Origin of the sequence: Bradyrhizobium guangxiense, from assembly GCF_004114915.1 — a bacterium.
Lineage (GTDB): Bacteria > Pseudomonadota > Alphaproteobacteria > Rhizobiales > Xanthobacteraceae > Bradyrhizobium > Bradyrhizobium guangxiense.
In genome coordinates this window covers 749,729-865,071 of record NZ_CP022220.1, presented here as the reverse complement: position 1 = coordinate 865,071, position 115,343 = coordinate 749,729, and the positions used below count along the sequence as shown (strand labels likewise).

Sequence of the window (115,343 nt, the reverse complement as noted above, 5' to 3'; positions counted from 1 at the left end):
ACCAGCTTGTCATACAACGTGCGCGCGGCCATCCCGCCTTCCTCCAAAGCTTCTTTCCGGCCACCGTGACGCGCGCGCGACTAGAAATCCAATGCCGGATGCTGATATCGTTATGCAAGGCCTGCATAAACGAGAGCTCTCCATGGAGATCAACTGGTTATACGATTTCATCGCGGTTGCGACAGCGCGCAGTTTTTCACGGGCCGCAGAGGAGCGAAACTGTTCCCAGCCGGCGCTCAGCCGGAGGATACAGGCGCTCGAGGTCTGGGCTGGCGCATCGCTGCTCGATCGCACCACGCACAGCGTCAATCTGACGCCCGCTGGTGAAGCCTTTCGTCACACTGCTGACGATATCGTGCGCAGATTGAGTGCCGGCCGGCTCGAGGCGCAGGAGCGGGCGCGCGGTGCCTCGGACGTACTGAAGTTCGCCTCGACCAATGCGCTGTCGCTGACGTTCTTTCCGGATTGGCTGCGTCGCATCGAGACCGAGCTACCATTCGTGCCCAACGTACAGCTCGTTGCCAATCATATGGAAGGCTGCGAACGGATCCTCTTGGCGAGCGATGCCCATTTTTTGCTTTGCCATTATCATCCGGCCGCCACGACGGCGTTGACGCCGTCGCATTTTCGCTCGCTGCATGTTGGTGACGATCGGCTGATCCCCGCATCGGTGCCGGTTTCGCGCCGCAACCGCAAGCCTCGCTTCAAGCTTCCGGGAACGGAGGGCGCGCCTGTACAGTTCTTGAGCTTCCGTTCAGAATCAGGGATGGGACGGATCCTGGAAGCGGTGCGTGCCACCTCCCCCTTGCAAGCTCATCTTCACACAACATTCACGTCGCATCTGGCGAAGCTTTTGGTCACGATGGTTCAGGCAGGCCGGGGCATGGCGTGGCTGCCGGAAAGCCTGATCAGTGATCAGCTTGCCTCTGGCGAGATTGTCGCGGCAGGCGGGCAGCAGTGGTACGTGCCGATCGAGATCCACGTATTCCGGCCTAAACTGCGGCTCGCCCAGGCGGCGGAGGCATTCTGGCAGCACATCGAGAAAGCAGCCACACATTCACGATGACGTAAGTAAAGTTGATGCCGCAGCAGTCACGCTTTTGGCCCGGCTATCTCAGTCGCTTATCAGCAGCGATGAAGTCGATAAATGTCCGGACCTTGGCTGAGAGGTATTTGCGCGTCGGATAAACCGCGAACAATTGGCTTTCGAAGATGCTCTGCTCCGGCAGCACTTGTTCCAGGCGCCCGGCGGCGAGATCCTCGCTGATCAGCCATTTGGGCAGCACCGCGAGCCCCATGCCTTCCAGGGCGGCCAGGTGCAGCAGAGTCTCGTTGCCGCTGAGCAAAACGGGGTTGAATTTGATAGTCTGCGTCCCACTTTCGCCCTGGATGGTGATACTCTCGCCTGGAGAGTGCAGCGCATAGTGCAAGAGGCTGTGTCCGGACAATTCAGCCAGATTCTTCGGGCGCTTTGCGCGATCGAGATAAGCGGGCGTGGCAACCATATAAAATGGGACCCTTGTGATCGGCCGCGCGATCAATGCCTCGTCAGGCGTGCCCGTCGCACGCAAGGCCAGGTCAAAACCTTCCTCGACCAGATTGACCAATCGTCCACTGAGATCGATGTTCAGCCGCACCTGTGGATAGCGAGCCTGATAGTCTGCCAAGACTTTCGAAAACTTCGGATTGGCCATCCAGACCGGTGCGGTTAGCCGCAATGTGCCGCGAGGAACTACGGTCACGTTGCTGACGGCCGCCTCTACCTCATCCAGGGACTCGAGCATTTGACGCGTCTGCTCGAAATATAATGCGCCGCTTTCGCTCAGGCTGACGCGTCGGCTCGTGCGGTTGAGCAGCCGTGAGCCCAGACGCTTCTCAAGCTGCATCACATGCTTACTCGCCATGGCGGGCGAGATGCCCAGCCGCTCTGCCGCGGCTGCAAAGCTCTTGAGCTCGGCAACCAGGCAAAAGACCTTCATGCTGACCAGCGTATCCATTCAGATCATCAACATATAGGAAATGAATCCATCCCAAAACAGATAATGATCCAAAATCGTGAAGCGACCAAACATGGTGACAGCCCTGTGATCGTCGGAGTGCCTGCCATGTCCACCGCCACCGCCCAAGCCGCCCCGCGGGAACGTCCCCTATGCGTGAGCCTTTGGATCGCTCAAGCCCTCCTCTTTTGCGTGTTCGCTTCGTCCGGGCTCGCGAAGCTGTTCATGCCGATTCCGCAGTTAGCGGCAATGATGCCATGGACAGGTCAGCACTCTGAAGCATTTGTCCGGGTCATCGGACTGATCGACCTCGCCGGAGGAATTGGCGTTCTCGTGCCTGCGTTAACCCGGATTATGCCGCGGCTGACAGTGCTTGCCGCGCTTGGCTGCTCCGTGTTGCAGGTCTTCGCTATCGTTTTTCATGTCTCTCGCGGCGAGGCCGAGCTCACGCCTCTCAACTTCATCTTGCTGGCCCTTAGCGTCTTTGTTGTCTGGGGGCGCGGGCGCAAGATACCGGTCGCGCCGCGCCGATCCTGATGCCGAGCTCCTAACCAGCCATGGCGGTGCTTCCCGAAGGCTCTCAGGGGATCGATTGGCGTCGAATTATCCCGGCGGCACGCTCCCACGATGCAGCTTCGCTCATCGCAGCATGTCTTCGCCCCTCCAAATGGATGGTAGCAGCAATCAGCCTCAGGCAAACCGGGTGTCCAGTTGCGCGCCACTTAAAGCGTTTCATGAGTACGATATAGCGGAGGTCCCGCTGGGCAATGATCCCTAGATCTCCATCGCGCGAGGGCGCTTTAGGCCTATATTCCGAACAGCAAGGCTTGCCGATGTTCGCCCAGCCATTCGCTCAAGGAGACGGGCATCCGTCCTAGGGTGCGCTCAACGAAGTCATTGCGCGCCCAAACCACCTCGTTCTGTTCTTCGTACTGGAAGAAATCCCAGAGATAGTGCAGCCGGATCTCTCCGAGCTCCCGGTACGCCTCGAAGAAGCCCGCTCTGCTGCCGTCGTGAACAATTCTTTCCTGAAAAACCTTGGTCATGAGATCGGCGACGTCGCTGAACCTCAGTATGTCCTGTCCGTTGTTCAGAGTGTGAAATTGACCAATGTGCCGATGATTGCTCGACAGGAAAAGACGTCCGGCCACTTCCGCAATGTCGCGTGGATCGATATAGGGAATCAAGCGTTCGGGCCAGATCAGCTTTCGCTCCTTCCTCAAGCCGTCCTTCATCCAGTAGAAGTTGTCCATGAAGGTTGCGCCGATGTTCAGGTAGGTGACAGGCAGACCGCTTTCGTCGAGGATTTCTTTTGCGATGGGGTGTTGGATGGGTAAACCAAGACCATGCTCGCGGAGAGACTGAGGAATTCGCCTTCGATTCGCTTCGGGTTGTAGGCCGACAAGACGTATAACGTGAACGGCGGACCTTGCCTTCTTGAGCAGGACAACGAGATTTGTCATCGCGTCGGCCTCGTTCGTGCCGCTTCTGGTCAGTACGAAGATTCCTTCCATTCCGTCGACCGCCTTCTCAAGCGATGCGAGATCAAAATAGCTGGCAATGACGACCTCCGCATGCGGGTGCTCGCGGCGAAGGACGTCACAATTGGCGGGATTGCTTGTTACGAGGCGCAGCTTGATCTGCGGCGCCTCCTCGCGCAAGAAGTGCGCAAGTGGGCCGCCGATATGAGCCGCTGCACCGAAAATGAGAATCGTGCTCGGAATCTTCTTCTGACCGTGTCGCATTAACAGACCTCAATAACCCCTGGCGAAGGCCCCACCCTGCCGCGAGCGGCTGGGTGGCCGCCTCAAGCCCCGAAGTTTTTCTGGATCGCCTTGTCGAGCGTCTCGCCGCCGATGAAACGCTGGCGCAATTCCCGCTTGAGCAGCTTGCCGGACGGATTCTTCGGCAGGCTGTCGACAAAGATCACGCGCTTGGGCACCTTGAAATGCGCCATCGATCCCGCACAATGCGTGATGACGGCATCCTCGTCGAGCTTCTCGCCGCTCTTAACCACGACAATCGCGGTTACGGCCTCGATCCAGTGCGGATCGGGCAGGCCCACGACGGCGACCTCGGAGATCGCCGGGATCTTGTAGATCATCTCCTCGACCTCGCGGCTGGCGACATTCTCGCCGCCGGACTTGATCATGTCCTTCACGCGGTCGACAACGGTGATGTAGCCCTCGGCATCGACGGTGGCGAGGTCGCCGGAGTGGAACCAGCCGCCAGCGAAAGCCGCCGCGGTCTTCACGGGATCGTTGTAATAGCCCGACAACAGATGCGGCGAGCGGTGTACGATTTCGCCGATCTCGCCGACGCCAACGTCCTCCATTGCCGTGTTGACGACGCGGGTCTCGACGTTGATGGCGGGTTTGCCGGCGGAGCCCGCCTTGCGGAGCTGGTCCTCGGGCGTCAGCACGGTCGCAAGCGGCGCGATCTCGGTCTGACCGTAAAAGTTCCAGAACTTGACGTTGGGCAGGCGGCGCTGGAGCTCGAGCAGCACCTCCACCGGCATGATCGAAGCGCCGTAATAGCCCTTTTGCAGCGACGACAGATCGCTCTTGTCGAAATTTGGCGAGCGCAGCATCGCGATCCAGATCGTCGGCGGCGCGAAGAAGCAGGTGATCCCGTGCGCCTGGATCAGCGCCAGAATGTTGTCTGCGGTCGGCTTGCCCGTGATCACGCCGGAGGCGCCGAGATAGACTTGCGGGCCGAGGAAGACGTCGAGCTGAGCGCAATGATAGAGCGGCAGCGCGTGCAGCACTTTATCGTCGGCGCTCATGCCGCCGTCGATGATGCAGCTCACATACTGCCACATCACGGCTTCATGGCTCAGCATCGCACCCTTGGGCAGGGATTCCGTGCCCGAGGTGTAAACAATCTGTGCGAGATCGCGGCTGTCGACGGAGGCCTCAAACAACGAGCTGTCGGCATCGAGAAGATCGTCGAAGCTGGTGAGGCCCGCCGGCTGCGCAGCGGGATCCTCGCCCGGCAACCAGATGAGCTTCTCCACCGCGCAGCCCTTACTGCTCGCGGCGCGTGCGGCCTCGACGAAATCGGGGCCGGTCGCGAGCAGCCTGGCGCCGGAGCTTTTCAGGATGAAATTGATCTCGTCGGGATTGAGCATGAAGTTGATCGGCACCAGCACCGCGCCGATCCGCGCTACCGCGAAGCGCAGCGCCGCAAAGGCATGCGAGTTGCGCGACAGCACGGCGAGACGGTCGCCCTTCCCGACGCCGAGGCCGGGTAGGCCACGCGCCAGTCGATTGCAGATCGCGTCCAGTTCGGCAAACGTCCAGCGCACCGCGCCGCAGCTCAAGGCTAGCTTGCTCGGCTCGCGGGCAGCCGAGCGGCGCAAGAGATCGCCAATCGAATGCTCGCGGGCTTTCGCGATCGTAACTCCGATATCTGCGTTCATCTCCCCTCCCTTGTGCTCGCTTCTGTCAGACCGTGTCCTGCTAGGGCAGCCCCACCGGCCTCGCGCTATCTTGCATATATTTTCCATATGGTCTAATTTGTATCAAGGGTCCGGGAGAGACCCCGCATGATCAGTCTAAGGGAGGATAAGCGGCATGATCGCCAGGATCGCAATCGTGGCCGCGGCCATGTTGGCCGTCAGCATTCAGGCAAAGGCCGACGACCGTCCGCTGAAGATCGGCTGGCTGATGAGCTATACCGGGCCGGGCGCCGCGGCCGGCGCCGCGTCCGATGCCGCGATCCAGGTGTTTTTCCGCAAGTTCGGCACTACGGTCGCCGGTCGCAGGATCGAGATCATCAAGCGCGACACGACGGGACCCGCACCTGACGTGGCCCGCCGCCTGGCCCAGGAGCTGATCGTCAGCGAGAATGTCGATTTCCTCGCAGGAATGGACTACACGCCCAACACAATGGCTGTTGCGCCGCTATCGACCAGCGCCAAGGTGCCCCTCCTCATCGTCAACTCGGCAACTTCGGGCATCCTCGCCAAGCATCCCTTCGCCGTTCGGTTCGGCTTCACGACCACCGAAATGGCGCAGCAGCTCGCGCTCTACGCCGCCAAGCAAAAGCTGAAATCCGTATATACGTTCGTGCATGAATACGAGCCGGGCCTCGATGCGGAGGCGATGTTCGTCCGTGAATACAAAGCGGCCGGCGGCGTGATTGCCGGATCTGTGCGGGCGCCGCTCAAGGCCACGGACTTCTCCGCCTATATCCAGCGCATCAAGGACGCGAACCCGGATGGCATCTTCGTGTTCATGGCTGCCGGCGAATTGACGCCGATCTTTCTCCGCCAGTTCAAGGAGGCAGGGCTGGATCCGGCCAAGATCATCGGCATCGGGGACATCACGGACGAATCGTCACTACCTGCCGCGGGCGAGGCCGCTCTCGGAGTTGTTACGGCCTTCCATTACACCCCGACGCATGATTCGGAGGTCAACCGAGAGTTCGCAGCCGCGTTCAACGCGGTCGCGCAGGGCCGGCCGCTCGGTTTCATACCGGTCGTCAGCTACGACGTCCTGCGTGCCATCTATACGGTCGTTGATGCGCAGAAGGGCGATCTCAATCCCGAGCGCACGATCGAGCTTCTGAAGCAAACAAGATTCGAAAGCCCGCGCGGCCCGATTGCGATCGACCCGTCGACCCGTGAGATCGTGCAGAACATCTACTTCCGAAGGGTCGAGAATCGGGACGGACAGATGGTCAATTTGGAGTTTGCGACCATTCCCGACGTCAAGGATCCTGGATCGGCGCGCTAGATCATGGTCGGCTTCGTCAACGTTCTGATCGGCGGCATCGCTTATGGGTTCGTGCTGTTTCTGATGGCTGGTGGCCTCTCCATCACGCTCGGGCTGATGGGCTTCGCCAATATGGCGCATGCGGCGCTGGCCATGGTTGGAGGCTACACGGCGGCATTGCTGATCGGCAAGGCCGGGTGGCCGTTCCTTGCGGCGGTGGCAGCGGCTGCCGCCATCGCGGCCGCCGTGGGTGCGATCCTCGAGCGCAGCCTTTTCCGGAGACTGTACGAGGCCTCGGAGCTGGAACAGGTCCTGCTGACGATCGGCGTCGTCTACGTGTCGATTGCCGCAGCCACCTATCTGGTCGGTCCAGAGCAGATGGCGATCGCGGTGCCTTCATGGCTGGACGGAAACGTCCGCATCGGCGCTGTCGAGGTCAGCCGCTACCGGCTTTTTCTGATCGGCTTCGGCACGGCACTTCTTCTGTCGCTGCTTGTTCTGATCGATCATACGAATTTTGGCGCCAGGATAAGGGCGGCCGTTTTCAACCGGCGGATGACGGCATCCTGCGGCATCGACGTCGCAAGACTGTACGCCCTCGCCTTCGCTCTCGGCTCCGCGCTTGCTGGACTAGGCGGCGCGCTCAGCGTGAAGCTCCTTGGCCTCGACCCGAACTTCCCCATCAAATTTCTGACGGAGTTGCTGATCGTGGTCAGCGTCGGCGGGCTCGGCTCCTTGCGCGGAACGTTTGCCGCCTGCCTCATGTTCGGGGTCCTTGACGTGGCCGGGAAATATCTGCTTCCGGAGATCGGCGCGTTTATCATCTATGCAACGGCGCTTTCCGTCCTGACGGTGCGCCCGCAAGGCCTAGCCGGCCGTCCGCAATGAGCGACATCACTCTCGACCTCGCGCGAACTGCGGTGCGCTTTCGCGCCAGATGGACCTTGGTCGAGCTGGTCTTTTGGATCGCTGCAGCGGCCTGCTATGTCCTCTTTCCCGGCAAGCTCGTCCTTCTCACACAGATCCTAATCGGCGGCCTGTTTGCGATGTCGCTCGATCTGTTGCTCGGCTATGGCGGGATTCCGTCCTTCGGACATGCCGCCTTTTTCGGACTCGGCGCCTACACGGCGGGATTGCTCGCTGCGCATGGCTGGGGCGAGCCGATCTCCGGCGTTCTTGCTGCCGGGCTCGTGACCGGCGCTCTCGGCTTCGCCTTCAGCACGCTGATTGCAAAAGTCCGCGGCGCCGCAGTGCTCATGGTGACGCTTTGCATCGGGCTTCTGCTCTATGAAGGCGCAAGCCGCCTGCCTTGGCTCACCGGCGGCGACAGCGGTCTCCAGGGAATCGAGATGTGGCCGCTGCTCGGGCTGTTCGAGTTCGATCTCTTCGGCCGAACCGCGTTCTGGTATGCCTATTGCAGCGCATTGACGCTTTATCTTGTCGCCCGGCGTTATGTCCACTCGCCGGAGGGTCTCGCGCTGCAGGCCATTCGCGAGAACCAGACCCGCGTTCCGATGCTCGGCGTCTCCATCACACGGCGCAAGATGATCGCTTTCACGATATCGGCGGCGAGGCGCGCTGCTGGCGCAGACCACACAGATCGTCGCACTGGAAACGTTGAGCTTCGAACGATCGGTGTCGGCCCTCGTCATGCTGATCGTCGGCGGAATTGGCACGCTTATCGGCGGCTTCATTGGGGCTGCCGCGTTCATCTGGATGCGCGACCTGCTGTCGACGGTCAATCCTGTATATTGGATGTTCTGGCTCGGCCTGGTGCTGATCGCGATCGTGTTGACGGCTAGAGGCGGCCTACTCGGCGTCGTGAGCCTGGTTCGGAGCAAGATCGTGCGCTGGAGGCGAGCGAGATGACGGTTGCCGCGCTCCAGACACGCGACCTTTGCAAGCAATTTGGCGCCTTGAAGGTCACCAATGCCGTCAGCCTCGTGCTAAAGGCAGGCGGTCGACATGCCCTGATCGGGCCGAACGGCGCCGGCAAGAGCACGCTGATCAACCTGCTCACCGGCGTGCTGGCCCCGAGCAGCGGCAGCATTCTGCTGGAGGGCGAGCCAATCGATCGATTGAGCACCGATCAGCGTGTCGCACGCGGATTGGGGCGGACTTTCCAGATTAACGCCCTGTTCCCGCATCTGACGCCGCTGGAATCGATCATGCTCGCGGTCGCCCGGCGCCGCGGACGGCTTGGCAGGCCTCTTCAGGCCTTACATCGGCAGCCCGACACCACGGACGAGGCGTATGAGTTGGCGCGTTCGGTCGGGCTTGACCGCGACTGCCTGCGGCGGACTGCCGAACTATCTTACGGTCGCCAGCGCCTTGTGGAGATTGCTCTCGCCCTCGCCGGCCGTCCCCGCGTGCTGCTGTTGGACGAGCCGGCGGCGGGAGTTCCCGCCGGCGAGAGCTTTGAGCTGATGCAGGCTATCGAATCCCTCCCCGATCAGATCGCCGTTCTCTTCATCGAGCACGACATGGATCTGGTCTTTCGTTTTGCCGACACGATCACCGTTCTCGTCGCCGGTTCGGTATTTCGCCAAGGCAAGCCCGGCGAGATCGCGACCGACCCGGAGGTGCGGCGGATTTATCTCGGAGATGACCGTGACTGAGCCGCTGCTCGAGGTCGACCAGCTCAACGTGGGCTATGGTGAAGGAATCGTCATCAGCGGACTGTCCTTCGCGATTGAGGCCGGCGGCTCTCTTGCGGTTCTGGGCCGAAACGGGGCCGGAAAATCAACCCTGATGCTCGCCCTTGCGGGTCATCTCACGCCCCGCTCGGGGCGAATTCGTTTTCGCGGCAACGAGATCGCCGACCTAGCGCCACACCGGCGATGCCGACTGGGCATCGGGTGGGTGCCGCAAGGCCGCGAGATATTCGCCCCCCTCACTGTCGAGGAGAACCTGCAGATTGCCGCGACGAACGGACCTTGGACAATCGAGCGCATCTTCGAGATGTTTCCAAGTCTGAAGGCACGTCGCACCAATTTCGGAGATCAGCTGTCGGGCGGCGAACAGCAGATGCTGGCGATCGGTCGAGCCCTGGTGACGACCCCGCGCTTGCTGCTGCTCGACGAGCCGCTCGAAGGCCTCGCCCCCGTCGTCGCGCAGGACGTCGCGCGCTGCATCACCGCGATCACCGAGACCGAGAGCATGGCGGTCATTCTGATCGAGCAGCACGCAGGCTTCGCGCTCAGGCTGGCGCGGCAGGCGATCATCCTGGAGCGCGGCATTGCCGTTCGCAACGGAGAAAGCAGCGCTATTGCGGCGGATCGCGGTGCCCTCGAACAATATGTCGGCATCCGCAAACCCGGTCGCGCCGCGTAGCCGAAGGCTTGCTCATTATACTGTCCATATGGTAGATTTAGCGTAATAATAATTTCCTGGGAGAACCACATGGCCTTTCGTTTCGATCCCGAGGAGCGGAACTTCGTGGACGACCCCTATCCCACCTACAAGGTGTTGCGCGACGACCATCCGGTCTATCTGCACGAAGGGAGCGGGTTCTACATCATCACGCGAAACGAGGACGTGGCGCGCATCCTCAACGACTACGAGGTCTTCTCTTCGGCGCGTGGCAATGCGCTGGTCGATTCACCCTTGCGGGTGGGCAGGACGCTCGGATCGACCGATCCGCCGCGTCATGACGAACTTCGCCGTGTGGTGATGAAGGGCTTCACGCCCGCGCGCATCGAATCCATGCTGCCCGCCATTCAGCGCGACGTCGATCGACTGCTGCACAAGTTCGGCACCCGTCGTGAGTGCGACTTCATGGCAGATATCAGCAGGCCCATCCTCTATGGCGCACTCGGGCGGATGCTCGGGTTGGACGGCGAAGCTGCGGACCGGGCGGCGGATTTGTCGCGGGACATCTTTCATACCGATACGGGACCGATGGGCCCGGCTGCGAGGCCGGGCTTGATGGAAGGGGTGTTTGAACTGCTCACCGAGCAGCTCGAGCGACGTCGCAAGGACCGCAGTGACGATCTGTTCTCGTTCCTGCTCGACGCACAGGAGGGGGGAGCACCACTTTCCGACGGCGAGATTCTGGGCAACATGTCGACCGTCCTGCTCGCGGGCAACGCGTCCATCGGGCATTATTTCTCTAACTTGATCTACGCGCTCTGGACCAATCCGGACGAGCGTCGCAAGTTGCAGGCCGATCCGGCCCTGCTGGATGCCGCCGTGAACGAAGGCGTTCGCTGGGATACGTCAACCCAGGCTTTCGGACGGCAGACCACGAAGGAGGTCAAGCTGCACGGAATCGCAATTCCGGCAGACAGCCGGCTCGTGGTCTGTTTCGCGGCCGCCAATCGCGACGAACGCGCTATCCCGGATCCGGACCGCTTTGACATCAGCCGGCCAAAGACCCGGCATTTTGGCTTCGGCTCCGGCCCCCATATCTGCCTTGGGGCGCCCGCAGCACGGGCCATGATGCGAACGGTCATGACCCCTCTGCTGCCGGCGCTCGGCGACTATGAGCTCGACGTCGCGAACGCCGAACGCGTCGCTCACATGATGGTACGCGGCTTTTACAAGCTGACGATCCGCTGGTGAACGAGGTGAGCGAGTTCGACCTCACCGGCAATGGGTTTCTCGATGACCCCTATCCGACCTATCGTCGCCTGCGCTCCGAATGTCCGGTCTATCATTGCCCTACCACAAAGCTCTGGTTCGTGAGCCGCTATGCGGATATCGCCTATGCACTGAACAATCCCGTCCTGCTCTCGTCCTCCGCCGGGAACGCCCTCAGCGATTCTCCGCTGCGCGTGGGCAAGACGCTCGGCTCGATCGACCCGCCACGGCATGACGAGCTTCGCCGGATCATCATGCGGGGACTGAGCCCGGCGCGTATCGAGCTGGTTCTGCCCTGGATCCGCGATACTCTCGCTAAGGGCCTGGAAGCGCTTGGCACCCGGCGCCGATGCGACTTTGTCGCCGAAGTGAGCCGCCCGGTGCTGTTCGGCGCGCTAGGCAGGATGCTGGGGCTGGGACCCGATTCGGCGCAGCGCGCAGCCGAGCTGTCGGAGCGTTTATTTCGCGGGAATTCCGGCCCCGCGGGGCCTGCGCTCTCCGAGGAAGAACGCGCCAAGGTCATTGCGCTGCTGTCCGAGGAGTTGGAACGCCGGCGTGTCGAACGTGGGGACGATCTCTTCTCGGTCCTGATCGCTGCTCAACAGGATGGAGCGCCCCTCACGGATACCGAGATCGTCGCAAACATGATGACCGTGCTCCTGGCCGGCAATGCCTCCATCGGCCACTTTCTACCCAACCTGGTCCATGCGCTCTGGCGCCACCCCGAGCAGCGATCGCGCATCCTGGCCGATCAGAGCTTGGTCGAAGCTACCATCGAAGAGGGTGTGCGCTGGGATACCTCGACACAGTGTTTCGCGCGGATCACTTCCAGCCCGGTCGCCCTCAGCGAAACCGACATTCCAGCAGGCAGCCGGGTGGTGTTGCTTTACGGCTCCGCCAATCGCGATGAGAGCGCAATTACAAATGCCGAGACCTTCAATGTCGACCGGGGCAAGGTTCGCCATTTCGGCTTCGGTTCGGGGCCGCATATTTGCCTCGGCGCCCCCGCGACACGCGCCATGCTCCGCACCATTCTGCCGAAAGTGCTGAGCACTTTCGGGGACTTCGAGATTGACCTCGCCCGCGCAGTTCGTGTTCGTCACCTGATGGTGCGCGGCTTCAGGAGCTTGCCGCTCGCTTGGTAACGCGTTTTGCGTCTTTGTTTCGCGGAGCGAGCTTACGCCGGCGAGGTTGCTCTGCCGGCTCGCGGGAAAACAGCGCGCAGCAGGTGCGGATGTGCTCATCAACGAATTTCTTTGAAAAAGGCGAGTGGCCCATCACCTGCTGGACCTCGGCCGAAAGCATGAAGATACGCGTTACCGCACCGATGAACAGATACTGGAGATGATAGGGATCGCCCTCGACGTAACGGTCTTGCTTTTGAGCCGCACGGATGAGCTTCGCGACGACGTTGAAATAGTTGCGGACCCGATCTTCGACTAGCCAGGTCAGCCGTTCGCTCTCGCGCTTTCCCTCGTGTGACATCAGCCAATGGAAGTTCGGATTGGCAGCGGCGAAGCGGATGAACTGCTCCTGGAGAACCCTGAGCTGTCCCACCTCGTCCTGCTTAGAGACGCCGGCAAGGTAGTCTTGGAAGTGCCGGCTGAAATTCACGCTCGTCGTTGATAGGACGGCGCGCCAAAGCCCGTCCTTGTTCTTGAAATGATAAGTCACGAGCGGATGCTGAACGCCGGCCTTGGCTGCAACCGTCCGTGTCGACGCTCCCTCAAAGCCACGCTCGGCGAATTCCTCGAAAGCGGCCTCCAGGATCCGTTCCCTTGTGTCGAGGGAACGCTGCTGGCGCCGGCGCTGATTCACGACCTCGTCGAGGGTTTCCTTGGTCAGATCCGTCGCCAAAACAGCTCCGCGTGGCATGCCATGTCCGCACGAAGCCTATCCGCCGGAGCGACCGGTTTGTCAACACCGCGCCCGACGCGCACAAGCGGAACACACAGACCGGAGCGACACAGGCGTGAACTCCGCCGGCAAGTCGCCTCGCCGGCGGCAGTCGCTCGCTGTGCCGGGAAATTTAGGACCAGACGGCGAAGCCGATACCCGTGCCTGTACCGGCCGGGGTCCTATAGCCTGGATAGTATTCCGTCCAGTCGTTGTCGAGATGCTCGGACATGCCCGCGACCATCACCCAATTCAGGAGTTCCGAAGAGCCGGAGTTCAACTCTCCCCTGGTCAGCGACTTGAGGACGGACACGTCCTTGCGCTTGATCGCATCGAGCACCTTGCGATCGAGCTTCTCGTCCACGACAAAATGGCTCAGGCCGCCGCTGGCCACCACGGCCACTCGGGCATCCAACTTCGACCGTGAAATGAGGCTCGCGATCGCCTGTCCGACGCCATAGGCGCGTCGTGCCGTCGGGGCATTGGGCGGAAAGTAGGTGTTCAGCAGGACCGGCAGAACCGGAATGGACTTTCCCTTGAACAGCCGCTCGATGATGAAGCCGTAGGCATGGCCGAATCCGGCCTTGTGCGGGTCATCCACCTTCGCTGCTGCTCCGATGTCCACGTCGTTCTCGATCAGACCATGGATCAGCTCGCGGGCGAGCTCTGGACAGCCCGGAAACGTATGGACTGCATCCATGGCATATCCCTTCATGACCGTGCCGATCCAATTCGGCGTCTGCGGCGTGAGATGGCGCTCATGCGTCAGGATCTCCTCTCCATAGAAGATGGAGATTGCGGGCATGTTGGATAGGCTGAACAATTCGGCCTGATCGTCCCCCACGATCAGCACGACGTCGGGTGCAACCTGCGCCAGGCGGTCGGCCATGTAATCCAGAGCCTTCTGCGATGCGGCCTCGATCTCCAGGAACTTCGCCTCGGTCGCCAGCGCCGCATAAGGAGCGCCGTTTTCGCGGGCGAGCTCGTCGTAGGACACATAGCGGCCATCGGAGAGATTGAGAGCTTTGTTCTTGAGATCGTCAGCCGCGCGCTCGCTCCAACGCTTTCCCTCCAGCGCGAGCATGGGGGTGTGCGACGCGGCGAGGCCGAGAACGATTTTCGCCATTGGACATTTCCTCTCTTTTAATTTTACCAGATGGACTATATTGCTACGAGCGATCGCGAATGGCAATCGCCTCGACGCAATTCCCAGGGCTTGCGACGGTCGCTTTTTAATTATACCATGTGGAAGATTTAGTGGTCGCAAGACCCGCGCTATCCATCCAGGGAGAAATGTCCGCATGATCATCGACGCCCACGCGCATCTCGTCGCGCCGCCGAGCTTCTACGCCCATCGCGGAAATCTCCAGGTCGCGCGCGGCCAATACGGCATCTATCACGCCAAGATCCCGGATGCAGAGCTTGAGAAATCAGCAGCCCAGAACGTGCAGATCATGGACGGCGTCGGCACCGACATCCAGGTTCTCTCACCCCGGCCTTTCATGATGCTGCATGGCGAGAACCGCTGGGACGACATCGTCAGCTGGGCGCAGGACAACAACGACATGATCGCACGCACGATCAAGTTGCACCCCAAGCGCTTCCGCGGCGTGGGCGGCCTGCCTCAAGCGACGGGCGTGCCGGTTGAAAAGATGTTCGACGAGATCAAGCGGTGCATCAACGATCTCGGCTTTCTGGGCGTGTTGATCAATCCCGATCCTTCGGAGGGGGCCGGCAAGTCGCCGCCGATGGGCGATTCCTATTGGTATCCCCTATACGAATTCCTCTGCGAGCACGATATCCCTGGTCACATCCACAGCTGCGCCTGCTGCGGCCGCGAAACGTATGACGAGCACTTCATCACGGAAGAGAGCCTTGCCATCACCTCGATCTCCCGGTCCGACGTGTTCAAGCGCTTTCCCAGCTTGAAGCTGCTGATCAGCCATGGCGGCGGCTCCGTGCCGTATCAAGTCGGTCGCTGGCGCTCGAATCGCCAAATGTTCGCCGCCGCCTCGGGGGCGAAGGCCGAGACTTTCGACGAGACGCTCAAGCGCTTCTGGTTCGATACGGTACTGCACTACAAGAAATCGCTGGAGCTGCTGTTCGACGTGGTCGGCGCCGATCGGTGCGTCTTCGGCACCGAGCGGCCGGGCAGCGGCGGCGGCATCGATCCAAATTCGGGCAAGCCCTATGACGACATCAGGCCGGTAATCGAATCGATCACCGAGATCAGCGAAGCTGACAAGAAGGGCATTTTCGAAGGCAACGCGCGCCGTCTGTTCGCGCGGCTTGACGTCTGACCGGTTGGGGAGGAGCAGCAATGACTGCACGCCGCAGCATCGAAATCGAAGGCTTCAGCCATGGCGCTCAGCCGATACCCGCAGCGTCTCGCGTCGGCAATATCGTCATGACCGGCGGTGTCTATGGGTTGGATCTCGCGGCAGGAAAGATTCCTGACGAGGTCGAGAAACAGGTTGAACTGATGTTCGACAATCTCAAGCGCATCATGGCGGCAGCCGGAGGTGCGATGGATCGCATCGTCAAGATGACGGTTTACGTCAAGGTTCCGGAAGCCCGACCGGCCGTCAACAAGCATTGGCTGGAAGCGTTCCCCGATGCAGCTTCGCGACCTGCACGGCATACATTCCAGAACGATCATCTGCCGGCCAACATGCTGGTCCAATGCGATGCCATGGCGGTTCTCGAGTGACCACCTCAACGACATCTGACATTGTCGCCAGACTGATGGAACTCGACACCTGCGCGGTGTCCGACGCGCTCGACAAGCTCAACTTGCCGGGCGCTGTCATCGGAGTCTCGGCCCTCACCGGCCCGACGCGAGTCGCCGGACGAGCCGTTACGACGAAGCTCGGCGCACCTCTGCCGAACCTCCCGAAACGCCACCTCGGCGCGGGAGCGGTGATGGCGGCAGAACGTGGCGACATCATCGTCGTCGAGCATCGCGGACGGACCGATGTGTCTGGCTGGGGCGGCCTGCTCAGCCTCGGCGCCGTCAAGAAGGGCGTTTCCGCTATTCTGATTGACGGCGCCTGCCGAGACCTTGATGAAAGTCGCGCGCTCGGGCTTCCGGTCTTTGCGCGCCCAGCCGTACCCGTGACCGCTCGCGGCCGGATCGCGGAGCATTCGTTCCAGGAGCCGATCACGTTCGGCAACGTCGCCGTCAAGCCGGGAGACTATGTCCTAGCCGATGGCAGCGGCGTGGTGTTCGTCGACCAACTCCGCGCCGAGGAGATCATCGCTACGGAGCCGAGGACATTTTTGGGCGCGAGCGGGCGATGGCGGCAGCCATCGATCGCGGCGAAGCGATCGGCAACGTCATGGCCGGGAACTACGAAGATATGCTGAAAGGGTAGCGCAGCAAATGACACAGGACGCGGCTGAAAACCTCAAGACATTCGGGGTGACGACCCTGTCAGATGCACTGGATCGACTGGGCATCGAGGGGCAGTGTCTCGGGATCATGCCGTTTGCGCGCTCGATGCGTCTTGCCGGCCCGGCCTTTACGATCCGAATGCTACCGACCGGCCAGAGCGGCGGTTCGGTCGGCGACTATATCGATGATGTGCAGCCCGGCCAGATCGTCGTCATCGACAATGACGGTCGCATGGACGCCACGGTCTGGGGCGACATTCTGACCCTGGTCGCCGACCGCCGCGGCATCGGCGGCACCGTCATTGACGGCGTCTGCCGCGATATCGACCGCAGCATCGAACTCGACTATCCGATCTATGCCCGGGCCAACACGATGCGGACTGGCAAGGATCGCGTCACTGCCGACGCCTACAATGTGACCGTGCAAATTGCCGGTATCCGCATCGCGCCTGGCGATTGGCTGGTCGGGGATGGCGACGGCGTGATCTGCATCCCGGCGAGCCGCGTCCAAGAGGTGATCGAAGTCGCCGGACAGATCGCAGCCGCAGAGGAGAAGATCCGCGAAGCCGTGCTGCGCGGCGATCGCCTCGACGAGACACGGAAGAAGTTGCGCTACCATGCGCTGCAAACGCGCGAGAGCGGCGCCAAGGCTTGAATTTAGAGACGCGTCTGCTCGGCAGACGATGGCTCGGCTTTGCGATTCACGCAGTTTCTGGCTTCAAGGAAGCTGCAGGCGGTCTAGAGGCCTGCCAATAGTGGAAATTAGCCCATGCATGTTGCGCATACCGGTCGTGGCAGCGGGCCTGCGCCGGGCGCGTGCCGGCAGGCGACTCGACAGGAGAGCGTCAATGCCTATTTCTGGCTCCGAATTTAACCTCCTGTTAGTAACGCTGTTAAGTCCCCAAGCATTTTAAGATGACGACCAGTCGATCCCTCCTAGGCTTTCAAAAAGTCACGGAGCGCGATTGATGAATGATCCCTTAATGACGTTGGGAGATGTGTACCGTCGGACGGTTCGCGACGTTGCGATCGGGCTTGTCTTAACTGTTCCGCTGGTTTGGCTAGCATACGCCTATCTGTTCGGACCGGAGGGCAACGTGAGCAGCCTTTATGCGACAGGTTGCGTCGCTCTGCTTGGTACGCTCGCCTCCATTGGAATTGGAGGCGCCATGAGCCTGCGCAGCAACCTGCTGCAGCAAAAGTTGATCGCGACCCAGGCCGAGCTCCTAAGACTTTCGAGAGTTGACCAACTCACCGGTCTCTTGAATCGAAGAGGATTTAACGAGGTTGCAGCCAAGGCTCTCGCAGAGGCATACGATCGTCACCTTCCCGCTATAGGCTTGATGATGGATATCGATCGGTTCAAGGGCATAAATGATCAATACGGTCATGATTTCGGTGATGCGGTGCTGGTTGAAATCGGGGACGTGCTCAAGTCGTTCGCGAAGGAGCATAGCCTCGTGATTGGCAGGCATGGAGGCGAAGAATTCGCGGCGCTGCTGTTGGGCGTATCTCCGAGCGATGCAGTTTTACTCGCTGAGCAGTTGCGGCAGGCTTGCGGGCAGAGAGAAGTTGCCCGAAATGGTGCCTTGACCAAGGTCACGGTTAGCATTGGGCTGGCGGTTTCCAAGGGAAGCGAGGGATTGTCGAAAGTACTTGGCCTTGCAGACGAAGCTTTGTATCGCGCCAAGCGTGCAGGGCGAGATCAGGTTTCGGTGCGCTATAGCGATACCATTGGCGTTTCCGCTTTGGGCTTCACCTAATCGTAGCAACCGCACTCTTTCTCCACGCGCGCGCAGCAGCCTCACTTGGCGCGAACTCCGAGACTCTAACTGCTGCTGGATGAAAATTCAGTGGCAGGGCAAGCCGCCGCGAGCGAGCGCTTCCTGCTATTGCTCAAAGCTAAGATCGGGATGGCCAAGGCTTTGGCCAATCTACCCAAAAAAGATTTGCGTGTGTCGAAGACAGACGTTGATCGAGCTTTACGAGTCCGGATCAACTCGATAGCCTTCGAACAGATCTTGCCTTGATCCGAAAAGAGAGGCCGTACTCTTGGTAGTAGAGTACGGCCAAGTGGGAGGGAGCTTGGTGAACACTCCGCCGGGAACTTAGAGAAACAATCAGCGCCACGGGCGCATTGGTCATTCAGTCAGTGATCGAGTGTCGAGTTTAGAGTGAATAGGGCTGCAGCTCAGCTTTGATCGTCACCCATTGCCATTGAGTGAACTCTTCCCAGTTAGCGATACCGCCGATCGATGTGCCATTGCCCGATGTGCCGGAGCCGCCGAAGGGATTGACCACATCGTCGTTGATCGTCTGATCATTGATGTGTAGCAAACCCGTTCGTAATTGCTCGCCAATTGCCATTGCCCTGCCGATGTTGCGCGAGATGATCACAGCAGAGAGCCCATATTCGGTATCATTCGCCATTTGCCCGGCCTGTACATCCGTCTCAAATGGGACAAGCACCGCGACCGGAGCGAAGAGCTCGTCACGATAGGCCGGATTGGTGGGTGAGATCTCCGCCAGCACGGAGGGCTGAAGAAACAGGCCCTCCGCCTTGCCTCCCGTTAGCAGCCGAGCTCCCTCGGTGACGGAGCGGTCAATCAGGGTTAGTGCATGATTTAGCTGATGCTGATTGATCATCGGACCGAGGGCAACGGAAGGGTCGAGAGGGTTGCCAACTTTCAAAGTCTTCGCATATCTGACGAGCGCATCGCTGAAAGCGTCGAAGATGTTTCTCTGCACGAGAATGCGTCCAGCGCTCATGCAAACTTGTCCTTGATGAAAGAACGCCGAAAAGGCGGCGGCACGAACGGCGGTATCCAGATCTGCGTCGTCTAGGATGATAAGTGAGTTCTTGCCGCCAAGTTCGAGGGACACCTTCTTGAGATGCTGTCCAGCCACCTGTCCGACCATTCGCCCCGCCCTGCTCGACCCGGTAAATTGGATCATCGCCACATTGGGGTCCTTGCACAGAGCCTCACCAGCATCCTCTCGACCGGGCAGCACCTGAAGAACGCCTTTCGGCACCCCCGCCAATTCGAAGAGGCGCGCAATAACGAAGCCACCACAAATAGCAGTCCGCAGATCCGGCTTGACTACCACCGCGTTTCCGACGGCCAGGGCCGGCGCAATGGCGCGCTCGGCAAGGTAGAGCGGGAAATTGAAGGGTGATATCACGCCGATCACCCCGAGTGGGCGTCGCCGCACGAAGCTGATGCGCCCTCCCGGGCTTGGAAGCACGTTCCCTTGAGCTTGCGAGGGCATCGCAGCCGCAAGCCGGATTGCTTTGAGCGTACCTGCGAGCTCGATCTCAGCCTTCAAGCGGACCGCGCCGCTCTCTCGCATGATCCAGGTGACGATGTCATCCCTATAACGCTCGCCGACTTCGCACGCCTTTAGAAGTATGTTTTCGCGTGCATCTGGCGCCGTCGCGGCCCACGAGACCTGCGCCTGCCGTGCATTCGCAGAAGCGCTCCCAATGTCGACCGCGCTTGCAAGACCAACCTTACCAATCACCGCACCGGTCGCAGGTTCGACTGCCTCAAAGGCGGATTTGCTAGATGACCATTCGCCCGTGAAGAATTGCCCAGTCAGCACCGAGCCTGCCACGATGTTGTCGCTAACCATTTCTTTCATTCTCCAAAATGTCCCGGGTCAATTGGCGTCGAGCACGCTCGACTGCTTCTCAAGAGCCCTCACCTGAACGGCGGGGGCGGATTGTCCAGGTGCACTTCAGCGCAGCATGATAGGGACAGCCAGCCCATGCCTGATCCTCGGCATGACGTCCGATAAAGTAGGATGGAAACTGTTCATCAAGGACATTGATCCGATTACGCAGCTTCTTCCTGTTTTCCGCCGGCATACTGCTCCTTTGTTCCATGTAGCTGATCCGCGGATCAGGAAGGAGCGTCTTTGCAATCCAGGCCACGCAGCCCAACGATCGCGGTATGAGTACTTGAGCCAAGGGATGCGCCGGCGGAATGCCATGCGCCTTCAGCGTCGAAGGCAGCGCCATTGATCGCAACATCTGGTGACCCAACCACCGCAAGCCTGGCGGAAAATAGCGATAGCTGAACTGATCGAAGAGCGCGTTGACGATCAGATTCCCTCTCTCGGTCACTGATCGCTCCCTGCTTTCGAAATCCCGGCAAAATGCAACGAGACCGTCCCAGTCCTTAGGATACCCGTGTAAAGGTACGCCACCTTCGGCGACGAATAGCTTTGCCATCTCACCCCAAAACTTGTGAGCTGCTATTTTTGCTTCTCGTTGAAGCCCTTCAATCCCATCGCCTTGAATGCCAGATCCATGGCGATCGCCGTGAAGGCAAGCGTGTAGATCTAATCTTCGTGATCAGAAAAATCGCCCGGGTACTGTTTGGCATAATGGGCGTGGAGCTTGTTGATGTTTTCGACGGATTTGATGGTGCGATCGTCCTGAGGACCGTAATACCACCAGGTTGTGTTGTTGATTCCGGTCTGTTCGGCGCGATGAGTGGCTCTATAAAGAAGCTTTCCGCCATCCTCGCGCCAAACGGCCCGAGCGCCCCACTCAGTCACTACGAAGTTGGGAAATGTGAAACAATACGAAAAATTCTGTATGAAATCCGTCAGGCCGTAACAGCTGGATAGCCGCCAAATTTCAGCATAATCGACGTGCGGATCGAGTTGCTCGATCCTCCTGTTGATCCACTTGTAGCCCTTCTTCATGATCGTTACTCCGCCATTCCATGACTTCGCGGCTTGGCGCGGAGCTCGGCTTGTACAAAGAGCCGCATCGCATACGCAGGGAGTCGACCGGCGTTTCCCCAATGCGCGCAACCAGTAGCGCAGACACGAACTTCAAACTGATTTTGCAAAGGCGATTGAGCACCTAGGCGGCGCTCTTGCAAAATGCGGTGCCGCGACAACTCGTGCCGGGGCCCTGCGCAAGCTGCGGGAGGAGCTTGCCGGCGGCTGTGCATCGACTTGAGTGAGAAAAATCGAAAGCGCGCGGAAACAGGCGACCAATCGGGACGTCGCTCGAAATGAGCTACTCGGTCAAGCGAACCAAATGTTGGCTGATCCTTAAGACCAGCACACACAATCCGGACGCTCCGACTTGAGCCTGACGGAGCCTTCGACTGCTCGAACAGGCGGACTAAGCCCATCGGACGGATCCTCCTATATGTCAGTTTTGACTTATAGTAAGAATACATCAGGTTATCGCATATGGCAATCCTTACATATTACCTGCCGGTGGACCAACCTTATGTTTTTCTGTTTCTGCTCAGCAAAGCGGAATTCCCGAATGCGGGGCGGCGAGGTGTGTACCGCGCTCGCCGATTGCCTGATTGAAAGGTATGAACGCGAAGAATTCGCCGTGGCAACCGCCGAGCAGTAGCGGCAAACAAGAAGGTAGGAAGAAGTTACCACGATTGCCCTATCGAACCTTAGTCGGCATCGACGTGATCACGGATGGCGCGATGGCCGCCTAGGCGATGAGACTTCCCTGGCGATGCGGTCACTTTATTCGGCGAAAGGATCGTAGACTTCGCACTTCATGCGAGCTTAGACGGAGGTGCCTCCGTCGATGTTCTTGCGCAGCTCCGAGGAAAGAACGTCCGGACTTGTGTTGAACGTTAATATCTGACTTAACGATGCGACCAGCGAGTGTCGTCGCGAAAACCGAACAACGAAATGGTCAAACATCAGATTAATGCTCACACCTTTGGTCAACTCGAAGAACCGAGACTGACATCCGAGATGTTGTTGTCGATAGCAAAGCTCGCAACCCTGCTCCAATTCGAACCATGCCGTCTCCGGAGCCGGCGGATCATTATCAGCTGAATGCCGCCCTCTCGGCAAAAGCGATCATGGCGACTGCGCCTTATGTGCATGTCGCGGAAAGGGTCGTGATTGTGCCTGACGCAATCACCCTATTCGGCGTAACAGCGGCGAGAGAGCGTCCCCGCGAGAACGTATTGGCGGAGAGGCCTCTTTGAGCCCGGCCCCTATACCTCTTTCGACATCTCTCGCTCGCACCGGTGCCAGGCACCTGGGGAATTTGCCAAAGGGGTTGCGTCGAATTGGATAAAAGCGAATGAGAACTTGGCTGCTCGCAGAAACTAGATCGGCATCTCAACGTCTTTCAGCATTTCGAATCCGCGCGTAGCGTTGGCTCTCGTCAGGCTCCGGCAAGCCAAGAGATCTGCCTACTGGTTTAGCTGCGGCAACGGCTGGATAGCGGATGTGGCTCTCTGTGATGCAGCAATGAAGCAGCAGAGAGCAATGAGATCGACGGCCGCTGCCGCCGACCCGAGACCAAGATAGCCAGTCGTCTGGACCAATGTCCCGCCCAGGAGCGGTCCAATCATGTTGCCGACCAACATGGCTGGGGTCGCAGCAACCGCGCGCCCGGTGAGATCAAGGCGCGCGAGATGCCCGAAGACAAAAGTATGCGTGAACAACATTATGAACGGGAAAACGACCGCTCCGACCGCATACGGCAAGAAACCGCTAGAGCAAGAGATTAGGACAGCTACCGCTCCCTGCAGCAGGGTTCCAGTCATCGCGACCCGCATCGGCGGAAGCCGCTTTTGGAGAAACGCGGCGAGCAGGGTCGGTGTCATAGCCACCAGACCTAACGTGACCAGAACGCTTTGGATCTGGACAGGCGACAGTCCGCGATCGGTGCCCATCGGTTGTAGGAAACTGAATATCATTGCCTGGACGAGCGACATCAGGACGATTCCAGTGATAATGAACCACACAGGGCGTGTGAATCCAGCGGCATCCCTGACGAGGTCTTCGCTGATGGAAGCAGAGGGAAAGAAGAAAGTCGCTATTGCGGCTGCCACGGCCGTAACTGCGGCAAAGACCTCAAAGATGGCTGGTGGACCGAATTTCGTGATGAGAGTCGCCGATGCGCCGAGCAATATTACCGCGAAGACTCCAAGCGTTACCCCCCCCATTGCAAAGACACGATGTGGGTTATCCGTGCGACTCCTGTCGCCAATCCAGCGACGAAGTGGCCAACTGCCAGAATGCTAAATTCGGTGAAGCCGGCCATCACATAGAAGGTCCCGGCACTGATGCCGAAGCCCAGCGTCGGCATCCAGCGCCCCGGAGCGCGATGGAAGAATGGCGATAGTGTAACGCTTGCAAAGACCATGGCTCCTAGAAAGAGGGTCGGAAGCGCCCCCGCTCGCGCCGGTGAAAACGCATATTCCGAGATCAGAACACCGACCCAAATCGGAAGTGCGGGCTGGTCTATCATCCCAGCCATGTGCCCTGTCACTAATGAAATCTTTGACCCCAACGAGTTAATCTGCGCCATTTTTTCCTCCCGTATGATAGTCGGCCCTCGTGAATTGCAGCTCCGCACCGATGCAGGCATGATGAAGGCATCCGACAGCTATGGAGAGCCGCGACGCTCGCTCCCCACTGCCATCGAAACTCTTGAGCTGCCGGCGCGCGCCTCACAGAGTGCTTTGCTATCCATCGAGAGCATCATGGATGAGAGCTCTAGACGGGACGATTGCCCGTTGCTTCAACTAGCCATCGCGGCCAATTACCAATGGCATCTGCACAAAGCGCAGCTGCTTGCGAAAATGGCTTCACCGTTGATCAGCAATTGAGGATACCCAGCACCGGTCAGAGCGTTTGGTGCAGAGTTCGGACGTCATTCCGAACAGGTCAGGTGCGTCCACCCCCGAGCGGCAATTCACGGCCTTCCTCCATATGTCATTTATTACTTACTGGCTAGCAGGCATGAACATATATGTCAAATCTGACGTATGGATGCGCGTGGCCGGCAACTATGCAGAACCGCAAAGAGCGCCAGATTTGAAGCTTGGGGCTTTTGTTGTGCCCACGAGAATACGCCGATTGGGACGGCTGATGTCGTCGCATTCGACAACGTCTGGCAGGAGAGCAGACCTGATAAGAAGGTCTACGACATTGCTAGCAGTGGTCTTGTTCTCGACCATACCCATGTTGCGCCGTGCGCTTTCATAAGCACGGTCGGAAACGCACGTCCGAGCCACGTCGACTGTAGCTGGGCCGAGTTCGACGCGTCACCGGCATTCTGAGACGAGACCAATGTGCCACGCTCCTGATCAATTCAGTGGCGCTGCGCTTTCGATAGCCGTGGACGCTACGGGAGAGACATTCAGGACGATGATGTGGCGAGCTTTTTTAACGTCGTTCTGGTGCTCGGTCTCGCGATCGATTGTTTGATTCTCCTAAGGACCATCACTCGGTAGCTCGACAGCTACGGCGGTGACATCATTTCACGACGCTCGTGGATTGTGAAAGCGCGGTGAACGTCGTGCGACGCTGCCGGCAATCGCCGATCGTCGTGCACCGGATCGCCAAGCCCGAAGAGCTCTACGGTCGGATCCGGTGCAGGGAAAGGCATCACGAACTCCCGGTACAAACCGGCGCGGAGCGTGGCGGTTACCAAGCAGGACGCCAAAGGCCTTGTGGCATCGCGCTCGGGCTTCCCTATGGTGAGCTGGCCCTGGCGAGCCTGCTGGGCTCCTCCTGGCGCGAAGAAGAGTCCTTTAGTGGGGCTTCTACACGGAACCAGGCGATGTAAAGCGCCGGCAAGAAAAAGAGAGTCAGGAAGGTCGCAGCCATGATGCCACCGATCATCGATAGCGCCATAGGACCCCAGAAGACCTGCGGCGCGATCGGAAGCATGCCGAGGCTTGCTGCGGCGGCCGTCAGCAGGATTGGCCGCATGCGATGCTGTGTTGCCAGCACGACTGCCGACCATTGATCGTGACCCTCGTCAAGCATTTCGTCGATCTGCGCCATCAAGATAATCGAATTGCGAATGATGATCCCGATAAGGGCTAACGTACCGAGAATCGCGACAAAACCCATCGGTTTTCCGGATACGAGGAGAGCGAACACAACGCCGATCAAGCCGAGGGGAGCCACGCTTACGACAAGGAACAGCTTCGCAAAGCTTTGCAGCTGGACCATAATGAAGAACGCCATCGCAAGCAGCATCACAGGCACGACCGCAACGATTGGACCCTGACCCTTTGAGCTCTCCTCGACGGCGCCTCCGGTTGCGATCTTCATCGACGCCGGCAGGTTCGCGGCGAAGGTCTCGATAGCCGGCGCAAGCTGTTGGACGACAGTTGCCGGTTGCGTGCCATCGTGGATGGTGCCTCGAATCGTGATTGTTGGGACACGGTCGCGTCGCCAAATAATGGGCTGCTCCAGGTCATAGCGAAGTGTTGCGAACGAGAGCAACGGGACCACCTGTCCATTGCCAGTCGGGATCTGCAACGACTGCAGCGTTTCGATTCGGCTGCGTTCGTCGTTTGCGGCGCGCCCAACGATGTTGACCTGATAAATGCTATCGCGCATCTGTGTAATGGACGTCCCGCCGACAAGGCCGTTCAGTATCGAGGCAACATCGACGGAGTCGAGCCCGAGCTGCCTCGCCTTGTCTTGCGCTATTTCGACTTGAACGACCTTGCCTGGCTCGTTCCAATCAAATGTCGGAGGGTCAAGATGCGGGTTGTCGCTCATGATTTTGGCGATCTCCAGTGCCTTGGCGCGCAATTGCTGGATGTCCGGCCCGCTGAGGCGGTATTGCAGCGGACGTCCAACCGGAGGTCCAAGGTCGAGCGGGTGGATGAAGACGTCGATCCCGATGAATTGATCGGCCGCGGTCTTTCGCAATCTGCTTTCGATCCGATTGCGAGCTTCAAGTGACTTGGCTACGACGACCACCTGGCCGAAATAGTTAAAGGCCATCTGCTGGTCGAGTGGCAGATAGAAGCGGATCGCACCTTGCCCAACATAAGAGCTCCAGCTTTCGACGTCAGGATCGGAGGCCAGCCCTTTTTCGAACTGGTCGATCTGCTTCTTGGTCTCAAGGATCGTGCTGCCCTGCGGAAGCGTCAAGTCGACGAGCAGCTCGGACCGGTCTGACGACGGGAAGAACTGCTGCTGCACAAATCCCATACCGACGATTGCCACCGCGAGCAGACCGAGGCTTCCGCCGATTGTGACCCAGCGGAAGCGCATCGCGGCCTCCAGTAGAACGACAAAGTAGCGGGATAGCCGGCCGACACCGATATGGTCGTGATGTTTCATGGTTTTTGGAAGGACCATGACGCCGATCAGTGGAGCGAACAGAACGGCTACCACCCAGCTGGTTAGTAGCGATGCTGCGATTACGAGGAACAGAGTGTAGGTGTATTCGCCAGCCGATGAGCCGTTGAACCCAATCGGGATAAAGCCTGCGACAGTTACCAGGGTTCCGGTTAGCATCGGAAATGCGGTCGAGGTGTAAGCAAAGGTCACTGCGTTATAGAGATTGTCCCCGCGCTCAAGGCGGTGCACCATCATCTCGACTGTTATCATTGCATCATCGACGAGCAGTCCAAGCGCGATGATCAGCGCACCTAGGGAAATGCGCTGCAGCGTTACTCCAAAATACTGCATGATGACGAACACGACCGCCAGCACGAGCGGAATTGAGAACGAGACCACCAGCCCTGCCCTCACTCCAAGACTGATCAGGCTTACCACCAACACGATGGCTATGGCCTCAACGAGCGCTTCGGTGAAGCCGCCGACTGCCTGCTCAACTATCTTCGGCTGATCGGAAACCAGGTGGAGTTCGACGCCTACCGGAAGCGTGGCCAAGATGTCGCGCATCTTTGCTCTCAGCGCCTCACCAAATTGAAGCACATTGCTAGAGGCCATCATCGCGATGCCGAGCCCGATCGCAGGCTTTCCATCGACACGAAATAGCGGATCGGGTGGATCGCGATATCCACGGGTGATGGTCGCGACGTCGCTAAGCGGAAGGAAGCGGTTGTCGATGCGCAGGTTGGTGCTTCGAAGGGCCTCTTCCGAAGCGAATTGACCGCTTACGCGCAGCGAAACTTGTTCTGGGCCCGCTTGTACGACGCCTGACGGCTGCACTGTGTTTTGATTTTGCAGTGTCTTGATGAGCGACTGCATATTAAGACCGAGTGCCGCCAGCTTGCGCGTGGAGATGTCGAGATAGATGACCTCATCTTGTGCTCCGATCACCGTGATCTTGCCGATGCTTGGCACGGTGAGAAGTTCCGAGCGCACCCGCTCGACATAGTCGCGCAATTGCCGTGGGCTGAGTCCGTCGGACGTAAACGCGTAGATGTTGCCGAAGACATCGCCAAATTCGTCGTTGAAGGAGGCTGCGCCTACGCCTGAAGGCAGGGTGTACTGGATGTCCTGAACATGTTTGCGGACCTCATAGAATAGCCACGGCACGTCCTTTGGCTTGGTGGTGTCCTTCAGATTGACCAAAATCGTGGTCTGACCGGGCGTCGTGTAGCTCTTGACGTAGTCGACCGCGCCGATCTGTTTCACCTCCTTTTCAATCCGGTCGGTCACTTGATTGAGCATGTCGTCAACCGTCGCGCCGGGCCATTGTTGCTGGATCACCATAGTCTTGATGGTGAACGGAGGATCTTCCTCGCGACCGAGGCTGCGGTAGGCGAGCAGGCCCGCTATCGCGGACGCTATCATCAGGAACCAAACGAACGAGCGATGCTTTAGGGCCCATTCAGATAGATTGAAGGAGGTCACGACTGATTCTCTTGCAAAAGTTTGACGAGTTGTCCTTCGGAGAGGGAATGCACGCCGGCAGTGATGACGCGATCGCCAATCGACAAGCCGGATGTAACTGCCACGCGGTCTCCCCTGTGGGCGCCGAGCATCACAGGACGTGCTAGAGCCCTCTTGTTTGCTCCCACGATCCAGACGGCGTCCTGACCTTCGATTTTCAAAAGAGCACTAACCGGAATCTCCATTTGGCCCTCCTGTGCAGCCGCGAGGCGGATCGTGGTTCCCAGCCGAAACGCTTCAGGTGGATCTTCGATGGTGAACCGAATGCGCCGAGTTCTGGTCGAGGAGTCCGACTGCGGCGCGATCTCACGGACGACCGCCTTGGCTGCGATGCTATCCTGGACGAGGAGCGATGCCCGAGAGGATGAACCTTCGATGAATTGGCCAATTCGGTCGTCCGGTATGTCGAACACACCGTCGCGAAAAGTTGGGCGAGCGATGGTGACAACCGTCTGGCCTACCGAGACGACCTGGCCGATTTCCGTGGACCAGGAGACGACGACACCGTCATAGCTGCTGTTTAGGGTCGTGTAGCCGAGTTGTTCGGTCGCCTTCTGCAGACTCGCCTCAGCTTGCGTGGCGCGTGATTGGGCGCTCTGCTGGGCTGCTGTTGCCGCATCGAGGTCCGCCTGTGTCCCGCTGCCCGTGCTGAACAGTTTGTGCTTTCGTTCCAGAGTGGCCTCGGCATTGGCAAGGACCGCTCGAGCGTTGGCCAGATCGGCCTGGCTTGAGACGATCGCGAGCTGCGCGACGGTCGAATCAAGGGACCCGAGTCTTTGCCCCTTGGCAACGAGATCTCCCACATTGACGTCGCGCGAGCTCATTCGCCCCATTGTTTGAAAGCCAAGCTCGGCCTGGTACCGAGGCTGCACCGTTCCGGTGAAGGTGTCGATCCTCTACGAGGCCGGTTGCACAACCATGGTGAGCACGGGACGAATGACGGGCGATTCGAGGCTCTTCTCCTCGCACCCGGAAAGCGCCGCGGCGCAGGCGAAAAGTAGCAGCCGCAAGACCGTGGGTGCGGGCGACGTCATGGCTCGGCTCCGTAGGCGACCGCGACAACCTTCCCTGGATACAGCAGTTGTACGCTGGAAGTTACGACACGCTCGCCTTCTTCCAATCCGGCGGCCAACGCGACCGCTCCAGTGAGATATTCCTGCACGACGACCCCGCGAAGCCGGGCCTTGTTCTCGCTATCCAATATCCAGACTGCGGGCTTACCGTTGGCTGCAAACAGCGCGCTCGATGGAATGACAAAGGCAGGCGATAACTCCCAACGGGCTCTACCGACGACGGCCGAACCGAGTGTCAAATCGGCCGGCGCTCGTTCGACCGCGACCTTGAGCGTAACGGTGCCGGTGGCCTGATCCAAAATCGGCGAGATCTCGCGCACAGAGCCGGCAACAGTTACATTCGGCATCGATTGCGAGGTGATGTCGACAGTCCTGTCGTTTGGCGGATTGGTGACAAGAATCTCGGGAACTTGGAATACCGCATCCCGCGGGCCATCCTCGGCAAGGGCGAAAGCCGTCTGTCCGGCCTGCACAACCTGGCCGACTTCGATACTACGTGAGACAATGATGCCGTCCCGTCCTGCCTTCAATTCCGTGTAGGTTAGCCGCTCGCGTGCCGTATTCAGGGCAGCTTGTGCGCTGTTGACCTGCGCCTCATCTGTTCGAAGCGTGGCTAACGCCTGATCGAATCGCTCACGTGTGGTAGAGCCACTGCTAAGCAGAGACTGTTGTCGCTCGAAATTTCGTTGGGCTTCCAGCAACTGCGCATTCGCAGCATTCAGCGCTGCTTCAGCACTGGTAACATCGGTCTGCTGCTCGGTCCGTTCAAGATGCGCGAGAGTTTGACCTGCTTTGACATACTGCCCAACCTCGACGTCGCGACGGACAACTCGTCCACTGGTCTGAAATGCAATGTTCGAAAGGATGCGAGCCTGGATCGTCCCAGTGAGGGGAAGGTCTGGCGTGATGTGTTGCCGGCGGGCGGTGGCGACGGTCACGCGCAACAGCGCCGAAGACTTGTCACCCGCTCGCGCCATCGAGTTCGGGAACGCTGTAAGCACGGTCGCGACGAGCGCGAGCGACGTGCGGAATTGCGCCCTGTTGGCCAGCCGCGGCATTAGGTCCCCTTCTTCGCTGGGCATTTGCAACATGCTGATTTAACTCAAAGTTTCAAGTTGTCTGAGCGCCCCGCCAAAGAACTCCAAGGCGTAATATTCAACAGGCGTTGAATATTTAGTTGCATCGTTCTAAACGTCAAGAGGTCGGAATGGTCGATGGAGGAGGAGGGATGTCTCGAAAAGCCGTGAGAACGCGCGGTCGACCACGGAAGGGCTCAGAACTAGAGGCCGACAACCTTCTCGATGCAGCGCTCGACGCATTTGCCGAGCACGGTTTCGAAAAGGCAAACCTCCGCTCAATCGCTGCTGCCGCGAAAGTTGATGTCGCCCTGATCTCTTACCACTACGGATCAAAACTCGAACTATGGAAGGCCGTAATCGAGTCGTTTTCGGGGGAGGCGATGGCTCTGCTCGCATCCGTGCGATCGGATGGGGCAGAAGTGTCTTCGAGGGAGCGCCTAGAGCTTACGATTGAACAATTGATCAATGTGGGCCAGCGTAAGCCGCAATTTGCGCGATTTGTCATCAACGAGGTTGCCGGGATCGACCAGAGCGAGCGATTTGAGTTCTTTCACAATGCCCTAACTAAGCCACTCCGAGAAACCTTGGTACCCTTGATCGCAGCAGTCAATCGGAGTGGCAACAGCCGGAAAGTCGATCCGAACTTGCGATTCTTTGCCGCCCTCGGCGCGATGTCGATGTCCATGGCTAACCGGCAATTCATCGCGCGATTTGCGCCGGTTGCTAAAGACGACAAGCAATTCCGCAAGGAGCTGATCGCCGTCATTAGCGCAGTGATGTGTCCCGAAAACGCCTAGCAGGCTGCTGAATTAGTAGCCGATCGACGGGCGAAAAAGAGAATGTCGTCGCCGCCTGAGTTTACCAAAAGGAAGTAGGAGGCTGCCCAGCCACGTCGTGATCGCAACGTTTCCACGACACGGCTCACAGCTGCACCGCCAGCAAAGTTTGTGAGGCGGCGGTCGTGACTAGTGTGGGTGCTGACCTGTCACTCAATTGTTATCCAGCGGACGATCAGAGTCTGCGGGGTTTCCGCAACGAACTCGAGGCAAACATATTGAGTGCTATCCCGACATGACTATCGACGGTGTGTCCAGGTGACCTTGTGGTGAGTGCCCGTTCAAGACGAGCAATGAGACGTTCAGCCCGGAGAGTTCCGGCGAGGACAGGTGATCCGTGTTAGGCCCGTTAGGCTGCGCGGATCGCTTCCAGGAATGTGGCGACCTCGGTCTCTAGCCGGTTGCTTTCGCCGGACAGTGACTTCGCGGCGGCGAGCACGTTGAATGACGCCGTTTCGGTCTCGCTGGCGCCCCTCTGTACATCAACGATGCTGGCCGAAACCTGTCGGGTACCATGCGCCGCCTGCTGCACGTTGCGGGAGATTTCGCGCGTTGCCGCGCCCTGCTCCTCAACCGCCGCCGCGATCGTGGAGGCGATTTCTGACATGCGGCCGATGGTGTCTCCGATCGACTTGATCGCGCCGACCGAGTCCTGGGTTGCGCTCTGAATGCCTGTTATCTGCTGACCGATTTCGTCGGTTGCTTTGGCCGTCTGCTCGGCCAGAGCCTTGACCTCCGACGCCACCACCGCGAACCCGCGGCCGGCCTCCCCGGCGCGTGCCGCTTCTATAGTGGCGTTGAGGGCCAATAGGTTGGTTTGGCTTGCGATCTGGCTAATGAGTTCGACTACGTCGCCGATCCGACGGGCCGCCTTGGCGAGTTCGGCGACATGCTCGTTGGTCCGTCCCGCCTGCAGCACCGCTTCGCCAGCAATGCGGGCTGAATCTTGCACTTGGCGACCAATCTCGTCGACGGACGACGACATCTCCTCGGCGGCCGCCGCCACGGTCTGCACGTTGGTCGAAGCTTGTTCGGAGGAGCCAGCCACGGCAGCCGTGATCTGTTTGGATTGCTCGGCCGTGCTAGTCAGCATACCGGCCGACGCTTCCAACGCCGCGGAGGCGGACGAAACGGTCCTGATCACATCGCCGATCATGGCCTCGAATTCGCGCGCAATCTGGTCCAAGCGTTGGCCGCGTTTGAGTTTGCCCTCGGCTTCGCTGGCGGCCGCGGCGTCGGCAGCCTTTTGGGCGACTAGCTTGTCTTTGAAATGCTGTAGCGAGCCGGCAACTTGGCCGACTTCATCATTCCGGCCGGTCGATGGGATCTCGACGTCATGGTTTCCGGCCGCAAGAGTGCCGATCACCTCCGCAAGCTGGCCTAGCGGCGTCACCACGCGTCGGCGCAGCATTATGGTCACGCCAGCGAGCGTACCGAGCAGGGCCAGCACTGCAACTCCTGCAAGCACCAGCATCCCCAGCGCGCCGTCACGGACCGCCGAGGCGCGCTCGGCAGCTTCGGCCAAGGCGGCATCGCGGACGCCGAAGAACATCTGGATAGCGGGCACAATGACCTTGGCCATGTCGGAGGGACTGAGACTGTATTTGCCGTCGCCTCTGGCCGCCGGCATTTCCTTCTCGACGACCGGAATCGCCTTTCCGAAATAGGCTTCGACGGCCGCTTTCATGGCCGTGGCAAGGCGGGGCGGATTGCCGAGCTGGTCGATCGTGCCCTCGATGCGTTCTCGGTCGGCATCTAAGCGGCCCTGCATACGATCCATCAGCGCAAATTCAGCGGGAGTGAGCGGACGCGAGGCGCTCAAGGCCGGCGACAGTGGCGAGGCGTGGCTGCCGGCGGTCACCCGCAAATCCTGCGCGGTTCGCGCCAGGCTCAGCAGCGTTGCAAGTGAAGAATCGGCGCTGACCACCTGCCCCTCCAGCCGATTCAGGATCGGCTCGATCGCGCCGATCATCTCGGCAACAGTGGGAAGGAGTTCTTTGACCACCGCACTATCGCGCGATCCGAGGGATACGCGCACGGCCCGATCGGCCGCCGCATGAACATCCTTGAAACGGCGCCCGGTACGGTCCAGGCTTTGGATCATCGGTTCGCCACCATCAAGGGCCAGCAAACTGTTGCGGGCCAGGTCGAAGGCCGCATCGGCGGCGCTCGACGCCTTGCCCATCGCTTCGATCTGGGTCGGCGTGGCGGGCGTTTCCTGAAAGATCGTGATGTAGGGTGTACGAAGGCCCGCCAGGTGTTGACTGACCATCAGCACCGCGCCGAAAGCCTCGACCATTTTGATGGATTCGGAGCGACTAACGAAGATGCGCGTCTGCGGAAGCAGAACCTCGGCGCCGAGAATAACCGCAAACGTGGTCACCGTCAGCATCGACAGCGCAAAGAGCTTTCCGATTCGCATGCGTACCCCACATTTCGCATAAGTTTCCGAGAACCTATCGCGCTCTCGCTAATTCATCATTAAGTCCGGGACGCATCTTGGTGGCGGTATGCCTATGTATAGAATTGTCGTGTCGTCGATTGCGCCGCATCTCCTTGCCATCGACAGGAAATGGAAGGCGGCGAATCACGGCGTCTCGGGTGTGCGGTGATGCATCCCTCGCTACGGCTTTAACACCAGCTTGCCCATAACTTCCCGGCCATCAAGCATTCGATGCGCTTGCACAGCCTCCCTAAGCGGCAATCGCACCGTCACGGACGGATTGATGGCTCTTGCTTCCACGAGTTTGAAGACCTCTGACGCAATCCGTACGCGCTCTTGAGGAAATGGATCGTAGACGTGAACGCTATAAGCACGCACTGAGATGCTGCGGTCCATGTTCTTGCGCAAGTCCGCGAATAGGTCGGACGATGGAAGTCCCGACAGCGCATTGAACGTGACGATCTGTCCCAAGGGAGCAACGAGCTTGATGTTGTCGCGGAAATCCGGACCGACCAATTGGTCGAACATCAAGTCGACGCCCGTACCTTTGGTGATATCCAAGATCCGGGCACCAACCGCTTCAGAGCTGCTGTCGATCGCATAGCTTGCACCCCGCTCCAAGGCGAACGCTGCCTTGTTCGGGGCCCGGCAGACAGCTATCAGCTGTATCCCAGCAGCGCGGCAAAGATCGATCATGGCGCAGCCGACGCCGCCAGTAGCTCCGTTGATGGAGGCGACCTTTACCCGGCGCAGATCTGCAGCGTCATTCAACATGCCCCATGCGACCTGATAGTCGGGAATTGCGACCGCGCCCTCAATGTCTATGCCTTCAGGCAGCTTCGTGATCTCGTGGACATCGCAGGCGACATATTCGGCGTAACATCGGCGAGAAAACTTCCATGCGAGAACGGGCTGGCCCGGGGAGAAGCCTTCAACACCATCTCCCACCCGCTCAACATAGCCGGTTACACTGATCCCCGGCACCTCCGGATACTCCACGGGCCACGGGTAGCGTCCAGTCCTGACCAGCGCATCGTATTTCCCGACCCCGATGGTGTCGGTCCGAATGAGGACTTGCCCAGCCGCCGGTGTGGGAATTGGCAGATCGATGTATTTGAGGACCTCGGGTCCTCCCGGCTTTTCGACTTGAACAGCTTTCATCATGGCTGCGGGCATGAACACCTCCGTGCGCTGAATTGGTAAGGTCGTATTGGCGCGCTTAACCGCGGGCCGTTGTTGAAAGCAGATTGTTGGGTCCGCCTATCGGGAAGGTTTTAAGCGGCCGCTTTCGGGCGAGCTTTCACGTCGGTTCGTCGATCACCGCGTTTTCCAAAATTCCGACGCCTGAGATCTCCACCTCGACCCGGTCGCCAGCGCGCAGCCAACGCGGCGGAACGCGACGCGACCCAACTCCTGCTGGAGTACCGGTCGCGATGATATCGCCTGGCAGGAGCCTGAGAACACTGGACAGATAGCTTATAAGCCGCGGTAACCCATAGATCAGCTGGCTCGTCGATGCCTGTTGAACCACCTCGCCGTTTAAGCGCGTGGAAAGCGCGAGGCGGTCCGGATGCGGGACGTCAGTCGCCGCCACGATCCAGGGTCCTATGGATCCGCTCGAATCGAAATTCTTGCCCGTCATGCCAGTGGCAGAGTGTTTTTGGTAATCTCGGACACTGCCCTCGTTTAGACAGGTGTCCCCGCCGACGTAGTCGAGCGCCCTTCCCTCCTCCACTCTGTGGCACGTCCGGCCGATGATGAGAGCAAGCTCCCCCTCGTAATCGAGGCGCTCAGACACTTTAGGCCGAAGCAGCAGCTGGCGATTCCCAACGAAGCTCTCGTGCGTTCGCTGGAAAAAAGTCGGGTAAGCAGGCGCCTCGTTTCCGGTCTCGTCTACGTGAGCTTTATAGTTGAAGCCAACGCAGAACACCCTGGCCCTAGCAGACAGGGGAGGAAGAAACTCAACGTCACCAATCTTCAGGTCAGGCTCGCGTGTCATAAGCTTTTCTGCGCGAGCCCAGCCTTCCGCAGCCACTACTTCATCGATATCAGATAGGCCTTTATCAAACGGCGACAGGGAGATGATGCCGTCGCCCTTCACAAGGCCGATGCTGACCGAGCCATTCCGAGCAAATCGAGCTACTTTCATTGAGATACCTTCTTTTTTTGAGGCGCTGATGAAGGCTGACTCAGCCGCTCTTTTCGCCGTTTTGGCTTAACGAGGCGGATGGGATCAAAGCAAAGATGACTGACGCCGCCAGCATCAGGGCGCTACTGGCGATGAGCGCGATGTCGTAGTTTCCCCGCAAGGCTTGAACCGCGGAAAACATCAGCGGGCCAATGGCTACGCCAATGGCGAACACGACGATAAACAGCCCGATCTTTTGCCCCAGCTGGGCAACGCCGAATTGCCGTGCGACAGTGTATGGGATGAGATCCGACTCTGCTCCCGCTCCAAGCGCAAGAAGAGCTGCGGCCAAATAAACCATAGAAGTCTGCCGTGTCGAGACCAACAGCAGTCCGGCAGCCACAGGACCGAGGCAACCAACGACCGCTACCAACCGTGGAGACCATCGATCAAGCATGGACCCGAGCAAGAAGCGGGCTACCAGCATCGTCATGCCGTATGTCGCCATCACAGCCGCCGCATCGACGGGCCGAAAGCCGCGATCGATCAACAACGGTGTCATGTGGACAATCATACCTTGAATGGCGAGCGTCATCAGTAGGAATGCCAACGCAAGCATCCAAAAAATTGGAGCAGACAAAAGCTCACCGAAGACAAGCTTGGAGGATTGCGCGGAAGCGGCGGACTTCTGAAAGCGCTCCTTGCCGGGAATGAGCCAGATGACGGCTACTGCGCCAAGGATTGCGACCCCAGCGCCGATCGCTGCGTAGCTGTTGCGCCAGCCGTATTCTGCAATGGAAAAGGTGGCGATCGCGGGCATTAACATGATGCCGGCGGCCGAGGCTGCATTAATGATGCCGAGCGCAAACCCACGAAAGGTCGAAAAAGTCCGAGTGACTATGTAGGTGAAAGCCGTGATCCCTTGCCCCGCGCCAAGGAGTCCGAGCAGGCCCATAAAGATTGCAAAACTTAAGGGATCACGTGGAAGTTGACCGAGTGCAATCAGGCCGAGCGCAAACAAAGCGAAAGAAAAGCCTGCAAAGACGCGCGGCCCATATCGGTCGACCAGCCACCCGACGATTGGCTGCGAGAAGCCGGAGCAGAGAGCAGCTGGCGCAAGAGCGGCAGCCACGCTGGCCCTCGACCAGCCCGTATCGTTGACAATTGGCAGCAGGAATGTTCCGAAAGTATAGATTACGATCGGCCCGAAATTGGTCAACATGCCAATTCCGGAACCGAGCACGACCTTTGTTGCCTCTATTCCACGTAGCTGAACCTGCGGCGACAGGTCGCCAACGGCCGGCAGCGCAGGCGTATTAACGCTCGTCATCATCTTCCTCCCCTTTTCAGCTCATGTTTTATTTTTTCTTGAGTTCGGTCACCGTTTTCTTTCTTGCGATCAACCAGCGCCCGTCGCTCCGATGCAGCTCGTCTTCGTAACGGCCAAATCCTGCTACGCCATCAAATGGCAGAGGAAACTGTTGAGGAGTGGTCTCACTGCGCTGGCTGAGCAGAGTTACGTACGCGTGAATAAGAATGCGATCTTCGTTCAGCCATTCCGATCTGATGTTGGAGATCAGGTGTCGGACGACCAGGTTGCGATCGCGGCGATTGATAAGATCAACAAGCATGCCCTTGCCGCGTACAAGGCCATCGCCGCGGTGCCAGACACCATCTTCTGTGAAGAGCCCTGCAGCGGCCTCGGCATTGCCATAGTCAAAATGCTCCATGAAGCTCAAGACCGTCGCTTGAGCCTCGAGGATATCCGCCGCTCGTTCTAGCCTATCCCGCTGCATGGGCCCTCAGATCTTAAGCAGCTGGTCTAATGGCTCGCCGGCGCGGAAGCGCGCCAAGAAATCCTTCGGGTCGACATCAATGCCAGAGGGATTGTTCTTGAAAGCGTCAGAGTCGATGAAGGCCTTGAGTTTCTCGGCGTCGTCAAAATTGTTGCAGCAAAGCTCAACGACGTTCTGGTCTGGATCTGAGAAATAATAGCTTGTCACTGGACCGTGGTTGGAAGCGCGGTGGGCTTGCAGACCAGCGCCGAGCAACAATTCCACGCGATCCAGCAGCGCCGCCAGATTTGCGTGACGAAATTGAAAGTGATTCAAGCCGGGATCGCGGCTGGGCGAGTCGGATAGCTCTGGCAGCTCGAATAGCGCCAGGACCTGCCCATGAACCGGCGAGCGGTCCAAGAACATGAAACAGGATCGCACGTCGCTAGCTCGGGTCTGTTTGGGCGAGCCGGCGAAACGGCGCCGGTTTTCCGGGGCACCGCCAGGATTTGTGATGCTCCAGCTCAATCCCAGCACAGATGAGTACCAGTCGCGCATCAGCTCGTACTGTGCAGTTTGCAGAACGATCTCCGAAACGCGCGGCGAAGGCAGCGCGGAGGTTGCCTTGTGCAGGTCGGCGGGTAGCGATTGGACGCTCATGGGGACAGATTCCTCATATGACACTTTTGACTTATAGTTCTAGGTTATCAGGGCTCGACGATATGTCAACTATTACATATGGCGCCATGCAGCATTTGTCTGGAGTTGAGCGCGGGCGCTTGTTCGTGAATGATCAAACGCCCGTCATGCTGAAGCGGCAACATGCAAGGCCGTCCAAGATCGCCGTCCCTGGCGCGACGGTCGCCTCACGAGCGAAATCAGCCACAGGCAGGTCACCACAAGAGATGTTACATCCTCTTGTGGTTGCCTGTGGCTGAGGTCAGCTGGTTGCTGTCCGTAGTGGAGCCGTGTCAGTTTGGTGCAGTGAGCTCGCTTGAAGGCACCGAGTTGCCGTGCAAGCCGTTGCGTAGCCGCAGCGGTAAGTGAGCGACTGCGACCGGGCCATCTGCAAAATGTTGAGTGTCCAAGATGACGAGGCCGCTCCGCCTTTCGTCGAGCCTGTTGACGAGCGCAATGACGTAGCCGTCTCCCTCCGGCGCATTAGGGGATCGGGGAGCAAACACCGGTTCTTGGACAGACGAGGTGGGACCGGGTAGCCAGCGCTCGCTCTTTCCGGTCGCTATATCCAGGTGAGCGAGGCCGTTGAGGAAAGCGTTGACCGAGGGCGGGCCACAGCGATCCGCGTCATACGGAGCGAAGGGGTCGATAAGGGCGAGAAAGGCATGACGATAGGGCCGCGTGGCGTAACGCTCGTCCACATGGGGGAACTCGCCCATCGTTTGGGTAAAGATCTCGGCCTGAGGAACGGGGCTGTTGCTAGATAGATCAAATGTCCATCTCGTCATGGCTTGACGCAGGGACCGGGGATCAGGCACGTGCCCACTATATTCTGGGAAGAACCAGAACACGTTGTCATTGACGACGGGCAGGTCGAGATAGACTTTGTGTCCTTCGTCCCATGCATTGATGGTGTGGCCCTGGAAGCCGTTCGTCGGCACTGTAAACCAACGAATATCTTTTCCGCTGCCGCGGCGGGGCAGAACCCCATAGATTTGGTCCACATTCGGCTGCCAGGCAAAGGCCGGTTCGCCCTGCTTCAGGCGTTCGATGTCCGACGTCAGCGAGCTCACGGGAAAGACGACATAGTTTTCCGTCACGGCGAAGTCGTGTATCATCGCTGCCCGCGGCGCATTAAACCAAGCTTCATGCACCACGTGTCCGCCGCGATCGATGACGTAATAGGCGATATCGGTGGTCGTCACACCCTTGGCGGCATAACCAAAGCCAATCAGCTCGCCATTGGTCGGATCGATCTTGGGGTGAGCCGTAAATGTCTGACTGGTCATCTTTCCGTCAAAACGGTAGTTACCGATCGTTTCAAGCGTATCTGGCCGCATCGCGACCGGCGGTCCGTCCTCCTTCAGCGCGAGCAACAGCCCATGGTGAACGACGACGTTGGTATTGGCCGTGCTTCGGATAGTACCGGCAACCGATGGATCGTCAGTGAACGGATTGCGGTAGGCGCCGTAGAGGGCGCGGCGCGCCGCCCGCTCCGCAACGAACTTGTCGGTCAGGACATATTTCGACGTAAAGTCGACATGACCATCCTTGAAACGGAAGGCGCCAACCATGCCATCGCCGTTAAAAAAGATGTCACGGCCAAGCTCGGCGGCCATTGTGGTTCGGGAGCTACACGAAAAAGGTGCCGTCGAGATCGGTTGGAATGCGTCCTTCAACGTCAAGATCGAACACGTGTGCCTCTACACGGCCAGGAGCGTCGAAGCCATGATAAATCGGATCGTCAGGGAAACGCTTCGTCATTTGTCACCTCGGTTTTCATGCCTTTAGCGTAGTGCGCGCGCTAGCGTCCAAGTGAGGCGCCGCATTTTCGTAACCTGCGAGCGCCTCCCCAAGGCGCCGCCGGAACAATTCGATCGCCTTTTGCTTCACGTGGCCGAAGCCACGCACCTCGAGCGGTAGCTCAGCAATGGCGACAGCCTGTGGAAGCGATGCCGCTGACAATCGACGGGGTAAGCGGTTCAAGGCATCGATGAATTCGGCGATCAGAGCACGCTCGGTGCGGCGCTCGGCGCTCCTTCCGAAGACGTCGAAGGGTGTTCCGCGCAAGATCTTCAAGGCCGCCAAGATTCTGAAGACGGGCAAGATCCAAGCTCCGAACCGGATCTTGCGCGGCTCTCCCGTTGTCTTGTCGCGGCGAGACAGAAAAGGCGGTGCAAGATAGATTGACAGCTTTGCGAAGCTATCAAACTGAGATCGGACTGCCCGCTCGAACTCTCCGCTCGTATAGAGTCTGGCAACCTCGTACTCATCCTTGTAGGCCATCAGCTTGAACAGGGATCGCGCAGCAGCCAGCGTTAGCGAATGGCCAGTATGAACCTTAGTCTCCGCCTCACGGATGTGGTTGATGACATCAAGGAAACGCTGGCTGTAGTCATTGCTCTGATAGTTGCGAAGAAATGTCGTAAGATCTTGGATCTCCGCCTCAGGGGTGCGCTGCTCAGTCTTTTCGGCCAGGCCTGCTGCAACAAAGACGAATTGAGGGTCGGAAGCTAACCGACGCCCCCACTCAAGCGCAGCGAGATTTGCCTCCTTGGCGGCGCCATTGAGTTCGATCGCCTGGTGGAGGTCCTCAAGGTTAAGGCCAAGCCAGCCTTTCTGATAAGCGCACCCGATCATCATGAAATTGGCGGCGATCGAATCGCCGAACAAAGATTGTGCCAAAGCCGTGAAGGGAAACACCGCGAAATGTTCCGGTTCAACTTGTGTGCTCAGCCGTCTCGTCAGCAAACTCGAATTCACGACGGCCTGACGATTAGTGACGAAATCTCCAGTGATGGACACGTCAGCATTGGCGAGGACGCGGCTCCGCCCTCGGTTGAGAGATGCCATCACGTCCGATGCATTGCCGACGATCTGGTCGCAAGCCAGGAGAAGGTCACAGTGCTCCGCTGGAATCCGCAAAGCATGAATGGGGCCGCCAAGATGAACGTGACTTGTAACCGCCCCGCCCTTCTGAGCCATTCCGATCTGGTCCAGCACCGCGGCCCCTCGACCTGCCAGGTGTCCGGCCATTGCCAGCACCGCGCTCGTCGTCACGATTCCGGTCCCACCTACGCCGGCAAGAAGAATGCGGCTGTGTTGCGGCGGCGCAGCGCTCACCAGGGGCAGCAATGGTTGGTCGATCGTAAGCTGCGGTTTTGGCCCGCGGTTCACACGGGCACCCTCGACAGTTACGAAACTGGGACAGAAGCCTCGAATGCAACTGAGATCGGTGTTGCAGCTCGATTGATTGATTCTTCGCTTCGTACCTAGTGGAGTGTCGACCGGCTCCACGGATAGGCAGTTTGACTTGATCGAGCAATCGCCGCAGCCTTCGCAGACCAGCTGATTGATGAAGACGCGGCGGCTGGTTTCCTTCAGTTGGCCACGTTTGCGTTTCCGCCGGCGCTCGGTAGCACACATCTGGTCATATACGATGATGCTTACACCCGGTTGGGCTCGCAATTTGAGCTGTACGGCATCAAGTTCGTCGCGATCCACCACCTCTCCCGCCAGGGAGTGGACCTCGGCATGCTCACGATAGGACGCCAGATCATCGGTGACCAAAATTATTGTGCTGACGCCCTCGGCCCGGAGCTGGCGCAGAAGCCGCTCGAGGGAAAGGTCGCCATCGACTGCTTGACCGCCTGTCATCGCGACAGCACTGTTGTAGAGCAGCTTGTAGGTGATGTTCAGCTTAGCAGAGACCGCCTGGCGGATTGCGAGCAGGCCTGAATGGAAATACGTGCCATCGCCCATATTCGAAAACACATGCGATTCGTCGGTGAACGGAGCGAGGCCGAGCCAGTGGATTCCCTCGCCGCCCATCTGGGAATAGCTGAACGTGTCAGGGCGATTGCGCGCGGCTAAACCGTGGCAGCCAATCCCAGCGAGAGCTCGACTGCCATCTGGCACGGCTGTCGACCGGTTATGCGGACACCCGGAACAGAAGAATGGACGCCGGGATGCGGGCACATCTGCAAATCCGCGTTGGTTCGTGTGCCGGCGCAAGCGTTCGCCTCGTGCTGCTACGACCTGATCACCGGATATCCTTGCGATGACCGCCGCGATCTGGACAGCAATCTGCTCGGGCGTTAGATCGCCCGTTGCAGAAAACATCGGGTGTTGCTCCGGTCCACATTTGCCCCAAACCGAGGGAGCCTGTGACCGGCCGTAGAGTATAGACTTTACTTGGCGCTCGATCAGCGGCGCCTTCTCCTCCACGATGACGAGCTCCTGCAGGCCTTCGGCAAAGGCTGTGAGGCCCTGAGGCTCTAGCGGCCAGATCATCGCCGGCTTGTAGAGAGCCAGCCCGAGCTCGATCAGCCGTGAATCGTGAAGGCCCAGCAGGTCGAGTGCTTCGCGCAAATCATTCCAAGATTTGCCGGCCGCGACGAAACCGACCCGCGCGTCCTTAGGCCTCACCGCGACGCGATCGAGACCGTTTGCCCGGACATAAGCAAGCGCAGCCGGCAAACGGAATTCATGCTGCCGCCGTTCCTGATCGAGCGGCAAGTCAGGCCAGCGGTTATGCAGGCCAATGTCCGGCACAGTGACGTCGGGCCGAACGGGCAAATTACCTAATTCTGCGGCCGGCACGGTGCGTGTACTGTCGGCCACTTCCGTCAGCACTTTTAGCGCAACCCAAGATCCCGTCAGCCGCGACATGGCAAAGCCGTGGAGTCCATAGCTGACGATCTCGCCGGGATCAGCCGGGTAGAGCAGCGGGAGGAGGAGACTGGCGACAGTCTCGTCGCTGTAGCAGGCGACCGTTGAGGATTTTGCCAGATGATCGTCACCCACGGCGACGACCCCCCCGCCGTTCGGCGAAGAACCTTGCGAGTTGCCGTGCCTAATCGCGTCCGCCGCGCGATCCAGTCCAGGGCCCTTGCCGTACCACAACGCAAAAACACCATCGACCCGGGCGCCGGGTGATTGATGGATCTGCTGCGTACCGGCCACGGCGGTGGCCGCGAGTTCTTCATTGACCGCCGGCTGCACCACAATCTTTTGGTCGCTCGTTAGCCGCTTCGCAGAGGCAAACGCGGCATCGAGCGTACCAAGGGGTGAACCCCGATAACCGCTGACGAAACCCGCGCTCGACAAGCCATTCATCCGATCTCGCTCGGCCTGTAATAGCATCAGGCGGACGAGCGCCTGCACTCCGCCGAGGAGAACTGTTCCGCCGCGCTTGGAATAACGATCATCGAGCGAGATAGAGGAATTACTCATTCGCAACTCCATTGGATGCGCTGGCGCAAAAGACTTTCCGGCACGCCGGCATTAGCTCCGTGCGGTATCGATAGCGGAGCTGATCTGCACGCCGGGTGGGGCCGGCAAGTCGCCCGGAACGAACATGTCTCCCATCAAAGGCAGCGCCGGATCCACGCTATAATGCGTAAACTCGCGCACCCCCTCGTCATAGAGCACCGTGTCGTCAATCAGAAAGTTGCCCGTGAAGGCGCGCGCAGGCTTTGAGAGGATGGCATGGGCTGCGTCGGCCATGCTCTCCGGCTTGCGGCAATGACGCATTCCGTTCTCTCCGAGCAATGCAAATTGGATGGCAGCCGTCGCAATGGCGGTTCGGGGCCAGAGAGCATTGACAGCAATACCGCGATCGGCAAATTCCGCGCTCATGCCGAGCACGCACATGCTCATGCCGAACTTCGCCATGGTGTAGGCGGTGTGCGGCGCGAACCACTTGGGCGTCATGTCAAGCGGCGGAGATATCATCAAGACATGCGGATTAGCTGCCTTCATCAGGTGCGGAAGGCATGCCTTGGTAGTGATGAAGGTCCCGCGTGCGTTGACTTGAGCCATCAAGTCGAAGCGCCGGATATCCGTTTGTAGGGTGCCGGCCAGATGGATCGCTGATGCATTATTGATGCAAATGTCGATGCCGCCGAACGTCTTTGCCGCTTGGGCAACGCCGGCCTCGACGGAGGATTCATCACGGACGTCGACGGCCAGCGGCAACGCCCTGCCCCCAGCTCGCTCGATGGCTTCGGCGGCAGAATAGATCGTGCCGGGAAGATGCCGGTGCGCCTCGACAGTCTTGGCTGCAATTGCAACGTTGGCGCCGTCTTGCGCGGCTCGCAGCGCAATGGCGAGCCCAATGCCTCGGCTTGCGCCGGTAATGAACAGGGTTTTGCCGGTCAGACTCATGAGGCCACGCTGCCCATGCTCAAGGGAAGCGTTCTTAATGCCGACGTGCCCTGCACGCCGCCCGCGCCGCGGATGCGATCAATGAGCCGCGCCGGCTCTTCAGGAATAGCGTCCCCAATCCAGCTGATGTGTCCGTCCGGGCGGACCAAAGCGTAGCGGCGCCCGTAGACGGCGATGGTGTTTGGCTCCGGGATGAGCTGATGACGGATTGGCAGCCCAACCGCGTGCGCCGCACGGGTCAGACCGCCCACAGCAGCACCCACCTCCGATGCGAACTCCAGCAGCACGAACCCACGACCGAATAAGTCTAACGTGGAGTGGCCCGGCGAGAGCCAAACATGAGGTGCGCGGCCGCCGGCCTCGGCTACTTGCACGAAGTTCGCGACATCGGGCTCGGCTCGTTCGAACGATTCAGCGACGACGATCGGCGAATTGCGATAGACCGCCCCAAGATGAATTCCGAACGACCTCCATTCCCGCTGCATGGCCTGCTGGGTATAGGCTCCTGTTGCGCGCCGCGCCGTCTCGCCCGCAGGGCCTTGGTCGAGCAGCATCGGCTCTGGAGGAACCGAGCGCATCGCGGCTAGGTTCGCGGACGCCTGCGACACGTTGCGCATGGCGATCGGGCGCCGCTCTGTGTCGTAGCTTTCCAGGAGTGTGGGGCCGCCCCACCCCTCCAACACAGCTGCGATCTTCCATGACAGATCAACCGCCTCGGCAATGCCCGTATTCATGCCGTATCCGCCGGTCGGAGAGAGCTGATGGGCCGAATCGCCGACGAGGAAGCAGCGCCCGGAGCTGAACTTCGGCGCAGTGATCTCACGACGGGACCACGGCAACCAAGAGAGCACCTCGTAGTCAACATCGGCTCCGATTCCTCGTCGCACAAAAGTGTTGATCTGCGCCTCGCTCCAATTGGGCCAGGTCTCGTCGCCGAGCAGTTGAAGCCGCCAGGTATCGCGCCCGTCTATATTGACGAAGCTTCCCCAAACCCCCTCAGGCCCGACTAACACGTACCGATACGCCCGTTGGGCGAGCGTCTTCTGCGCCAGAGCCGGACACCGAACGAAGATGTTCGTGCTACAACTCAATACCTTGCTGTTTGTCGGACCAAGCGAGAGTCGCTGTGCGACTGTGCTGCTTGCCCCATCGCAGGCGGCAAGGTACTGCGCACGCACGCATAGTGGTTCGCCACCAAGCAGCGGGCGCACGTGAGCGATGACGTGGTCGCCCTTGTCCTCGAATTCCTCTAGGCGGTGCTGATACAGCAACTGGTTGGTCGAGTAGCTCGAAGCTGCGTTCTGGAGTACGGGGTCGAAAAAATTTTGAGGGCATAGCTCGTGCTTTTGCGGGCTAAACGGTGGCGGGACCGCGTGCGCTTTATCAGGGTAGACATCGCGCGCCAGTTCGTGGCCGAGGACCCCCGTCGCATAGACGATGCTGACCGGCAGATCGCGAGGAAACCCGGCCATTTCGATGGCCTCGACAATTCCCCAGCGTCGGCAGAATTCCATAGTGCGAATGCCGACATTGTCCATGCGAGGATGAACCATCCGGGCCGTCGGCCGCTCCTGCTCTATGAGCAGCGCTTCGACACCGCGCCAACCGAGATCGATTGCAAGCGACAAGCCGACCGGCCCTCCGCCGACTATCAAGACGGGCGTATCGATCGTTTCCACGGACATTCCTCCTGAATTGAACTGCTCGCCGGAGACCGTCTGGCCGCACCGGTCAATGGGCTGCGGCGCTAGAGGTGGTGTTTCGGCAGCGACCGAGGCTTTCCAAGAGGCATGCCCCTGCCCTGCATTTTTGAGAATTGGCCGGGCGCGCTGCTCTCCGGAACGTCCCTCTGCGGGCATGCCACTCATTCTTCAGAGGCCCTCGCAATAACCCGAACGCCGGCTGCGCAACGGGGCTTAGTGGGCATTCGACGCCGGGAAGCATCGATTTCCTCCATATGTCATATATTACATATGTGAGTAACAGGCGAATGTGCATATGTCAAATGTTGCCGATGGTAAAAGCTCGCCCTCCAGACTATGCAGGGTCAGGGCAAGGTCACTGAATGCTCCGTAAGAGCGTGATTGTGCTTGGAGATTAGGCGAGCTTGGAACTAGCGATGGCGAAGAAGAAGACGACCGTAAAACGGAAGGCCCCTGCGGCAACTCCTCCAGCAATTCCGACGCTTGGTTATGTCATTCTGACGAGCTTGGCCCACCATCCTCATACCGGTTATGAGCTGACTCAATTGATGGGCCCCCCGCGCAATTACATGTGGGAGGCCAAGCACAGCCAAGTCTATCCGACGCTGCAGCTGCTAGCGGAACACGGCTATGTCACGTTCGAGGACATTGCGCAGGAAAGCAAACCGGACAAGAAGGTCTACGAGGTTACGGAGCGCGGCCTCGAAGCTCTCAAGGAGTGGGCGAGAAAAGGTCCGACCCATGTGCCTGTCCGGGACGAGTTCAGCGTAAAGATGGCGGCATTGCGGTTGCTTCCGCCCAGTGAAGCTGTGGCCGTGCTCAACCGGCAAATCGAGCTCGTTGAAGGAGAGATAGCGGCCATCAACCTACACTTGGTCGATTTTGTTGATCGTTTCCGTTTGCCGGAGCCGGCACAGAGCAATCATCGCCAATTCTGCCTGCTATCTGCCATTCGACTCTCGCGCGACCTGAAGCTGACGGCTATGGAAGCCTATCGAAAATTGGCCGGCGAATTGTCGCGCGCCACTGAGCCAGCCAAGGCATCTAGAGCACAGTCAAAATGAAGACCCTCGGCAGTTTACAGCCATCTGCCGCTGGCCCTTGTTCCAGGGTCTCGTCCCGACGTTGAATTGCCACCATTACCCTGTATAGGGACGCATGGGTGTTCGCTGCATTGGGGCGGCGTCAGGTAACGCGATGGTCGGGCCGCCACGCGGACGATCTGCGCCTATGAACCACGATCCTAAATTCGGCGATCTTCCGACAGCTCAGCGATTGGCAGAACAGGCTGCGAACACACTTAACCGATTTCTGCATATTGAGGCAGTAAGCGGCGCGGTGCTTCTCGTTGCAGCAGCCGCGGCCTTGATCTGGGCGAATTCGACCGCGGCCCCGAGTTACCACCTCTTTTGGACTCTCCCTGTCACCATTGGCCTTGGTGAGTACGTCTTTTCCCAGTCGCTGCATTTCTGGGTGAATGACGCATTGATGACCGTCTTCTTCCTTGTTGTGGGCATGGAGATTCGGCGGGAGGTTCATGAGGGCGCACTGAGCCGCTTTGACCAGGCCGTTCTGCCGCTGATTGCTTCGGCCGGTGGCGTCCTCGTTCCCGCGCTTATCTATCTAAGCCTCAACAATGATGCTGCTCGGGGACACGGCTGGGCCGTGCCGACCGCGACGGACATCGCCTTTGCTGTTGGCGTCCTCGCCCTGCTTGGACGAAGAATCCCGGTCAATGTGCGAGTGTTCCTACTCGCTCTAGCGATCATCGACGACATCATTGCGATTTTGATCATCGCCGTCTTTTACACCGAAACTCTGCAATTAGGCGGCCTTGCTATCGCAGCCGTTGGCGTTCTCGGGGTCTTGGGATTCCAGCGGATGGGGATCGGTGCGGCATCGCCATATGTGGTGCCAGGTTTGTTGGTTTGGGTCGGATTGTTCGTTGCCGGGGTCCACCCAACACTTGCTGGAGTGGTGCTCGGGTTGATGACTCCGGCTCGCCCCATAGCGATGCGAGAACCTCCGCTGGAGGTGGCGTCGCAAGCGCTCGGACAGTTGAAAACTGGCGATGCGATGAAAACAGGAGATCTGCATTTGTTGCAGCAGCCGTTGCGCGACCTTCGCATAGCTCACCGTGAGATTTTGCCGCCCGCGTCGCGCGTGCAGATGGTACTTCATCCGTGGGTAGCTTACGGAGTGATGCCAATGTTTGCGCTGGCGAATTCGGGGGTCAGCATAAAGGGCGCGGATCTACCCGCTGCCGGCCTGCTGGTGACGATGGGCACCGCACTTGCTTTGATAGTGGGAAAGCCGCTTGGCATTTTCGGAGCGGCCTGGATCGCCGTACGATCGGGGTTCTGCTGCCTTGCTCCCGGGGTTTCTTGGGGCGGCGTCTTTCTCGTCGGACTGCTAGCGGGCATCGGCTTCACCATGTCCATCTTCATCTCGATGCTGGCCTTCTCCAGTGAAGGTTTTTTAAGGGCAGCAAAATTGGGCGTGTTGTTGGGCTCGGCCATAGCCGTGACGCTCGGCCTTGGCTGGGGCGCCTTCTACGTGCGACGTTCGTGACGTCGGTTCGTGTCCTTCCAGGCTCGGCACGGCCCGCGATATCGTCGCTGTCACGATCATCGGTCCGGTTTGTTGATCCGACGTAGCCTAGCAAAACCTGCCACCGCGCAGGGCGACATCGGCTCTTTTGCGCTTCCAGATCGGCTACTCCAGCAGAGGAGCTACCAAAGTTTGCGCTCTCACACGGCCATTCAGCCGGCAGTAATCTTGATAGGCTGCCCAGTTGTGCCTGGCGCTTGAAACAGCCCAGCGGCCGGTTAGTTTCTCTCGGGCTTTTAGCCACTCGCTCCCCAAGTCTCAACCGACCGCCGCTTGAAGCACGGCACGGAACCGAATAACGATCTTGATCCGAACCACGGCGCAGCCACCGCTATCAAAGACATGGCCCGAAAAAAGAACCTCCGCTCGGATCCGAAAAAAGCTAAGGGCCTTCCAGCTGGCGGCAGGCTCCGGTCAAAGGGAATGCCGCTGCGTGAACGGGAGGACGGGGAAGAGGCCGGCAACGGCATCCGTGCCATGCTCGTTGGTCTATCAATGCTACAGGCGATCGCGAAGGAGCGCCGGCCGCTTCCGCTTAAGGATGTTGCCACCGTCAGCGGACTCAGCCCGAGCCGGGCTCATAGGTATTTGTCAAGCCTGCTCGCGGCGGGCTTTATGGAGCAGGACGTCAGATCAGGCCATTACGCTTTGGGGCAAGCCGTTGTCGAATTAGGATTGGTTGCCCTCGGTCAATTGGATCACATTCGGATCGGCGTGGATGCGCTCGTCGCCTTCAGTGAGGAGACCGGCTTTGACGGACATCTCTCCGTTTGGGGCTCATTTGGTCCGACGGTGGTGCGTTGGCAATCCGGACGCTTGGGCTATCATTTCCGGATCGACGAAGGCCGCGTGCTCCCGCTCTTATGGTCGGCAACCGGGCGCGTGCTCATGGCCTATCGCGAGGGAGGGGAAATTGCCCCGCTGGTGAAGCAAGAGCTTGCCGTGTGGAATCGCGAGAACCCCGAACAGCAGATTCGGCGCCAGGACGTGACGCGCATGTGTGCGGCGGTTCGCGAGTTCGGTCTCTCAGCATCGGTTCCATCGCAGCAACGCAATGGTCTGCTCGACCCCGTATTTCCCACAGTCATCAGACTAGGATTGGAAACCACAGCAGCGCCGATTTTCGATCATCGCGGCCGTGTGCCAATGGCCCTCACGTTTTTTGGGTCAGTCCATGGTTCGTCCATCAATAGCGAACCTGCACTTCAAAAGAAGCTCCGCGCCGCCGCGCAAGCAGCTTCGCGGCGCCTGGGCGGCCTAGCCGAGCCGCCAACTTAGGAGCATTGGTCTCGCAAGAGCCAGCAGTTGGACGAATGTTGTGGAAGTCCAATCATTGGCTTGCCGCTCGACACGCCGCGCCGCAGCGTCCACATTCGGTCATGGAAGCCAATGGCCGCAGACGAGGTGAAGCCGAGCGCAGGTGGCGGGCTCGCTCCTTCACTCCCCTCCCGTCAGAGACTTGGCCGCGAGCTACGGTCCGGTCGCCTTTCCGAGGCCGCTCTCCTTACCGTCATGCAAGCCCCGACCTGCCATGCTTTACATCAGAGTATTCGGTGCTTCGCTGTGCAATTCGAGTAAAAAATTGCGCTGTTCCAGCGCTTGCAAAATTCCATACTATTTTGATTGGTGGGTTTGACGCCTAGTGACATTGCGTCGGTCGCGACGTGCAGCGTCGGATGCGCCTTGGTTTATGCACCTTAGGCGGCGGCTTTCAGCGGGATGCGAGGAGTACTTCGATGAAACTAGCTTTGTTCAACGAGTTCATACCCGGGGCAATCAAAGAGAATGAAATTGTCGACATCACAAAGCCGGTTTCCGCGCTCGCGAAATGCGGGCCTCAATACCTGATGGAAGGTCTGATGACTAACTGGGCGACCTACCGGCCGCTCTTGGAGGATTACGTGTCGCGCACGAAGGGCCGCCCAGTCTCCGAAGTGCGGCTGAGAGCGCCGCTGCCGCGACCATCTAAAATTCTGTGCGCCGCAGCGAACTATAAAGAGGGGATCGAAGGCAATATCAGCGATCTTGAGTTCTTTCACAAATCGCCATCTGCGATCATTGGCGATGGCGACACAATGATTCTTCCTAAGGTCGAAGTGACCATCGTCCATCACGAATTGGAACTAGGCGTGGTCATAGGCAAGACCTGCAAGGACGTCTCGGAGAGCGAAGCGTTGGATTATGTTTTTGGATACACGATCGTTCAAGACGGGTCCGCACGCGGCATATTGTCGAACGGTCAGATGTCATTTTTCACGCAAAAGAATTGGGATACGTTTGCGCCTCTTGGTCCCTTGGTCGTGACAAAGGATGAAGTGCGGGACCCTCACGATCTGCAGGTCCGGCTTTGGGCCAACGGCGAGCTACGGCAGGACTACCACACAAGTGACATGGCCCATCGAATCCCGGCGCTCATTCACAAGGCCTCGATGTTCAATACGTTCTTCCCAGGCGATATAATCGCGACAGGCTGCAACCGTCAGGGTTTAGGTCCGATGCAGCATGGCGATACCATCGTTCAGGAAATAACGGGGCTCGGTCGGCTGACGACGTTAGTGGAGGACCCTCTCAAGCGCAGCTGGCCATACGGCGTCGATGCCGAGTTTGCAGACTTCGTGAAGAAGCCGCGCACCCAGCGTGGCGCTCTGGGGCCGCCGCGGATCGTCCCCGCGAATTCGCGGCTGCCGACCTAGTTCAAGCGGTCCGACCCGCGGTTCGCACTGTCAGATCTTTCAAAAGGGCTGAGCGGGCTTGGCAGCGCGCCATGCCTGCTCTGTCGACACCGAGCCATCGCGGGCCTGTCTAGGCCCGATCTCATCTGCAAATTAGGCTGGTCGCCTTATCCAAGCGTGCCAGCCTTAGCCTAGCCGTCATGATCCAGTGTCGACTGGACAGGTGACAAGTTCCGTTCGGTAGGACCTCCCTATCACTGATAGGCCCGACCTCCGTCGCAGACATAGTTGCTGCCTGTGATGTACTGAGCCTCCGAACTGACCAGGAACAGCAAGAGATTTGCTATTTCTAGGGGAATTGCCAGCCGCCTCAGCGCGTACCTCGCCAGAAAAGCGTCTTGTTGCGAGGCTGACTTTCCGGCCAAAAATCGGTCCATCATCTCAGTATCGACGGCCCCCGGGCAGACGCAGTTCACTCGTATATCGGGCGCCAACTGGGCAGCAAGTGTCTTGGTAAATTGGATGACGCCGGCCTTTGCGGCTCCGTACGCCGCGCTGCTTACACCGGGTCGTATCCCTGCCAGTGCCGACACGTTGACGATGGCTGCTGCTCGAGTCTTTCGAAGATGTGGCAATGCTGCTCTGCAGACCAGGTAGTGAGACGTAAGGTTGGTGCGAAGACTCGCGTCCCAACGAGCTAAGTCGATATCTTCTAGAACAGCGGCCTCGGCATTGCCGACGCAATTGATGATACCATCGAGACAGCCCATAAGGGCCGCGGCGTCGTTCACCGCGGCAAATGCTTGCGCCTCGTCGGTAAGATCCGCCGCAATAGCGTGTCCTCGCGTCAACCTGGCGACCTCTTTCAAGCAATCGAGCCGCCGTCCGACAACAGTCACCACCGCTCCTTCCTCGGCGCATCGCATGGCGGTGGCATGGCCGATTCCGCTTCCGCCGCCCGAGATCAAAATGTGACGTCCAGCCAGACGGCCAGCCATTATTGTTTAACCTCGCTCGCAGCAGGGTCGCATCGATTGGTGCACGTCGCACTGCTATGTGGCGGCGGTGCGCTTTGAACGGCCCCGCATAGTGGAAAGCTGCACCGAACAGGAGAGATCAGCTGTTTCATAGGTCAGCAAAAGTTGTGTAGCGGCGGGCGTATGCATGCCGCAGGGCTTGAGGGTATCGCCGGAACTTACAATCGGTGCGACTAGCGGAATAGGACAATACTGCGCCGCATACTTGTGCGACGGAAAGAGTTTGGCTTGGGGTTTGCCGCCAGGACTGGGCGCTGCTTGACAAACGACAGAATAGGAAACACGTTTACCAAAATGACAAGGCGGCAGCGCGACGTAGGTCGATGATTGACCGGGCAGTGAGTAGCCCGGAAAGCTCGCCTTAACCCGCAGCGCTCTGGTCGGTTCGACGACTGGTGAGCTTAACCTGCGAATAAAGGATATCGGTCACAGATGTCCAACTACGGGAGGATGGCTATGCGTGCCCTGATTGTCGGAGCCGGAGTGGCCGGACTGGCTACGGCGGTTGCTTTGCGTCGTAACGGCATCGACGTGACCGTCATCGAGCGAGCGGCGGAGTTAAGCGAGGTTGGAGCAGGTGTTGTCCTTGGACCTCATGCTATGCGCGTTCTTGAATCGCTGGGCATTGCGGCGGAGATAAAGCGCTCGGATGAGCCGCCCGAGACGATTACATTTTATGATATGGTGAGCGGTGAGGTACGCAATCGCACCCAACTGGGCGAAGCGGGAGCCAAGCTGTATGGCGCCCCGCTTTACAAGACGCATCGCCGCGATTTGATCGACGCTCTTGCAAGACATTTGGACGGAACGGAGATCCGGCTCAACTGCTCTGTTGTCGATGTGAAGCAAGATGATCGAAGTGTTACCGTCATTCTCGAGAGGGGTGAGGCTGTTCTTGGCGATCTCCTAATCGGAGCCGATGGCCTGCGTTCCAAGGTGCGAAGCGCAATTTTTGGAGAAAGCGAGTCGATATCTACGGGCCTCCTCGCCTGGCGGACCGTTCTACCAACGACGCTTCTCAGCAAAGCGCTAACATTGGATACCAATGTGTGGAGCGGTGCGGGTCGCCACGTGGTTTGCTATCCGATTCGTCGCGGCAAACAGTTTTATGCAGCCTTCTACGTACCTGCCGATGAGATCCATCGTGAGGACTGGGCCACAGCTGGGGATGTCGCGGATTTGCGCGCCTCATTTAAGGACGCCTGCAAAGACGTCCGAGAGATCACTGAGGCTGTAACCGAAGCTTTCATCACGGCGATCAATTATCGTTATCCCCTGCCAGAATGGCATCGCGGGCGAATAGTTCTGATTGGCGACGCGGCCCACCCGGTGCTGCCGACATCCGGCTCCGGTGCGGCGATGGCGCTCGAAGATTCGGTGGCGTTGGCGGCTTGTTTGCACCGGAGCGGGAGCAACTTGGAAGCCGCTTTTTCCGAGTTTCAAGCGCGGCGGAAGCCGCGGACCACTCGGTTGCTTCACCAAAGTCGCGGCGATCTTACGGCATTTCATGAAAAGGCACCCGAGCGTCAGGCGGCTTACGGACGGATGGGGCGGGGCATGCTGAAGCTCGACCAAGCTGGGTATGAGCGGTTTGCGTGGCTCTATGGCTATGATGAAGTCGCCGAATCAAACAAGCCATTCGACCTGTTTAACGCCAGTCCATTGGTGCGGCCGTCGCGGCCGGCCGCCGCCCGCGCGTTCGATCTTTGGTCGAATGCTCTCAAGTTCGAAGATGAAGACTGGATGAGCGAACGGGCTGCTTACGAGCGGTTCATGTCGAGTCTATGTGCGTTGCCAGAGGATGTGTCGGTAGAAACCGTCGACTGCGACGGGGTGCCTGCGTTATGCGTCATTCCCCCCGGCGGGAAAAGTGGTCCTGCCGTTCTTCATCTTCATGGGGGAGGATATGTGTTTGGTTCGGCTAAGAGCTCGGTTTTGCTTGCAGCTGGTCTAGCGCGCGCGATCGGTGGCTGGGCGTTGGTACCCGAGTTCCGACTTGTCCCGGAACATACGCCAATGCAAATGCAGGAGGATGTGCGAGCGGCCTTTGCGTGGCTTTCGCGGCGCGCAGACCCAGTTGCAGTCAGTGGCGAATGCTCGGGCGGTGGTCTTGCTTTAAGTCTCGCCGCAAAGCTCCGTCACGAGAATGTCACTCGGCCCGCCGCCCTTTATCTCCTGTCGCCCTTTGCCGATCTCACGCTGACGGCGGCCAGTATCGACGGCAATAGACGAACCGAGCCCTGGATGACCCGGCGGCGACTACTGACTTTGGCTGGTGCGTTCATCCAAGACCGAGAGCCCGATGATCCCGCCATTTCGCCGCTTCGCGGAAATCTTGCCGGGCTACCACCGATGCGCGTCTTTGCGGCGCGTGGAGAAGCCCTCGCTGACGACGCTCGTGCATTGGTCGCTGCTGCTAAATCGGCGGGCGGAGATGCCGAACTGCACTTGTTCGACGATAGCATTCATAGTTTTGCGCTGTTCGAGTTTCTGCCGGAGACGGACGAGTTCTTTCGCGCGATTCGGCGCCACGCCCACTCCAACACTTACGTCGGGGCGACGCCATAGGGTTAGGGCATAAGCCGGCGGCTTGGCTGCCCTAACCGCTCTATCTGGATAGGAGAGAATAATATGCGGCTCTGTCGTTTCGATGGAAATCAGCTTGGTATCGTGCGAGATGGCGAAATTCTCGTCGTTACCGAGGCGCTGGACGTGCTGCCCAGCCTCAAGTGGCCGTTTCCGCAGCACGACATCATGATCGAGCATTTGGACCGCGTCATCGCCAAGGCACAGGAGCTGGCCGGGCGCGCTCGACGCATTCCCGTGAGCTCGGTTCGGCTTGATAGCCCCGTCGCTAATCCGTCTAAGATCATCGCTGCCCCTGTCAACTATCAGCTCCATCTCGACGAGGGGACGAACAATCAAGAATTGCGGCAGGGCCGATCGGAGGTTCAGACGATCGACAGAGCCGGTCTTTTTTTGAAGGCCAATAGTTCGCTAGTGGGCCCGGGATCGCTGATCAGACTGGGCGATCCGACGCGAAGGCACGACCCCGAAGCCGAGTTGGGTGTTGTTATAGGTCGACGGGGTCGCAACATCCCGCAGGCAGACGCCTTGCAGTATGTCGCTGGGTACGCCGTTGCTGTCGACGCGGTTGTCCGTGGTCCCGAAGAGCGGAGCCTGCGGAAATCAATCGACACCTATTCCGTCTTGGGACCCTGGTTGGTTACGCGAGATGAGATTCCCGATCCCGGGGTTCTTGACCTTTATCTGAGCATAAACGGCAAGGAGAAGCAGCGATCGAATACGCGACACCTCATATGGTCGGTTCCCAAGCTGATCGCGTTCGCGTCCGCCTATTATACACTTCATCCCGGCGACATCATCATGAGCGGCACTCCCGAAGGAGTATCCGAAATTGTACCGGGCGACCGCGTCGTCGTTGGCGTACAGGATATTGGCGAAATGACGCTCCTGATCGAGGCCGGCGATTGGTCGGCGGACGAAATGCTCCGATCACCGCGCATAGCCAAAAATTAGAGGAGGCGCAGTCCTCGTCCTGCAATTTCATGCTAGCCGGCAGGTCTAATCAACCGCAGCGTGGCGGCAAGCTCGAACTAAAGTTGAGGAACCAAAATGTCGAACAGCACGGCTCAGCCAGATCCGAAACATGCCGATCCCACAGCCGAGCGGGCCGATCGTATGAAGCGGCTGAGTATCATTCCCATCTGGAATACCAGCGGGGTCGCCGAAGAGATGGGCTACAAGGCGCGCGGCCATGTATGGCGGTGGCGCGACTTGCACGCTGAGTTCGAGGAAGCTGTTAAGACATCATTGGCCGGGCCGGGCACTGAGCGCCGAATTCTTCTGTTTGAGAATCCCGGGATGCCACGGTCCGCAGCAGCAACGCCTACGCTCAATGGCGCGTTGCAGATGATCCTACCTGGCGAAGTCGCACCGGCGCACCGGCACACCTATTCAGCGCTGCGCTTCATCTTGTCGGGAAGTGGTGCGTTCACGGTCGTCGATGGCACGCGCGCGGATATGCACGAGCTTGATCTTTTGCTCACGCCTGGAGGGTGCTGGCATAGTCACGCGCACAATGGCGGGACGGAGCCAATGGTTTGGTTCGATGCGCTCGATACCCCATTCGTTTCATACATGCGAGCCGATTGTTTCGAGATGCATCCTAGCAAATCCTTAGAACCCTATACCAATACTGTGGGCTCTTACGAAGATATTGGCGCGCTCGGAATGCTACAAGGTCGGACGCGCGCGCAACCGCCGGCCTCGCCCCAGTTGGTGTACAAATGGGCTGCCGCCGAAGCAATGATACAAGCCGGACTGGACCGCGACGATGATGACCCGTACGAGGGTGTCGTTTACGAATACGTAAATCCTATCACGGGTGGGCATGTCATGCCGACAATCGCCTGTCACGTGAACGGATTCCGTAAAGGCTTCCACTCGAAGGCACGACGACGCACATCGAGTAGTCTTTGTGTTGTTGCGAAGGGAAGCGGTGCCACCATTATCGATGGCGTCAAGCACGAATGGTCAGAGCGCGATGTGATCGCAGAGCCGGCTTGGTCGTGGTGCGAATATATTGCGTATGAGAAATCGATTCTGTTCCGGACAAGCGATCAGCCTATATTGGAACCTTTCGGTTTGGCTCGCCAAGAAGATCATCCGAACGGACGTCAATAGGCAGCTTTCGCCTCTTGCAATCGTTGTGCCCGGCGTAGTTGTTTGCGCAGGCAATACCCGTTGGCTCGCTCCGCGTTTCCAGAAAGTTGCTCTTGTAGATAGCGCAGGCCTGATGCAGGCCGATCGTTCTATTTTGCGTGGACCGCGAGTACTTAAGCGCATCTGACGCACAGCATCGATTTGCTAGCCGGGCAAAAGGGGTGTTTGCAATTTTCTCCTATTGGGCAATGTCCGAGGTTCTTAACTTCCCAAAGCTCGTGTACGGCTCGCTCACCTCGTGAGAATTCAAGCCCCTTGGGACAAGTCGATTAGCGCCATGGCAAACAGCGAAACTCTGTTCGACAAGATCTGGCTGTCGCATGTTATCCGGGAGATTGAAGATGGCGTGTTTCTTCTTCATGTGGACCGGCACATGGTTCATGAATGCACATCGGCTGCCGCCTTCGAGGGCTTGAAGCGTGCTGGCCGCAAGACCCGTAATCCCGAACTGACCTATGCTGTTGTCGATCACATCCTTTCCACGGCGAAAGGTCGTACGGGAGAGACGTTCGCTGGTGGTCGGGAATTCGTGCAGCTGTTACGTGAAAATTGTCAGGCTCATAAGATTGAACTCATTGATGTTGACGATCCTCGGCAAGGCATTGTCCATGTAATCGCACCTGAGCTCGGCATCGTCTTGCCCGGCACAACACTGGTATGCGGCGACAGCCATACGGCAACGTGTGGAGGACTTGGTTGTTGGGCTTGGGGCATTGGCACCAGCGAGGTGGAGCATGTGCTCGCGACCCAGACAATCGTCCAGCGGCGGCCGAAACGCATGCGTATCAATTTCGAAGGCAAGCTCAACCGAGGGGTATACGCCAAGGATCTCATTTTGAGATTGATTGGTCAGATCGGCGTTGCGGCGGGACGTGGCTACGCTGTGGAATATGCCGGCAGCGTCATACGGTCTTTGTCGATAGAAGAACGCCAAACCATCTGCAATATGTCGATCGAGTTCGGTGCGAGAGCTGGACTTATAGCTGCCGATGACGTCACATTCGAATATCTCCACGATCTGCCTTATTCGCCCAAGGGAGAAATGTGGGAACAGTCATTGGCTTACTGGCGTTCGCTCCCGACCGACCCAGAAGCGGTTTTCGATCGAGAGGTCGATGTTGATTGCACGAGCATCGGCCCGCAGGTCACCTGGGGGACGACCCCCGAGGATGTTGGCAGCGTCAGCGATCCGATTCCTGATCCCGCGGCGGTTAACGACCTTGCGCGTCGCGCCGCAATGGACCGTTCGCTGACTTATCTCGGTCTTGAGGCCGGTCAGTCTCTCGAAGGGCTCACCGTCGACGTGGCGTTTATCGGTTCATGCACCAACAGCCGCCTTTCCGATATAGAGGCTGCCGCCGAAGTCGTGCGGGGGCGCAAGGTCGCTTCGCATGTACGCGCGCTTGTGGTACCCGGCTCAGCGCAGGTTAAACATGCCGCTGAATCTCTGGGGCTCGACAAAGTCTTCCTGGAAGCTGGGTTTGAGTGGCGGGAGGCCGGATGTTCCATGTGCGTCGCCATCAATGATGACTTTGTAGGACCCGGTAAGCGTTGCATCTCTACGTCGAACCGCAATTTCGAGGGGCGCCAAGGCCAAAAGAGTCGCACCCACCTAGCCAGTCCCGCCTCGGTGGCCGCCGCTGCGATTGCCGGGGCGGTAACGGACGTCAGAAGGTACTTAACCTAGGCCGCCGGAGAATTCGTATGGAGAAATACACACGTGTCGAGGGTGTCGCGGCCAGTTTCCCGCGCCCTAACATCGATACAGACGCGATCATTTCGGTCGCTTGGCAACGCAGCTTGAAGAGCAATCCGGGGGAAGGCCTGTTTGCGATCTGGCGGTATGATCTGCAAGGCCAAGAGGTGCCGGACTTTATCTTGAACCGCGCCCCCTTTCGCAAGAGCAAAGTTATTGTTGCGGGAGCCAATTTTGGTTGTGGCAGCTCCCGCGAGTTCGCGGTTTGGGCCCTGGTACGGTTCGGTATTCGCTGCGTGATTGCACCCACCTTTGGCGACATTTTTTACGAAAACTCGTTCAAGAACGGGCTGCTACTCGTCACGTTACCGCAGGCAGAGGTTGATGAGATCCATCACCACCTGGCGACCACGAACGATCCGACGATGTCGGTGGATCTCGAAAGCTGCACCATCGAATTACCGAACGACAGGACAATCGCTTTTAACATTCCAACTGCCCGTCGCGCAACGCTGCTAGAGGGCCTCGACGAGATTGGTCAAACGCTAAGATTCGTCGCCGACATTGAGGACTTCCAGCAGAAGAGCCGAGCGTGCCAGCCCTGGTTATACGCGCGACCTGAACCTCGGCATTCTCCCTGAGTGGGGCCGACGAACCAGAGTTGCGCGGTTAGGCGAATCTAAAGCGTTTTTGTCAGACCTGCATCCGCATCGATAGCAGCCCCTTGCAGGAGACGACCGCGATCTGACAAGACAAATCTAACCAGCGCCGCGATATCCTCAGGCTCGCCGATTCGCGCAATGCGCAACTCGCGGCTGAGCTGATATTCCATTTCGGCAGGGTCGATGCGTCGTTCGCGGCTCTCCAGCGTCAGGCGCTTTGTCAATCTGTCTGTCCTCACCAAGCCGGGATTGATACAATTGACCCTCACGCCGTCCCTAATGCCAAGCTCGGCGAGGAATTTGCTGAAACTATTGAGTGCGGCATTCACTGGCGAACCGATAGCGAAATAGATGTCGGGTGTTCGGCCGCCTGCACCGGCGATATTCACGACGGATCCACTCGTCTGAACAAGTGTAGGCCAGGCCGCCCGACAGAGGCGCATTGCACCAAAGAATTTTAGGCCGAAACCATCCTCCCAATCACTATCGGGCAGCTCCAGGAAGTGCCCCCGCGTGGTCGCACCGGCGTTGTTGACAAGAATATCAATCTTCTGAAAAGCGGCCAAGGCCCGGTCGATCGTCCAGGAAACGGTTTCCACGTTTCGCAGGTCGCCAGCAACGACCTCTACCCTTGTTCCAAATGATCGTGCGCGTTCGGCAACGCTGTTGAGCATGGCCTCATCCCGGGCGACGATAACGGAATCGACGCCTGCTTGCGCGAGCTCGAGCGCAATGGCAGCACCGATGCCTCGGCTTGCGCCCGTTACGATCGCAACCTTGCCCCGGAGGGACGCATCTTCGCCTCCCGCCAGGCGAGGCTCCTGTTTGGTGTGTCCTGTCATCGTGGAAGTCTCCGTGTCTGGTCGATTGAATGGGATTGTTGACAGAACCGGCCACACGCATCGGGACGCAACATTAGTCTGAGCTGCCCAGATGTGTGCCTTGCGAGCTCGGTTGAGTAAAAGGCCAGGCTCGACCGGCCTTGGCGCCTGTCGAGATCTACTCCATGTCGTCACGTCGGACACTGACCCAGCGAACCAAGAGACCACGCGCTTGGCTGAGTGCACTATGGCATGGCGCACCCTTTGGCTAGCTAAGGTGGCCACTCGTCATGCGACCTCGTCCATGAAAGAAGAGTGCGACGTTCTCCTCTGGCTTGAGCAGTACTAGCCCTGAGGCCCGCCGTGTCGCCACAGGATTTTGCGCGAGTACAGGGTTTTAGGCGCTGATCCGCTAGCAAGAAATTGCAATGCTATCGGGGCAGCCCATCGTGCAATTTTCTCCTAGTGATGCCGGCGCCTGTCGGTTGATAGTACACGTGCTTTATGAAACGTGCTGAGTCCAACGATGGTCTTCTGCACTGGAGCGACCTTCACTAACCGCTTTCACGGTTGTCGGACTCGCGTCGTTGCCGTACTCGCATCATTGGGTGTCTTTTGAAAGCTCGTATTCCTCTGCGCAAGGTCATGGAAGCCGGACGACCGCTCGTCCTTCCGGTTGCTCAAGATGCTTTTGCCGCCCGGCTGATAGGGCGGGCTGGGTTCAAAGCGTTTGCAATTGGTGGGTCGGCAATGCTTGCTGCCCGTTACGGGTTGCCGGACCTAGGCATTGCGGCGCTTGGCGAGATGGTCGCCGGTATTCAGGATATTGCGGCGGCCTCCGATCTACCCTTCATCACCGATGGCGATGACGGCTACGGTGACATCAAGAGCGTTGTTCGCATGATCCGCGCGTACGAGGCGCTTGGTGTTGGCGCCGTGATCCTGGAGGACCAGGCTCGCCCGAGCAAGCAACCCGGCGATAATCCTGCTCCTGCTGTTGTCGCGATGGCAGAATTCGAAACAAAGCTTCGGGCAGCTGTTGATGCCCGCAGTTCAGGCGACATGTTGATTATCGCCCGCACGGACTCCTTAACAACGCTTGGCCTAGATGGCGCCCTAAAGCGAGCGGAGCGCAGCTTAGCCGCGGGCGCGGATGGTGTATTTATTCCAGGATTGAAAGCACATGACGATCTCGTGACGGTTGGGAGTGCCTTCCGGGGGAAACACCAGCTGCTTGCCCTAACTGAAGATGGGAAAGCGCAACTGCCGCGGGCACAAGATCTCTTTGTGATGGGCTACGATCTTATCGCTTATCCGAGTTATTTGATGCTGCGGACCACAGAAGCGATGGCGAGCGCGCTCGCAGGGTTGTTGTTGTCCACGGCCGACGGGTCCCCTCTCCCGGCACTGGCCGATTTTCCGGCGGCTCGCGCGGCCTTTGCTGAGGCGGTCGGACTTCGAGACTGGCAGGCGCTCGACAAAGTTGCCCGGTCCCAGGCCTCTGCGCCCGCCACGTAACTCGTCCGCGGTTCCGCATTTTCGGACTGCTGCGATGGAAATCTCGGTGCTAGAGCAAGCAAGGATAGTTTAGTGCAGATTTCGCTGAAAAGCCGAACCGCAATCGTAACGGGCGGAAGCCGAGGCATTGGCCGAGCGATAGCTCTGGCGTTCGCCGAGGCCGGCGCTTCTGTTGCAATTCTCGCCCGAGATAAACAACAAGTGAGTGATACCGCCGACCAGATAAGTAGCACAACCGGTCAGCGCGTGATTGGAATCTCATGTGATCTCGGAAACAAATTGCAGATTGACCAGGCCTGGTCGAGGCTCTCCCCCGACTTCAGTCATGTTGACGTCCTCGTTAACAACGCAGGCAACGCTGCCCAGGAGCCAATATCGGGAGTTGAGTGGGACGCACTCCAGTCCGATTTCATGCTGAAAGTCGGAGGGGCACTTTACTTAACTCAGCGTTGCCTCTCTGGAATGCGAGCAAGACGCTGGGGACGAGTTGTCAATATTCTCAGCATTGCGGCAAAGGCCGGTACCGGCGCCGCTCCGTCGGCGCTGAGCCGGGCGGCCGGCCTATCCATGACGAAGCTGCTGGCTAACGAATGCGCGCCGGATAACGTCCTTATCAACGCCATCTGCCTTGGATCGATCGAAACCGACCAGTGGAAACGAATGCACCGGTCCACCGCACCGCAAGCGAGCTACGAAGACTTCGTTTTGCAGAAAGGAAAGAGCGTGCGTCTCGGTCGGCTTGGAACTGTGACCGAGGTTGCGAATGTGGCCTGCTTTCTAGCCTCGGACCTAGCCTCGTTCGTAACGGGAACAGCCATTAATGTCGATGGAGGCAATTGTCCCGTACCGTAACCTCGGCACTGGTATCGTTGCCGGTAGGTATGTAATCGGAGGTCGTCTACCTCCCTAGCTGATGCCAACGAGGCTCGATAGAACGGACTTATTGCCCGCCAGATCGTTGCTTTTGCCGTTCCAAACCACTTGGCCTCGATCCAGAATTAGGGCCTGGACCGTTAGTGACAGCGCTAGATCAACATGGTGTTCTACGAGGATAAACGTCATATCGCTTTCTTTTCTGATGCGTTTGAGCGCTTCCACAAGCTGGTCAACAATGACCGGAGCCAATCCTTCGAACGGCTCGTCGAGAATAAGCAAAGCGGGATTGCTGACGAGCGCTCGGCCGACAGCCAGCATCTGCTGCTCTCCACCCGACAAATGATTTCCGAAGTTCTGCCGTCGCTCAGCAAGCCGGGGGAATAGCTCAAACACGGATTCAATGTTCCACTTTCCCCGATCAACCCTTGCAACGGAAAGGTTTTCCTCTACCGTCAGGGAAGGAAAGATCTCTCGTTCCTGAGGCACGTAACCGAGGCCCAGGCGAGCCCGCTCGTAGGTATCGATGCCTCCGATCTCGCCGCCGTCAAATGTGATCTTGCCGGAGGCCATTTGCGTTAGGCCCATAATGGTCGCAAGCAGGGACGTCTTGCCGACACCATTGCGTCCCAACACGGCCAATGACGACCCTCTCGGGAGCGAAAGAGCCACGTTTTCAATAGCCGCGGCGCCATAGCCATATCCTGCGGTGACAGCTTCCAGTCTCAGCAAATCAGTCATTGCGCGCCTGTCCGAGGTAAACCTCTCGTACCTTAGCATCTGCTCGAATCTCGGACGGGGTTCCCTGCGTCAGCACGCTTCCCTCTGCCAACACCGTGATACGGTCAGCGAAACCAAAAACGATCTGCATGTCGTGCTCGATGACGATGACTGCGAGGTCGGCGGGCAACCGCCGCAGCAATTCCGAAAGTTTTCCGCTGTCTTCTTTCGGCAAGCCAGCAGCAGGTTCGTCGAGAATGAGCACCTTTGGCTTGAGAGCCAGCGCCAGCGCGAGCTCAACGAGCCGCCGTTGACCATATGCGAGATTGGAAATCAATTGGCATGCCGAACCACTGAGGTTAAAAACGTCTAGGAGCCGCTCGAGTTCGATCAGAACCTGCTTGCGCCTATTGAGCGCGCCCCACAGTTTTGCGTCGATATGCATATTTGCAACGACCGCGAGGGCAATATTTTCGACCACCGTCATGGACGGGAATAGCGAGTTTATTTGAAACGTTCGCGCGAGCCCCAGAGAGACTCGGCGTTGCGGCGAATACCGTGTGATGTCACGTCCTTCAAGTCGGATCGACCCAGAGGATGGAGCCAACGCTCCCGTGATGAGATTTACAAGGGTGGTCTTTCCTGCGCCATTCGGACCAATCAGAGCGTGTCTTGCACCAATCTCAAGGCGGAAGTTGATATTACGCGTGACGGCGAGAGCACCGAAGCTTTTGTGCAGACCGACGATTTCGAGGACCGTATCATTCATGGTTTCCGCCTGCGATCGAGGAGATAGCCACCCATACGATCAATCCAGGGACCAACGCCTTGAGGTGTAAACCTGACGGCGAGAATGAGGAGTCCACCCAGCATAAACAACCAATTGAAGGGGTCTATCGCCGCGGCCCGATCAGAAAAAATGACGAAAATAATGCCCCCAATGAATGCGCCGGTCAGGCGCCCCATCCCGCCGATTAGCAACATGATGAGGACGTTTCCGGATAGCAGGAATGAGAGTGAGTCGGTTGCGACAAGCCCGGTGACTTGTGCGGAAATTGCACCGGCCACACCCGCTATTGCTGCCGAAATCGAATAGATGAGAAGCAACCGTGCGGCGACCGGTACGCCTAGCATGCGCATGCGTTGGTCGTTGTCGCGTATCCCACGCAGAACATATCCAAATGGCGAGTTTACCAAGATCCGGGCAAGGGCAAACACGAAGGCCAGCACGCAAAGCGAATAGAGATAGGCAGTATGGCCATAGAGGTCGAACGAGTAACGTCCCAAGATGGGTGCGACCTGATACCCCGCAAGGCCATCATCTCCGCCCGTTACTGATTTCCAGGTTGTCGCAACTTGGAGGACGACGGCACCAATGGCGATCGTGAGGATGACTTGAGTCAAGCCGCGAACACGAAGAACCAGCAAACCCGTGACGAAGCCGAACGCGCCGGCAGCTAGCCCTCCTACCACAAGGCCGGTCAAGGGTTCAGATAAAACATTGAGCGCAAAAAGGGCGGCGGCGTAGGCTCCGATACCAAAAAAGACGGCATGACCTAAACTTTCGATTCCAGAGTAACCGATGGCGAGATCGAGCGACAGAGCCAAGATGATCATGATGATGACTTGGGTGCCGAGCTGGTGATAGGCGCCCAAGAAGAAATAAGCGAAAATTGCAAGCGCCCACACCAGCGCATCGCTAAGTCCCAAGCGGTGGGATCCAAAGGACGCGGCGATGTCCCGTTTAGGTGTGTCCTTTGAGGGAGTTACCTTAAGCACGGCCATAAAGCCCAAAAGGTCGAATGGACAGAATGAGGGCCAGAAGAATGTAGATGCCGAAAGCGCCGGCCGCCGGAAAGAGATAGCGAAAATAGGTATCGAAGATGCTATAGCCGAGCGCGGCGATAAGCGATCCTTTGAGACTGCCAAAGCCGCCAACCGCAACGACGATCAAAACCATGACCATATAGTTCGTGGCATAGTATGGCTGCAGCGGCAGCATCTGCGTTCCAAGTACGCCGGCTATGGCCGCTAACGCGCACCCAGCAACGAAGGTCTGAGCGAACCCCCGCCGCACATTGATCCCGACACAGCGAGCCATGCGCGGATTATCGACGGAGGCGCGCAAGCGGGCGCCAAAATCGGTCTGTTCGATGACGTACCAAATCAGGCCTGCGATTGTCAGGCTGACGATTGAAAGAAAGCTACGGTAAGCAGAAATCGATATCTCTTCAAAATGCCATGCTCCCGCCAGGAATTCAGGCGTTGGTAATGTATGCGTCAGCGAGCCATAACCGGCGTTGATCGAGGCGATCATTATGAATGTGAGGCCAATTGTCATCAGGATTTGACCGAGAGCACTCGTCTCATAGATCCATCGATATACGGTCCGTTCAAGAATGGCCCCGAGTATCGCCGTGATTGCAACAGCAATCGGAAGCGCGGCGAGCAAACCCAGGCCAAAATGATTGACGAGCGAGAGTGCAGTGTAACCGCCGATCATGGCGAAACCACAATGTGCAATGTTTAGAAGACGCATCACGCCGAGCGTGATCGTCAGGCCAGAGGAGATCAGAAAGAGGATCATCCCGAAGGACAGGCCGTCGATCAAAAGCGATATACCCGTCGTCCAGTAGCTATTCACTTGATCCCTCAAACACCGCCTGCATCACAAGCATGCTGCCAATGGCCATTACGTCCCGCCGCATTGGCCTGGAGTCATGCGGCCTGATTCTACTCCCCTATTTTCGCGCGCCTAAACGTCGTCAGCGCGAGGCAGGATTGGCCTCCTTCCAGGGATCTTTGAGATTCGGAATTACGGCGACCTGTTTATTTACGAGGACGCCGTCGATCTTCTCGACCTTTCGGATATAGACGTTTTGGATCAGGTCCCGTTCGACCGGATCGATCCGCGCGGGCTCTCCCAGGAGTACCCTTTGGCGGCCGCCAAGGCTTTTTCACCATCAAGTTTCCCGTCGGTTGCTTCGGTCATATGGGCGATCAGGTGTATGCCGTCCCACGCCTCAACGGTCCCGATATTAGGTATGGCGCCCTTCCCGTATTTTGCTTCCAGCGCATTGACGAACTCCTTATTCGCGGTGCTTTCTGGCGAATGAGGACCATAAAAGAGAGAGGAATATACACCGATGGCCAGTTCGCCGGTTTGTCCCAATGCCGCGAGGGGTGCCTCCTCGGTTTCACCGAGGCCAAAGTACTGCAAGCCCCGTTGTGCCAAGCCGCGCTCGAAATACCCTTTGAACAGTGCAACGGAGATGGGCCCGTTCGGGACGAACGTAAATAGAACGTCAGCGTTCGCGTCCTGCAGCCGCTGGAAGTAGCTGGAGAAGTCAGTTGTATCCAAAGGCACCTTTACGACATCGACGATCTTGCCGCCGAGCTTGCCGTAATTGGCATCATAAGCTGCAATTGCGTCGTGACCGGGGGCGTAGTCGACGGCAAAGACAACAGCTTTCTTCTTGCCCTGATCAATAGCATAGCGCGTGATGCCATACGCCAATTGCCAGATGGTGCAGCCCACTCTTAAAAAATATGGCGATTTACGTGTGGTATCTGCGGTATTTGCGTTGAAAATGACGAAGGGAATTTTCGCTTGCGTCACAACATCGGCAACGGCTACCGCGTTAGGCGTGAAGTCCATACCGCCGAGAAATTGTACCCCCTCTCGGGTGATCAGCTCTTGAGCGAGTTGTTTCGCTCGAGCGGGATTTGGGCCGCCAGAATCACGATAGAGGACCTCAACGGTGTGGCCTCCAAGCTTTCCTCCGTGCTTCTCGACATAGAGGTCAACGGCTCGTTTGAATTGGACGCCCCACTCGGCATAGGGGCCGCTAAAAGAGCCGATGATGCCGATCTTGACCTCGGCAGAATGCGCATCTGTAGAAATGGACAGTGAGGCAAGAACCGCCGCGAAGGCCAGCAAGCTGAAGCGCTTCATTGTTTCCGTCCCCCTATTTGTGCACCGCCATGCGCCGCAAGCAAGGCGACGACTGCGCCCATCGTTCGGCCCAGATAGAGGGCATTAGAGGAGTGCATTCTTGTATAATCTTGCGGGACGCCGGGACTGTTAGTCGCAGGTCGCGGAGGGCAGACCAGTTAAGGGCTGCTCACGCTATATTACGCGGATGTCACAAGGTCCATGTCCGGGGCTGAGAGTCGCTTCTTTCCCGTCCATTTCAGATCGATGGATCTGACGGTTGCCGCCGCCTCACCGAGCAGCCATTGCGCGGAACGCGACAAGTGCCGGCAAATCGCTCTTTTCGGTTGGATAAGCGAGATAGAATGCCATCTGGTTGCGGACAATGAGATTGAACGGTGCGATCAGTCGGCCGGTTTCGAGATCCCTTTCAATCAAGGGAAGATGCACAATTGCAATACCAAGGCCGTCGATAGCTGCTTGGCACGCGAGCCCCGAGTTTTCAAATCGTAGGCCCGTGTTGGCCGGGACCTGCGGCGCGCCTGCAGTCTGGAGCCATTGCCGCCAAAAATCCGGGCGCTGCAAGGAATGGAGAAGAACGTGATGATCGAGTTCGTGCGGATAGCGCGGGACCGGCATTCCATTCGCAAGCTTGGGGCCGCATACGACGATGAGCAGTTCGTCGAACAGATGTTTGGCCTCGAGCCCAGGCCACTGGCCCAATCCGTACTCGATCGAGGCATCGATGCCTTGCGCTTCAAAATTGGCAGGGGATTGTTGTGAGGTTGAGACCTGAATTTCCACCTGCGGATATTGCTCGCGAAACCTCGCGAGGCGAGGGATCAACCAGCGCATGGCAAAGGTGGGTAAACACCTAAGCTTTAGGACATTGTGTTTTGACGACGCGCAGATCTCGGACGTCGCGGACCTTATCTCGTCAAACGCAACCTGAAGCCGCTTATGATATCGTCGAGCCTCTTCCGTCAGTTCGATGCGACGATGCTTACGAACAAATAACTTTATTCCGAGGTGGGTCTCAAGTACCGCGATATGCCTGCTGACGGCCCCTTGGGTAATGCAAAGCTCTTCCGCCGCTCGACTGAAATTGCCATGACGCGCCGCAGCATCGAAGGCTCGTAGCGCATTCATGGGCAAGTATTGGCCCATAACCCATTATTCTCCCTAGGTTTTCGCTTATATCGCAAAAACTCATGCAAGTCATCAGTTAACTTGCTTTGCGCGGCATGCTGATCGCCTTCATCCTCAGCCCCGCGATGAAACTCGTCCACTGCAGCAAGAGTTGGACATGACTTGTGGGATGGAAACGGCAGTCGTATCGGCAGACGCATTCTCTGCTCCGCCCGGCGACCCTGACGGAAGCATTACAGAAGTTGCGCTCGCGTTTATTAAGAAGAGCCCTGAGATCAGGATTACGCTTCGCGATCTTGAGCGTCAGACGGGCGCAAGTATCTTTCAACTGATTAGGGCATTCCGAAGAGATTTGGGAGTAACGCCCCATGCCTATCTGATAAAACGGCGCGTCGCGCGCGGCGCTGATCTTCTTCTTCAGGGAGAGCCAGCGGCACAAGTAGCTTACGAGGTCGGTTTCGTTGACCAAAGTCACTTCACGAAGCACTTCAAGCGTGTCCACGGCGTGACGCCAAAGCGCTATGTTGCGGTAGCCACCAGCTAGCTGGCAAATCGAGCGCATGAGAAGTTCGCCACTGGCGACAGACCTTTTGCAAAAGCTTGTCTAGAGTTCTTGAGGGTCTAATCCGCTCCGGCGCACAACAAGGCGCGGTTGCCGGCGCAATCGGAGCAGTCAAGTGATCACGCGGTCAGTGGTGTACTTGTTGCGCGCGGCGTCGACGACATTCCGATGCCAGCAGCCGTCAACAGGATATCGAGGCCAGTCGTCATATTCACAGCAAAGAAAGCTTCCTTATGGCCCCCTTTCGAGGACTAAATCGCCGCATGGCCGAAAATGGCCATTTACTGAACGGCTATTGCGCGATCCCCGATGCGTTTTCGGCAGAACTTTATGCTCGACAAGGCTTCGACGTAATCACGCTTGACCTGCAGCATGGTCTCATCGGGTACGATGCCGCCGTCGCGATGCTACAAGCCATTACGGCCGTGGACGTGCTCCCGTTGGTACGCATCCCCTGGCTCGACCCGGCAATCATCATGAAAGCGCTTGATGCAGGTGCTCTTGGTGTGACATGCCCTATGGTCAACACGGCAGCGGACGCTGAGCGCCTCGTCCAATATTGCAAATATCCACCGATGGGCCAGCGCAGCTTAGGCCCCGTCCGTGCGGCGACGGCCTATGGCGAGGACTATGCTGCGCATGCGAACCGGGAGCTCAGCGTCATCGCTATGATTGAAACCGCTGAAGCCGTCGCCAACATCGAGAGTATTCTTGATGTGCCAGGTCTGGATGGTGTCTATATCGGACCAGGCGATCTCTCGCTGTCCCTGAACAGGAAGCCGCAGCTGGAGGAGTTTGATACCGAGGTGGACGCTGCCATCGATCGCGTTTTGAAGGGGTGCATTAAGAAGGGTCTGATTGCAGGCATTTTCGCACCTGGTCCCGAACAAGCGTGGCGCATGGTCACGCGTGGCTTTCGATTCGTCACGCTTTCCACTGACGCTCGCGCATTGGCGTTCCAGGCCAAGTCTTGGGTTGAGAAGTTTCGACTGCTCAGTCGAGAGCCGTCCCGTGTTACCGGTGCATCGGGCCTGAAGGGGTAAGGACTAAATATCAAAAAGTGGGCGACCGGACCATAAGCCCTCATCCGCTCGAAATTGCAATTTCTTACTAGTCGACGAGCTCCTCCTGCATCAAGACCGGTGTCGCCGATCACGCAATTGGCGTGAAGCCTACCCGCTCTTAGCGTGGGAGCAACTCGGCCATGGTGTAACATGATCCAACCGCGGTCTATCTTTGAAAAGATCTGGAACAGTCATGTCATCCGGGAAATGGGTGACGGCGTCTTCTTGCTCTATGTCGATCGCCACATCATCCAGGAATCGGCGAGCGGACAAGCATTTGATGGGCTACGGCGCGCCTCGCGATCTGTGCGTCGACCTGATCTCACTTTCGGTGTCACGGATCACATCGTTTCGACACGTCCTGGGCGCACGGTCGATTCGAACCCCGAGGGGCGCGAGCTAATCACCTTGATGGAACGGAACTGCAGCGAACACGGAATTGAGCTGTTTGACTTGGCTGATGCCAGGCAGGGTATCGAACACGTCGTGGCGCCGGAGCTCGGGCTTATCACGCCAGGGATGACTGTTGTTTGCGCAGACAGCCATACACCAACAAATGGCGCGCTCGGTGCCTATGCGTGGGGTTTTGGCACAAGCGATGTCGAGCACGTTCTAGCAACCCAAACCGTACTTCAGCGCAAGCCAAAGGCGCTACGGGTGACGTTCGCCGGACGTCTGGGAAAGGATGTCTGTGCCAAGGACCTCATACTTTACTTGATCGGCAAAGAGGGAACACAGGCGGCGCGCGGATATGCCATCGAATATTGCGGACCCGTCATTCGTGCGATGTCCATGGAAGGCAGGATGACGATCTGCAACATGTCCATTGAATTTGGTGGACGTGCTGGCATGATCGGGCCGGACGATACCACGTATGAATATATCGCTGGCCGCGACTATGCTCCCAAAGGTGCGCATTGGCAGGCCGCATTAGATCAGTGGCGCACTCTTAACACAGACGAGCAAGCTCTCTTCGACAAGGAAATCAGGGTTAACTGTAGCGAGATTGCCCCCCAGGTGACGTGGGGGACAACACCTGGCGATGTCGTAGGTATCGACGAAAACATCCCAGATCCCGTGTTGATTGGCGATCCTGTCCGTCGCGCCATGGCGGAGCAGGCGCTGCACTATATCGGCCTCAAACCTAATCAGCCTCTTGAAGGCATTCCGATCAACGTCGCCTTCATTGGATCCTGCACCAACAGCCGCCTATCGGACCTTCAGGCGGCAGCGGCCATCGTCAAGGGGCGCAAGGTCGCCAAAGGCGTGCGGGCGCTGGTTGTGCCTGGATCGACGTCGGTCAAGCGCGCGGCTGAGGCCCTCGGTCTAAACAAAGTATTTCTCGATGCAGGCTTCGACTGGAGAGAGGCCGGGTGTTCAATGTGTCTGGGGATCAACGACGACCAAGTCGCGCCAGGTGAGCGCTGCATGGCGACCTCTAATCGCAACTTCGAGCATCGCCAAGGACCAAATAGCCGCACGCATCTTGCAAGTCCGGCATCGGTGGCGGCGGCCGCCGTGACGGGTGTCATCACCGACGTTCGCAAGCTCGCGCACGCATAGAGGCGGCAAATGGAAAAGTTTGTGACGTTGGAAGGTGTCGCCGCAGTGCTGGCGGACCCGAATATTGATACAGATGCAATTATCCCTGCCCGCTTCATGCGTTCTGCGAACGCTAATTTGGGTAAGGCCCTGTTCGCCAACAGCCGATTTCAGGACGACGGATCCGAACGCGCCGACTTTGTGCTGAATATTCCGCCATTTCGGAGCAGCTCGATCCTCGTGGCAGGCGATAACTTTGGCTGCGGCAGCTCGCGAGAAGCAGCAGTCTGGGCGCTGAAGCAATTTGGTATTCGCTGCGTTATCGCGAGAGCTTCGGGGAAATATTCTTCGAGAACTGCTTCAAGAATGGCGTTCTTCCGATCACATTGCCCAAAGCCGACTATGAGCAAATCCTAGGCGCGCTTGCGAAAGACCCCGGGCGTGAAATTAAGGTCGATCTTGAGCGATGTGAGATCAGGATGTCGTGTTCGCTATCGATACCGTTTGTCGTGTCGCCTTCGCGTCGGACAGCATTGCTTGAAGGGCTCGACGATATCCAGCTGACGCTGCGTTATGTCAGCGATATCGACGCATTCGAGGCCTTCGACGGGGTCGCGCGGCCATGGATGCGTCGCCCCACGTCATCTTTTGGCCGATCGCCGTAGAGCTGATGACGTCAGTTTCGTGGTGGGAGCCTTGGCAATTCAAGGCTCTGTCGTCCGGTGAACGCTAGCGGAAACGAAAAGACGCAAATGGTTACGCATTCCACGACATTTGATGATACGAATCTCTTGGAGCGAGCTTGGGTTTAACGCGCATCCAGCCCGGGCTCGGCTTCTCTCCTATGCGAAAAGCCTCGCGACTTTCGCTGGGGATATGGAGCGCTGTCTTTGTTTGTGAACCCCACGGCTCAAGATTATGACATTGTCCTCCTGGGTACGAGGTCAGTTCTTCAGTTCAAGACATTCGTCCTCCAGTCAAGTTTGAACGAAGATCTTGCAGCAACGCCACGGGGAAGCCGACCGGCCGAAGATGTTCGAAGGCGACCAAGGTGGATGAAAAGAGGCCAAGATCTCGCAGAATTGCACTTCGACGCAACCTCTTGCCGCTGTTTTTTGCGATCAGCGTCGCTCCTTTGGTCGGCCAAGGGCTCGCCCGGCACACCGGCAGTGTCATCTTGAAATAGACCAGCGTACCGGATTTGCGCCTCCTCAAAACTCCAGAGCATTACGGACCGTTTGCGAACACGCCAAAGAGATTCCTCACGAATGGCCATTCGGAAGAATCTATTCGGTTCGAGACGCGCTCATCATCAATGTGGCCCGGCAGATTTCTCATCTTCGCGAGAGGCCGTTGTCGCCCCAGCAGCGATCGGAATAAAGCCGATTTGGAAACCGAATGCGCGACCTATTTTGTCTAGCGTTTGCGCAGTAGGATTGGCCGCTCCTCTTTCAATGTCGGCGACTTGGCGCGGTGTCAGCTTAAACAGTCGGGCGAACTCAATCTGGGTGAGCCCGAGGGCTTGACGCATCTCGGCGACAGCCTCCGGCAAGCGGAGAGTACCCGCGCGCGCTTTGGCTGCAATTGCGGCGCGACGATCTCGGATCTCCTCTTTCGTAGGTTTACGCCATCTGGCCATGAGGCTCGCCTAATCTGTCACATTGCGCAGTTTGGCAACACCGTTCGCCATATCTTCGTTGCGAATGATTGCATTCGTCACGACGGAGACCGGCACGCCGCACTTTCTTGCAATCTCTGGAAGGGCCCGGAGAAGATCTTCCTTAGCTGCCAAAGCGGACATCAATTTGTGGGCGGGCACCTTGGGGCTAGAAACTGTCTCACAGACGAGCCTCCAATCAGGATTGGTGTCCTGTCCTCCACCATCGAGCATGCACCCCCACCTTGTGGAACGGACGATGCCCGCTGTCGCGATCTTCATTGGTGCGAAATCGAACAAGGGGGCGAGACGTATGCTTCCATCCGGGAATTTTCTAAGCGCGGCGTTTCGACCATGATTATCGGGATTGCCCATAGCCAGGTTCAAGACATCTCGCAGCAGATACTCCGTCGTGTCCTCCAGCGGACACGACGAGACCTGTTGGATTGTTTTCAGATAAGTTTCGTGCCTGCTCTGAAATGCAAACTCCGCAACGCCAATCGCAGAGACCAGACTCTCTTGTCCGTAGCGGATTAGACCACCCGACGTCACCCTGCGGTCAAACCGTGGAATGACAAGCACACCATTGCCGTAGGTGCTCGTGCGTTCGACGTTGACGCCAAACTCTTTTGCGACCACCGAATAGCCCGATTCAGACTCCAGGATCCGCTGATCCACCGGCTCATCACTACGCAGAAGCTTTACGATGATAAATTCGAGGGCGTCCGCGTCCGGGACCATCGAATTCGGATACCAAAGTCCGTCTCGGGAGCGAGTCAGTGACACCTTGGGCCAGTCACCTTGCAGCCCACTCGAACCCGAGGCAAGCAAGGAAAAGCGATCAGCAACTTCGAGAAACGCATCGCTCCGATCGAGAATTTCTTCCATAGTGATTCCCGCGACCGATATGTCCTGAAGACGTTCGACCTCCTGATCATATGCTTCTTTGATGCGAATATTGCCGACGGGAGAACTCGCAGCTCTCATGAGAAGATGGACTTGGGTAGAAGGCGCCTCGACCGGAAGGTTCAGAAATCGCGCGATCCTCTCGGCGTGGTGACCTTGAGGAATTAGGTCCAGTAGAAAAGCTGGCCAGGTGCTTGCTGCGCGATCCACCAGATCGACTGGGGCGTTGATCGAGTAAGCATGTACGCCTTTAAGGGGACGGTCTTCCGCAAATGGAATGGCGCCGAACTTGGCAAAATAGCCCATTTCGTAGCTAGTTCTGGAAGGCGTCGTGTAGCCCTTTTCGGGGGCTTCCAAGTTGACAATGGCCGCCTCGTGCCACGTGCCTTCTATGAAAGTTTCTACAGTCAGGTCCATTTACAAATCCCTTTAGGGATGTATATGGCAGGTGAGCTCAAGAATCAACCCATTATAATGGAAGTATTAATAGCGGAGGATCCGTTCGGACACTGCAGTCGTTGCCCATCATGCTTTTGGCCTGCCGGATCTTTGCGCCGCCACCACGGACTGAGCGGCCCCTCAGAGATGCTCGCCCCGCGATCAAGTGCGGTGACGGCGCAGCCCTGTATTCAGCTCTCATTCTGATGGGCTTCATGCTGAAGAGCGGACCCGGCCAGAGGACCCAGAGGGCGCCTCCTTCGGCAAGACCTAAAAAGCGCAAAGGCTGGCTGTTATGATGGAGCGTCGCACGCTCAAACATCAAAAGCCCGAACGGACTTTTACCATCAACTGAGTAAGCGGCACTCGTACGACGAGATGCGCGCTATCCCGATCCAAACTGTGGTCTTCCCGGGCGCATGCATGTACGGTCCCCGATCTCACCACGGCCCGCTTCTCACTATCGTGCAAGACTGCTCGATTCCGCGAAAGCTGCGCGACATTTGCTGCCGTTACATAAAGGCTTCGAAATAGGAACGAGCCGCACATCAACGAGGATTAATGCGCACGCCCCCCTAGTCACGTGAATCTAAAGTTCGCCGCATAAAGTCTGCTGGGCTTTGTGGCAGAAGCGTTTGACGGAAGCCAAGATCTGGTCTGCAGACTTGGTCCATTTGAAGGGCCTCGGGTTATTGTTGTGCAGTTCGATGAAGGTACGGATGTCGGCCTCGAGCTGTCTGACGGAGGTGTGAACACCTCGCTGGATCTGCTTTCTGGTGAGTTCAGCGAACCAGCGCTCGTTCTGATTGATCCATGACGCGGAAGTCGGCGTAAAGTGGACATGGTTGTGCGGCCGGCGAGCGAGCCACGCCTTGATCTTAGGTGTCTTGTGGGTGGCGTAGTTGTCCATGACGATGTGGACCGCAAGCCCCTCGGGGATTTGAGCGTCGATTTCCTTGAGGAACTTCAAGAACTCGACCGCCCGATGACGCTTGTAGCATTTGCCAATGACAAAGCCGGAAGCGACATCGAGCGCGGCAAACAGTGTGGTCGTGCCATGTCGCACATAACTGTGCGTGCGACGTTCTGGCATCCCAGGCATCATCGGCAAGACCGGCTGCTCGCGATCGAGTGCCAGGATCTGGCTTTCTCATCAACGCTGAGGACAACGGCTCGGTTCGGTGGGGATAGATAAAGGCCGACAATGTACCTTGTCGACGAACAGTGGATCGCTCGACAACTTGAATGTCTGGCTACGGTGCGGTTGCAAGCTGAACGCCGACCACATTCGGCGGATCGTGGTGTGGGAAAAGCCAGTTTCCGCAGCCATCGAGCGGATCAACCAGTGCGTCGCGTCGGCCGGCGTCGTACGCAATGTCCGCTCGATTACCTCAGCAACCTGATCGTCGTCGATGGTGCGAGGGCGGCTCGGGCGGGCTTCATCAAGCAGGCCATCACAGCGATCCTTCTAAAAAAACCGACGGCGCCACTTGCCAACGGTGTGTTCATGGATGCCGAGTTCAGCAGCCACAGACTTGCTTGGCAGGCCATCCGCACATCGCAGGATCGCGCGGCATCGCTCAGATAGCACCGCGCGACACGATGACGACGAACTTGCCTCTCTAGGTACGTGCGCTCCTGCGGACTGAGCACTAACGGCGCGATCGGCCGGCCTCTCACACCTGCATTCCCCACAAGCGCTCTCCTCTACAAAGATTCGAGCCATCAACTAATGTGATGAACTTGCGTTCCAGATGACTAGTAAGGATACATCCAATAGGTCGCGTTGAGCTCGTTAGGCATCGAGCGCAAAGTTGGGGTCCGCTGCGGTGGCTTGAGGTGGCTAGATGAGGAGATGATCCGGCCGATATCGTCGAGGACCGCCCGGCTCGTTGAATAGGTACTATGATTGAGCGCGAACATTTCGCTTCCGACCGCAGAGACATCGATCGTCTCGATGCCCGAGACGAGAGTTGGACCGCTCTTAGTCACATAGCCCATTCGCGATTTCGACTGCGCCTTCTTCATCGAGGCGAGCAGAGCCAGATCAGTTGACGAGGCGTACACGGTCACCGCACCCGCGGCCGCTTTGATCTGGTTAGCCCGCTCCAGATAGAGGTCACGGTCGACGTCGGGTGCTGCGAAAATCAGCTCGGTAATGCCAAGCGCTGTTTGGCTCAGCGCTGCCTGCTGCAAGGCGCCCAATACCACTTCGCTGCCAAGGCTGTGTGCGATCAGGATGATCCGCGAAACGTTCCCCTCCGTCTTGATGAGCTTGAGAAGATCGAACAATCCATCGGTGGCATGCAAAGCACTTTCGCGGTCGTAATCGTAATCCGCCAACCCGCCTTTCGAGGGCCAGGAATAAATCATGACGCGGCCCTTGTAATTTGCATCGAAGGCAATCTGAGCGGCCTTGAACGCTGCATCCGAGAAAGGAACATTGTAGCCATGGACGAACAGCATCAGGCTGTCGGCAGGATTGGCGATCGCGGAGGCAAACTCCTCTCGTGAGAGCTTCGATAGAGTCTGGATTCGAAAGTGCTTTCCGTCCTGCTCGGCCTCTGTCCAAATGCCGTACAGATATGTCTTTGGCGTTTCGACTTCGCCCATCTTGTGAACGATCGGTATGCTCACAGTCACGCAGCCATAGGTATTCGTGGCCGAACGATCATAGGTGATCTGTTTCAGCTGCAGATTCGGGCCTCCCATCACCTCGCGGTTGGTCGCAAAATAAACGGGCACCAAGCCCTTGATGGCGGGCTTGTTGGGAGCCTCGGCGCCAGTTGGCGTCGGTTTCTCGGGAGGTGCTTCCTCACTTGCCTCACCCGTTGTGGGGCGATGATAGCCATAATCATGGCGTCTCGGACCATAATACCTCGGGCCGTAATACCTTGCGGCATGATGGTGATATCCTGTCAATGCACGCCCGTGGTGCTGATGCGTGTTTTGGGCTTGGGGCTTTGACGGTCTCGAGATAGGTGCTTGATGAGCGCAGCCGACGACAAACATGCAGACCAGAGCAATTAAAGCCGCGCGGAGCTGCCGGAACGACGAGAGCCAGTGCAGCGCATTTGAAGAATCGGCTCGCAATGTCGAGACGACCATGGCCCCTCCTCCTTACTTCGCAAGAACTTGAGATAGATTGACGGTAGCACCGAGCCATCCACGGTACCGATCGACGGCGGGTCCACTGGTCAGCTTGTAGGTGAAGCGCGCCTCTGCACCGCCATCGTTGATGGCGCAAGCAATGTTGCCGGCTCCGTTTGCCGTCTCGACATGCCAGGAGCAGCCGGTGATACGGTAGCCCGGCTCGGCTGGGAACGTCTCGGCGTAGTCGGCCGAATGCTCGGCAAACACGACGGGATGATCATCCTTGGTCTTGTCGACGGTGTATGAGCGCTCGATCTGCTTGAGCTCGACGAGTTGCGATAGCGGAACATTGACGATGAGCCGCCGGTCTTCTGGAAGCAACGTGTGAAGCGCGCCGGCCAGGATCTCGGGAATTTTCACGCCCTGATTGGCTTGCGTCTGCACATGGGTCGAGTTGAGCTTGCTCCAGTTCTCGAATGAGATTGTAGTGTCGACCCATTTGGTCCAGCAGACGGATGGTTGGGGGATAGCCGCAATCAGCTTGTAGAGCGGACTCGCGGCTATGACCGTGGCAGGAATGATGAAATTCACTCCGTTGACCTGGGCATCGTTCCATTTGACGATGCCGCCGACAGCGATACCGAGGAGCGCGCCGAACTCGTTGAACGCGGGACCTCCGCTGTTGCCGACGTTCATGACAGTATCGGTTTGCCAGCGCCCATTTGGGCTGGTTTGATTGCTGATCAGGCCGCTCGATATGCTCAGATCCAGGTCGAGGGGATAGCCGAGCAGATAGAGTTGGGTTCCCATTGGGGCCTGCTGGCTTTCATTGATGACCGGCATTGGGCAGCGCGATGCTCCGCCGCTGTTGCTGGCCGGCTGGGCCAACTCGAGAAGGGCAAGATCGTTGGCGTCGTCGCGGTGAATCGCGCTGACTTTGATTGGGTTTGCGTTGCGCGAGCCAAGGCGAGCATCGACCTCAAAGCTCTTGTAGTTTTCCTCGCGTCCGACCACATGGCTGTTGGTGAGCACGAGGTTGTCGCCGATCAGAAGGCCGGAGCCGCCTCCGACTTCCTGCTTGCCGTTGTACATAACGCCGACAAACTGGACATGAACAGTCCTGACGTTATAGCGCGCGGCGATCTGCACCGCGGCGCGATCGGCTAGCGCCTGCCCGGAGATGACAAAGAGCAAGGCGAGGGTCAGGACGGATAAAACGTTCTGACGGCTGCGATATCGAGTGGGCTGAGTTGTCCGCTTCCGTTCCATGCTGGATTACAATAGTTCATGATGGAATTGGGGTCGTATTTAGTGACTTTGTAGTCGCCGACCGATCCTGAAAATTTCTCGTTGCGGCACTGTTCCGGAGCATCGTCGCGGTTCTGCTCGTGAGTAAAGCCGAGCGCGTGCCCGAATTCGTGGACAGCGACCGCACGAATGCAGAATTCGCGCTTATTGATGCATCCTTTACTCCAATGATTGGAGCTGAAATTCAAGGTCATGCCCGAAGACTTGCCATCGAGATACTTGCCGACGACGTCGGTGTGCGCGCCCTCGTCGGCGATGCGCACATGGACGCCGGCTGCGCCCTCTTTACAGGCAGGCCAGGTCTTGGCGAACCAAACGCCTCCTTGTGCTGCGCTTTCCCAGGTCTCGGCCACGGCTTTTCGGACGAGTTCTGCATATTTCTGGTCATGAGGATTGAGGTTTTCCCAGCAGACCGGGATTTCCTTCACGTCCCATTTGGAGCTGCGGATCACAGTTCCGAAGAGCTCCATCTCCGACACCCCTGAGGGAAGCGCAGGCTGAGCCTTCGCGCTGCTGCAGGGGAGGAGCACGAGAAGAACCAGCAATCCGAGCAGGCAGTAACGAGTCATGTTTTATTGAGTAGGCGTTGGAGATGGCGGGAAGACTGGCACCGGCGCGAAGATAAAGCCGTTCGTCCGCGGGCCACCACCAGCCCTTGGCCGGCGGGCTGCGGCCCCCCCGCTCTCCGGCAACTCCTGCGACTTTTCCCCTCCCGGGATTGGTGTCGTGTAAATCGGATTGTCCTTTGATCCGAGCGCCGGCTGTTTGGCTGCATAGCTGGCCGAGCCAGACTTTGCTCCGTTGGCCAAGACGGCATTCGGCCCATTGATGTAGATACCGAGATTGCTGAATTGCTGCGCAGATGCGGAGGCTTGGATGGCGGCCGGTGTCCAGCGCGCCGATGTAAGGGAGTATTTGGCCTCGATGCCTCCGGTCACTTGGATCGAAAAAGTATAGGTCATCTGCGCTGGCTCAGCTATTTCCGATGGCATAGCCGGCGTCAGGTTGTTGGCGGCGATCAAAATTGCATTGTCGCGCAGCCAGGCCGCCAATGGCTTGGAGGCATCGACGGTGATGCGCTTGAAAGCGGCCCGTTCCGGATATTTGTTTTCGGCGAGAGCTTCGAGCTCGAGGAGCTCGGTCGGCGTTCCCCGGTAGCAGCCGCGCTCATATGTTGCCGGGCTAGATGCCAGCGGCAAGGTATCAGACGCAAGCTCGGCATTCTGTTTCAAGAGAAATGACCAGATCAGGTCGTAGGTGTCCTGCGCCGAAGCCGTGGGGCCGACATGGGTCACTTCGGCGGTGGTGGCACTTAGAACGCGCTTATAGTCGAAGGCGGTGCCGGACCCGACACCGCCGGTATCGGTTACTTTCAGTTCCAGGAAGAAGGTGCCGTATAGGAACGGGTCGATGTCGAAATGGGCGAAGCGGTCGAACGCCTCTTCCGGCCTGGTCTTGTAGATCTTGAGGTAGTGCTTCCGCCTTTCGCGCTCGATCTGATAAAAGGTGACGACCTCGCACCGGATCGATTTGAGAAAATATGGCAGTTCGCCGGCTGTGATCACGCCAGTCTGCGGATCGTGCACATAGTACAGGCTGGGGCATCCGCCCATCGCAAAGCAGGCGCCAAGGCAAGCCGCGGCCCGGCTGATCTTCCACATCGATTGTGCCCCCTGTCCGCTTCGCGTCGCTCGCGCGCGGATCTCCCGCCCAGATTGAAATGCTTTGCTCGTGCTTCGTCAAGAGTATCGGAAGCCATATGCAGCTTTTCGTTGCCATCGTATAATTCGATGCAGAGTTTCTGCGCGTTCTGACATTCAGAGCAACTGCGCCCGCAGCTAGATGATGAGACGCGCGTAAGTCACAGTCGGGCCGATTGCAAATAGCGAACCGTACGCCTATCAATGGCACATATTGGCGAAGTCGTTTGGACGAGTCGTTTGCCTGGGCCTGCGGACAGCCGCCTGAAGACAACGGAGTTCGGCAAGTGGAAGAAGGCAGCTGGTGAGCTTGCTCAATCACAGGCCTCGATGACGCATGCCAGAAGGGACGAACTGAGGAAGGCTCTGATCGAGCTCGACAAGTTGTTCCGCAAGGCGCCGCCGAGCGTGTACAAGGCTTACCGCAATCTTTCGGAGCGGCGTCTTGAAGAATCTGCCCGGAGTTTCGGTGACAGCGTCGGAGAAGGCCGCCTCCTTTGGTCCGTTTCCGAGGAGACCCCCGAGCAGGTTGCTGTGTCGCTTGGAGGTCTCATCCGGGCCATCGACCGCGTGCTGCTCGAGCGGCGGTCGCAATGGCCGATTGCATCGGGCGAGTGGCGCCTGGAGGCGCTCGGATGCTGGTTCATTCCGCGACAGGGCGTGAGCGCCGGCCGCCCTGCCCGGCGGAGCCAAGCCTATTCAAAGCGAGGCCTGCTATTTCATCGGATCCTGCCCACCTTCATTGACGGCTATGCCGTCGAGGTGGTCGATAGCCGTACCTTGCATAGTGCCGCTCAAGACCCCACGAATTGGAAAATGGGCGCCTGCCTTTTCGAGGCGCTCAAGCTTGAGGCGGAGTTCGCAACGGTAGACGGGGACAAGCGTTTCATCGTCAGCGGCGTCGATGCGCCGGCGGCGGGGAACGCGGTCTTGCTTCAGATGGCGAACGCGTTGCAGGAGAACTGCATCGCAATCGTCTGGCCCGAGCTCACGGTACCACCAGGACTGCGAGAAAAGATCGTCAAGTTCATCCGCGAGCGAGATGTGGCCGACCCGCTGGAGCCTCCGGAGATCGTCATTCCGGGAACGTGGCACGAGGTGGCAGGCAAGGAGATTGTGAATCGGGCCCGGATTTATGACGGTTATGGCGAGGAGCGGCTCGTCTACGACAAGATCGCCCCTTACGCCGATGACGACTGGGGGATCGAAAACATAACTGCTGGCGAGCGGATGTGCGTGCTTGCGACTGAAGGCGCCCTGATTGGCGTCGCAATTTGCCTCGACTTCTGTGACGTCTGCGACACGCCCTTCAGGGACCTGGATGTCGATGTGATGCTGGTCCCCTCGATGGGGAACGACCGCACCATGCAGGGCCACCAGACGACTGCGAGCCAGGTGGAAGTGAAGTTCGGCACGCGAAGTTTTGTCGTGCAACATCCCACCCACAACCGCTACGGGGATGGCCGGCTTGGTACTATATTACCCCTCCTCAAAGAGCCGAACGCTGTTTCCGCCCGGGAACTCGGTCAAAAGACCGTTTGGACTGCCTACAAATGGGGCCGGTGACACCCTAGATTCAGAGACTAAAATCAGAGTAAAGCGTTGTAAAATGATCTTAAGGGTTGTGACGTAGGGTATGGCCATGTCGGACGTAGCATTGGAAAAGATAGAGAGCGGCGAGGCCACCGCGACTGAGGCGCGGAGCGTCATTTCGGAATTCCTTAAAGAGGGATCCGAAAGCAGCCTGGAGCGTATTTACGCAACACTTGGGGCTTGGCTCTGGAATTCTCTGGAGAGCCGGCGCCGCGATCCGGAGCTGCGGGAATGGTTTGATATTCTGCGTCGGGTGAGCGCCTCGCTCGCGCCGAAGAATGCCGCCTATGCCGAGCGCTTCAGAGCGTTTTACGATCTTCTGCAGATGTCGATCAACACCGCCAAGGTTGCTCGTCCAAGCGAGGTCATGCACCGTCAGCATGTCGTCGAGATACTTCGGTTGTTGCGGGATGCACCGTCGCGTCAGCTGGAGAAGACGGTCATTGCTAAGAAACTGGATCTGAAGGATGCCAATCTCAGCCGCATTCTTCGCCTGATGACCAATGCGCGTTTTGTGGAACGAACGGCGGCTGGAAAGTTTGCTCATTTCGCGCTGACGCGCGATGGCCTTATGGCGCTTGAAAGGCACGAAGGGCCCACAGCAAGGGGCGCTGGCCAATTGGCGCAGCTTATGCGCAGGAAAATGGGTCTCAGAACCCACCCTGCCCTCACGGCTGAAGAAAATGTCGTTCTTCGCAGCCTGTTTGATTTGCCGAGCCCGATGCATCCTACGTTGCATGCGGCGGGACTAGTGATGCGTGACCCGCTTGGCGTCCGTCAGGTGATGGAGGACTACCTGCTTCATCCGCCGGCACCGACAGCTCCCGGCTATATGAAGGCGCGAACGAAGAGCTCGTATCATGGCTCGTCGGGGACGGTCGTGCAGGTGAAGAAAGCCGAAGGTCACGGCGCCTCCACATCGATTGAGGCGGTGAACAGTCCAAAGCCCGTCTCGTTCCCTTCGGGTATGCTGCACTTGAGCGCAGGAGAGGACTCCGAGCATGTCGAATGAGGATCTCGGGGCTTCGACAACGGAGCAGGCGCAAGGCGAATCGGAATCGCTAGTATTGTATGGAAACACCCTGCTCGATCGGTTGACCTTTGTTTCGACGACGTTCAGCTCGCTCATCATGAGCATGGGAAGGGTCGGGCGCGACAACCGCGAGGTGTTGGTGCCACTGGTCGAAGTCAGATTCGAAGGTCCCTCTGGCCAGGACGAAAGCGCCTTGAAGTCTTTCTTTTCGGAGCTCGTGCCGCTGGAAAACCTCGCCTTCGTCCTCGAAGACATCTCGGGTGATCTTGCAACTGTTTGCCACCAGCTGAGCGCTGTGAGCGAGGGACCGGTCAAGCCTGATCTCAGGCGGCTTGCCGAAACGAGCAGGTTCCTGCAGGACGCCAAAAGCAACCTGGACAAGTGTCTCGCCGATCTGGAGCGAATTGGTCAGCCGCCCAATCTTCCCTAGCGGAAGTCTTGAGAGCATCTGCGGCGAGACGATTCTTTTGCTTCTAACGCACAAAATTGTCCAGTCGCAATTGACCGCGTCATTCTGAGTTCGAAATGCGATTTTGATTTATCAACCGCGGGGCGTGCCTAGAAGCGTTCGCGGCGGGCTTCGGCTTCGCCGCGAAAGTGCGAGCCGATCGGATCGTGAATTAGCCCCGAGTGGCAAGACTATCTTACTGTCGGCGGGCGGCATGCGTTTCCCAAAAATGGAAATTCCCCTCTTCCATTTTTGGGAAATCGACGGTAGTATCCCTTCATGCTGGTGGTCGGCACGGACCTTGGTGAGCGCTATTTTGCCGAACGCTCTGGTCATCGGGGCATCGATGCAGCGCGCGCTCAATACAGGGCATGGCTGGCAATTGCTGAGGCTTCGGACTGGCGGACGCCGCAACAGGTGAAGCGATCGCATCCCAAGGCAAGCATCCTGAAAGGCGGACGCGTGGTGTTCAACATCAAGGCCAATGACTACCGCCTGATCGCCATGGTTCAATATCGTGATGGCGTGTTGATGATCCGCTTTTTCGGCAGTCATGAAGACTGTGACAAGGTGGACGCGGAGACGGTGTGATGAAGGCAACATTGATAATTATCCAGAACCAGGCCGATCATGAGGCGGCCAAGGCGCTTGTCGGCAAGCTGATGCAATCTAACGAGGCTGCCGATCGAGCGCGTATGGTAGCTCAGGCTCGCCTTATCGAGGCTTATGAACGCGCACGCTGGCCGCGCAAAGCGCCGCCGTTGCCCGATTTGCTAACCTATCTGGTGGAACAACATGGTTTGACGCGCGCTGATCTTGTGCCGCTTCTGGGCACTGCTAGTCGCGTCAGTGAGGTCATGTCCGGCAAGCGCGAATTGAGCATGACGATGGTGAAGCGTCTGCGCGAACGTTTCCATATTCCAGCGGATTTGCTGATCTCCGCGAGCGGAAGTGTTGCGGCTTAGGTCAATCGGGACCATGACTTTCGATAGGGGGCTACTTTGCTCGGCGGCCGTGAATATTTGCATCGACGCGAGAAAGTTCAGCGCATGCGATTCCAACGCCTTTTAGGGATTAGGGTCATCCATTGCTTGCAGCAGCTCGACTATGCACGGATACGAGCATCGGCGCCCCCGGTGGGCTTGATCCATTTGCTCACGATTCTCGCTCCGGAACAGGTCGAACGCCGGTATTGGACTGCGACTTGACGGCATTGAACAAAAAGTGAACAATCCCCTGACGACCCCTCTCGGATGGGCATAAAGCGCCAAAGCGCGCGAGGCGAGTGCTCGAAGGCTCTGCCGGACTTTCGGTCGGCGCTAGCTATGAAGGCTGGCTAGTTTTGTCAGAGGCAGGCAGTCAACAGGATGACGGGGAATGCTTGAGCAGGCAGAACAGACTCGACCAGTCATGACGGCGGACGAGAAGTCTTATTTGTTGCAGCTTTTCAATATGTTAATCCCCGCCGGATAGGCTCGCCGAGCGACCCCGGCAAGGAACCTTGGTTATCGGCGAGTTGTTCACAAGCTGGGACCATTTCTAGCAGCGTGGGCGCGCAATCCTGTAATAGGCTGTCTGTCATGGCCAAGAGCGACTTACTCATATCTCTCGTGCGCGCCGGTGTGACCGGCGATCGGCCAATGATGCGCTCGGCGGTCGAAGCGATTGTGGCTGATGAGCGCGCAAAGAGTCATCACGCGCTGGCCGATCGGCTTGAGCGAGCGCTGCAGACGATAGCTGTGACGCCGCCAAGTCTGGTTGCCTCTCAGCGGTCTCCGCAAGCTGCTGGGCGCGACACGATTTTAGAAGTTACGCCACGCATATCTCTCGATGAGCTGGTTTTACCCTTGCCTGCGCGCGCCGAAGGGATGCAGCTGATCGAGGAGCATGTGCGGGCAGACGTGCTGCGGGCAAGCGGATATGAGCCGCGGCATCGGGTTCTCCTGTCTGGTCCTCCAGGCAACGGCAAAACTTCCTTTGCAGAAGCGATTGCAGAGGGCCTTTCTCTGCCGTTTTTCGTGGTGCGGTACGACGCGCTCGTAGGAAGCTATCTAGGCGAAACAAACGCGCGTCTTCGCGCGCTATTCGACTATGCGCGAACCCAACCTTGCGTTTTGTTTTTCGACGAGTTCGATGCGATTGGAAAAGAGCGTGGAGATGATCACGAAACGGGCGAAATCAAGCGCGTTGTTTCGTTTCTCTTGATGCAGATCGATAAACTTCCCAGTTACGTGGTAACAATAGCGGCTACGAATCATGCTGAATTGCTTGATCGAGCCGTATGGAGACGTTTTCAGATAAAGATTGCATTTCCCGCTCCGCAAGTTGCGGAAATCGCACATTTCATAGAACGAATTTATATGGGCTGGCCCGAGCGCCCTTCGCTGTCGGCTTTTGAACTCGCGCAAAAGATTGACGCAACCTCCTATGCTGAAGTGCTTGATTTCTGTCAGAACGTTCGACGGCGACAAATTCTTGGTCTTGGTGAGATCTCGATCGATTCTGCGGTCAAGACTGAACTCGAATTTTGGTCATCGAGAGTAAAGCCAGAGAACCTGCATGGCGGCCGATCCAACGAAGCCTCTGCTGCGACTGACGCCAGGCAATCAGGCGGCAAGACCAAAAGGCAGGCCGCAACCGATCCCCAGGCCGGCTAAATTCACGGCTGCTGCACAGAATGCAGCATTTGGCCCCCGCTTCCGTCGCCTCGAACAAGTCTTGGGTCGAGACCCAAGCGGCTTAACTTTGCGATCAGACCCGTCCGCGCTGGCGCCAGAGCGGCTGCTGGTTTTTGAGGTTCGGGGGGCAGTTGCGAATTTTGCGAATGCGATCCGAAGAGTGCCTGGTCTGGAGCTCATCGATGAAGAGGAGCTGGAGGGCGATGAGAAGGACAAGTCGCCTGAGGCCTATCTTCTTGTGCCAGATGTCACGGCTTTGCAGAACATCCTGTCGCTCTGGAAGAGATGGGTATCCGGGCAAGCAATTGGGGAGGGGTTCGCACCCTGGCGGGATGTCTTTGCGACGCTCCGTGACATCAGAGTATGGGGGCCGGGAGATCGTGTTCAAGATGGTGATCGAGAGATCCTTGCGCACGAGATCGAGCTCATGGGAGATGAGGAAATTCTCCCCGTTGAGATCGAGCTTGTGTTTCGATCGTCGGAGGACATGGCGGCTTCGAACCAACAAGGAGTCATCAGCGAGATTAGGGCGGTCGGTGGCACTCTTGTGACGCAGTGCCGGATCCCGGACATCGCCTATCATGCCCTTTTGGCTAACCTGCCAGTTGCCGCGATCCGGCAAATTACCGAGCGCTCCGCGACCGGGTTGAGCGGCATGGACCCGGTCATGCACATTCGGCCACAGAGTATTGTTGCGCCGGTGCAAGTCGAAGACGCCAGTCAGCTCCAAGGCGGACTGGGACCGCTTCCTTCTGAAGGCCAACCAATTTTGGCCTTATTGGATGGCGTGCCCGTTTCCCAGCACCCTCTGCTTCGTGATCGAATGAATGTCGACGATCAATTCGATTTAGAGGGCGCAGCCGTCGTGGCTGAAAGGGCTCACGGCACAGCTATGGCTTCTCTGATCGTGCATGGCGACCGAAACACCAATGAGCCGCCGCTGGCGCGCCGCATCCATTGCATACCGCTCTTGGGGGCTGCTGATCAATTTCCTGAGGACCGGCTGATTGTCGACCTGGTTTATCAAGCTGTGGTCTCGATGCGGCGCAACGACGATCCGAGCGCTCCGTCAGTTGTGATCGTCAATCTTTCGCTCGGCAATGTCCGAAAGCCATTTCATGGGCGGCTGTCGCCCTGGGCGAGGTTGGTCGACAGATTGGCCCATCGATATGGAATTCTGTTCTGCGTGAGTGCCGGCAATCACGCCGGCTCATTCGAGATAGCATCCATCCCCACCATGGCTGCTTATGAAGCGACGGACCAGCCCGATCGGGCCAGACATACGTTGTCCGCGCTGTCGCGATTGATCACTTCTCGCCGGCTGCTTTCACCGTCGGAAACAGTGAACGGGATCACGGTAGGCTCCGCCAATATCGACGCCGTTAGCGCAGCCGATCGCCGTAGCGCTAGAGGCAGGGTCGATCCGTATCATCCGATGATCATCACCAATCCATCCAGCGGATTGGGTCCAGGATTTGCAAACGGCGTCAAACCGGATATTTTGATGCCTGGCTCTCGTGAGCATTTAACCATGGTGGCCAGTGGAACGGCGCTTGCTGTAAGGCCAAGTGGACCTGCTCGACCGCATGGGCTCAAGGTTGCAGCTCCGCCGCGCGAGGGCAGCAGCAATTGGGAGCATTACACTTCCGGCACAAGTGCTGCGGCAGCTCTGGCCTCCAGGACGGCTCACAGAATTCATGACGCTTTGGAAGACACGTACGGGCAGGACTTTCTGTCCCTGCCCCACCATCAGCGCGCCGCGCTTCTCAAGGCGCTGTTAGTGCATACAGCCTCGTGGCCGCAAGATAGCGCCGAGCTCATCAAGAGCGTGCTAGGTCCAGCTGATGCAAAGCAATTCGTCAGGCAGAAGGATAATATCCGGCGCTTCTTAGGCTACGGCGTTGTTAGTCCGGACGATGCAATTTATTGCGCTTCCGACAGGGCGACGTTTTGGGCCGTCGGAACGCTGGCGCAGGAGACAAGACGTTCGGTTGTTGTTCCGTTACCGGCTTGCATGAGCGGCCAATCTCTCCCCCACTCGGTGACCGCAACGCTTGCATGGTTCACGCCCGTGCATCCCGGTCGACAATCGTATCGCTCAGTGAAGCTTTCGCTTTTGGCGAGTTCAGATGAGATCGATCAGTTCCGCGTGCAGCCATCCAAGACGCAGCCTGATGTCAATCAGGCAAGCAAGGGGACCGTTTTCTCTCGGCGCTGGCTGGGCGACAAGGCGCCGGCTCTGACAGTCGATTCTGAAATCGAGCTGATCATTCAACGCGAGCCTGACAGAGGCAGCAAGATAGACGAGCAAGTTCCGTTCGGCGTTGCTGTAACCGTAGCCATGCCAGGCATCATTGAGGTCTACAATGAGGCTCGAGCGCGGATTGCGCCGCCCATTGCCGTTCCGGTCCGCTAGCTCGATTGTGCTCGACCTTTGAAAGACGGATCTCACCAGCGATGGGCCTGCCTAAGGTGCCCGGAGGTGCCGCATCAATCCAAGAGGTTGAAATCCCGGGCCAAACGGCGCAGCTTTTGCACCTTTGAAATTCTCAGGTTCTCAGGCAATGAAGCCCAAGGTCTCTGGTTGCTCGCCTTCGATTCCCGCAGCGTGGACGGTTTCGTGTTCGGCGCGAGCTATCCGGCCTTGAAGAATCTCATCTCGTAAGATCGGCGACGTCCGCCTCCTCTAATGCCGCTGAACTTTCGGGAATATGTCGTTGAGCGCACAGTTTTCAGGAGCAGGGACGATTTTTCATGACCGGCGTTTGCCCGAAGCCGGTGCTCCGGCCGGCTATGCCGCCCTCATCGACGCTTATCACCTCTCCGCTCCAATTCCACGGACGCTCTCGGCGATCGGGACCAAGCATCGTATCCTAGAGCAGGATGGCTGGCGCCTTTACACACCTCGGCACGCCCCAGAAGCTTCCCTTGAGGCGCATCTAACATTGCGCTGAAATACGAGGGCGTGGATCTTGCCGTCCTGAAGCGGCTTTTTCTTGCTGTGGCCGAAGGCGAAATCGTCGAGCTGGTCAAACAGAAGCTGACCGGTCTTTACAGGCGTCGCATCTGGTTCCTGTATGAGTGGCTGCTCGGTCGAGAGCTGAACTGAGAAAGATCTTCCGAATGAAGCCAGAGTTCTTCAAGGGTTCGACACGTTCTGCGCCGGCGTCGAGCGTTTAGTCGATATGCCCGAGAGGACGCTGAATAACCTCTTCGGCTTTCTTCGGCAAAATCAAGGTAAGCTATCAAACCGCGCACGAGCCAATGAGTTCGCGGCGCTGACCCAAGAGGAAGTCGAGAGGATTGAACAGTTATACGCAGGTTCATTTGGCAAAGCAGAGCCGTAGCCAAGTCTCTGCCGTGCAGCGAGCGAGTATCGCTTTTTCAGATCCTGGAATCTGAATATGACTGCTCAAGTGGATCAGACTCGACGCGAGATCGGCTACCCCAGCCCGGATCGGGGGAGGCACGGAAGCAATCGAGAGCTTAGCGTATGTCCCTGGCTTACGCAGCTTCCCACGGGTTTGCCCAAGCAGGAAAATCAAACCCCTCGTGCTGCTTCTGAGGACGACGCCATAAACGTCAATGGTTCAGTCAACGAGCGAACGGTGGCGTCGGCCACAAGTGGAGGCCAGACCTGATTACGTCCTTTGCCTTTGGCGGCATACAGGGCGTGATCGGCCGCAGCAATTAATTCCAGAGGAGACAAATCCGACGGCGAACAAGCTGCGACGCCAAAACTGGCGGTGACGATGCCTAAGAGGCTCCGGCCTTCATTGGGGATCGCAGCAATTTCGATCGATCGGCGAATGCGTTCGGCCAGCCGCACGGCATCCATCATCGCCATATCCGGCAGGATTATCAGGAATTCTTCGCCTCCATATCGGGCGACGAGGTCACCCGTCCTTCGTATCTCTGCCTGAAGTATGGCGGCGACTCGTTTCAGGCAGAGGTCGCCTGCAGCATGTCCGTAGCGATCGTTCAAGTGCTTGAAATGGTCGATATCGATCATGACAGCTGAAACGGGCGATGCTCGGCACTCGGGGCGAGACCAAACTCGCGACAGTTCATCATCAAGATGCAGCCGGTTTGCTAACCCCGTCAATGGATCGCGGCGTGAAGCGGCGTCCGCATCGGCGTGCCTGAGCCGATCTCTCAGCGAATAGAGGTAGGCTCTACGGAGATCGCGCTCCATTGTATAGTTTGCGATCAGAGTGATGTAACCGCAGATGAGGAGCTGAACGATGATGGTCACCGCTATCGGGGCGGAGATGTAGCTTGCGGATATGACGAACGCGGTGTGAAGCAACAGGATCGCGGCAGTCACGACACGAGCGAAGCGGAATTCGAGTCTGTGCAGTGAGACATTGGTGTAGAGCAAAGTTGGAATCACCACGTACTGGTAGTGCGCAGCGCTCTCGCTCGCCGTCAGGGCAAAACCGAGGTCGATCTGCAAGATGATGAGTAGCGGAACACTGGCTGCTAGGAGCTCCCGTACGAAGGGCCTCGGTTTGCGCGATACGAGCCAGGCGACCAATAGCATCCACGGAGTCACTATTGAGAAATGTACCCACATGGCCAGCCGCACGACGTCCGGGACCAGCAGCCAATCTCCGAGCAGAAAAAGGTTATAGAGGGGAGCCGAAACGAGCAGTCCGATCGTCAAGCGCTTACACCGCTTGTCGTGCATGTCGGCTTCAAATTGCCGTTCGATGTCCGGGGGGAATCTGATCGATCGCGTCCGTCGCCCGTTCACGCAGGCGTCGACGGAAGCTAATGTTACTGCGATCTCGTTCATTCCAACCTGCCACTCGGACAAGCGGCAGTATAGTTTCTATGCGTTACCGGACCACTTCGGCGAAGCGTAAATATTCCGTTTGATTTCCGGTTTGATCTTACCCTCTCCAGAATCTTGGCCATTTCAGCAGGAGATGAATGCCGTCGGTCCCGTATTTTCCCGGTGAAAGATCAGCAGACCAGTGGCGACTATTCGGCTGCTCCTCACCGTGGCTCGCCGAGCCGACCGCCCCTTCAGGCGTGTGCGTCCGCGGAGGGTTGTATTTGGGGCGCGGTGAGACGCGCCCGCGGGTCGGGCGGCATTAAGAATGGCAGCCCAGGCCAGAAGTCCATAGACGCAACCCAAGCTCCGAGGACGGGTGCAGCCGAACCAGATGGTTGACATCCTCAAGTCCGCTTTCCTGGAACGACAGCTCGGGATCTGGCACTTTCTTGGCGATCTTGCCGCAGCAATACCCTTCCGGGAAATAGCTGACGCTGCTCGCAAAAAATTAGGTTACGTTGAGGGGTGCCATGAGCGCAGCCGGAAGTACCGCATCAGAGGACATCGAACTGGAACGCCGGCTGTTCTATCTGCCGACGCTTCATCTCGATCCATGGACGAAGGCTTGTGTTGACGGTCGCGCAATCTACCTCGATGGGCTTGAGGCGTTCAAGATTAGGAGGGCTATGCCAGCATCTCGCGCATAAGATTGTTACCGAGTTTGTCGATGCATCTACGTAGAAAGGAGGACGCGAACCAGGAGTACGCCGGATCGAAGTGCGCCTCGACGAGATTGAGCGCGAAATCAGACGCGTCCATCCGAAAGCCGCAACTGGCTTCGCCAAACTTCGCGTTGCGCCTCCTTAAGTTGGAAGGCGGCGGACTTGGAGCCTTGCCACAGCGGCAATGTTCGCATCCTTAGTACAATAGCTCCAAGTTGACTTCGCTCTTGGCCACGAGTTACATCCACATGCTGGCAAACGGGAAAGAAAGACCTTTGAATCGAGATGCTCGGCCGTTGTCGCCCATCTCACGACGGCCCAAGAAAAAGAGCCCGCTCGGTCGTGCCGAGCACTTGGCTGGGCTCATTTTGTCCGTTGTCCGTCGCGATGGGATGAAGACCGGCGATCGCCTCATCGAGCAAAAGCTTGCCGATGCGCTTGGCCTGTCGCGCGCGCCAATTCGCCTAGGCTTAAAGGCTCTAGAAGAGGCGGGGTTCGCGCGCGGTGAATTGCACCGCGGCTTTGTCTTGACAAGAGACCCTACGAGCGTAGCCGCACAATCCACACTGGCGGCGGTAAGCCGCGCGGAAGAGGCCTACGCGACGATTGCAACGGACGTGGTCGCAAAGCGCCTTCCCGCCGATGTCACGGAAGCCGAATTGCTGCGCCGTTACGATCTAACACGCACCGAATTACAACGACTGCTGGATCGGATCGCAGCGGAAGGGTGGATCGCGCGCTCACCGGGCTACGGGTGGCGTTTTGCTGAAACTGTATCAAGTCCCGAAGCGCAGACACAAGTTATGGCGTTCCGCGCGGTGATCGAACCAGCAGCAATTGCTCAACCTGGTTACGCTCTGGCGCCAGAGGTCATCGAGCGACTTCGCGAGCGCCAGCTGCGCATTTTTGATGGCGAGCTGGAAAAATTCACGATAGGTGAAGTGTTTCAATGGGGATGTGATTTCCATGAGGAGATCGCGCGCGGTGCCAAGAATCCCTTCTTCGTCGAGTCACTTAAGCGCGTAAATTCGATTCGTCGCTTGTTTGCATACCGAAGCTTCGCTGATCGCGACGGCATGCGCCGGCACGTGAAGGAACACCTGAGGCTGCTCGACGTCCTGGAGGCCCGCCGGTATGCTGATGCATCGGCTCTGATGATGCGTCATATTCGACGCCCGCTTAAGGTGTACGTCTTCAGATAGGTGCCACAGGCGGATCCGTTTCCGAGTTGCATTTCGACAGCTTAAACTGCTCGCCGGACACTGTCGACAAAGCGTGGCACGTCGTCAGTTGTAAGGCCGGCCAGATTGATCCTGCCGTTTCCAACGATATAGATCGCATCATCCTTGCGGAGACGGTCGATCGTGGCAGAATGCAAGGGTAAGGTGGAGAACATTCCCTTTTGCGCCCCGAGCTGAGAAAATTCGGGCATACCCCGTCCGACGGCCGCACGAATTTTTAAAATTCTTTCCCGCATCGTCGTGAGCTCGCGAAGCCAATCCTGACGAAGGGCGGTGTTCGACAGGATAGTGCCGACGACCGCAGCACCATGGTCGGGCGGCATGGACCAGTTAACTCTCGCTAGGGCAGCCATGGCTTGAACAGTCCGCCCTACTGAGACCGGGTTCGTGCCATAGACGAAGAGCGCTCCGGTCCGCTCCCGATACAGTCCGAAGTTTTTGCTACAAGAATAAGCGACGAACGCTTCGCTCACGCTGGACAGCACTATTTCTAGTCCTTCTCTATCCTGCTCTAAACCATCACCGAATCCCTGATAGGCAAAGTCGATGAGAGGAATGAGGCCTCTCTCCTCCACAAGTTGCGCGATCGCCCGCCATTGATCAAGGCTAAGATCCGTGCCCGATGGATTGTGGCAAGTCGCGTGAAGCAGCACGATATCCCCTCTCCTTGCGCTCTTGAGCGATGAGAGCATTTCGTCGAAGCGAAGCGTTTGAGAAATGACGTCGTAATAGGTGTACGTACCTATTTCCAATCCCACGGCCTCAAAGATTGGAATGTGGTTGCCCCATGTCGGCAGGCCCACAAATATCCGGCTAAAGGGTGCCGCCAGCTTTATGACCTCGCAAGCTAACCGGACCGCACCGCCGCCGCCAGGTGTCTGAACGCCACCTAGTCGATCCACCTCGATGTTTCCGATCGCGAGCTCGCGGATAAGGCTGACGAACTTTGTGTCACCGAGTGGGCTTACGTATGATTTGGTGTCCTGTCCCTCGACCAAGAGATGTTCGGCGGCCTTCACCGCGGACAGGACGGGCGTAACGCCGTTATCGTTTCGATAGACCCCCACACTCAGGTCGATCTTGTCCCGCCGAGGATCGTTGCGGCATGCCTCGGCTAACGCCAACACGGCGTCGGCCGGCAGATCAGGCAGGGCTTGAAACATAGCTTCTCCTTACTGAACGATCGTTTGTGCGGCTCATTGGCTCTATGCAATGAGGGCTGGAGTTGGCGCGCCTCTTCAATCGGGCACGGGCGTGGCTTCGTGGACGAAAGGCATTCTTGGTGCGGCGCTTCCGTTTCACCAAGAACGCTATTTGGCTTACGCCAGAACCGCAGGGCGAAAGGATTCCGTCGGGATGCACCCCTGAAGCGGACGCCCGATGAATATCGCCGCGCGGCGCGCGAACAGGCAGCGCCAGGCAGTTCAGCCAACAGGATAATCCATGCAAACCTCACCCGAAAATAGAATTCCGCGGAATGCGAGCGGATCATGTCCTGGCCGCCCACCGGCAGAGCCTCGTTCCGGGGCCCCCGAAGCGGTTCGGAATCTTCATTGACAGATGATGTCACATATTGTTCTTTAATGCAAGAATATACAATAGGGCGCCAATGGACAATTCACCGGATGTGCACATCTGCGAAGTTGCACCGCGCGATGGCCTTCAAAACTTGGATGTCATTGTGCCAACAGGCGCAAAATGCGAGCTGATCAGTGCGATCGTCGCCGCGGGGGTGAGCGAGGTCGATGCGGGCTCATTTGTACCGGCTACGGTCGTGCCGCAATTCGGCGACGTTGGAGCAGTTGTTGCGCACGCGTTGACCCATAAGTCTACGACCATCGGCGCGGTCGTACCGAACGTTAAAGGTGCTGAGCGCGCGCTCGCGGCCGGAGTCAACAGCATGTATTTCGTGATCTCGGCGAGCGAAACGCACAACCGGGCGAATGTGCGCCGCACGATTGAGGAACAGCTCGAAGCATTCCGTGTAGTTCGTGCGAGGATCAACGCGCAAAAAGCTCCTGAGCGGCCGCATCTTGTGGGCGCTGTAGCGACAGCTTTTGGCTGCTCAATGGAAGGCGACGTCAGTGAGGCCGCGGTGTGTCGCCTTGTGCAGGGTTTCGCCGAGGCGGGTGCGGACGAGATCGGACTAGCAGATACCGTCGGCTACGGCACCCCAACGCAGGTTAAGCGGATCGTACGCGCGGTTCGCAACGAGACCGGCCCAAAAATGATGCTCAGGCTACATCTGCATGACACGCTTGGCGCCGGTCTTGCCAACGTCGTCGCGGGGCTCGAAGCGGATGTCCGGCGCTTCGATGCTGCTGTTTCGGGGCTTGGCGGCTGTCCCTTCGCACCGGGCGCACGGGGCAATATTGTGACTGAGGATCTCGTGTTCATGCTCGAACGGATGGGCCTCTCCACTGGGATCGATCTGGATCGGTTGATGGCGACACGCGAAATTCTCGCCCGGCACGTTGAGCAGAAGCACCTGACAGGTCATCTGCACGAGGCTGGAATTCCAAGGGTGTTGCGGAGGGTGGCATGATGGGCGGCAATCCCACATCAGGGCCGACAATTCCCCGCCCCCTCGAAGGCGTGCGCGTCGTTGAATTCAGTCAGATGGTCATGGGCCCTACCTGTGGGCTCATCCTCGCCGACCTGGGCGCCGATGTGGTCAAAGTCGAGCCGCTCAAGGGCGATCGCACTCGCTATTTCAAGGGGCCTGCCGCGGGTTTTTTTGCGACATACAGCAGGAACAAACGCAGCATCGCGCTCGACACGTCGAGCCCGGGAGGCAAACAGGTGGCGCGCCGGCTCACTGAGCGCAGCGATGTTTTGATCGAAAACTTCCGACCGGGTTTGATGAAGAGGGTCGGTCTCGACTACAATTCAGTGGCCGCATTCGCGCCGCGGCTGATTTATTGCTCACTCAAGGGATATCTCCCCGGACCCTACGAGAACCGTCTTGCGCTCGATGAAGTCGTTCAGATGATGGGCGGGCTCGCCTACATGACCGGCCTGCCGGGCCAGCCAATGCGCGCGGGCGCCTCAGTGAATGACGTCATGGGTGGCATGTTTGGGGTGATCGCGATCCAAGCCGCGCTCGCCGAACGACAGCGCACCGGCCGCGGTCGTTACATCCAAAGCGCCCTCTTCGAGAACAACGTCTTTCTAATGGCACAGGCGATGATGTGCGAGGTCGTCACCGGACGCCCTTCAATTCCGTACTCGGTGAAGGACAGTCCTTGGCCGATCTATGACCTGTTCGATACAAAGGACGGATCAAAGCTTTTCGTCACTGTCGTTGGGGAGGAGCAATGGCAGGCGTTCTGCCTCGCGTTTGATCGGGCTGCCTGGCTGAGCGATCCGCGTTTCATCACGGCTCAAGGTCGAGTTGATCATCGCGACTGGCTGATCCCGGAAGTCGCCAAGATATTTGGCGGCTGGAACAAGGCCGAACTTGCCGCGAAGCTGGAAGAACTTGAGCTGCCCTATGCGCCCGTGAACAAACCGGGTGATTTGTTCAGCGATCCCCACCTCAATAAATCGGGTGGTTTGACCGAGATCCGCTTGCCCGATGGCCGTAACACCAAACCCCCCTTGCTGCCGATATCGCTCGACGGCCGCCGCCTCGCAAATGGCAATGACCCGCCTCAGGTCGGCGAACATACACACGACATCCTCGGCGATATCGGGTTTTCGACAAACGAAATCGCTGCGTTAGAAAAAGCGGGGACAATCGCCTCGTCGGCCGTATGACGGATCTTAAGCGCCTGGTTCGCAACAAGCAGCAGGGGAGTAATGCATGACCATCACACGGCGCCGAGTCCTTGTTTCGGGCTCCGCATTTGCGGGCACCTCGTTGCTGCCGAGCCAGTCGCGCGCTCAAGGCAAGCCGGTCACCCTCGCCTTCGGCCCCACAACGCCAATCTATGCCATCGGCATGATCGCCGAGCTCAAGAACTATTTCAGGGATGAAGGACTCAATTCGAAACTGATTACAGGCAACTCGGGCAGTTTCGGTCGCCAGATGCTCGCTTCGGACCAAGCGATGTTCGCCCACGGTGACGCCAGTCACCCCCTTCAACTCACGGCGCGCGGCAAGGCATGCAAAATTCTGCTCGCAACTGAAATGGCGTGCTCGTACGCCAATGTTGTTGTGCGGCAAGACCTCTATGAAAGCGGCATCACGTCGCTCGAGAAGCTAGCGGCCTACAAGCGCCCAGACGGGGCCAAGCCGATCATCGCGGCCACGGCCATCGGATCGGGCAGTTGGGTCTATGGCACTTATCTGTTTGAAGCACGAGGGCTTGGCGGAAAAGTGAATTGGGTCGCTGGCGGCGGGCAGGAGATCATGTTTCCGTCTCTCGAAACCAAGCAGTTTGATGCCATCATGGCACCGCCAAGTTGGATCATCGAAATCAAGAAAAAGGGCTTTGGCACTCTGATCTACGATACCTCCCAACCGGGGATGTTTGAGAAAGATTTCGGGGGCACGGTTCCGGTGCTGGTCGTCTACACGCTGGCGGACACGATCGAGCAGGACAAGCCGACGGTACAGGCCTTCGTGAACGCGATTTATCGGGCGATGAAGTGGGTCAAAACGACGCCGCTCGCCGAAGTCCAGGCACTGGTTGCGCCCAAGTGGTTTTCTGGAATCGATCCCACCGCCGTTAGCGCAGAGCTTGGCTTTGACAAATTGACTTGGGCATATGACGGAAACATCGACAAAGCCGCCTATGATCGGGGCAGCAGAATTTGGTCCCGCAAGGGTACAGAAATTCCGGAGACTGCATACGAGGACGTTGTCGATATGAGCTTTCTCAATGTAGCGAAGGCAAAATACAAGTGATGTCCGCGCCTGGCCCCAGCCTCGCCGTTGCCCGAGAAACGACGAATGCGGACGCTGGTCGCACTCGGATTGCTGTGCAAGGACTAGTTAAGCGCTTCAGCGCCGGTCGAGGCGATTTTGCTGCCGTCGACAATGTATCATTCGAGGTTCGCCAAGGCGAATTCGTTGCCTTGCTCGGCCCCTCCGGCTGCGGAAAGAGCACGATCCTCAACATGGTGGCCGGGCTCTTGCCACATTCAGGCGGCCGAATTCTCGTCGACGGCGACTTAGTTGATACCGGCAAGGTAAATTCCAACGTCGGTTACGTGTTTCAGCGCGACACACTATTTCCTTGGCGAACGGTCGAGCAGAATATCGGCTACGGGCTCGAAATCTCCGGTATCACGAAGACGGAGCGTTCCGCGCGGGTTGCCGATGCGATTGGAAAGGCCGGGTTGACTGGCTTCGGCCAGAGCTTTCCTCGGATGCTTTCGGGCGGGATGCGTCAGCGGGTGGCCTTAATGCGCACCCTCATCCTCGAACCTGAAATTCTCCTGATGGATGAGCCTTTCGGCGCGCTTGATACTCATACCAAGCTGGAAATGCACAAGACATTGCTCGATATCTGGGAGCGCGAACGGCAGACTGTGCTGTTCGTAACTCACGACCTCGGCGAGGCGCTTACACTGGCCAGCCGCATCATCGTCCTGTCCGCAAGGCCCGGACGGCTGAAGGATGACTTCCAGGTGCCCTTTCCTCGTCCGCGAGATCCAGTCGGGTTGCGCGAAACGGCCGAATTCGGCCGCCTGTATTCTCACATCTGGCATTCGCTTGGCGAAGAGTTTCGCCGTACCAAGGCCGATTGATCATGGCTACCCGTCGTCAGGTGATCGTGCTCTGGCAGATCGCAATTTTCGCTTTTCTGCTTGTGATTTGGCAATGGGGCTTTGAATGGAGCAAAGCAGTTCTGCCAAGAGCCTATGTTCCCAAGATTCTCGACCCGTATTTCGTGGCGAAGCCGTCATTGATCTGGCAGAGCTTCTTGCGGCTTAGCTGCCTCAACGACCCATCGGATTTTCTGGTCTGCTTCAGGAATGCCGATAACAATCTTTGGATAGCGACGCTTGTCACGCTGAAGAATACTTGGTGGGGATTTCTGTTCGGCTCGGCCGCCGGCATCGTCGTTGGCCTCCTCCTCGGACGCTCGGACGTTCTTGCGCGCATATTTGGACCGTTCATTCTGGCGTTCAATTCGATCCCACGCATCGCGCTCGTGCCACTGATCATTCTCATGTTTGGCCTTGGCGATGTGTCGAAGGTGGTGACCGCCGCACTCGTCGTGTTCTTCATCGTGTTCTTTAATACGTTCGAAGGCACGCGGGCGGTCGACAGAGATCAAATTGCCGCCGCCCGCCTATTGGGCGCGAGCGAGCTGACCATCTTGCGTACCGTTGTCATTCCGTCTGCGCTGGCCTGGGTGTTCGCGTCTCTGCTCCCTGCAGTGTCGTTTGCACTTGTCGGCGTGATCGTCGGAGAGTTTATCGGCGCTGAACGTGGCCTCGGCAAGCTCATCATTGAGGCAGAGGCACGCGCCAATGCCAGCGAAATGATGGTCGCGATCTTTATAATGATGATCGTCGGAACCATGCTGGCGCTGCTTGTACAATATTTGCAATCATACCTCTTGCGTTGGCAGCCGCAGTTCGAAAGATCTGCATAAATCGTCGACCGGCAGATGATGGAACAGCGACGATGAATGCGCAATTTGGCACGCTCGCAGCGCGGGTGGGCGGCGGTGAACGTCTCAGCTTAAGTTGCCAAGCCGAGCTGATGGGGGATGTCCGGATCAGGCGGGAGGTTCCGAGTCGTCTCGTCGTCGAGCCAAATCGCAACCCCTGCAGGCGCAGTCGTCCCACTAAGAGATCCCTGGTCAGAGCTCACCCCTTGTCTGATCGGTCTGACTAAGGACGCCCGCGATGGCCAACAATGACTACGATCCAACAGCAGAAGGCGCAGAAACGAATTTCGCTGCGCGGATGTCCTATAGCGATTATCTGCGATTGGAGACCATTCTCAGCGCGCAGCATCCGCTGTCGGATGCGCACGATGAGATGCTGTTCATTGTGCAGCATCAGGCCTCGGAGCTCTGGATGCGACTTGCCATTCATGAATTGGGTGCGGCCCGCGACGCGATTGCACGCGACGCCGTCGCGCCGGCAATGAAAATGCTGGCGCGCGTCTCACGTATCTTCGAACAGTTGAACAGCGCATGGGACGTGCTGCGCACGATGACGCCAAGCGAGTATACGCATTTCCGGGCGAAGCTCGGACAGTCGTCCGGCTTCCAATCCCGTCAGTACCGCCTCATCGAATATGTTTTGGGCAATCGCAATCCAGCCATGCTGAAGCCGCACGCGCATGATGCGGAGGCGACACGGCTTCTTGAGAGGGAGCTCACAATCCCAAGCCTGTACGACGAGGTGCTGCGCCTCGGCAACCGCAAGGGGCTTGCGATTCCGCGCTCCGTACTGGAACGTGATGTCCGTGAAACGCATCGCCTCAACGATGCAGTGGTCGAGGCCTGGCGCTGTGTCTATGAGGCGCCGGAAACGCATTGGCTGCTCTACGAGCTTGCTGAGAAGCTCGTCGACTTCGAGGACTATTTCCGCCGTTGGCGCTTTAACCATGTGACCACCGTGGAGCGCATCATCGGCTTCAAACGAGGTACGGGAGGCACCGGCGGCGTCAGCTATCTCAAGCGAATGCTGGAGGTCGAACTATTCCCGGAACTCTGGCGCGTCCGAACGGTCCTATGAGCACTACAGAAAACAGATTGCGCGTTTACGAACAGACAAAGCCGCTGTTCAACATTCCGGACGGTGTGACATATCTGGATGGCAATTCGCTTGGTCCGCTGCCGCTTAGCACGGCTGATCGAATGGGCCGCGTCATCCAGCAGCAGTGGGGCGTCGAGCTGATCCGCGCCTGGAATACTGCCGGCTGGTATGTGCAGCCGCGCAAGCTGGGTGATCGGATTGCACGGCTTATTGGCGCTGAAACTGGGTCTGTCACCGTTGGCGATACGCTGTCGTTGAAGGTCTATCAGGCGCTCTCCGCCGCGCTCGAGATGAATCGTGATCGCAAAATCGTGTTGTCGGATACCGGCAATTTCCCGACCGATCTTTATATGGCCGAAGGCTTGATCGCGACCTTGGGACGCGGGCACCAATTGCGGCTCGTTCGGCCTGAGGAGATAGAGGAATCGCTGTCCGAGGAAATCGCGGTGCTCTATATCACGGAGGTGGACTATCGCACGGGGCGGCGTCATAACATGGCCGAGCTCACCGCAAGAGCCCACGCACTGGGCATCGTCACTGTCTGGGACCTCGCACATTCTACCGGCGCGTTGCCCGTCGATCTCGCACGCGTTGGCGCCGACTTCGCGGCCGGATGCACCTACAAGTATCTCAACGGCGGCCCTGGGGCGCCGGCGTTTCTCTACATTGCGCCGCGCCATGCTGATCACGCGCGGCCTGCTCTGTCGGGCTGGATGGGCCACGCCAAGCCCTTCGCCTTCGATCTCGGCTATGCACCAGCAGTTGGCATTGAGCGCATGAGGATCGGCACTCCGCCCGTGCTCGCTATGGCAGCGCTGGAAGCCTCGCTCGATATCTGGGACCGCATCGACATGCATGAAGTCCGCGCTCGCTCGCTCGAGCTCGCCGATCTGCTGATTGGCGAAGTCGAGCGTCTCTGCCCGCAGCTCAGGCTGGTGACGCCGCGCTCGCATGAAGAGCGAGGCTCACAGGTTTCGTTCGCATTTGAAAGGGGCTACGCAGCGATGCAAGCCCTGATTGCCCATGGCGTGATCGGCGACTTTCGGGCGCCCGACATCATGCGGTTCGGTATCACCCCGCTTTATATCGGCAAGGCCGAAGTGATGAGAGCAATCGAGGTGATCGAGCGGGTATTTACGCGGGAGCTTTGGCGGCGGCCAGAATATGACGTTGTGCATGCCGTGACATGAGCGCTTAGCAATGCGTGCGTCTCCACCAAGTCTGCTCACACACAATACCCTGCTGCGAGATAGCAGGTACTCGTCTGGCGGGTGTCCCTTTCCCCGACACAAAATCGTGTTACAGTCTGTGCATACTAGTGCTCGCTGGGATTTTGCATCACCTTCCCTTGGCTGGCTAAACGCCGCTCGCATCGGTTTTTCAAGCGGGCGGCGTTTTTGCCTTTTTGTGTTTACCGCCTTGAGCCAAACGAAAAAGCCCCGGTTTGCCGCCGGGACCTCCCTTTTCCGATATACGCATTTAAGCTGTGTCGGGTGGGACTGAGGAAGCACCCGACGATCTCCGCCTAACCGCGGTGTCCTAATTCATCGTTACGGAGTCCGAATTAGGATTGAACCTACAGATAGGCATGCATGCCGTTCCCGAGCGCCCCCGGCGAGGAGCTCCGCTCCTCGTTCCGCGACGGATCGAAGCAGGATGGAGTGCGTCGTTTCGGCGTAGAGAAGAAGGGAGTGTTCGAATGAACGGTGCCTTCTGGTTATTGCTCTTACTAGCCCGGCTTATCGGTGTCGGAAACGACTGAAACTCCGAAATTTGAGCGGGATCACCCTAACGTTTTTTGGAACGACTAAAATGCGCGAGCACCTAGTGGTTCAGCTCAGTGATTTTGACTCTTTGCGGTGGCTGGATAGGCGCGGCCGAGTTTGGCGCGTGCTTTGTCAGGTTGCGAACATCCACTTGATGCGAGCTCGAGTTTTGCTTCGCCGGCTTTGCCATGCTGCGATCTCGTTTCGGGACCTTTTGGGGTCGTCGATGCGGCGGCCAAGACACTGGCGCTGAAACACGCTGATCTCGCACTCGACCATGATGAGCCAACTGGCGTGTTTCGGGGTGTAGTGACCTGCCGGCCAAGCCGTCTGGCCCCCTCGCCCGCAACCGTCGAATTTTTTGGTCGCGCGCCTTCCGGCGCCGTCGTCGCAATGCCCACTTCCCGATCGAAATTATTTCGAAAAATGATAAGAAAAGGCGCGTCACGGAAAGCGACCAGAAAGATCTGCTGTCATCGGCAAATCAAGCAGACTTCATGATCTTCACGGTCCCGAACGGTATGCTACAATGTGCATTACACGGAGTGCCCAAGCCCCATCTTTCGTCGACGTGACCTGCCACTCATCATGTGGGACAAAACGGCGTGTGGCAGTTTTAGCCTACCGATCAAATAGCCTTGTGCTGCGTTGCAGCCGAGTTTGGGCAACCACGACCATTGCTGCTCCGTTTCGATACCCTCGGCCAGCAGCGGTATTCCAAGACTCCTGGTCCTGCTCACGATGGCACGCATGATCGCGTCGGAGCGCTGGTTGGTTCCAAGCTCCGCGACGAAGGGGCGATCGACTTTGATGCGATCGAATAGGAAAGCGTGGAGGTAATCGACTGACTTGGCTTCACGAGGAATACCACGCCTATCTGCAGGCTGCTGACGAGCCGCGTCGCGGCGACCTCGATAGCCGAGGCAATCTTACGATGGCAGGGCTTCTTGATTTCTGCAAATTCTTCCTGGCCACCTGTGTTGACCAGGTCAACTTCATGGCCGGGCTTTTGGAGCCGGAAGAATTACTGAGGCGGATGGAGATTTGGACCGAGGAGGAGACGCGTGCAAAGCGCCTTCCAAAGGGTTCATGGCCTTTGCTGCGCGAAGCGGTCATGGCGGGCGAATATGCTCGGGGCCCTGCGCGCGGCCTCACCGGCTACAAAGAGCGCCAGGCGCGGGCGGTGCTCAACTCCCTTATTGAAAAGGGTTACCTCGTCTCGTCCACAACACGCTCGCCGGTGAAGCTCGGCTTCCCAACTGCGGTTGTCGATCGTTGGTTTCCAACACTGTATCAGCCAACCGCTTAGAGCCACACGCCAGCCCGCTGCAGATTCGGTCCTGTTACCGCCGCCTCAGAAATTCCGGTATCGAAGGCGGAACCCTGGGGTCAACATTGGGTGTAACCGGCATGAGCCCCCACCTGGGCATCGCGCGAATGAGCTGCGATACAGCCTGGCATGAACTGTTTTTTGGAGGTGGGCTATGGCAGATGCCATGCATGAAGCCAGGCTTGATGCCAGGCAGGAAAGCGGCTCCTATCGTCGGATCGAGGTGATCACAGGGCAGCGTCGACGACGGCGCTGGACGGCTGAAGAGAAGGCTCGGATCGTGGCCGAGAGCTTCGAGGAAGGGGCCAATATTTCCGAGGTCGCTCGGCGCCATGGCGTTGTCCGTGGGTTGCTGACGGTGTGGCGGCGCAAGTTCGCGACGGCAGTGAGCTTTCAGGCGCCAGGCTTCGTGCCGGTCCGGATCGCTTCCGAGAGCGGTCCGGCGACGGCAGACGAGTCGGACCGGTTAGCGTGCGCGCATAAGGTGCCGCCGCAGATGGCATCGGCTCCAGGCAAGCTTGGCGGAATGATCGAGATCGAGCTGGGCGGGGCACGCATCCGGGTCGAGCCCGGAGTGGAGCTGGCGACGCTTTCGACAGTGCTATCGGCGCTTCGGGGCATCCGTTGATTGCATTACGGTCTGACCTCAAGGTGGTGCTGGCGGCACAGCCAGTCGACTTTCGCAAGTCGGTGCACACGCTGTCGGCGCTGGTGAGCGAAGCGTTGCACGCGAACCTCGTATTGCGGCGACATCTTCGTGTTCCGCAGCAAGCGCGCGGACAGAGTGAAGCTTCTGGCATGGGATGGTAGCGGCATGGTGCTGGTGACGAAGTGGCTGCACCAGGGACACTTCACCTGGCCGCCGGTCCGCGACGGCGTGGTGCATCTGAGTGCGACACAACTCGCGATGCTGCTCGACGGACTTGAGTGGACGCGTGTTTCACACAAGCCTGTGAAGCAGCCGGCCGTTGTCGGCTGAGAGGCGAAGATTTTGCTGGAGCCTGTGATGGGCGGATATATCGTTCGATCATGGCGATTCGTCCCGAAGCTCTTCCGACCGATGCAGCGGCTCTGGCCGAGATGGTGCTCGCGCTTGACGCCGAGAACGAGAAGCTACGTGTGGCGATGCAGACGCTGAAGGAGATGATCTTCGGCAAGCGCTCAGAGCGGCTGGCGGCGATCGTGGCCGAGCAGCTCGCGCTCGAACTGGACGATCTCGCGACTGGCGTCACATCACCTGCGCCAGCCAACGACGATTTGCCTGCGACGAAGCCGGCTGGGAAGCCGCGCAAGAAGGCGAGGCGCAACATCGGCGCGCTACCCAAGCATTTGCCTCGCTGCGAGCAGGTGCTCGAGCCAGACACGACAGCGTGCCCGTGCTGCCAGGGCCTTCTGCACCGGATCGGCGAGGATGTGAGCGAGGTACTGGACGTGATCCCGGCGATCCTGCGGGTACTGCGCACGATTCGTCCCAAATACGCCTGCCGCGGCTGCACCGACGGCGTGGTGCAGGCGAAGGTGCTGCCGCGTCTGATCGACAGCGGCATGGCATCGACGGCACTCGTGGCTCACGTGGTGATCTCGAAGTTCGCCTGGTATCTGCCGCTGTACCGCCAGGTGCAGATCCTGGCCGGTCAGGGCCTTCATCTCGACCGCGCGACGCTCGCCGGCTGGGTGAAGCGTGCGGCATGGTGGCTTAAGAGTCTTTATGAGCTTCAGCTGCGGACGATCCAGGCTTCGCCGCGGCTGTTCTGCGACGAGACGCCGATGCCGGTGCTCGATCCCGGACGACATCGCACTCGTATCTGCCAGTTCTGGGCGCATGCGATGGATGATCGCCCATGGGGTGGCCCATCGCCGCCGGCGGTCGCCTATGTGTTTGCGGATGGCCGCGGCACCGAGGAGATCGCCGGGCAATTGGCCGGCTTCTCCGGCATTCTGCAGGTGGATGGCTATGCCGCCTACAAAGCGCTTGCCCGCGGTCAAGGCGGGGCGATCCAGCTGGCTTTTTGTCTCGCGCATGCCCGACGCAAATTCGTCGAGGTGTACAAGACGATGCAGTCGCCGTTCGCTCACGAAGTGATCGAGCGCCTGCAAGCGGTCTACGCCATCGAGGCCGAGATCCGTGGCTTGAGCGCCGAACAGCGGCTTGCCGCCCGCCGCACCAGGTCCGCACCGCTGATGGAGGTGCTGAAGGCGCGACTGACCTCGATGCTCGACCACCTGTTCTCCCAATCGAAGCTAGTGGAGGCCATCAACTATACGCTCAATCACTGGGACGGACTGACGCTATTTCTCCGCGATGGCCGCGTCGAGGTCGACAGCAACACCGTCGAGCGTTCAATGCGCCCGATTGCGATGGGGCGCCGTAACTCATTGTTCAGCGGCAGCGAGGGCGGCGCCGAGAGCTGGGCAATCCTTGCGTCGCTGGTCAATACGGCAAAGCTCCACGAACTCGATCCGCAGGCCTATCTGGCCGATGTGCTGGAGCGCATCGTCTCCGGTCAGACCAAGAGCCACCAGCTGCACGAACTTCTCCCCTGGAACTGGAAGGCGACCCGCGAGCTCAGCGCACGGGTGGCCGCATGACCCGCCGCCGCCGTTCATCATCTTCATCATCGATGGCGGCAGCCGCGATGCCGCTCGACGAACTTGAGCCTTGGCTACAGGCTCGTGCCGAGCAGCATCCCGTCGCCACCAGTCTTCCCATGCTCGACGGCTATGTCGCCGCGATCGTGGCCGGGCCGGTGTCGATGAGTCCGCTCGACTGGATCTGTCCGCTGCTCGCCATCGACGCCGACGCATTCAACCATGGCGGCACGCCGGAGTTCGCCGCGATTTCGGCCGTCGCGCTGCGCCACAACGACATCAGTAATGTTCTTTCCACCGCACCACATCGGTTCGCACCGGTCCATGGCCGCAAGCCGAATGGCGACGTTGATGCGCGGCCGTGGTGTCAGGGATTCCATGCCGCCATGCGGTTGCGACTATCAGCCTGGGGCCCACTGCTCGACGTCAGCAACATACACCACGGCTTGCTCCTGCCCATCCTGCTGCATTGCGTCGACGATCAAGGGCGTCCACTGCTTGGACCACCAAGGAAAGGCCGCGAGACCGAGGAATTCCTGCGCAACGCCCATGCCGACATTCCGGACGTCGTCGAGGCCATGCGTCAGTACTGGATGCCGACCCGCTACGCTCGCACAGGCTGATCACTGCAGACGTGGGAGCTCATACCGGTTACCATTGGGTTGACAGTCTACACATAGTGTGTATAAATACACACTATGAAAAGCCGGGAAATTATCTCGATCCTTCAAGGGGATGGATGGTTTGAGGTGGGCCGGAAAGGCAGCCATGTGCAGTTCAAACATCCATTCAAGAAGGGTCGCGTAATTGTTCCGCACCCCGAACGGGATGTCCCACTCGGGACACTGAAGAGTATTGAAAAGCAGTCAGGTCTCAAACTGAGGTAAGCGCCATGCGTAACTATATTGGTCTTATCCATAAGGATGCCGACAGCGATTTCGGCGTCTCATTTCCAGACTTCCCCGGAGTGATCACGGCAGGCAAAAGCCTTGATGACGCTCGTGCTATGGCAGAGGAAGCCCTCACCCTTCATATCGAGGGTCTTGCTGAAGATGGAGAAGCCATTCCGGAGCCCTCTACTCTAGAGGATGTTATGGCAGATCCTGATCATCGAACTGGGGTAGCTATTTTGGTGTCGGTCAAACCCGAACAACCAAAGGCTATACGTGTGAATGTCACCCTTCCTGAGGACGTTCTGAATCAGATCGACAAATATGCTGAAGCGCACGGCTTTACGAGATCGGGCCTCCTAACTCAGGCCGCGAAGAGACTCATAGGAGAAGCAGCCTAAATCAAGGCTCTGAGTTCATTCGAAAAAGACCGCAATACGATCAGACGGACGCATTGCGGAATGGGCACCGCTATGTGGGCCGATGCGATGTTGACGCTGTTCAAAGCGACATGCCGAGACGCAGGTTGAATTCTGCCGATCGGCACGAGCGTGGTCCCCGGCACTGTTACGTTGCACCCCCGGACTCCTCGGCACTCCGAGCCTGCGCGCCTTGATCTGCGTCGACAGCACCGTGAGCCACGTTCGATGGAACGAGGCGTGGGATTGCAGTTTGATGGCGAAAGCATTTGGACGAGGTGAATTCCGGCTCCGGCAGCAATTCGGTTGCGGGGGCCGAGTTCGTTGTCAGACGGCCAGCCGTAGGCTCAACGGATAGCCAATACCGAATAAAGGCCGGCGGCGTGGACAGTGGTCGGCCAGTTGCGACGGATGCGAAGAAGGCCGCGGTTGAACATGACGCGAGCATCCATGGCCGTGGACCACCTGGACGATCCGCTTAGCTCTCGCGGCATAGTTTGCCTGCCCATAGTTCCAAATTTGCCAGTTCTAAATTTTTCATCCGCCAATACCGGCATAAGAGAACGGATTTATTTCGATGAAGCAGCCGGAGCGCCTCTTCGATTCTGAGCCGCAGCCATCTTCCGGAATTCGCTCTATGGCCCCTTGGGGCCGACCGAGATCTTGTCAGGACCGACCTCGGGACTGACGTTTGCGAGAACCGGCTCTTCGCCGAACGGGCGGTTGATGATGGCAAGCGCCTCCGAGGCGGCGTACGCGGTTGCGCGCGTAGCCGGTCCGCTCCCGTAGGATGCCCACCTCTTCCAGCTGCGCGATGCCCTGGTTGATCTGGGCGGTAGAGATGTCGAGAAGTTCGCGGAGCCGTTTCGCCGTCACGACCGGATAGTTGTGAAGCTCGTCCAGCGCCCGAAGAGCCGCAGAAACCCTTACGGAATTTCCGGCGACCCCTCCAGCGTTCGGACAACTCCGACAGCGCCTGCCGGGTGCGGATGAGCTCTTCAACGGTGGCGGTCACGGCGTCGGCCATGAACGTGATGATCGGCTCCCAGTCGAGCCGCTGCTGGGCGTTCTTGAGGGATGCGTAGTACGTGCCCTTCTTGCTTTCGATGTAGGGAGAAAGGTACAGCGGTACACGCTTCTCCGCCGCCATCATGAGCGGGAGGAGGAGACGACCCACGCGACCGTTGCCGGCGCGAAAGGGGTGTACCGCTTCGAAATGGGCGTGCGCAATGGCCATGCGCGTGATGAACCCTTGAGTCATCTGCTGCATGCCCTCGTTCCGGAGGTAGTCGACCGCCTGAGCGAGGCAATCTGGCACGTCGGGTGGGGGGGGAGGATTTATACTTGAATATGCGATGTCTTTGTCCCCGCCGATCCAGACTACGCGCGTTCGGAAGTCGCCGGGATCGTCCTGATAATCCGGGTCGTCCTTCATCACGCGCGATGGAGATCCTTGATCGATCAATAGTGAAGACGCCGTAGCCAAGCTCGGTGGCCCGCGGGACAAACCTATCGAGGGCGACGGCGTAGCTGCAGACCTGGCGTGCCTCGTTGCGGGCGCCGTCATCGCCCGTCTCTTCGACGGAAAGCAGTTCGTCGAGAGTGCTCTGGGTGCCTTCGATCGACGAGGAACTGACCGCCTCGCGCCTGGTAAGGATGGCGTTGACCGTCCCGAATGCCGCTTGTGCCGCTTCCAGGGCTTTCGCTGCACCGGGGGCGAATACGCCGTCCTCTGGAGGTGCCGGTGGAACGATCCCGTAGTGGGAATCGTAGGGTGGCGGAAGCCGTTTTAGGGTTTCCCGGATGGTGCGGCTGAGATCGCTACGCTTCATGGAACCCAAACTAAGAGGCTAATTTTGCTAGTTATATTTTGGGTTGTTGCAAAAAACCATAACACACCGCGATCGCTGAGGCTTTATTTTGGTTCGCAAGGAAGCAATTCCCTCGTGTTTATGAGTTCCGGCCTTTGCAAAGCGGGTTGATGGATCTGAGGCTCTCAAAGTCTCTTTCGTTATCGGTCCACGATGGATCCGTTCGCCTCTCGGCTATGGCAGCGATGATCGTCTAGGCAGCTAGGTTTTTCGCAGTTTCTTGCGCGGGCGGGAACGCCGCAGGGCCTGGGCCGGGCGGCCTAGTCAAGAGCCGGCCCGGCGAAGGCCGCGCGCAAGCGAAATTCGTCCGCGCTTCATCGATAATTTTACTTATCATGATGGCTGCTTGATAACAATACTGATCGGTCAGCTTGAGACATGTCGGCGTTTCGATATATAATACAGATCGAATGACTTATTTGATCAGGATAATATATTGTGACTTACCAAAGTGAAGAGCTCATCAAAGCCGCCTCCGCTCAGCGCGCAAAGGCGGGCATGAGCCAACGCGCGCTGGCGGCCCGCGCGGGTATGACCCAGGCGCACATCTCGCAAATCGAGACCAGTCGCCTCGAACCGGGCCTGTCGAGCTTCATGCAGATGGCGCGGGCGCTCGACCTGGAGCTCGTCCTTGTGCCGAAGAAACTTCTTCCCGCGATAGAGGGCTTACTGCGATCAAACGCTGCCGAATTCTCGTCCGAACAAGGATCGTCGGATGTCTTCAGCAAGGCCGAACGCATCGTCTCTGGTCAAAGGAAACGCTATGGCAGTTCAGCCACCCTCGACCGCATCGCCGAATATTTTCGCTTTCTGAAACAGGTCCATCTTTCAAAAACCGACCTGGCACTTGTCTCAGATATCGTCGAGAGCCTGCGTCCCTATAGCGTCGAACCTATACCCAGGGCTCTGCTGGAAGATTCTGCAGGCGCGTTACAGGGTGTACGCAACAGGGTCGCTCATCCCGAAGAAGCCCCTCGCCCCGCCTACGCTCTCGACGATGAGGACGACGATGCCTGACGTATCCGTTCTAAATGTCCACCTGCACGATACCCCGATCGCGACTCTCACACTCGTGCAGGGCGATCGTTCGCTGCTCGCCTTCAATCAGACCTACATCGATGACGCCCACCGTTCCACCTTGAGCCTGTCTTTCAAGGACTCGTTCGGGAATCTGCTCACCTCGTTCAAACCGTATCAACAAGTTCTCGCGCCATTCTTCTCCAATCTTCTGCCGGAAGGGCCGCTTCGTCGCTATCTTGCGGAACGGGCGGGCGTGAAGGAACGGCGCGAGTTCTTCCTCCTGTGGATGCTGGGCCGAGACCTTCCGGGTGCCCTGTCGGTCCACCCGGCCGATGGAGACGCGCTGCCCCCCCAGGTCGAGGAGAATCTTACGCCCGATAAACGGCAGAACATGATGCGCTTCTCGCTTGCGGGCGTGCAGCTGAAGTTCTCCGCGCTCAAGAATGATCCCAAGAAGGGCGGACTCACTATTCCGGTCGAAGGTGTCGGCGGTTCATGGATCGTCAAGCTACCGTCACATCAGTATATCGGCGTGCCTGAGAACGAATACTCCATGATGACCCTGGCGAAGGACATCGGCATGGATGTGCCCGAGCTTCAACTGATCGACGTCGAGGCAATCAAAGGTCTTCCGGACGGAATCGGCGAACTCGAGGGGCGGGCGTTTGCCGTGAAGCGGTTCGACCGCACGGCTGATGCTCCGGTCCACATGGAGGATTTCGCTCAGGTATTCGGCGTCTTTCCGGATGAAAAATACGACAAGGCGAATTACCGAAGCATCGCGCGTGTCCTCGGCATTGAGACTGGTGAGGCCGACCTCGCCGAGTTCGTCCGACGACTCGTATTCAGCACACTGATCGGCAACGCCGACATGCACCTGAAGAACTGGTCATTGATCTACCCTGATGGGCGGACACCCGTCCTGTCGCCCGCCTACGATCTGCTCTCGACTATTGCGTACATCCCGGACGACAAGATGGCGTTGAACTATTCGCGCACGAAGAAGATGGCCGAATTCTCAAAGGACGAGCTGGCGCATCTGGCTGCCAAGGCGAAGATGTCGGAGACGCTTGCGCTCGAAACGGCTGCGGAAACGGTGCAGCGCTTCAAGAAACTTTGGAAGGAGCGCAAGACAGAACTCCCGCTGCAACGACAAGTCATCGAAGTCATCGATGCACATACCGAGACGATCCCGATCTACAAGGAGCTCTAAGGCTTGAATAGCCGGGGTTTCTGACAGAATAGAGTGAGAGACGCTTCCTTCCCACTGGTTATTTGAATTCGATGAAGTCCCTGCGCGCGGACTGTGGGGTCAGGCGAGCCTCGCCCGGCGCTGGATATGAAATTCTTGAGTTGCGAGTAGACCGTCATTGACGGTTTCTATCAGATCTATGCGTCGATCCCAGCGAAGTTGCCTCCATCGCGTTACGCACCTACGCCGCAACGTTAGTCGCATTGATGGCGGAGCGGGAGCGAATGCATGCACTGTCCTCAATGCACAAAGAGGAGGTAGCTGCGATCAGCGTTGCGCCGATTGCTCGTCTCGTCGGTCCAGCCGACGGCACGGCGATAGCTGCCCATCACCCCGGCCTCCTTGACGGTGACAAGATCGACCCGCTCTGTCTCATCGGCAAAAGGGGAGACGTAGAGCGCGTCCTCAGGACAATAGAGCTCGCAGAGGAAGCAGGTCTGGCAATCGCTCTGCCGCGCGATCACCGGAAGCCCGTCCGTTTTGTCGAATACGTTGGTCGGACATACCGCGACACAAATGTCGCAAGAGGTGCAGCGCTCGCTATCGATGACCTCGATCATTCCGCAGCCTCCGCGTAAGCCGCCTCGGCATGGGGCCGGACGGCGGTCCAGACTTCGTCAAGGCCGCCCGATGTCAGGTAGTGGCGCTGCCGATGGTCCTGCTCGGGGAAATCGTCACGACGATGCATGCCGCGGCTTTCCTGACGCGCCAGTGCGCTGCGGTACATCCATCGCGCTGTGGCCAGCATCGCCGCGCTTTCACGCGTGCGGAGCAATTCGGCCGCGCCGGCAGCGCCTGCTTCCGAGACATCGCGCCAGGCGGCATCGAGGCGCGCCAGCGCACCACCGAGCCGTGAGGCCTCGCGGAAATAATTCAGCTCATAGGGGAAGACCTCGTCCTGGACGGCTCGCGCCAGCGCGGCCGGCTCGAATGCGCGCCGCGACCGGCTCCGGAGGCCGACCGTTCCAGCCGAGGACAGCTCTCGACCGTCAGCGGCTTTCCGCGCGTAGTCCGCGGCGCCCTGCCCGGCCAGCGTCCCCGACGTCATCGCCCAGGCGGCGTTGTGGCTGCCGCCGCCGGTGAAGCCACCGCAGATCAATTCGCGCGTCGCCGCATCTCCGGCGGCATAGAGCCCGGGGACGGTGGTTGCGCAGGTCTCGTCGACGATGCGAAGGCCGCCGGTGCCACGCACGGTGCCTTCCAGTCGCAGCGTAACCGGAAAACGATCCTTGAACGGATCGATTCCGGTGCGGTCGAAGGGCAGGAAGAAATTCGGTTGCGAGGCCCGCATGTGCAGCTGGACGTCCGCGTCGGCCTTGTCGAGCCGCGCATAGACCGGCCCCCCGAAGCAGGGCTCGGGCAATCGCGGAACGACCGCCTTTGGATGCAGCACCAGCTGCCGTCTTCATAGGTGAAGTTGGCCCAGCCATAGAACAGCGTCTTGGTGACCGAGCCGAACGCCGGCGAGATCGCGTAGGGATTGGAAAACTCCATGCTGCTGAATTCGGCGCCGGCTTCGGCGGCCATGAGATAGCCGTCACCGGTGAGCACGTTCGAACCTAGCGTCTTGCTCAGAAACGCACAGCCGCCGGTCGCAATCACCACCGCTTTGGCGCGCACGGTCCAGCGATCCTGCTTCTGGCGACGCAGGCCGCTCGCGCCCGCAACCGCCCCGGCCTCGTCGAGCAATAATTCCAGCGCCGGGCTGTGATCGAGGACGGTGACGCCGGCCTGCTTGGTCCGCTTGCGCATCAAGCGCATATATTCGGGGCCTTGCAGCGAGTTGCGCTGCGACTTGCCGTGGTCATCCACGGGATAGGGATAGCCCCATTCGGCGAGGCGATTGCTCTGCTGAAAAGTGAGATCGAGCGTGCGGACCATCCAGCGGCGGTCCTGAAGATATCCGCCGAGCTTCTCGCGGCTCGCCATCGACGCCTCGCGGTCAGTCGGCGTGGGATCGACGTACCAGACGCCGGTTCCCGCCGCCGCGGTCGAGCCCGAGGTGCCGCAAAAGCCCTTATCGGCGAGAACAACACGCGCGCCGCGTTCGGCCGCGCTTACCGCTGCCCAGGTGCCCGCGGGCCCGCCACCCAGCACCAGCACGTCTGCATCATATTCGACCGATCCTGAAGGTGCGGACCTACGCTCGGCGCGATGGATTTGGTTGGTCATTGAACACGTCCCCAAGTTCGAACCATTACAATTGGCGCGCTCACGCCGAAACCGGCGCCTTCCAGCGCATGAAGCGCCGCTCGATCACCTCGAGCACAGCGTTGAACGCCAGCCCGATCACAGTGATGCCCAGGATGCCGAAATACATCTGCGGGATCAGGAAGCTGTACTGGCTGTTGATGATGAGATAGCCGAGCCCCGCCTTCGCCCCGACCATCTCGGAGGCGACCAGCACCAGCATGGCAGAGGCGCTGGCGAGGCGAATGCCGACGAAGATGGTCGGAAGCGCTGCCGGAAGAATGACCTTGCGGAACAATTGCTGCGGGCTCGCGCCCATGGTGCGCGCCGACTTGATCAGGAGCGGATCGACCTGCTTGACGGCGGCGATCGTGTTGAGCAGCAGCGGCCAGGCGCAACTGTAGATTACCATCGTGATCTTCGACATCTCGCCGATGCCGAGCAGCAGGATGAAGACCGGCAGCAGCGCCAGCGGCGCGGTGTTACGGCAGATTTCGATGAACTGGTTCAGGAGATTGCCGAGCCGCGCGTACCAGCCGACGAGAAGGCCAAGCGGAACGATCAAGGCAACCGAGATCAGAAACCCGCTCAAGGCACGCAGCAGGCTTGCTGACACGTCGTCATAGAGCTCGCCGCTCTGTGCGAGCTGCCAGCCGGCGGCAATCACCTCGGAGAACGGCGGCAGGAATACCGGATCGACCACCCCAAGTCGCGGGGCAACCTCCCACACCGACAGCAGCACGATGAGCAGCAGCGAGCGATGCCCCAATGCGCCGAGCGCGCGCAGGGCAGCATGAAGCCGGCCGGCGATCCGTGGGGATGCGCGATCTCCGCCTGACAACGCGTTCGGACGCCCATGCGCGAGCTCCAGCAGCGTCAGCGTTTCAAGGCTAGACATGCGCGATCTCCTTCACGTCACTGTTGCCGCGACGGACATCGGCGGGGCGGCTCGATTGTCCCTGCTGCGCCTTCTGCACCTCTTCCCGGAGCAGGCTCCATATCTCGTGCCTGACCTGACCGAACTCCGGCAGCGAACGCACGTCCTCATC

The 115,343-nt window shown here is 58.5% G+C and carries 99 protein-coding genes and 7 pseudogenes (2 of these 106 running past the window's edge); 56 read left to right on the top strand and 50 right to left on the bottom strand.

Annotated features, from left to right (window positions below):
* A protein-coding gene (gene leuC, locus X268_RS38560) for a 3-isopropylmalate dehydratase large subunit (protein ID WP_128930035.1) crosses the window boundary here: on the bottom strand, positions 1–32 show its beginning. Its footprint begins 1,393 nt before the window's first position; only the first 32 of its 1,425 coding nucleotides appear in the window; it begins with the start codon at positions 30–32; its stop codon lies off the left edge, out of view.
* Positions 33–142: 110 nt separating this feature from the next.
* On the opposite strand from leuC (X268_RS38560), the gene X268_RS38555 reads away from it, so the two are divergent.
* A complete protein-coding gene (locus tag X268_RS38555) occupies positions 143–1,066 on the top strand; it encodes a LysR family transcriptional regulator (RefSeq protein WP_128930034.1) in 924 nt (307 codons plus the stop codon).
* A 43-nt stretch (positions 1,067–1,109) separates the two neighbouring features.
* On the opposite strand, the gene X268_RS38550 is transcribed toward X268_RS38555, so the two are convergent.
* Positions 1,110–1,997, bottom strand: a complete 888-nt coding sequence (locus tag X268_RS38550) for a LysR family transcriptional regulator (protein WP_128930033.1) — start codon at positions 1,995–1,997, stop codon at positions 1,110–1,112.
* Between the two features lie 108 nt (positions 1,998–2,105).
* On the opposite strand from X268_RS38550, the gene X268_RS38545 reads away from it, so the two are divergent.
* A complete protein-coding gene (locus tag X268_RS38545; protein ID WP_128930032.1) occupies positions 2,106–2,534 on the top strand; it encodes a DoxX family protein in 429 nt (142 codons plus the stop codon).
* A 269-nt stretch (positions 2,535–2,803) separates the two neighbouring features.
* Here the strand turns inward: X268_RS38545 and X268_RS38540 are convergent, their stop codons facing one another.
* On the bottom strand, positions 2,804–3,742 hold the full coding sequence (locus X268_RS38540; protein WP_128930031.1) for an SDR family oxidoreductase: 939 nt from the start codon (positions 3,740–3,742) through the stop codon (positions 2,804–2,806).
* Positions 3,743–3,804: 62 nt separating this feature from the next.
* Positions 3,805–5,418, bottom strand: coding sequence for an acyl-CoA synthetase (locus tag X268_RS38535; protein WP_128930030.1), 1,614 nt, complete (start codon positions 5,416–5,418; stop codon positions 3,805–3,807).
* Between the two features lie 154 nt (positions 5,419–5,572).
* On the opposite strand from X268_RS38535, the gene X268_RS38530 reads away from it, so the two are divergent.
* The 7 genes from X268_RS38530 (at position 5,573) to X268_RS38500 (ending at position 12,441) form a co-directional block, all read left to right on the top strand.
* Complete coding sequence (locus tag X268_RS38530) at positions 5,573–6,736, top strand: ABC transporter substrate-binding protein (protein ID WP_128930029.1); 1,164 nt, start codon at positions 5,573–5,575, stop codon at positions 6,734–6,736.
* Positions 6,737–6,739: 3 nt separating this feature from the next.
* A complete protein-coding gene (locus tag X268_RS38525) occupies positions 6,740–7,603 on the top strand; it encodes a branched-chain amino acid ABC transporter permease (protein ID WP_128930028.1) in 864 nt (287 codons plus the stop codon).
* Positions 7,600–8,517 (top strand): branched-chain amino acid ABC transporter permease, encoded by a 918-nt coding sequence (locus tag X268_RS38520; protein ID WP_128930027.1) that lies wholly within the window; start codon positions 7,600–7,602, stop codon positions 8,515–8,517. The genes X268_RS38525 and X268_RS38520 overlap by 4 nt, the downstream gene beginning before the upstream one ends.
* A 63-nt stretch (positions 8,518–8,580) precedes the next feature.
* On the top strand, positions 8,581–9,333 hold the full coding sequence (locus X268_RS38515; RefSeq protein ID WP_128930026.1) for an ABC transporter ATP-binding protein: 753 nt from the start codon (positions 8,581–8,583) through the stop codon (positions 9,331–9,333).
* The gene (locus X268_RS38510; RefSeq protein WP_245478025.1) at positions 9,326–10,048 is read left to right on the top strand and encodes an ABC transporter ATP-binding protein; all 723 of its coding nucleotides are present in this window, start codon (positions 9,326–9,328) and stop codon (positions 10,046–10,048) included. The genes X268_RS38515 and X268_RS38510 overlap by 8 nt, the downstream gene beginning before the upstream one ends.
* Positions 10,049–10,117: 69 nt before the next feature.
* A complete protein-coding gene (locus X268_RS38505; RefSeq protein ID WP_128930024.1) occupies positions 10,118–11,278 on the top strand; it encodes a cytochrome P450 in 1,161 nt (386 codons plus the stop codon).
* On the top strand, positions 11,275–12,441 hold the full coding sequence (locus tag X268_RS38500) for a cytochrome P450 (RefSeq protein ID WP_128930023.1): 1,167 nt from the start codon (positions 11,275–11,277) through the stop codon (positions 12,439–12,441). Before X268_RS38505 ends, X268_RS38500 begins: the two co-directional genes overlap by 4 nt.
* On the opposite strand, the gene X268_RS38495 is transcribed toward X268_RS38500, so the two are convergent.
* On the bottom strand, positions 12,416–13,153 hold the full coding sequence (locus X268_RS38495; protein WP_164938229.1) for a TetR/AcrR family transcriptional regulator: 738 nt from the start codon (positions 13,151–13,153) through the stop codon (positions 12,416–12,418). The genes X268_RS38500 and X268_RS38495 overlap by 26 nt on opposite strands.
* Before the next feature lie 172 nt (positions 13,154–13,325).
* Positions 13,326–14,318: a DODA-type extradiol aromatic ring-opening family dioxygenase gene (locus tag X268_RS38490; protein ID WP_164938228.1), complete on the bottom strand. Its 993-nt coding sequence runs from the start codon at positions 14,316–14,318 to the stop codon at positions 13,326–13,328.
* Between the two features lie 175 nt (positions 14,319–14,493).
* On the opposite strand from X268_RS38490, the gene X268_RS38485 reads away from it, so the two are divergent.
* The 5 genes from X268_RS38485 (at position 14,494) to X268_RS38465 (ending at position 18,348) form a co-directional block, all read left to right on the top strand.
* Complete coding sequence (locus tag X268_RS38485; RefSeq protein WP_128930020.1) at positions 14,494–15,492, top strand: amidohydrolase family protein; 999 nt, start codon at positions 14,494–14,496, stop codon at positions 15,490–15,492.
* Positions 15,493–15,512: 20 nt separating this feature from the next.
* Entirely contained in the window at positions 15,513–15,902 is a 390-nt protein-coding gene (locus tag X268_RS38480; RefSeq protein WP_128930019.1) for a RidA family protein, read from the top strand.
* Between the two features lie 35 nt (positions 15,903–15,937).
* Positions 15,938–16,558: an RraA family protein gene (locus X268_RS38475; protein ID WP_245478024.1), complete on the top strand. Its 621-nt coding sequence runs from the start codon at positions 15,938–15,940 to the stop codon at positions 16,556–16,558.
* A 16-nt stretch (positions 16,559–16,574) separates the two neighbouring features.
* Positions 16,575–17,240, top strand: coding sequence for an RraA family protein (locus tag X268_RS38470; RefSeq protein ID WP_128930018.1), 666 nt, complete (start codon positions 16,575–16,577; stop codon positions 17,238–17,240).
* Positions 17,241–17,553: 313 nt separating this feature from the next.
* Entirely contained in the window at positions 17,554–18,348 is a 795-nt protein-coding gene (locus tag X268_RS38465; RefSeq protein ID WP_128930017.1) for a GGDEF domain-containing protein, read from the top strand.
* Between the two features lie 406 nt (positions 18,349–18,754).
* Here the strand turns inward: X268_RS38465 and X268_RS38460 are convergent, their stop codons facing one another.
* The 5 genes from X268_RS38460 to X268_RS38440 all read right to left on the bottom strand — a co-directional run bounded on the left by X268_RS38460 (position 18,755) and on the right by X268_RS38440 (position 23,906).
* Entirely contained in the window at positions 18,755–20,227 is a 1,473-nt protein-coding gene (locus X268_RS38460; RefSeq protein WP_232995548.1) for a benzaldehyde dehydrogenase, read from the bottom strand.
* Between the two features lie 49 nt (positions 20,228–20,276).
* The gene (locus X268_RS38455; RefSeq protein ID WP_128930016.1) at positions 20,277–20,819 is read right to left on the bottom strand and encodes a hypothetical protein; all 543 of its coding nucleotides are present in this window, start codon (positions 20,817–20,819) and stop codon (positions 20,277–20,279) included.
* 110 nt (positions 20,820–20,929) lie between these two features.
* A complete protein-coding gene (locus X268_RS38450) occupies positions 20,930–21,298 on the bottom strand; it encodes a hypothetical protein (protein ID WP_128930015.1) in 369 nt (122 codons plus the stop codon).
* Between the two features lie 1,484 nt (positions 21,299–22,782).
* On the bottom strand, positions 22,783–23,505 hold the full coding sequence (locus tag X268_RS38445; protein WP_128930014.1) for an MFS transporter: 723 nt from the start codon (positions 23,503–23,505) through the stop codon (positions 22,783–22,785).
* A gap of 23 nt (positions 23,506–23,528) precedes the next feature.
* Positions 23,529–23,906, bottom strand: a complete 378-nt coding sequence (locus X268_RS38440) for a hypothetical protein (RefSeq protein WP_128930013.1) — start codon at positions 23,904–23,906, stop codon at positions 23,529–23,531.
* Positions 23,907–23,964: 58 nt separating this feature from the next.
* Here X268_RS38440 and X268_RS38435 point away from each other — a divergent pair, with 58 nt between their 5' ends.
* Entirely contained in the window at positions 23,965–24,207 is a 243-nt protein-coding gene (locus X268_RS38435; protein ID WP_128930012.1) for a hypothetical protein, read from the top strand.
* Between the two features lie 868 nt (positions 24,208–25,075).
* Here the strand turns inward: X268_RS38435 and X268_RS38430 are convergent.
* The 3 genes from X268_RS38430 to X268_RS38420 form a co-directional block, all read right to left on the bottom strand.
* Positions 25,076–28,174 (bottom strand): efflux RND transporter permease subunit, encoded by a 3,099-nt coding sequence (locus X268_RS38430; protein ID WP_128930011.1) that lies wholly within the window; start codon positions 28,172–28,174, stop codon positions 25,076–25,078.
* Complete coding sequence (locus X268_RS38425; RefSeq protein WP_128930010.1) at positions 28,171–29,106, bottom strand: efflux RND transporter periplasmic adaptor subunit; 936 nt, start codon at positions 29,104–29,106, stop codon at positions 28,171–28,173. Before X268_RS38425 ends, X268_RS38430 begins: the two co-directional genes overlap by 4 nt.
* Before the next feature lie 137 nt (positions 29,107–29,243).
* A complete protein-coding gene (locus X268_RS38420) occupies positions 29,244–30,368 on the bottom strand; it encodes an efflux RND transporter periplasmic adaptor subunit (RefSeq protein ID WP_164933587.1) in 1,125 nt (374 codons plus the stop codon).
* 146 nt (positions 30,369–30,514) lie between these two features.
* Between X268_RS38420 and X268_RS38415 the strand changes: the two genes are divergently transcribed.
* The gene (locus X268_RS38415) at positions 30,515–31,162 is read left to right on the top strand and encodes a TetR/AcrR family transcriptional regulator (RefSeq protein ID WP_164938227.1); all 648 of its coding nucleotides are present in this window, start codon (positions 30,515–30,517) and stop codon (positions 31,160–31,162) included.
* A 388-nt stretch (positions 31,163–31,550) separates the two neighbouring features.
* Here X268_RS38415 and X268_RS38410 read toward each other — a convergent pair whose 3' ends face one another.
* The 11 genes from X268_RS38410 to X268_RS38365 form a co-directional block, all read right to left on the bottom strand.
* Positions 31,551–33,623 (bottom strand): methyl-accepting chemotaxis protein, encoded by a 2,073-nt coding sequence (locus X268_RS38410; protein WP_128930007.1) that lies wholly within the window; start codon positions 33,621–33,623, stop codon positions 31,551–31,553.
* Between the two features lie 201 nt (positions 33,624–33,824).
* Positions 33,825–34,820, bottom strand: coding sequence for a quinone oxidoreductase family protein (locus tag X268_RS38405; RefSeq protein ID WP_128930006.1), 996 nt, complete (start codon positions 34,818–34,820; stop codon positions 33,825–33,827).
* Between the two features lie 124 nt (positions 34,821–34,944).
* The gene (locus X268_RS38400) at positions 34,945–35,793 is read right to left on the bottom strand and encodes a fumarylacetoacetate hydrolase family protein (RefSeq protein ID WP_128930005.1); all 849 of its coding nucleotides are present in this window, start codon (positions 35,791–35,793) and stop codon (positions 34,945–34,947) included.
* 40 nt (positions 35,794–35,833) lie between these two features.
* Positions 35,834–37,105 carry an MFS transporter gene (locus X268_RS38395; protein ID WP_128930004.1) on the bottom strand — a complete coding sequence of 424 codons (1,272 nt, stop codon included), beginning with the start codon at positions 37,103–37,105 and terminating at the stop codon, positions 35,834–35,836.
* A gap of 25 nt (positions 37,106–37,130) precedes the next feature.
* On the bottom strand, positions 37,131–37,568 hold the full coding sequence (locus X268_RS38390) for a nuclear transport factor 2 family protein (protein ID WP_128930003.1): 438 nt from the start codon (positions 37,566–37,568) through the stop codon (positions 37,131–37,133).
* A 6-nt stretch (positions 37,569–37,574) separates the two neighbouring features.
* Entirely contained in the window at positions 37,575–38,207 is a 633-nt protein-coding gene (locus tag X268_RS38385; RefSeq protein WP_128930002.1) for a VOC family protein, read from the bottom strand.
* 311 nt (positions 38,208–38,518) lie between these two features.
* On the bottom strand, positions 38,519–39,844 hold the full coding sequence (locus X268_RS38380; RefSeq protein ID WP_206733113.1) for a carotenoid oxygenase family protein: 1,326 nt from the start codon (positions 39,842–39,844) through the stop codon (positions 38,519–38,521).
* Between the two features lie 13 nt (positions 39,845–39,857).
* A complete protein-coding gene (locus X268_RS40790; protein WP_276575769.1) occupies positions 39,858–39,989 on the bottom strand; it encodes a hypothetical protein in 132 nt (43 codons plus the stop codon).
* A 15-nt stretch (positions 39,990–40,004) separates the two neighbouring features.
* Positions 40,005–43,460 carry an indolepyruvate ferredoxin oxidoreductase family protein gene (locus X268_RS38375; RefSeq protein ID WP_164938226.1) on the bottom strand — a complete coding sequence of 1,152 codons (3,456 nt, stop codon included), beginning with the start codon at positions 43,458–43,460 and terminating at the stop codon, positions 40,005–40,007.
* A gap of 51 nt (positions 43,461–43,511) precedes the next feature.
* Complete coding sequence (locus tag X268_RS38370) at positions 43,512–44,393, bottom strand: SDR family oxidoreductase (protein ID WP_128930000.1); 882 nt, start codon at positions 44,391–44,393, stop codon at positions 43,512–43,514.
* Positions 44,390–46,072 (bottom strand): FAD-dependent oxidoreductase, encoded by a 1,683-nt coding sequence (locus tag X268_RS38365; RefSeq protein ID WP_164933585.1) that lies wholly within the window; start codon positions 46,070–46,072, stop codon positions 44,390–44,392. Before X268_RS38365 ends, X268_RS38370 begins: the two co-directional genes overlap by 4 nt.
* A gap of 440 nt (positions 46,073–46,512) precedes the next feature.
* On the opposite strand from X268_RS38365, the gene X268_RS38360 reads away from it, so the two are divergent.
* The 4 genes from X268_RS38360 to X268_RS38345 all read left to right on the top strand — a co-directional run bounded on the left by X268_RS38360 (position 46,513) and on the right by X268_RS38345 (position 51,399).
* Positions 46,513–47,160 (top strand): PadR family transcriptional regulator, encoded by a 648-nt coding sequence (locus tag X268_RS38360; protein ID WP_128929998.1) that lies wholly within the window; start codon positions 46,513–46,515, stop codon positions 47,158–47,160.
* 166 nt (positions 47,161–47,326) lie between these two features.
* Positions 47,327–48,667: a Na+/H+ antiporter NhaA gene (nhaA, locus tag X268_RS38355; RefSeq protein ID WP_128929997.1), complete on the top strand. Its 1,341-nt coding sequence runs from the start codon at positions 47,327–47,329 to the stop codon at positions 48,665–48,667.
* Between the two features lie 312 nt (positions 48,668–48,979).
* On the top strand, positions 48,980–49,984 hold the full coding sequence (locus X268_RS38350; RefSeq protein WP_128929996.1) for an IclR family transcriptional regulator: 1,005 nt from the start codon (positions 48,980–48,982) through the stop codon (positions 49,982–49,984).
* Positions 49,985–50,442: 458 nt separating this feature from the next.
* Entirely contained in the window at positions 50,443–51,399 is a 957-nt protein-coding gene (locus X268_RS38345; protein WP_164933584.1) for a fumarylacetoacetate hydrolase family protein, read from the top strand.
* A 233-nt stretch (positions 51,400–51,632) separates the two neighbouring features.
* Here the strand turns inward: X268_RS38345 and X268_RS38340 are convergent, their stop codons facing one another.
* Entirely contained in the window at positions 51,633–52,376 is a 744-nt protein-coding gene (locus tag X268_RS38340) for an SDR family NAD(P)-dependent oxidoreductase (RefSeq protein ID WP_128929994.1), read from the bottom strand.
* A 495-nt stretch (positions 52,377–52,871) separates the two neighbouring features.
* Between X268_RS38340 and X268_RS38335 the strand changes: the two genes are divergently transcribed.
* The 5 genes from X268_RS38335 (at position 52,872) to leuD (X268_RS38315) (ending at position 59,498) form a co-directional block, all read left to right on the top strand.
* Complete coding sequence (locus X268_RS38335) at positions 52,872–54,983, top strand: FAD-dependent monooxygenase (RefSeq protein ID WP_164933583.1); 2,112 nt, start codon at positions 52,872–52,874, stop codon at positions 54,981–54,983.
* Positions 54,984–55,046: 63 nt separating this feature from the next.
* Positions 55,047–55,955, top strand: a complete 909-nt coding sequence (locus tag X268_RS38330; protein ID WP_128929992.1) for a fumarylacetoacetate hydrolase family protein — start codon at positions 55,047–55,049, stop codon at positions 55,953–55,955.
* A 96-nt stretch (positions 55,956–56,051) separates the two neighbouring features.
* Positions 56,052–57,122: a cupin domain-containing protein gene (locus X268_RS38325; RefSeq protein ID WP_128929991.1), complete on the top strand. Its 1,071-nt coding sequence runs from the start codon at positions 56,052–56,054 to the stop codon at positions 57,120–57,122.
* 316 nt (positions 57,123–57,438) lie between these two features.
* Positions 57,439–58,848: a 3-isopropylmalate dehydratase large subunit gene (gene leuC, locus X268_RS38320; protein ID WP_128929990.1), complete on the top strand. Its 1,410-nt coding sequence runs from the start codon at positions 57,439–57,441 to the stop codon at positions 58,846–58,848.
* A 17-nt stretch (positions 58,849–58,865) separates the two neighbouring features.
* On the top strand, positions 58,866–59,498 hold the full coding sequence (gene leuD, locus X268_RS38315; RefSeq protein WP_128929989.1) for a 3-isopropylmalate dehydratase small subunit: 633 nt from the start codon (positions 58,866–58,868) through the stop codon (positions 59,496–59,498).
* 38 nt (positions 59,499–59,536) lie between these two features.
* Here leuD (X268_RS38315) and X268_RS38310 read toward each other — a convergent pair whose 3' ends face one another.
* Positions 59,537–60,361 carry an SDR family NAD(P)-dependent oxidoreductase gene (locus X268_RS38310; RefSeq protein WP_128929988.1) on the bottom strand — a complete coding sequence of 275 codons (825 nt, stop codon included), beginning with the start codon at positions 60,359–60,361 and terminating at the stop codon, positions 59,537–59,539.
* Between the two features lie 594 nt (positions 60,362–60,955).
* Between X268_RS38310 and X268_RS38305 the strand changes: the two genes are divergently transcribed.
* Together X268_RS38305 and X268_RS38300 are read left to right on the top strand one after the other, a co-directional pair.
* Positions 60,956–61,858, top strand: a complete 903-nt coding sequence (locus X268_RS38305; protein WP_128929987.1) for an isocitrate lyase/PEP mutase family protein — start codon at positions 60,956–60,958, stop codon at positions 61,856–61,858.
* A 72-nt stretch (positions 61,859–61,930) separates the two neighbouring features.
* Positions 61,931–62,710: an SDR family NAD(P)-dependent oxidoreductase gene (locus tag X268_RS38300; RefSeq protein ID WP_128929986.1), complete on the top strand. Its 780-nt coding sequence runs from the start codon at positions 61,931–61,933 to the stop codon at positions 62,708–62,710.
* A gap of 54 nt (positions 62,711–62,764) precedes the next feature.
* Here the strand turns inward: X268_RS38300 and X268_RS38295 are convergent, their stop codons facing one another.
* The 6 genes from X268_RS38295 to gcvA all read right to left on the bottom strand — a co-directional run bounded on the left by X268_RS38295 (position 62,765) and on the right by gcvA (position 68,552).
* Positions 62,765–63,472 (bottom strand): ABC transporter ATP-binding protein, encoded by a 708-nt coding sequence (locus X268_RS38295; RefSeq protein ID WP_128929985.1) that lies wholly within the window; start codon positions 63,470–63,472, stop codon positions 62,765–62,767.
* Positions 63,465–64,220: an ABC transporter ATP-binding protein gene (locus tag X268_RS38290; RefSeq protein WP_128929984.1), complete on the bottom strand. Its 756-nt coding sequence runs from the start codon at positions 64,218–64,220 to the stop codon at positions 63,465–63,467. The genes X268_RS38295 and X268_RS38290 overlap by 8 nt, the downstream gene beginning before the upstream one ends.
* Positions 64,217–65,161, bottom strand: coding sequence for a branched-chain amino acid ABC transporter permease (locus X268_RS38285; protein ID WP_206733114.1), 945 nt, complete (start codon positions 65,159–65,161; stop codon positions 64,217–64,219). Before X268_RS38285 ends, X268_RS38290 begins: the two co-directional genes overlap by 4 nt.
* Before the next feature lie 61 nt (positions 65,162–65,222).
* The gene (locus tag X268_RS38280) at positions 65,223–66,095 is read right to left on the bottom strand and encodes a branched-chain amino acid ABC transporter permease (protein ID WP_128929982.1); all 873 of its coding nucleotides are present in this window, start codon (positions 66,093–66,095) and stop codon (positions 65,223–65,225) included.
* 240 nt (positions 66,096–66,335) lie between these two features.
* Positions 66,336–67,406, bottom strand: coding sequence for an ABC transporter substrate-binding protein (locus X268_RS38275; protein ID WP_128929981.1), 1,071 nt, complete (start codon positions 67,404–67,406; stop codon positions 66,336–66,338).
* 270 nt (positions 67,407–67,676) lie between these two features.
* Positions 67,677–68,552, bottom strand: a complete 876-nt coding sequence (gcvA, locus tag X268_RS38270) for a transcriptional regulator GcvA (protein WP_128929980.1) — start codon at positions 68,550–68,552, stop codon at positions 67,677–67,679.
* Positions 68,553–68,691: 139 nt separating this feature from the next.
* On the opposite strand from gcvA, the gene X268_RS41070 reads away from it, so the two are divergent.
* From X268_RS41070 to leuD (X268_RS38250), 4 genes and pseudogenes are all read left to right on the top strand, one after another.
* On the top strand, positions 68,692–69,078 hold the full coding sequence (locus X268_RS41070) for a helix-turn-helix transcriptional regulator (RefSeq protein ID WP_128929979.1): 387 nt from the start codon (positions 68,692–68,694) through the stop codon (positions 69,076–69,078).
* A 281-nt stretch (positions 69,079–69,359) separates the two neighbouring features.
* Positions 69,360–70,139, top strand: coding sequence for an HpcH/HpaI aldolase family protein (locus tag X268_RS38260; RefSeq protein ID WP_206733115.1), 780 nt, complete (start codon positions 69,360–69,362; stop codon positions 70,137–70,139).
* A 174-nt stretch (positions 70,140–70,313) separates the two neighbouring features.
* Positions 70,314–71,723 carry a 3-isopropylmalate dehydratase large subunit gene (leuC, locus tag X268_RS38255; protein WP_164933598.1) on the top strand — a complete coding sequence of 470 codons (1,410 nt, stop codon included), beginning with the start codon at positions 70,314–70,316 and terminating at the stop codon, positions 71,721–71,723.
* A 9-nt stretch (positions 71,724–71,732) separates the two neighbouring features.
* A pseudogene (leuD, locus tag X268_RS38250) lies at positions 71,733–72,367 on the top strand (3-isopropylmalate dehydratase small subunit).
* 647 nt (positions 72,368–73,014) lie between these two features.
* Here the strand turns inward: leuD (X268_RS38250) and X268_RS38245 are convergent.
* From X268_RS38245 to X268_RS38210, 7 genes and pseudogenes are all read right to left on the bottom strand, one after another.
* A complete protein-coding gene (locus X268_RS38245) occupies positions 73,015–73,341 on the bottom strand; it encodes a helix-turn-helix domain-containing protein (RefSeq protein WP_128929976.1) in 327 nt (108 codons plus the stop codon).
* Between the two features lie 9 nt (positions 73,342–73,350).
* The gene (locus X268_RS38240) at positions 73,351–74,682 is read right to left on the bottom strand and encodes a type II toxin-antitoxin system HipA family toxin (protein ID WP_128929975.1); all 1,332 of its coding nucleotides are present in this window, start codon (positions 74,680–74,682) and stop codon (positions 73,351–73,353) included.
* A gap of 610 nt (positions 74,683–75,292) precedes the next feature.
* Positions 75,293–76,398 (bottom strand): annotated as a pseudogene (locus X268_RS38235) (IS630 family transposase).
* Positions 76,399–76,461: 63 nt separating this feature from the next.
* Positions 76,462–77,811 (bottom strand): alpha/beta hydrolase, encoded by a 1,350-nt coding sequence (locus X268_RS38230; RefSeq protein WP_128929974.1) that lies wholly within the window; start codon positions 77,809–77,811, stop codon positions 76,462–76,464.
* A gap of 12 nt (positions 77,812–77,823) precedes the next feature.
* Positions 77,824–78,990, bottom strand: a complete 1,167-nt coding sequence (locus tag X268_RS40500; protein WP_232995545.1) for a S1 family peptidase — start codon at positions 78,988–78,990, stop codon at positions 77,824–77,826.
* Between the two features lie 8 nt (positions 78,991–78,998).
* Entirely contained in the window at positions 78,999–79,574 is a 576-nt protein-coding gene (locus X268_RS38215) for a matrixin family metalloprotease (protein ID WP_232995544.1), read from the bottom strand.
* A gap of 102 nt (positions 79,575–79,676) precedes the next feature.
* A complete protein-coding gene (locus X268_RS38210) occupies positions 79,677–80,765 on the bottom strand; it encodes a hypothetical protein (RefSeq protein ID WP_128929972.1) in 1,089 nt (362 codons plus the stop codon).
* Between the two features lie 279 nt (positions 80,766–81,044).
* On the opposite strand from X268_RS38210, the gene X268_RS38205 reads away from it, so the two are divergent.
* The 8 genes and pseudogenes from X268_RS38205 to X268_RS38170 form a co-directional block, all read left to right on the top strand.
* A complete protein-coding gene (locus tag X268_RS38205) occupies positions 81,045–82,370 on the top strand; it encodes a carbon-nitrogen hydrolase family protein (RefSeq protein ID WP_128929971.1) in 1,326 nt (441 codons plus the stop codon).
* A gap of 76 nt (positions 82,371–82,446) precedes the next feature.
* Positions 82,447–83,409, top strand: a complete 963-nt coding sequence (locus tag X268_RS38200; RefSeq protein WP_128929970.1) for a helix-turn-helix domain-containing protein — start codon at positions 82,447–82,449, stop codon at positions 83,407–83,409.
* Positions 83,399–83,860, top strand: coding sequence for a hypothetical protein (locus X268_RS38195; RefSeq protein WP_128929969.1), 462 nt, complete (start codon positions 83,399–83,401; stop codon positions 83,858–83,860). Before X268_RS38200 ends, X268_RS38195 begins: the two co-directional genes overlap by 11 nt.
* Before the next feature lie 297 nt (positions 83,861–84,157).
* On the top strand, positions 84,158–84,469 hold the full coding sequence (locus X268_RS38190) for a type II toxin-antitoxin system HigB family toxin (RefSeq protein WP_128929968.1): 312 nt from the start codon (positions 84,158–84,160) through the stop codon (positions 84,467–84,469).
* Positions 84,469–84,843 carry a helix-turn-helix domain-containing protein gene (locus tag X268_RS38185; RefSeq protein WP_074274398.1) on the top strand — a complete coding sequence of 125 codons (375 nt, stop codon included), beginning with the start codon at positions 84,469–84,471 and terminating at the stop codon, positions 84,841–84,843. Before X268_RS38190 ends, X268_RS38185 begins: the two co-directional genes overlap by 1 nt.
* Before the next feature lie 615 nt (positions 84,844–85,458).
* The gene (locus X268_RS38180) at positions 85,459–86,535 is read left to right on the top strand and encodes an AAA family ATPase (RefSeq protein WP_128929967.1); all 1,077 of its coding nucleotides are present in this window, start codon (positions 85,459–85,461) and stop codon (positions 86,533–86,535) included.
* Complete coding sequence (locus tag X268_RS38175) at positions 86,438–88,972, top strand: S8 family serine peptidase (protein ID WP_128929966.1); 2,535 nt, start codon at positions 86,438–86,440, stop codon at positions 88,970–88,972. The genes X268_RS38180 and X268_RS38175 overlap by 98 nt, the downstream gene beginning before the upstream one ends.
* A 295-nt stretch (positions 88,973–89,267) precedes the next feature.
* Positions 89,268–89,662, top strand: a pseudogene (locus X268_RS38170) (Fic family protein); the annotation flags it as partial.
* Positions 89,663–90,097: 435 nt separating this feature from the next.
* Here the strand turns inward: X268_RS38170 and X268_RS38165 are convergent.
* Complete coding sequence (locus X268_RS38165; RefSeq protein ID WP_128929965.1) at positions 90,098–91,354, bottom strand: GGDEF domain-containing protein; 1,257 nt, start codon at positions 91,352–91,354, stop codon at positions 90,098–90,100.
* Between the two features lie 1,096 nt (positions 91,355–92,450).
* On the opposite strand from X268_RS38165, the gene X268_RS38155 reads away from it, so the two are divergent.
* Complete coding sequence (locus X268_RS38155) at positions 92,451–93,260, top strand: GntR family transcriptional regulator (protein WP_232995542.1); 810 nt, start codon at positions 92,451–92,453, stop codon at positions 93,258–93,260.
* 41 nt (positions 93,261–93,301) lie between these two features.
* Here the strand turns inward: X268_RS38155 and X268_RS38150 are convergent, their stop codons facing one another.
* Entirely contained in the window at positions 93,302–94,462 is a 1,161-nt protein-coding gene (locus X268_RS38150; RefSeq protein ID WP_128929963.1) for an amino acid aminotransferase, read from the bottom strand.
* 446 nt (positions 94,463–94,908) lie between these two features.
* Here X268_RS38150 and X268_RS38145 point away from each other — a divergent pair, with 446 nt between their 5' ends.
* The 7 genes from X268_RS38145 to kynU all read left to right on the top strand — a co-directional run bounded on the left by X268_RS38145 (position 94,909) and on the right by kynU (position 102,157).
* Positions 94,909–95,844, top strand: a complete 936-nt coding sequence (locus X268_RS38145) for a hydroxymethylglutaryl-CoA lyase (protein ID WP_128929962.1) — start codon at positions 94,909–94,911, stop codon at positions 95,842–95,844.
* Positions 95,844–97,058, top strand: coding sequence for a CaiB/BaiF CoA transferase family protein (locus X268_RS38140; protein WP_128930198.1), 1,215 nt, complete (start codon positions 95,844–95,846; stop codon positions 97,056–97,058). Before X268_RS38145 ends, X268_RS38140 begins: the two co-directional genes overlap by 1 nt.
* Positions 97,059–97,104: 46 nt before the next feature.
* On the top strand, positions 97,105–98,151 hold the full coding sequence (locus X268_RS38135; protein WP_128929961.1) for an ABC transporter substrate-binding protein: 1,047 nt from the start codon (positions 97,105–97,107) through the stop codon (positions 98,149–98,151).
* A gap of 74 nt (positions 98,152–98,225) precedes the next feature.
* Positions 98,226–98,996 (top strand): ABC transporter ATP-binding protein, encoded by a 771-nt coding sequence (locus tag X268_RS38130; RefSeq protein WP_430648438.1) that lies wholly within the window; start codon positions 98,226–98,228, stop codon positions 98,994–98,996.
* A gap of 2 nt (positions 98,997–98,998) precedes the next feature.
* Entirely contained in the window at positions 98,999–99,850 is an 852-nt protein-coding gene (locus X268_RS38125; protein WP_128929959.1) for an ABC transporter permease, read from the top strand.
* Positions 99,851–100,106: 256 nt separating this feature from the next.
* Positions 100,107–100,946 carry a tryptophan 2,3-dioxygenase gene (gene kynA, locus X268_RS38120; RefSeq protein ID WP_128929958.1) on the top strand — a complete coding sequence of 280 codons (840 nt, stop codon included), beginning with the start codon at positions 100,107–100,109 and terminating at the stop codon, positions 100,944–100,946.
* On the top strand, positions 100,943–102,157 hold the full coding sequence (gene kynU / locus X268_RS38115) for a kynureninase (protein ID WP_128929957.1): 1,215 nt from the start codon (positions 100,943–100,945) through the stop codon (positions 102,155–102,157). The genes kynA and kynU overlap by 4 nt, the downstream gene beginning before the upstream one ends.
* 647 nt (positions 102,158–102,804) lie before the next feature.
* Here the strand turns inward: kynU and X268_RS40495 are convergent.
* Positions 102,805–103,045, bottom strand: a pseudogene (locus tag X268_RS40495) (IS630 family transposase); the annotation flags it as partial.
* A 224-nt stretch (positions 103,046–103,269) separates the two neighbouring features.
* Entirely contained in the window at positions 103,270–103,599 is a 330-nt protein-coding gene (locus X268_RS38110; RefSeq protein WP_128930197.1) for an EAL domain-containing protein, read from the bottom strand.
* Positions 103,600–103,667: 68 nt separating this feature from the next.
* Here X268_RS38110 and X268_RS38105 point away from each other — a divergent pair, with 68 nt between their 5' ends.
* The 7 genes and pseudogenes from X268_RS38105 (at position 103,668) to X268_RS38075 (ending at position 107,943) form a co-directional block, all read left to right on the top strand.
* The gene (locus tag X268_RS38105; RefSeq protein ID WP_188637391.1) at positions 103,668–104,042 is read left to right on the top strand and encodes a hypothetical protein; all 375 of its coding nucleotides are present in this window, start codon (positions 103,668–103,670) and stop codon (positions 104,040–104,042) included.
* Between the two features lie 175 nt (positions 104,043–104,217).
* Entirely contained in the window at positions 104,218–104,691 is a 474-nt protein-coding gene (gene tnpA / locus X268_RS41065) for an IS66-like element accessory protein TnpA (protein ID WP_128929538.1), read from the top strand.
* Positions 104,688–105,042: pseudogene (gene tnpB, locus X268_RS38095) on the top strand (IS66 family insertion sequence element accessory protein TnpB). Before tnpA ends, tnpB begins: the two are co-directional and overlap by 4 nt.
* Before the next feature lie 50 nt (positions 105,043–105,092).
* Positions 105,093–106,652, top strand: a complete 1,560-nt coding sequence (gene tnpC, locus X268_RS38090; protein ID WP_128929539.1) for an IS66 family transposase — start codon at positions 105,093–105,095, stop codon at positions 106,650–106,652.
* Positions 106,649–107,275, top strand: a complete 627-nt coding sequence (locus X268_RS38085; RefSeq protein WP_232995571.1) for a UPF0149 family protein — start codon at positions 106,649–106,651, stop codon at positions 107,273–107,275. The genes tnpC and X268_RS38085 overlap by 4 nt, the downstream gene beginning before the upstream one ends.
* Before the next feature lie 75 nt (positions 107,276–107,350).
* A complete protein-coding gene (locus X268_RS38080; protein WP_128929956.1) occupies positions 107,351–107,539 on the top strand; it encodes a type II toxin-antitoxin system HicA family toxin in 189 nt (62 codons plus the stop codon).
* Positions 107,540–107,544: 5 nt separating this feature from the next.
* Positions 107,545–107,943, top strand: coding sequence for a type II toxin-antitoxin system HicB family antitoxin (locus X268_RS38075; RefSeq protein WP_128929955.1), 399 nt, complete (start codon positions 107,545–107,547; stop codon positions 107,941–107,943).
* Positions 107,944–108,439: 496 nt separating this feature from the next.
* Here X268_RS38075 and X268_RS40485 read toward each other — a convergent pair whose 3' ends face one another.
* Positions 108,440–109,396, bottom strand: a complete 957-nt coding sequence (locus tag X268_RS40485; RefSeq protein ID WP_245478040.1) for a Fic family protein — start codon at positions 109,394–109,396, stop codon at positions 108,440–108,442.
* Between the two features lie 136 nt (positions 109,397–109,532).
* Positions 109,533–109,793: pseudogene (locus X268_RS40480) on the bottom strand (Fic/DOC family N-terminal domain-containing protein); the annotation flags it as partial.
* Positions 109,794–110,330: 537 nt separating this feature from the next.
* Here X268_RS40480 and X268_RS38065 point away from each other — a divergent pair.
* Positions 110,331–110,849 (top strand): helix-turn-helix domain-containing protein, encoded by a 519-nt coding sequence (locus tag X268_RS38065; protein ID WP_249798546.1) that lies wholly within the window; start codon positions 110,331–110,333, stop codon positions 110,847–110,849.
* Positions 110,842–112,065, top strand: coding sequence for a type II toxin-antitoxin system HipA family toxin (locus X268_RS38060; RefSeq protein WP_128929953.1), 1,224 nt, complete (start codon positions 110,842–110,844; stop codon positions 112,063–112,065). Before X268_RS38065 ends, X268_RS38060 begins: the two co-directional genes overlap by 8 nt.
* Before the next feature lie 278 nt (positions 112,066–112,343).
* Here X268_RS38060 and X268_RS38055 read toward each other — a convergent pair whose 3' ends face one another.
* The 4 genes and pseudogenes from X268_RS38055 to X268_RS38040 form a co-directional block, all read right to left on the bottom strand.
* On the bottom strand, positions 112,344–112,664 hold the full coding sequence (locus X268_RS38055) for a 4Fe-4S dicluster domain-containing protein (protein WP_128929952.1): 321 nt from the start codon (positions 112,662–112,664) through the stop codon (positions 112,344–112,346).
* Positions 112,661–114,276: pseudogene (locus X268_RS38050) on the bottom strand (FAD-dependent oxidoreductase). The gene X268_RS38055 and the pseudogene X268_RS38050 overlap by 4 nt, the downstream one beginning before the upstream one ends.
* 40 nt (positions 114,277–114,316) lie before the next feature.
* Complete coding sequence (locus X268_RS38045) at positions 114,317–115,192, bottom strand: ABC transporter permease (RefSeq protein WP_128929951.1); 876 nt, start codon at positions 115,190–115,192, stop codon at positions 114,317–114,319.
* On the bottom strand, positions 115,185–115,343 hold the final stretch of the coding sequence (locus tag X268_RS38040) for an ABC transporter ATP-binding protein (RefSeq protein ID WP_206733218.1). Its footprint extends 717 nt past the window's final position; 159 of the gene's 876 nt are visible here — the last part of the coding sequence; its start codon lies off the right edge, out of view; it ends in the stop codon at positions 115,185–115,187. The genes X268_RS38045 and X268_RS38040 overlap by 8 nt, the downstream gene beginning before the upstream one ends.

Bases quoted from the DNA above. Each gene is read 5' to 3' on its own strand.
- X268_RS38555 (WP_128930034.1), top strand. From the start codon at position 143: ATGGAGATCAACTGGTTATACGATTTCATCGCGGTTGCGACAGCGCGC.
- X268_RS38550 (WP_128930033.1), bottom strand. From the start codon at position 1,997: ATGGATACGCTGGTCAGCATGAAGGTCTTTTGCCTGGTTGCCGAGCTC.
- X268_RS38545 (WP_128930032.1), top strand. From the start codon at position 2,106: ATGTCCACCGCCACCGCCCAAGCCGCCCCGCGGGAACGTCCCCTATGC.
- X268_RS38540 (WP_128930031.1), bottom strand. From the start codon at position 3,742: ATGCGACACGGTCAGAAGAAGATTCCGAGCACGATTCTCATTTTCGGT.
- X268_RS38535 (WP_128930030.1), bottom strand. From the start codon at position 5,418: ATGAACGCAGATATCGGAGTTACGATCGCGAAAGCCCGCGAGCATTCG.
- X268_RS38530 (WP_128930029.1), top strand. From the start codon at position 5,573: ATGATCGCCAGGATCGCAATCGTGGCCGCGGCCATGTTGGCCGTCAGC.
- X268_RS38525 (WP_128930028.1), top strand. From the start codon at position 6,740: ATGGTCGGCTTCGTCAACGTTCTGATCGGCGGCATCGCTTATGGGTTC.
- X268_RS38520 (WP_128930027.1), top strand. From the start codon at position 7,600: ATGAGCGACATCACTCTCGACCTCGCGCGAACTGCGGTGCGCTTTCGC.
- X268_RS38515 (WP_128930026.1), top strand. From the start codon at position 8,581: ATGACGGTTGCCGCGCTCCAGACACGCGACCTTTGCAAGCAATTTGGC.
- X268_RS38505 (WP_128930024.1), top strand. From the start codon at position 10,118: ATGGCCTTTCGTTTCGATCCCGAGGAGCGGAACTTCGTGGACGACCCC.
- X268_RS38490 (WP_164938228.1), bottom strand. From the start codon at position 14,318: ATGGCGAAAATCGTTCTCGGCCTCGCCGCGTCGCACACCCCCATGCTC.
- X268_RS38485 (WP_128930020.1), top strand. From the start codon at position 14,494: ATGATCATCGACGCCCACGCGCATCTCGTCGCGCCGCCGAGCTTCTAC.
- X268_RS38480 (WP_128930019.1), top strand. From the start codon at position 15,513: ATGACTGCACGCCGCAGCATCGAAATCGAAGGCTTCAGCCATGGCGCT.
- X268_RS38475 (WP_245478024.1), top strand. From the start codon at position 15,938: ATGGAACTCGACACCTGCGCGGTGTCCGACGCGCTCGACAAGCTCAAC.
- X268_RS38470 (WP_128930018.1), top strand. From the start codon at position 16,575: ATGACACAGGACGCGGCTGAAAACCTCAAGACATTCGGGGTGACGACC.
- X268_RS38465 (WP_128930017.1), top strand. From the start codon at position 17,554: ATGAATGATCCCTTAATGACGTTGGGAGATGTGTACCGTCGGACGGTT.
- X268_RS38460 (WP_232995548.1), bottom strand. From the start codon at position 20,227: ATGAAAGAAATGGTTAGCGACAACATCGTGGCAGGCTCGGTGCTGACT.
- X268_RS38455 (WP_128930016.1), bottom strand. From the start codon at position 20,819: ATGGCAAAGCTATTCGTCGCCGAAGGTGGCGTACCTTTACACGGGTAT.
- X268_RS38450 (WP_128930015.1), bottom strand. From the start codon at position 21,298: ATGAAGAAGGGCTACAAGTGGATCAACAGGAGGATCGAGCAACTCGAT.
- X268_RS38440 (WP_128930013.1), bottom strand. From the start codon at position 23,906: ATGGCGCAGATTAACTCGTTGGGGTCAAAGATTTCATTAGTGACAGGG.
- X268_RS38435 (WP_128930012.1), top strand. From the start codon at position 23,965: ATGATGAAGGCATCCGACAGCTATGGAGAGCCGCGACGCTCGCTCCCC.
- X268_RS38420 (WP_164933587.1), bottom strand. From the start codon at position 30,368: ATGCCCAGCGAAGAAGGGGACCTAATGCCGCGGCTGGCCAACAGGGCG.
- X268_RS38415 (WP_164938227.1), top strand. From the start codon at position 30,515: ATGTCTCGAAAAGCCGTGAGAACGCGCGGTCGACCACGGAAGGGCTCA.
- X268_RS38410 (WP_128930007.1), bottom strand. From the start codon at position 33,623: ATGCGAATCGGAAAGCTCTTTGCGCTGTCGATGCTGACGGTGACCACG.
- X268_RS38405 (WP_128930006.1), bottom strand. From the start codon at position 34,820: ATGCCCGCAGCCATGATGAAAGCTGTTCAAGTCGAAAAGCCGGGAGGA.
- X268_RS38400 (WP_128930005.1), bottom strand. From the start codon at position 35,793: ATGAAAGTAGCTCGATTTGCTCGGAATGGCTCGGTCAGCATCGGCCTT.
- X268_RS38395 (WP_128930004.1), bottom strand. From the start codon at position 37,105: ATGATGACGAGCGTTAATACGCCTGCGCTGCCGGCCGTTGGCGACCTG.
- X268_RS38390 (WP_128930003.1), bottom strand. From the start codon at position 37,568: ATGCAGCGGGATAGGCTAGAACGAGCGGCGGATATCCTCGAGGCTCAA.
- X268_RS38385 (WP_128930002.1), bottom strand. From the start codon at position 38,207: ATGAGCGTCCAATCGCTACCCGCCGACCTGCACAAGGCAACCTCCGCG.
- X268_RS38380 (WP_206733113.1), bottom strand. From the start codon at position 39,844: ATGGCCGCCGAGCTTGGCCGTGACATCTTTTTTAACGGCGATGGCATG.
- X268_RS40790 (WP_276575769.1), bottom strand. From the start codon at position 39,989: ATGACGAAGCGTTTCCCTGACGATCCGATTTATCATGGCTTCGACGCT.
- X268_RS38375 (WP_164938226.1), bottom strand. From the start codon at position 43,460: ATGAGTAATTCCTCTATCTCGCTCGATGATCGTTATTCCAAGCGCGGC.
- X268_RS38370 (WP_128930000.1), bottom strand. From the start codon at position 44,393: ATGAGTCTGACCGGCAAAACCCTGTTCATTACCGGCGCAAGCCGAGGC.
- X268_RS38360 (WP_128929998.1), top strand. From the start codon at position 46,513: ATGGCGAAGAAGAAGACGACCGTAAAACGGAAGGCCCCTGCGGCAACT.
- nhaA (WP_128929997.1), top strand. From the start codon at position 47,327: ATGAACCACGATCCTAAATTCGGCGATCTTCCGACAGCTCAGCGATTG.
- X268_RS38345 (WP_164933584.1), top strand. From the start codon at position 50,443: ATGAAACTAGCTTTGTTCAACGAGTTCATACCCGGGGCAATCAAAGAG.
- X268_RS38340 (WP_128929994.1), bottom strand. From the start codon at position 52,376: ATGGCTGGCCGTCTGGCTGGACGTCACATTTTGATCTCGGGCGGCGGA.
- X268_RS38335 (WP_164933583.1), top strand. From the start codon at position 52,872: ATGCGTGCCCTGATTGTCGGAGCCGGAGTGGCCGGACTGGCTACGGCG.
- X268_RS38330 (WP_128929992.1), top strand. From the start codon at position 55,047: ATGCGGCTCTGTCGTTTCGATGGAAATCAGCTTGGTATCGTGCGAGAT.
- X268_RS38325 (WP_128929991.1), top strand. From the start codon at position 56,052: ATGTCGAACAGCACGGCTCAGCCAGATCCGAAACATGCCGATCCCACA.
- leuC (WP_128929990.1), top strand. From the start codon at position 57,439: ATGGCAAACAGCGAAACTCTGTTCGACAAGATCTGGCTGTCGCATGTT.
- leuD (WP_128929989.1), top strand. From the start codon at position 58,866: ATGGAGAAATACACACGTGTCGAGGGTGTCGCGGCCAGTTTCCCGCGC.
- X268_RS38310 (WP_128929988.1), bottom strand. From the start codon at position 60,361: ATGACAGGACACACCAAACAGGAGCCTCGCCTGGCGGGAGGCGAAGAT.
- X268_RS38295 (WP_128929985.1), bottom strand. From the start codon at position 63,472: ATGACTGATTTGCTGAGACTGGAAGCTGTCACCGCAGGATATGGCTAT.
- X268_RS38290 (WP_128929984.1), bottom strand. From the start codon at position 64,220: ATGAATGATACGGTCCTCGAAATCGTCGGTCTGCACAAAAGCTTCGGT.
- X268_RS38275 (WP_128929981.1), bottom strand. From the start codon at position 67,406: ATGAAGCGCTTCAGCTTGCTGGCCTTCGCGGCGGTTCTTGCCTCACTG.
- gcvA (WP_128929980.1), bottom strand. From the start codon at position 68,552: ATGGGCCAATACTTGCCCATGAATGCGCTACGAGCCTTCGATGCTGCG.
- X268_RS41070 (WP_128929979.1), top strand. From the start codon at position 68,692: ATGACTTGTGGGATGGAAACGGCAGTCGTATCGGCAGACGCATTCTCT.
- X268_RS38260 (WP_206733115.1), top strand. From the start codon at position 69,360: ATGGCCGAAAATGGCCATTTACTGAACGGCTATTGCGCGATCCCCGAT.
- X268_RS38245 (WP_128929976.1), bottom strand. From the start codon at position 73,341: ATGGCCAGATGGCGTAAACCTACGAAAGAGGAGATCCGAGATCGTCGC.
- X268_RS38240 (WP_128929975.1), bottom strand. From the start codon at position 74,682: ATGGACCTGACTGTAGAAACTTTCATAGAAGGCACGTGGCACGAGGCG.
- X268_RS38230 (WP_128929974.1), bottom strand. From the start codon at position 77,811: ATGGTCGTCTCGACATTGCGAGCCGATTCTTCAAATGCGCTGCACTGG.
- X268_RS38215 (WP_232995544.1), bottom strand. From the start codon at position 79,574: ATGGAGCTCTTCGGAACTGTGATCCGCAGCTCCAAATGGGACGTGAAG.
- X268_RS38210 (WP_128929972.1), bottom strand. From the start codon at position 80,765: ATGTGGAAGATCAGCCGGGCCGCGGCTTGCCTTGGCGCCTGCTTTGCG.
- X268_RS38200 (WP_128929970.1), top strand. From the start codon at position 82,447: ATGTCGGACGTAGCATTGGAAAAGATAGAGAGCGGCGAGGCCACCGCG.
- X268_RS38195 (WP_128929969.1), top strand. From the start codon at position 83,399: ATGTCGAATGAGGATCTCGGGGCTTCGACAACGGAGCAGGCGCAAGGC.
- X268_RS38190 (WP_128929968.1), top strand. From the start codon at position 84,158: ATGCTGGTGGTCGGCACGGACCTTGGTGAGCGCTATTTTGCCGAACGC.
- X268_RS38185 (WP_074274398.1), top strand. From the start codon at position 84,469: ATGAAGGCAACATTGATAATTATCCAGAACCAGGCCGATCATGAGGCG.
- X268_RS38180 (WP_128929967.1), top strand. From the start codon at position 85,459: ATGGCCAAGAGCGACTTACTCATATCTCTCGTGCGCGCCGGTGTGACC.
- X268_RS38175 (WP_128929966.1), top strand. From the start codon at position 86,438: ATGGCGGCCGATCCAACGAAGCCTCTGCTGCGACTGACGCCAGGCAAT.
- X268_RS38165 (WP_128929965.1), bottom strand. From the start codon at position 91,354: ATGAACGAGATCGCAGTAACATTAGCTTCCGTCGACGCCTGCGTGAAC.
- X268_RS38155 (WP_232995542.1), top strand. From the start codon at position 92,451: ATGAAGACCGGCGATCGCCTCATCGAGCAAAAGCTTGCCGATGCGCTT.
- X268_RS38150 (WP_128929963.1), bottom strand. From the start codon at position 94,462: ATGTTTCAAGCCCTGCCTGATCTGCCGGCCGACGCCGTGTTGGCGTTA.
- X268_RS38145 (WP_128929962.1), top strand. From the start codon at position 94,909: ATGGACAATTCACCGGATGTGCACATCTGCGAAGTTGCACCGCGCGAT.
- X268_RS38140 (WP_128930198.1), top strand. From the start codon at position 95,844: ATGGGCGGCAATCCCACATCAGGGCCGACAATTCCCCGCCCCCTCGAA.
- X268_RS38135 (WP_128929961.1), top strand. From the start codon at position 97,105: ATGACCATCACACGGCGCCGAGTCCTTGTTTCGGGCTCCGCATTTGCG.
- X268_RS38125 (WP_128929959.1), top strand. From the start codon at position 98,999: ATGGCTACCCGTCGTCAGGTGATCGTGCTCTGGCAGATCGCAATTTTC.
- kynA (WP_128929958.1), top strand. From the start codon at position 100,107: ATGGCCAACAATGACTACGATCCAACAGCAGAAGGCGCAGAAACGAAT.
- kynU (WP_128929957.1), top strand. From the start codon at position 100,943: ATGAGCACTACAGAAAACAGATTGCGCGTTTACGAACAGACAAAGCCG.
- X268_RS38105 (WP_188637391.1), top strand. From the start codon at position 103,668: ATGGCAGGGCTTCTTGATTTCTGCAAATTCTTCCTGGCCACCTGTGTT.
- tnpA (WP_128929538.1), top strand. From the start codon at position 104,218: ATGGCAGATGCCATGCATGAAGCCAGGCTTGATGCCAGGCAGGAAAGC.
- tnpC (WP_128929539.1), top strand. From the start codon at position 105,093: ATGGCGATTCGTCCCGAAGCTCTTCCGACCGATGCAGCGGCTCTGGCC.
- X268_RS38085 (WP_232995571.1), top strand. From the start codon at position 106,649: ATGACCCGCCGCCGCCGTTCATCATCTTCATCATCGATGGCGGCAGCC.
- X268_RS38080 (WP_128929956.1), top strand. From the start codon at position 107,351: ATGAAAAGCCGGGAAATTATCTCGATCCTTCAAGGGGATGGATGGTTT.
- X268_RS38075 (WP_128929955.1), top strand. From the start codon at position 107,545: ATGCGTAACTATATTGGTCTTATCCATAAGGATGCCGACAGCGATTTC.
- X268_RS40485 (WP_245478040.1), bottom strand. From the start codon at position 109,396: ATGAAGGACGACCCGGATTATCAGGACGATCCCGGCGACTTCCGAACG.
- X268_RS38065 (WP_249798546.1), top strand. From the start codon at position 110,331: ATGAGCCAACGCGCGCTGGCGGCCCGCGCGGGTATGACCCAGGCGCAC.
- X268_RS38060 (WP_128929953.1), top strand. From the start codon at position 110,842: ATGCCTGACGTATCCGTTCTAAATGTCCACCTGCACGATACCCCGATC.
- X268_RS38055 (WP_128929952.1), bottom strand. From the start codon at position 112,664: ATGATCGAGGTCATCGATAGCGAGCGCTGCACCTCTTGCGACATTTGT.
- X268_RS38045 (WP_128929951.1), bottom strand. From the start codon at position 115,192: ATGTCTAGCCTTGAAACGCTGACGCTGCTGGAGCTCGCGCATGGGCGT.